The sequence below is a fragment of the Microbulbifer taiwanensis genome, assembly GCF_014904815.1.
Lineage (GTDB): Bacteria > Pseudomonadota > Gammaproteobacteria > Pseudomonadales > Cellvibrionaceae > Microbulbifer > Microbulbifer taiwanensis.
The window spans coordinates 115,344-206,416 of sequence record NZ_JACZFR010000026.1 but is presented as its reverse complement, the minus strand read 5'-3'; the positions used below and the strand labels follow the sequence as shown (position 1 = coordinate 206,416).

General features: G+C 61.5%; 91 protein-coding genes (1 of these 91 only partly in view). 57 read left to right on the top strand and 34 right to left on the bottom strand.

The window, feature by feature from the left end:
• The 12 genes from IG627_RS10450 to lysS form a co-directional block, all read left to right on the top strand.
• Nucleotides 1-460, top strand: a 460-nt coding sequence (locus tag IG627_RS10450; protein WP_193192292.1) for an ACT domain-containing protein, incomplete at its 5' end; no start/stop codon positions are given.
• An 81-nt stretch (nt 461-541) separates the two neighbouring features.
• Nucleotides 542-1,933 carry a threonine synthase gene (thrC, locus tag IG627_RS10445; RefSeq protein WP_193192291.1) on the top strand — a complete coding sequence of 464 codons (1,392 nt, stop codon included), beginning with the start codon at nt 542-544 and terminating at the stop codon, nt 1,931-1,933.
• A 10-nt stretch (nt 1,934-1,943) separates the two neighbouring features.
• Nucleotides 1,944-3,671: a single-stranded-DNA-specific exonuclease RecJ gene (recJ, locus tag IG627_RS10440; protein WP_193192290.1), complete on the top strand. Its 1,728-nt coding sequence runs from the start codon at nt 1,944-1,946 to the stop codon at nt 3,669-3,671.
• 34 nt (nt 3,672-3,705) lie between these two features.
• Nucleotides 3,706-4,614 carry a DMT family transporter gene (locus IG627_RS10435; protein ID WP_193192289.1) on the top strand — a complete coding sequence of 303 codons (909 nt, stop codon included), beginning with the start codon at nt 3,706-3,708 and terminating at the stop codon, nt 4,612-4,614.
• The gene (locus tag IG627_RS10430; protein ID WP_193192288.1) at nt 4,615-5,253 is read left to right on the top strand and encodes a LysE family translocator; all 639 of its coding nucleotides are present in this window, start codon (nt 4,615-4,617) and stop codon (nt 5,251-5,253) included.
• 32 nt (nt 5,254-5,285) lie between these two features.
• A complete protein-coding gene (locus IG627_RS10425) occupies nt 5,286-5,738 on the top strand; it encodes a hypothetical protein (protein ID WP_193192287.1) in 453 nt (150 codons plus the stop codon).
• Between the two features lie 51 nt (nt 5,739-5,789).
• Entirely contained in the window at nt 5,790-7,310 is a 1,521-nt protein-coding gene (locus IG627_RS10420; RefSeq protein WP_404932091.1) for a BCCT family transporter, read from the top strand.
• 121 nt (nt 7,311-7,431) lie between these two features.
• Entirely contained in the window at nt 7,432-7,878 is a 447-nt protein-coding gene (locus tag IG627_RS10415) for a YtoQ family protein (protein WP_193192285.1), read from the top strand.
• Nucleotides 7,879-7,975: 97 nt separating this feature from the next.
• Nucleotides 7,976-8,374, top strand: coding sequence for a Cu(I)-responsive transcriptional regulator (gene cueR, locus IG627_RS10410; protein ID WP_193192284.1), 399 nt, complete (start codon nt 7,976-7,978; stop codon nt 8,372-8,374).
• Nucleotides 8,364-9,464, top strand: a complete 1,101-nt coding sequence (locus IG627_RS10405) for a permease (RefSeq protein WP_226864921.1) — start codon at nt 8,364-8,366, stop codon at nt 9,462-9,464. Before cueR ends, IG627_RS10405 begins: the two co-directional genes overlap by 11 nt.
• 99 nt (nt 9,465-9,563) lie before the next feature.
• Nucleotides 9,564-10,659, top strand: a protein-coding gene (gene prfB / locus IG627_RS10400) for a peptide chain release factor 2 (RefSeq protein ID WP_193192282.1) whose coding sequence is annotated in 2 segments (ribosomal slippage) — nt 9,564-9,635 and nt 9,637-10,659 — 1,095 coding nt in all. Because the reading frame shifts where the segments join, the coding sequence is not laid out codon by codon here.
• A gap of 160 nt (nt 10,660-10,819) precedes the next feature.
• Nucleotides 10,820-12,307, top strand: a complete 1,488-nt coding sequence (gene lysS, locus IG627_RS10395; RefSeq protein WP_193192281.1) for a lysine--tRNA ligase — start codon at nt 10,820-10,822, stop codon at nt 12,305-12,307.
• 51 nt (nt 12,308-12,358) lie between these two features.
• Here the strand turns inward: lysS and IG627_RS10390 are convergent, their stop codons facing one another.
• From IG627_RS10390 to IG627_RS10375, 4 genes are all read right to left on the bottom strand, one after another.
• Nucleotides 12,359-13,237 (bottom strand): PDZ domain-containing protein, encoded by an 879-nt coding sequence (locus tag IG627_RS10390; RefSeq protein WP_193192280.1) that lies wholly within the window; start codon nt 13,235-13,237, stop codon nt 12,359-12,361.
• A gap of 5 nt (nt 13,238-13,242) precedes the next feature.
• Nucleotides 13,243-13,854, bottom strand: coding sequence for a TPM domain-containing protein (locus tag IG627_RS10385; protein ID WP_226864920.1), 612 nt, complete (start codon nt 13,852-13,854; stop codon nt 13,243-13,245).
• A 122-nt stretch (nt 13,855-13,976) separates the two neighbouring features.
• Nucleotides 13,977-14,597: a TPM domain-containing protein gene (locus tag IG627_RS10380; protein ID WP_226864919.1), complete on the bottom strand. Its 621-nt coding sequence runs from the start codon at nt 14,595-14,597 to the stop codon at nt 13,977-13,979.
• Nucleotides 14,598-14,615: 18 nt separating this feature from the next.
• Entirely contained in the window at nt 14,616-15,230 is a 615-nt protein-coding gene (locus IG627_RS10375; protein ID WP_193192278.1) for a LemA family protein, read from the bottom strand.
• 112 nt (nt 15,231-15,342) lie between these two features.
• Here IG627_RS10375 and IG627_RS10370 point away from each other — a divergent pair, with 112 nt between their 5' ends.
• The 5 genes from IG627_RS10370 to ung are packed head-to-tail and all read left to right on the top strand — an operon-like array spanning nt 15,343 to nt 18,710.
• The gene (locus IG627_RS10370; RefSeq protein ID WP_193192277.1) at nt 15,343-15,879 is read left to right on the top strand and encodes a YaeQ family protein; all 537 of its coding nucleotides are present in this window, start codon (nt 15,343-15,345) and stop codon (nt 15,877-15,879) included.
• Between the two features lie 34 nt (nt 15,880-15,913).
• The gene (locus IG627_RS10365) at nt 15,914-16,396 is read left to right on the top strand and encodes a YajQ family cyclic di-GMP-binding protein (RefSeq protein WP_193192276.1); all 483 of its coding nucleotides are present in this window, start codon (nt 15,914-15,916) and stop codon (nt 16,394-16,396) included.
• A 14-nt stretch (nt 16,397-16,410) separates the two neighbouring features.
• Nucleotides 16,411-17,391, top strand: coding sequence for an SdiA-regulated domain-containing protein (locus tag IG627_RS10360; RefSeq protein ID WP_226864918.1), 981 nt, complete (start codon nt 16,411-16,413; stop codon nt 17,389-17,391).
• A 3-nt stretch (nt 17,392-17,394) separates the two neighbouring features.
• A complete protein-coding gene (locus IG627_RS10355) occupies nt 17,395-17,985 on the top strand; it encodes a uracil-DNA glycosylase family protein (protein WP_226864917.1) in 591 nt (196 codons plus the stop codon).
• A gap of 2 nt (nt 17,986-17,987) precedes the next feature.
• Complete coding sequence (gene ung, locus IG627_RS10350) at nt 17,988-18,710, top strand: uracil-DNA glycosylase (protein ID WP_193192275.1); 723 nt, start codon at nt 17,988-17,990, stop codon at nt 18,708-18,710.
• Between the two features lie 108 nt (nt 18,711-18,818).
• On the opposite strand, the gene ygfZ is transcribed toward ung, so the two are convergent.
• Nucleotides 18,819-19,847 (bottom strand): CAF17-like 4Fe-4S cluster assembly/insertion protein YgfZ, encoded by a 1,029-nt coding sequence (gene ygfZ / locus IG627_RS10345; protein ID WP_193192274.1) that lies wholly within the window; start codon nt 19,845-19,847, stop codon nt 18,819-18,821.
• A 149-nt stretch (nt 19,848-19,996) separates the two neighbouring features.
• Here ygfZ and IG627_RS10340 point away from each other — a divergent pair, with 149 nt between their 5' ends.
• Together IG627_RS10340 and IG627_RS10335 are read left to right on the top strand one after the other, a co-directional pair.
• A complete protein-coding gene (locus tag IG627_RS10340) occupies nt 19,997-20,242 on the top strand; it encodes an FAD assembly factor SdhE (protein ID WP_193192273.1) in 246 nt (81 codons plus the stop codon).
• Nucleotides 20,217-20,666, top strand: coding sequence for a protein YgfX (locus tag IG627_RS10335; protein ID WP_193192272.1), 450 nt, complete (start codon nt 20,217-20,219; stop codon nt 20,664-20,666). Before IG627_RS10340 ends, IG627_RS10335 begins: the two co-directional genes overlap by 26 nt.
• 33 nt (nt 20,667-20,699) lie before the next feature.
• Here the strand turns inward: IG627_RS10335 and nadB are convergent, their stop codons facing one another.
• On the bottom strand, nt 20,700-22,331 hold the full coding sequence (gene nadB, locus IG627_RS10330; RefSeq protein WP_193192271.1) for an L-aspartate oxidase: 1,632 nt from the start codon (nt 22,329-22,331) through the stop codon (nt 20,700-20,702).
• A gap of 180 nt (nt 22,332-22,511) precedes the next feature.
• On the opposite strand from nadB, the gene rpoE reads away from it, so the two are divergent.
• The 5 genes from rpoE to ycjG all read left to right on the top strand — a co-directional run bounded on the left by rpoE (nt 22,512) and on the right by ycjG (nt 26,377).
• Entirely contained in the window at nt 22,512-23,126 is a 615-nt protein-coding gene (gene rpoE / locus IG627_RS10325) for an RNA polymerase sigma factor RpoE (protein ID WP_193192270.1), read from the top strand.
• Between the two features lie 120 nt (nt 23,127-23,246).
• On the top strand, nt 23,247-23,948 hold the full coding sequence (locus tag IG627_RS10320; RefSeq protein ID WP_193192269.1) for a sigma-E factor negative regulatory protein: 702 nt from the start codon (nt 23,247-23,249) through the stop codon (nt 23,946-23,948).
• Between the two features lies 1 nt (nt 23,949).
• A complete protein-coding gene (locus IG627_RS10315; protein ID WP_319024545.1) occupies nt 23,950-24,921 on the top strand; it encodes a MucB/RseB C-terminal domain-containing protein in 972 nt (323 codons plus the stop codon).
• A gap of 14 nt (nt 24,922-24,935) precedes the next feature.
• Entirely contained in the window at nt 24,936-25,385 is a 450-nt protein-coding gene (locus IG627_RS10310; RefSeq protein WP_193192267.1) for a SoxR reducing system RseC family protein, read from the top strand.
• 44 nt (nt 25,386-25,429) lie between these two features.
• A complete protein-coding gene (gene ycjG / locus IG627_RS10305; RefSeq protein WP_193192266.1) occupies nt 25,430-26,377 on the top strand; it encodes an L-Ala-D/L-Glu epimerase in 948 nt (315 codons plus the stop codon).
• On the opposite strand, the gene mpaA is transcribed toward ycjG, so the two are convergent.
• Complete coding sequence (mpaA, locus tag IG627_RS10300) at nt 26,365-27,069, bottom strand: murein tripeptide amidase MpaA (protein ID WP_193192265.1); 705 nt, start codon at nt 27,067-27,069, stop codon at nt 26,365-26,367. The genes ycjG and mpaA overlap by 13 nt on opposite strands.
• A gap of 168 nt (nt 27,070-27,237) precedes the next feature.
• On the opposite strand from mpaA, the gene IG627_RS10295 reads away from it, so the two are divergent.
• The 9 genes from IG627_RS10295 to acpS all read left to right on the top strand — a co-directional run bounded on the left by IG627_RS10295 (nt 27,238) and on the right by acpS (nt 35,360).
• A complete protein-coding gene (locus tag IG627_RS10295; RefSeq protein ID WP_193192264.1) occupies nt 27,238-28,638 on the top strand; it encodes a Do family serine endopeptidase in 1,401 nt (466 codons plus the stop codon).
• Nucleotides 28,639-28,876: 238 nt separating this feature from the next.
• Complete coding sequence (gene lepA, locus IG627_RS10290) at nt 28,877-30,682, top strand: translation elongation factor 4 (RefSeq protein WP_193192263.1); 1,806 nt, start codon at nt 28,877-28,879, stop codon at nt 30,680-30,682.
• Nucleotides 30,683-30,763: 81 nt separating this feature from the next.
• The gene (lepB, locus tag IG627_RS10285; RefSeq protein WP_193192262.1) at nt 30,764-31,534 is read left to right on the top strand and encodes a signal peptidase I; all 771 of its coding nucleotides are present in this window, start codon (nt 30,764-30,766) and stop codon (nt 31,532-31,534) included.
• A gap of 30 nt (nt 31,535-31,564) precedes the next feature.
• Nucleotides 31,565-32,005 (top strand): DUF4845 domain-containing protein, encoded by a 441-nt coding sequence (locus IG627_RS10280; protein ID WP_193192261.1) that lies wholly within the window; start codon nt 31,565-31,567, stop codon nt 32,003-32,005.
• Entirely contained in the window at nt 31,998-32,690 is a 693-nt protein-coding gene (rnc, locus tag IG627_RS10275; protein WP_193192260.1) for a ribonuclease III, read from the top strand. Before IG627_RS10280 ends, rnc begins: the two co-directional genes overlap by 8 nt.
• 227 nt (nt 32,691-32,917) lie before the next feature.
• Nucleotides 32,918-33,817, top strand: coding sequence for a GTPase Era (gene era / locus IG627_RS10270; protein WP_193192259.1), 900 nt, complete (start codon nt 32,918-32,920; stop codon nt 33,815-33,817).
• A 13-nt stretch (nt 33,818-33,830) separates the two neighbouring features.
• On the top strand, nt 33,831-34,226 hold the full coding sequence (locus tag IG627_RS10265) for a GFA family protein (protein ID WP_193192258.1): 396 nt from the start codon (nt 33,831-33,833) through the stop codon (nt 34,224-34,226).
• Between the two features lie 2 nt (nt 34,227-34,228).
• Nucleotides 34,229-34,987, top strand: a complete 759-nt coding sequence (recO, locus tag IG627_RS10260) for a DNA repair protein RecO (protein WP_193192257.1) — start codon at nt 34,229-34,231, stop codon at nt 34,985-34,987.
• Nucleotides 34,977-35,360, top strand: a complete 384-nt coding sequence (gene acpS / locus IG627_RS10255; protein ID WP_193192256.1) for a holo-ACP synthase — start codon at nt 34,977-34,979, stop codon at nt 35,358-35,360. The genes recO and acpS overlap by 11 nt, the downstream gene beginning before the upstream one ends.
• 75 nt (nt 35,361-35,435) lie before the next feature.
• On the opposite strand, the gene IG627_RS10250 is transcribed toward acpS, so the two are convergent.
• Nucleotides 35,436-38,330 (bottom strand): response regulator, encoded by a 2,895-nt coding sequence (locus IG627_RS10250; RefSeq protein WP_193192255.1) that lies wholly within the window; start codon nt 38,328-38,330, stop codon nt 35,436-35,438.
• Between the two features lie 203 nt (nt 38,331-38,533).
• Here IG627_RS10250 and cysM point away from each other — a divergent pair, with 203 nt between their 5' ends.
• The 3 genes from cysM (at nt 38,534) to mazG (ending at nt 42,595) form a co-directional block, all read left to right on the top strand.
• The gene (gene cysM / locus IG627_RS10245; protein WP_193192306.1) at nt 38,534-39,430 is read left to right on the top strand and encodes a cysteine synthase CysM; all 897 of its coding nucleotides are present in this window, start codon (nt 38,534-38,536) and stop codon (nt 39,428-39,430) included.
• Nucleotides 39,431-39,437: 7 nt separating this feature from the next.
• Nucleotides 39,438-41,696: a GTP diphosphokinase gene (relA, locus tag IG627_RS10240; RefSeq protein ID WP_193192254.1), complete on the top strand. Its 2,259-nt coding sequence runs from the start codon at nt 39,438-39,440 to the stop codon at nt 41,694-41,696.
• Between the two features lie 68 nt (nt 41,697-41,764).
• Nucleotides 41,765-42,595, top strand: a complete 831-nt coding sequence (gene mazG, locus IG627_RS10235) for a nucleoside triphosphate pyrophosphohydrolase (RefSeq protein WP_319024544.1) — start codon at nt 41,765-41,767, stop codon at nt 42,593-42,595.
• Nucleotides 42,596-42,662: 67 nt separating this feature from the next.
• On the opposite strand, the gene IG627_RS10230 is transcribed toward mazG, so the two are convergent.
• A complete protein-coding gene (locus IG627_RS10230; protein WP_193192252.1) occupies nt 42,663-43,661 on the bottom strand; it encodes a 2-hydroxyacid dehydrogenase in 999 nt (332 codons plus the stop codon).
• 203 nt (nt 43,662-43,864) lie between these two features.
• Between IG627_RS10230 and adk the strand changes: the two genes are divergently transcribed.
• The 13 genes from adk (at nt 43,865) to IG627_RS10165 (ending at nt 58,759) form a co-directional block, all read left to right on the top strand.
• Complete coding sequence (gene adk / locus IG627_RS10225; protein ID WP_193192251.1) at nt 43,865-44,518, top strand: adenylate kinase; 654 nt, start codon at nt 43,865-43,867, stop codon at nt 44,516-44,518.
• 142 nt (nt 44,519-44,660) lie between these two features.
• Nucleotides 44,661-45,665 (top strand): ferrochelatase, encoded by a 1,005-nt coding sequence (gene hemH, locus IG627_RS10220; RefSeq protein ID WP_193192250.1) that lies wholly within the window; start codon nt 44,661-44,663, stop codon nt 45,663-45,665.
• A 213-nt stretch (nt 45,666-45,878) separates the two neighbouring features.
• The gene (locus IG627_RS10215) at nt 45,879-46,709 is read left to right on the top strand and encodes a hypothetical protein (protein WP_226864934.1); all 831 of its coding nucleotides are present in this window, start codon (nt 45,879-45,881) and stop codon (nt 46,707-46,709) included.
• A 635-nt stretch (nt 46,710-47,344) separates the two neighbouring features.
• The gene (tsaB, locus tag IG627_RS10210) at nt 47,345-48,067 is read left to right on the top strand and encodes a tRNA (adenosine(37)-N6)-threonylcarbamoyltransferase complex dimerization subunit type 1 TsaB (RefSeq protein ID WP_193192249.1); all 723 of its coding nucleotides are present in this window, start codon (nt 47,345-47,347) and stop codon (nt 48,065-48,067) included.
• 12 nt (nt 48,068-48,079) lie between these two features.
• Nucleotides 48,080-48,877 carry an undecaprenyl-diphosphate phosphatase gene (locus tag IG627_RS10205; protein ID WP_193192248.1) on the top strand — a complete coding sequence of 266 codons (798 nt, stop codon included), beginning with the start codon at nt 48,080-48,082 and terminating at the stop codon, nt 48,875-48,877.
• Between the two features lie 6 nt (nt 48,878-48,883).
• Entirely contained in the window at nt 48,884-49,765 is an 882-nt protein-coding gene (locus IG627_RS10200; protein ID WP_193192247.1) for an NAD(P)-dependent oxidoreductase, read from the top strand.
• A 46-nt stretch (nt 49,766-49,811) separates the two neighbouring features.
• Nucleotides 49,812-50,924 carry a tRNA-queuosine alpha-mannosyltransferase domain-containing protein gene (locus tag IG627_RS10195; protein WP_193192246.1) on the top strand — a complete coding sequence of 371 codons (1,113 nt, stop codon included), beginning with the start codon at nt 49,812-49,814 and terminating at the stop codon, nt 50,922-50,924.
• 227 nt (nt 50,925-51,151) lie between these two features.
• The gene (locus tag IG627_RS10190; RefSeq protein WP_193192245.1) at nt 51,152-52,159 is read left to right on the top strand and encodes a tryptophan--tRNA ligase; all 1,008 of its coding nucleotides are present in this window, start codon (nt 51,152-51,154) and stop codon (nt 52,157-52,159) included.
• 150 nt (nt 52,160-52,309) lie between these two features.
• Complete coding sequence (locus IG627_RS10185) at nt 52,310-53,878, top strand: AbgT family transporter (protein ID WP_193192244.1); 1,569 nt, start codon at nt 52,310-52,312, stop codon at nt 53,876-53,878.
• 66 nt (nt 53,879-53,944) lie between these two features.
• Nucleotides 53,945-54,280 carry a DMT family transporter gene (locus IG627_RS10180; RefSeq protein WP_193192243.1) on the top strand — a complete coding sequence of 112 codons (336 nt, stop codon included), beginning with the start codon at nt 53,945-53,947 and terminating at the stop codon, nt 54,278-54,280.
• Between the two features lie 339 nt (nt 54,281-54,619).
• Complete coding sequence (locus IG627_RS10175; protein WP_193192242.1) at nt 54,620-56,695, top strand: TonB-dependent siderophore receptor; 2,076 nt, start codon at nt 54,620-54,622, stop codon at nt 56,693-56,695.
• 13 nt (nt 56,696-56,708) lie between these two features.
• Nucleotides 56,709-57,266: a hypothetical protein gene (locus IG627_RS10170; RefSeq protein WP_193192241.1), complete on the top strand. Its 558-nt coding sequence runs from the start codon at nt 56,709-56,711 to the stop codon at nt 57,264-57,266.
• Between the two features lie 20 nt (nt 57,267-57,286).
• A complete protein-coding gene (locus tag IG627_RS10165; protein WP_193192240.1) occupies nt 57,287-58,759 on the top strand; it encodes a PepSY-associated TM helix domain-containing protein in 1,473 nt (490 codons plus the stop codon).
• 4 nt (nt 58,760-58,763) lie between these two features.
• Here IG627_RS10165 and IG627_RS10160 read toward each other — a convergent pair whose 3' ends face one another.
• Together IG627_RS10160 and IG627_RS10155 are read right to left on the bottom strand one after the other, a co-directional pair.
• Nucleotides 58,764-59,213 carry a GNAT family N-acetyltransferase gene (locus tag IG627_RS10160; RefSeq protein WP_193192239.1) on the bottom strand — a complete coding sequence of 150 codons (450 nt, stop codon included), beginning with the start codon at nt 59,211-59,213 and terminating at the stop codon, nt 58,764-58,766.
• A 31-nt stretch (nt 59,214-59,244) separates the two neighbouring features.
• Nucleotides 59,245-59,961 carry an esterase/lipase family protein gene (locus tag IG627_RS10155; RefSeq protein ID WP_193192238.1) on the bottom strand — a complete coding sequence of 239 codons (717 nt, stop codon included), beginning with the start codon at nt 59,959-59,961 and terminating at the stop codon, nt 59,245-59,247.
• A 170-nt stretch (nt 59,962-60,131) separates the two neighbouring features.
• Here IG627_RS10155 and IG627_RS10150 point away from each other — a divergent pair, with 170 nt between their 5' ends.
• Together IG627_RS10150 and IG627_RS10145 are read left to right on the top strand one after the other, a co-directional pair.
• Nucleotides 60,132-60,551, top strand: coding sequence for an archease (locus IG627_RS10150; RefSeq protein WP_319024543.1), 420 nt, complete (start codon nt 60,132-60,134; stop codon nt 60,549-60,551).
• Between the two features lie 10 nt (nt 60,552-60,561).
• The gene (locus IG627_RS10145; protein WP_193192236.1) at nt 60,562-61,995 is read left to right on the top strand and encodes an RtcB family protein; all 1,434 of its coding nucleotides are present in this window, start codon (nt 60,562-60,564) and stop codon (nt 61,993-61,995) included.
• Nucleotides 61,996-62,002: 7 nt separating this feature from the next.
• On the opposite strand, the gene IG627_RS10140 is transcribed toward IG627_RS10145, so the two are convergent.
• The 4 genes from IG627_RS10140 to IG627_RS10125 all read right to left on the bottom strand — a co-directional run bounded on the left by IG627_RS10140 (nt 62,003) and on the right by IG627_RS10125 (nt 65,377).
• Nucleotides 62,003-63,343, bottom strand: a complete 1,341-nt coding sequence (locus IG627_RS10140) for a tetratricopeptide repeat protein (RefSeq protein WP_193192235.1) — start codon at nt 63,341-63,343, stop codon at nt 62,003-62,005.
• A gap of 37 nt (nt 63,344-63,380) precedes the next feature.
• The gene (locus IG627_RS10135) at nt 63,381-63,845 is read right to left on the bottom strand and encodes a DNA breaking-rejoining protein (protein ID WP_193192234.1); all 465 of its coding nucleotides are present in this window, start codon (nt 63,843-63,845) and stop codon (nt 63,381-63,383) included.
• Between the two features lie 210 nt (nt 63,846-64,055).
• Nucleotides 64,056-64,676 (bottom strand): alpha/beta fold hydrolase, encoded by a 621-nt coding sequence (locus tag IG627_RS10130; protein ID WP_377483721.1) that lies wholly within the window; start codon nt 64,674-64,676, stop codon nt 64,056-64,058.
• A 209-nt stretch (nt 64,677-64,885) separates the two neighbouring features.
• Entirely contained in the window at nt 64,886-65,377 is a 492-nt protein-coding gene (locus tag IG627_RS10125; protein ID WP_193192233.1) for a PH domain-containing protein, read from the bottom strand.
• 187 nt (nt 65,378-65,564) lie between these two features.
• Here IG627_RS10125 and IG627_RS10120 point away from each other — a divergent pair, with 187 nt between their 5' ends.
• Nucleotides 65,565-66,443 carry a patatin-like phospholipase family protein gene (locus tag IG627_RS10120; protein ID WP_193192232.1) on the top strand — a complete coding sequence of 293 codons (879 nt, stop codon included), beginning with the start codon at nt 65,565-65,567 and terminating at the stop codon, nt 66,441-66,443.
• Between the two features lie 10 nt (nt 66,444-66,453).
• Here IG627_RS10120 and IG627_RS10115 read toward each other — a convergent pair whose 3' ends face one another.
• From IG627_RS10115 to IG627_RS10090, 6 genes are all read right to left on the bottom strand, one after another.
• Entirely contained in the window at nt 66,454-66,879 is a 426-nt protein-coding gene (locus IG627_RS10115) for an MAPEG family protein (protein ID WP_193192231.1), read from the bottom strand.
• 54 nt (nt 66,880-66,933) lie between these two features.
• Nucleotides 66,934-67,488, bottom strand: coding sequence for a DUF1415 domain-containing protein (locus tag IG627_RS10110; RefSeq protein ID WP_193192230.1), 555 nt, complete (start codon nt 67,486-67,488; stop codon nt 66,934-66,936).
• A gap of 13 nt (nt 67,489-67,501) precedes the next feature.
• Entirely contained in the window at nt 67,502-68,038 is a 537-nt protein-coding gene (locus tag IG627_RS10105) for a DUF2058 domain-containing protein (protein ID WP_193192229.1), read from the bottom strand.
• Nucleotides 68,039-68,189: 151 nt separating this feature from the next.
• Complete coding sequence (locus IG627_RS10100; RefSeq protein WP_193192228.1) at nt 68,190-68,618, bottom strand: hypothetical protein; 429 nt, start codon at nt 68,616-68,618, stop codon at nt 68,190-68,192.
• Between the two features lie 311 nt (nt 68,619-68,929).
• Nucleotides 68,930-69,490, bottom strand: coding sequence for a sugar O-acetyltransferase (locus IG627_RS10095; RefSeq protein ID WP_319024542.1), 561 nt, complete (start codon nt 69,488-69,490; stop codon nt 68,930-68,932).
• Between the two features lie 12 nt (nt 69,491-69,502).
• Entirely contained in the window at nt 69,503-70,111 is a 609-nt protein-coding gene (locus tag IG627_RS10090; protein WP_193192227.1) for an HAD family hydrolase, read from the bottom strand.
• Nucleotides 70,112-70,458: 347 nt separating this feature from the next.
• Here IG627_RS10090 and gndA point away from each other — a divergent pair, with 347 nt between their 5' ends.
• Complete coding sequence (gene gndA, locus IG627_RS10085; RefSeq protein WP_193192226.1) at nt 70,459-71,991, top strand: NADP-dependent phosphogluconate dehydrogenase; 1,533 nt, start codon at nt 70,459-70,461, stop codon at nt 71,989-71,991.
• Between the two features lie 83 nt (nt 71,992-72,074).
• On the opposite strand, the gene IG627_RS10080 is transcribed toward gndA, so the two are convergent.
• The 6 genes from IG627_RS10080 to IG627_RS10055 all read right to left on the bottom strand — a co-directional run bounded on the left by IG627_RS10080 (nt 72,075) and on the right by IG627_RS10055 (nt 78,634).
• Nucleotides 72,075-74,699: a S8 family serine peptidase gene (locus IG627_RS10080; RefSeq protein ID WP_193192225.1), complete on the bottom strand. Its 2,625-nt coding sequence runs from the start codon at nt 74,697-74,699 to the stop codon at nt 72,075-72,077.
• A 90-nt stretch (nt 74,700-74,789) separates the two neighbouring features.
• Complete coding sequence (locus tag IG627_RS10075) at nt 74,790-75,449, bottom strand: DUF899 domain-containing protein (protein WP_193192224.1); 660 nt, start codon at nt 75,447-75,449, stop codon at nt 74,790-74,792.
• Nucleotides 75,450-75,544: 95 nt separating this feature from the next.
• Entirely contained in the window at nt 75,545-76,537 is a 993-nt protein-coding gene (gene rdgC, locus IG627_RS10070) for a recombination-associated protein RdgC (RefSeq protein WP_193192223.1), read from the bottom strand.
• A 42-nt stretch (nt 76,538-76,579) separates the two neighbouring features.
• Nucleotides 76,580-77,080, bottom strand: coding sequence for a Cys-tRNA(Pro) deacylase (gene ybaK / locus IG627_RS10065; protein WP_193192222.1), 501 nt, complete (start codon nt 77,078-77,080; stop codon nt 76,580-76,582).
• A 46-nt stretch (nt 77,081-77,126) separates the two neighbouring features.
• Entirely contained in the window at nt 77,127-77,810 is a 684-nt protein-coding gene (locus IG627_RS10060; protein WP_193192221.1) for an HAD family hydrolase, read from the bottom strand.
• A gap of 32 nt (nt 77,811-77,842) precedes the next feature.
• A complete protein-coding gene (locus IG627_RS10055; RefSeq protein ID WP_193192220.1) occupies nt 77,843-78,634 on the bottom strand; it encodes an isocitrate lyase/PEP mutase family protein in 792 nt (263 codons plus the stop codon).
• 39 nt (nt 78,635-78,673) lie between these two features.
• On the opposite strand from IG627_RS10055, the gene IG627_RS10050 reads away from it, so the two are divergent.
• Nucleotides 78,674-79,345 carry a hypothetical protein gene (locus IG627_RS10050; protein ID WP_193192219.1) on the top strand — a complete coding sequence of 224 codons (672 nt, stop codon included), beginning with the start codon at nt 78,674-78,676 and terminating at the stop codon, nt 79,343-79,345.
• Nucleotides 79,346-79,450: 105 nt separating this feature from the next.
• On the opposite strand, the gene IG627_RS10045 is transcribed toward IG627_RS10050, so the two are convergent.
• Complete coding sequence (locus tag IG627_RS10045) at nt 79,451-81,703, bottom strand: TonB-dependent receptor domain-containing protein (RefSeq protein WP_319024541.1); 2,253 nt, start codon at nt 81,701-81,703, stop codon at nt 79,451-79,453.
• 455 nt (nt 81,704-82,158) lie between these two features.
• Between IG627_RS10045 and IG627_RS10040 the strand changes: the two genes are divergently transcribed.
• Together IG627_RS10040 and IG627_RS10035 are read left to right on the top strand one after the other, a co-directional pair.
• The gene (locus tag IG627_RS10040; protein ID WP_193192218.1) at nt 82,159-83,172 is read left to right on the top strand and encodes a WD40/YVTN/BNR-like repeat-containing protein; all 1,014 of its coding nucleotides are present in this window, start codon (nt 82,159-82,161) and stop codon (nt 83,170-83,172) included.
• 414 nt (nt 83,173-83,586) lie between these two features.
• The gene (locus IG627_RS10035; protein ID WP_193192217.1) at nt 83,587-84,048 is read left to right on the top strand and encodes a YccF domain-containing protein; all 462 of its coding nucleotides are present in this window, start codon (nt 83,587-83,589) and stop codon (nt 84,046-84,048) included.
• A 161-nt stretch (nt 84,049-84,209) separates the two neighbouring features.
• Here the strand turns inward: IG627_RS10035 and IG627_RS10030 are convergent, their stop codons facing one another.
• The 6 genes from IG627_RS10030 to IG627_RS10005 all read right to left on the bottom strand — a co-directional run bounded on the left by IG627_RS10030 (nt 84,210) and on the right by IG627_RS10005 (nt 90,175).
• A complete protein-coding gene (locus tag IG627_RS10030; protein WP_193192216.1) occupies nt 84,210-84,707 on the bottom strand; it encodes an endonuclease V in 498 nt (165 codons plus the stop codon).
• Between the two features lie 134 nt (nt 84,708-84,841).
• Complete coding sequence (locus IG627_RS10025) at nt 84,842-85,243, bottom strand: VOC family protein (protein ID WP_193192215.1); 402 nt, start codon at nt 85,241-85,243, stop codon at nt 84,842-84,844.
• 80 nt (nt 85,244-85,323) lie between these two features.
• Nucleotides 85,324-85,677 carry a YceK/YidQ family lipoprotein gene (locus IG627_RS10020; protein WP_193192214.1) on the bottom strand — a complete coding sequence of 118 codons (354 nt, stop codon included), beginning with the start codon at nt 85,675-85,677 and terminating at the stop codon, nt 85,324-85,326.
• 65 nt (nt 85,678-85,742) lie between these two features.
• Nucleotides 85,743-86,249: a hypothetical protein gene (locus IG627_RS10015; RefSeq protein WP_193192213.1), complete on the bottom strand. Its 507-nt coding sequence runs from the start codon at nt 86,247-86,249 to the stop codon at nt 85,743-85,745.
• Nucleotides 86,250-86,500: 251 nt separating this feature from the next.
• On the bottom strand, nt 86,501-87,973 hold the full coding sequence (locus IG627_RS10010; protein WP_193192212.1) for an aminoacyl-histidine dipeptidase: 1,473 nt from the start codon (nt 87,971-87,973) through the stop codon (nt 86,501-86,503).
• A 192-nt stretch (nt 87,974-88,165) separates the two neighbouring features.
• Nucleotides 88,166-90,175, bottom strand: coding sequence for a VacB/RNase II family 3'-5' exoribonuclease (locus IG627_RS10005; RefSeq protein WP_226864915.1), 2,010 nt, complete (start codon nt 90,173-90,175; stop codon nt 88,166-88,168).
• Between the two features lie 310 nt (nt 90,176-90,485).
• On the opposite strand from IG627_RS10005, the gene IG627_RS10000 reads away from it, so the two are divergent.
• Nucleotides 90,486-91,073: the 5' portion of a Glu/Leu/Phe/Val dehydrogenase gene (locus tag IG627_RS10000; RefSeq protein ID WP_193192211.1), read on the top strand. 501 nt of this gene lie beyond the right edge of the window; 588 of the gene's 1,089 nt are visible here — the first part of the coding sequence; the start codon lies at nt 90,486-90,488; its stop codon lies beyond the right edge, outside the window.

The window sequence follows — 91,073 nt, the reverse complement described above, 5'->3', positions numbered from 1 at the left end:
CGGGGCCAGCGCCGGCGCGGGGGCCCGCCCCCCCTGGGCGGCCCCCGCCCCGGGCCCCGAGGCCACCGCCTCGGCGGTGATTGCCGATATCGTCGATGTGGCGCGCACCCTCGAAGCCAAACCGGATCAGCGCGTGCCCGCAGCCGGTGTGGCCGAGGGCAGCCAGGGCGGCACCCAGGTGCTGCCGATGGATGAGGTGGTAACCAGCTACTACCTGCGCATCTCCGCCCAGGACAAGCCGGGTGTCATGTCCCAGGTGGCGAAAATATGCAGTGACCAGGGCATCAGCATAGAGGCGCTGATCCAGCATGAACCCGCCGAAGGCGAGGCGCTGGTACCGGTGGTCATACTCACCAGCCGCGCCAGGGAGGCCCGCCTGCGCGAGGCGGTGGCGCAGATAGAGGCGCTGGATACCGTCGAGGGCGAGGTGGTGCGGATTCGCGTCGAACCGCTCGGCTAACGCTCTAATCCCTGGAGGAGCGGCTGGCCGCCCCGCCGCTCCTACAAAAGATTTCTCAATTTCAGAAACTGAAAAAACACCGTGAAATTTATCAGCACCCGCGGCCGCGCGCCGTCTCTCTCCTTCGCCGATACCGTTCTCACCGGCCTTGCCAGTGATGGTGGTCTCTATGTGCCGGAATCCCTGCCGAAATTCTCCTGCGAGGAGATCGCCGAAATGGCGGGTCTGGATTACCGCGAGCTGGCTTTCCGTATTATCCAGCCGTTTGTCGGCGATGATCTCTCCGACGATGAGCTGCGCGGTATCATCGAGCGTGCATACAGCAGCTTTCGCCACAGCGCCATAGCGCCGCTGGTGCAGACAGACAGCAACGAGTGGATTCTGGAGCTGTTCCACGGCCCGACCCTGGCATTCAAGGACTTCGCCCTGCAGTTTCTTGGCCAGCTGTTCGACCACCTGCTGAAAAAGCGCGACGAGCGCGTGGTGGTAATGGGGGCTACCTCCGGTGATACCGGCTCTGCCGCCATCGAGGGCTGTCGCCACTGCGACAATATCGATATCTTTATCCTGCACCCGCACAACCGGGTGTCCGAGGTGCAGCGCCGGCAGATGACCACGGTGCTGTCGGACAATGTGTTCAATATCGCCCTTGAGGGTAACTTCGACGACTGCCAGAATATGGTCAAGGCCAGTTTCGCCGACCAGTCCTTCCTGCCCGACGGCCGCCGCCTGGTAGCGGTTAACTCGATCAACTGGGCGCGCATCATGGCGCAGATCGTCTACTACTTTTATGCCGCGCTCAGGCTGGGCGCGCCGCAAAAGACGGTCAACTTTTCCGTGCCTACCGGCAATTTCGGCGATATCTTCGCCGGCTACCTGGCGCGGCAGATGGGCCTGCCCATCGACCAGCTGGTGATCGCCACCAACGCCAACGATATACTGCACCGCTGCATCAGCGACAACGACCACTCGCCCAAACCGCTGGTGCACAGCCTGTCGCCGAGCATGGACATCATGGTGTCCAGCAACTTCGAGCGACTGCTGTTCGATCTCTACGGCCGCGATGGCAACGCGGTGGCGGAACTGCTGGCAGACCGCAGTGCGCCCATGCAGCTGGATGAGGCGATACTCGGCAAGGCGCGGGAGCTTTTCTCCTCGTATCGGGTCGACGATACCCGCACGGTCGAGACGATCCGCGAGCTGCACGAGCAAGCCGAGTACCTGCTGGATCCGCACACCGCCATCGGCGTCGAGGCCGCCCGCAGGGTGCGCAAATCGACCGAGCAACCGATGGTTTGCCTCTCCACCGCCCATCCGGCAAAATTCCCCGAGGCGGTGGCCCGCGCACTGCCCACCCATGAAATTCCCCTGCCGGCGTATATGCAGGACCTGTTCCAGCGCGAGGAGCGCATGAAGGTGCTGCCCAACGACCTCCAACAGGTCCACGACTTTATGGCGACGGCATTAAAATAGCTGAGCGAGAATGACCACAAGAATTCAGCGGCGGCCAGTGGATCTCTCCACTGGCCGTTTTGCTTCTGATACACCGAAAATCCTGCAGCGGGTGTTGCTTGGCCGCGGCGTTACCAGTGAGACCGAACTGGACCACCGGTTGGCGAAACTGCACGCACCGCAGGCCATGCGTGGCCTGGAAAAGGCCGTGGCGCTGCTTGCAGAGGCGATGCGCGCGCAGCAGAAAATCCTGATCGTCGGCGACTTCGACGCCGACGGTGCCACCAGCAGTTCCCTGGCGGTGCTGGCGCTGGGCGCCATGGGCGCACCCGGGGTGGAGTTCCTGGTGCCCAATCGTTTCGATTACGGCTACGGCCTGACGCCGGAAATTGTCGAGGTGGCCAGGGAATACGGGCCCGATGTGCTGATTACCGTCGACAACGGCATCAGTAGCATCGACGGCGTGGCCGCGGCGAAAGCCGCCGGTATGACGGTGATAGTCACCGATCACCATCTGCCCGGGGCCGAACTGCCGGAGGCCGATGCGATCGTCAACCCGAACCAGCCCGGCTGCGATTTCCCCAGCAAGAACCTGGCCGGCGTCGGGGTGATTTTCTACCTGTTGAGCCGCCTGCGCAGCACCCTCGAGGAGAGCGGCTGGTTCAGCGACAGCGGTATCAGTCCGCCCAATATGGCCGAGTACCTGGACCTGGTGGCGCTGGGAACCGTGGCCGACCTGGTGCCCCTGGATCACAACAACCGCATACTGGTGCACCAGGGCATAGCCCGCATTCGCGCCGGCCGCTGCCGCCCGGGTATTGCCGCGCTGCTGGAAGTGGCGGGGCGCGACCAGCGCAAGCTGTCCACCACCGATATCGGTTTTACCCTCGGCCCCCGTATCAACGCCGCCGGGCGCCTGGACGACATAGGCACCGGTATCCGCTGCCTGCTGACCCGCGATCCCGCCGAGGCGCGCGAGCTGGCGGCGGAACTGGACGCGCTGAACCGCGACCGCAAGGCGATAGAGCAGGGTATGCAGCGGGAGGCGATGGCCGCGCTGGAAAAGCTGCAGCTCGACGGCGATATTCCCTGGAGCCTGTGCCTCTACGACGAGCACTGGCACCAGGGCGTGGTCGGCATACTCGCCAGCCGCATCAAGGAGAAATTCCACCGCCCGGTGATCGCCTTTGCCGAGGGCGACAACGGGTTGATCAAGGGTTCGGCCCGCTCGATAGCGGGGCTGCATATCCGCGATGCCCTGAGTGATGTGGCCGCCGCCCAGCCAAACCTGATCAGCAAGTTCGGCGGTCACGCCATGGCTGCCGGCCTCAGCCTGCCGGCAGAAAATTTCCCCGCCTTTGTCGATGCCTTCGAGGAGGCGGTGCGCAGTCGCCTGACCGAGAAACAGTTGCAGGCGGTAATCGATTCCGACGGCGAGCTGGAACCGGCGGAGTTTTCCATGCACACGGCGGCCACCCTGCGCGCCTGCGCCCCCTGGGGGCAGGCGTTTCCGGAACCGCTGTTCGACGGGGCCTTCCTGCTGCTGCAGCAGCGCATCGTCGGTGAGCGTCACCTCAAGATGGTCGTGGCCCCGGAGGGCAATCCGCAACTGGCACTGGATGCCATTGCCTTCAACGTGGATACGGAACAGTGGCCACAGCCGGCGGAAAAAGCCCGCCTGGCGTTTAAGCTCGATATCAACGAGTTCCGCGGCCGTGAGTCACTGCAGCTGCTGGTGAGCCATCTCGAGGCCATCTGATTCTCCGCGACGCAATATTTCTGGAAGAGTTGTAATGAAAGGACCACAGGCGAGAGCCGAACTGTTACTGCTGCTGGCCGCCTTCTTCTGGGGGCTGGCGTTCGTGCCGCAGAAAGTGGCCATGGAGTATATGCCGCCGCTGGCATTCAACGCCTGGCGTTTCCTGCTCGGTGGCCTGATCCTGATTCCGCTGGTCTACTGGTTGTCGTCGCGGCGTGAAGTGGCGACGCCGGAGGCGGGCGCCGCGGTGAAAACCGGCTGGCGCGACTGCGCCGGCGGCGGCGCCATCCTCGGTTTCTGGCTTTTTCTGGGCGCAGCACTACAGCAGTGGGGGCTCGTCTACACCAGCGCCGGGCGCGCCGGATTTATTTCCGGTATGGAAATGCTGCTGGTGCCGATTATCGGCCTCTCGCTCGGCAACGCCACCAATCGCTGGACCTGGGCGGGTATCGGTGTCGCCCTTGTCGGGCTCTATGTGCTGGGGGATTTTTCCCGGGAATCGCAGATGATCGGCGATCTGCTGGTGTTCGCCGGGGCCTTCGCCTTTGCGATACAGGTGCTGACCGCCGACCGGCAGGTGCGGCGCTACCACGCCCTGCGCCTGGCCTGTATCCAGTTTATTACCTGTGGCCTGCTGTCGGCGCTGGCTTCGCTGCTGGTGGAGGAGGCGACACTGCAGTCCGCCATCGACGCCGCTTGGCCCATTGCCTATATGATGGTCTTTTCCACCGCGGTGGCATTCACCTTTCAGCTGCTCGGCCTGCGTCACGCGGCGCCGGCACACGCCACGGTGATCTCCAGTATGGAATCGGTATTCGCGCTACTGGCAGGCTGGCTGATCCTGAGTGAAATCTTTACCGGCCACGAGCTGCTCGGCTGCGGCCTGATGCTGATGGGGATGCTGCTGAGCCGTTACGGCACCCACGCGGGGAGTCACCACTAAATGGGAGCGATAGAGCTGTCGGTACTGGCGCTGTTCGTGCCCACCTTCTTCTTTGTGTCGGTGACGCCGGGAATGTGCATGACGCTGGCGTTGACCATGGGCATGACCCTCGGTGTGCGCCGCACACTGTGGATGATGGCCGGGGAGCTTACAGGCGTCGCACTGGTGGCGGTGTCTGCGGTGCTGGGTATCGCTGCGCTGATGCTGCAGTATCCAGGTGCTTTCCAGGTCTTCAAGTATTGCGGTGGCGTCTACCTGGCCTGGCTCGGAATCCAGATGTGGCGGGCCCGCGGGCGTATGGCGATGGCGGCGCCCGAGGCGCGCGACCCGACCGCACCGCTACCCTCACGGTGGGCGCTGGCGGCCCAGGGCTTTGTCACCGCGGTGGCCAACCCCAAGGGCTGGGCGTTTTTTATCGCGCTGCTGCCGCCCTTTATCAACGACAACCAGCCCCTGGCACCGCAGTTGGCGGTACTGATTGCTATCATTCTGCTGTTGGAGAGCCTGTGCCTGCTGATTTATGCTGGCGGCGGGCGCACCCTCAGTCGTCTACTGGCCCAGGGCGAGAGTGTGCGCCTGGTCAACCGAATTGCCGGTACCCTGATGTTGGGTGTCGGCGCCTGGTTGGCCTTTGGCTGACAAAAATCACGCTTTATGGAGGAAGCCCGAAGATGAAAGATGCATTACTACTGCCGTTGGTCCTGGCCCTGAGCCTGGCTGTCGCGGCCTGCGGCCAGCGGGCTGACGAGAAAGCCGAAGAGAAGAGCGCCGATGCGGTCGAGGAACCGGCGGCGGAAGCGGAGACTCCCGCGGTCCAGGCGGAAGAGCTGATCTGGGTATACCGGGCCCGCGGCAACAAACAGTGCGAGGGCGGCGGCATGTCACTCGAAGAGAGTGGCACCAAACTGACCGGCAACGGTGTGGCGGTGCAGGAGTCCCGCTGCGGTGTGCGCACAGACCGTATGTACCCGGCCGTCTGCGGCGGCCCCACCGGCGATTTACTGCTGCACCTGATCGCCATGGACTCGCTGGATGCGGCGCTGGAGCTGGGGTTTGACCCGGCGGATCAGGTCCAGTACCAGAGTGGCAATTGCCCGACCAACGGGGCTCGATCTTCTTCCTGATCGCCCGTGAGTCGGAAAAGGAAGTCCGACTATAGAATCGGGCGGGATAATGTGCAGCTCTTCGGTATGGATCTGCACAATCCCGTCTTCTTTATCAGTGCGCTGCTGATCCTGGCCTTTGTGGTCGGCACCCTGATTTTCCCCGCCGCGGCAAATCGCGCACTCGCCGGTGCAAAAAACTGGAGCATTCAGCATTTCGAGTGGCTGTTTATGGCCGGCGCGAACCTGTTTGTACTCTTCTGTCTGGTGCTGATCGTGCTGCCCGTCGGCAAGATCCGCCTCGGCGGCCCCGGTGCCCGAACGGAGTTTTCCACCCTGTCCTGGTTCGCGATGCTGTTCGCCGCCGGTATGGGTATCGGCCTGATGTTCTGGAGCGTGGCGGAGCCGGTGGCCCACTTTACCGGCTGGCATGGCACACCTCTGGACATCGAGCCCTATAGCAGTCCGGCCGCGGACCTGGCCATGGGCGCGGTCATGGTGCACTGGGGGCTACACGCCTGGGCGATCTATGCGGTGGTGGCCCTGTCGCTGGCTTTTTTTACTTACAATCGGGGGTTGCCGCTGACGATCCGCTCCGCCTTCTACCCGATATTCGGCGAGCGCTGCTGGGGTTGGGTCGGGCATATCATCGATACCCTGGCGGTGCTGGCTACCATGTTTGGACTGGCCACATCCCTCGGCCTCGGCGCCAGGCAGGCGTCCGCCGGCTTCCACTTCCTCTTCGCCACACCCGATACGCTGGGCATGCAGATCGCCATCATCACCTGTGTAACCTTTGCGGCGGTGATTTCGGTTTTGCGGGGACTGCACCGGGGCGTAAAACTACTGAGCAATTTCAATATGTCGATGGCGCTGCTGCTGTTGCTGTTTGTGATTGCCGTCGGGCCGGGGCTGGGTTTTTTTGCCGGTATGGCGCGAACCGGCGGGAACTACGCGGCGGCAGTTTTGCCGCTGAGCAACTGGGTTGGCCGCGAGGATACGGAGTTCCTGCACAATTGGACAGTATTTTATTGGGCCTGGTGGATTTCCTGGTCCCCCTTTGTGGGAATGTTTATCGCCCGGGTATCCCGGGGCCGGACGGTGCGTGAATTCCTGATTGCGGTGCTGCTGGTGCCGACTGTGATCGCCATTGTGTGGATGACCACATTCGGCGGCACCGGTCTGGAACAGGCGATGCAGGGCAGGGGCGCGCTGGCTGAGGGGATCGGCAATGAGGCCCTGGCCCTGTTCCAGATGCTCGCCGAACTGCCACTCACCACCATCACGTCACTGCTGGGTATTCTGCTGGTACTGGTATTCTTTGTGACCTCGTCGGACTCCGGCTCCCTGGTGATCGATTCCATCACCGCCGGCGGCAAGCTGAATGCGCCGAAACCACAGCGGATATTCTGGGCGGTGATGGAGGGGCTGGTGGCCGCAGCCCTGCTGTACGGTGGTGGCCGGCAGGCACTGGAAGCGCTGCAGGCCGGCGCCATTGCCAGCGGGTTGCCATTTACCCTGGTACTGCTGCTTATGTGCCTGAGCCTCTACCGGGGGCTGGTGGCGGAGGGACGCAGCTCTGGTGCGGTTTGACGACCGGTCGCGCGTCCAGGCCGGGCGCGATAAAGGCAAATCTTCAAAACCTGACCAGGTGTTCCAGTTTCCACGTGGGCTGGTTAGAATGCCAGCCCGATCATTACTGTTGGAGCAAAGCATGGAATACAACGTCTACCTGTCCGGCGAAATTCATACCGACTGGCGCGAGCAGATCAAGCGTGCCGTGGCGGCGAAGCAGCTGCCGGTAAACTTCTTTGCGCCCAACTGCGATCACGAGTCCAGCGATGAGGTGGGCACGGTAATTCTGGGGGAGGAGCCCAGTCCCTTCTGGAAGGACCACAAGGCCAGCAAGATCAACGCTATCCGCACCAACAACATGCTGGCCATATCAGATATCGTCGTAGTGCGCTTCGGCGACAAGTACCGGCAGTGGAACGCGGCTTTCGATGCGGGTATGGCCGTTGCCTCGGGCAAGTCGCTGATCGTGATGCACGCACCGGAATTGACCCATCCCCTGAAGGAAGTTGACGCTCAGGCCCTGGCGGTCACCGAGACCCCGGAACAGGTGGTGGCTATCCTCGAATATATCTGCCAGCCATCCTGATGTTTGCGGCGGGTGCATCTCCCGCCCCTTGACCTTCCCCTTGCGGTAATCCTTAACCTCCTGCATCGTGTTAATTCGCGAGGAAGCGGGAGGTTTTATGAATATTTCCCAGGCGGCGCAAAGATCGGGCCTGACGGCCAAGGCGCTGCGCTATTACGAGTCCATCGACCTGTTGTCACCGGGGCGCTCGGAGAACGGCTACCGCGACTACAACGAGCGGGACCTGGACACGCTACGCTTTATCCAGCGCGCCCGCGCGGTCGGCTTCGCCATCGACGAAGTGCGCGACCTGCTGGAGCTGCACCACAATCCGGCGCGGCGCAGCCACGATGCCAAGCTGCTGGTGCAGGAGAAGCTGGTTCATGTGGAAGACCAGTTGCGCAATCTGCGCGAGATGAGGAGCACCTTGCGCAGTCTGGCAGATAGCTGCGCCGGCGATGAGTCGCCGGAGTGCGCGATTCTGGACAGCCTTTCTGGAGGTGAGCATGACGGATAAATGCTGTGGACCCCAGCCGCCGCGGGACGCGCAGGTGGTCGAGTCGCATACTTCAGCCTGCTGTGCCGACGAGCCCCACGGACGCATCGACTGGTTGCTGTGGATCAGCCTGTCGCTGGTAACAATCCTCTATTTCAGCAACTGGTTGCTCGACTTTTCGGTGCTGCCGCAGTGGCTGCACCATATGTCCACCGGCGTGGTGGAGCTGGTGCACACCATGTGGTGGGGAGTTGCGATAGGGGCGCTGTTTGTCGGCCTGCTGGGGCGTATTCCCCAGGAGCTGGTCATCAAGGTGCTGGGGCGTGGCGGCAGCAAGCGCGGACTGTTTCGCGCCACCCTGGCGGGCCTCTTCTTCGACCTGTGTTCCCACGGCATCCTGATGGTGGGCATGCAGCTGTACAAGCGCGGTGCCAGCCTGGGGCAGGTGATGGCATTCCTGATCGCCAGCCCGTGGAATTCCCTGTCGCTGACGGTAATCCTGATTGCGCTGATCGGCTTCTGGTGGACGCTGCTGTTTATCCTCTGCTCGGCGGTGATAGCGCTGGTTGCCGGTTATCTGGCGGATCGGCTGGTGGATAGAGGCAAGTTGCCGAGCAATCCCAACAAGGTGGAACTGCCGGAGGGCTACGACTGGCGCAGTGAGGTTTCCGAGCTCTGGGAGCGCGCCGAGCTGACGCCCACCAGCATCGGCGGCCTGCTGTGGGAGGGTATCCGCGGCTCGCAGATGGTGGTGCGCTGGCTGCTGGTCGGTATAGTGCTGGCGGTACTGGTGCGGGCTTTCGTGGATCCGGCGGTATTCGAGCAGTGGTTCGGCCCGTCGCTGCTGGGCCTGGGCGCGACCCTGGTGGCGGCCACGATACTGGAGGTTTGCTCCGAGGGCGCCACGCCGCTGGCGGCGGATATCTTCAGCCGCGCCAGCGCGCCCGGCAATGCCTTCTCCTTCCTGATGGCCGGCGTATCCACCGACTATACAGAGCTGATGTCGATCAAGGATACCAGCGGTTCCTGGAAGATTGCCTTTGCGCTGCCGCTGTTGACCCTGCCGCAGATCATCGTAGCGGGGCTGCTGATGAATCACTTCGGCGCGTGACTCAGTCCTCCTTCTCCCCAAGGGGAGGGGTTGGGGGAGGGGCCCCGCCTGCGGTAGAATGCGCGCCGCTTTAGAACACAGTCCGGAATCCGAGAGTCCATGGAAATCAATCCCCTCCTCAACCAATTGAAAGACCTCGAAGAGCGCACCGACGTTCTTAGGGGGTATCTTTGACTACGCCAGCAAGAAGGAGCGCCTGACCGAGGTAGAGCTGGAGCTGGCCGAGCCCAGCGTCTGGGATGATCCCGACCGCGCCCAGGAGCTGGGACGCGAGCGCTCCTCCCTGGAGACAGTGGTAAAAACCATCGAAACCCTGGATGCCGGCATCTCCGACTGCCGAGAGCTGCTGGAAATGGCAGTGGAAGAGGGCGATGAGGACTCGGTCGCTGAGGTTTCCAGTGAAATCGACGGGCTGCAGCAGCAGCTGGGTATTCTCGAATTTCGCCGTATGTTCTCCGGCGAGAACGACCCCAACAACGCTTTCCTGGAAATCCAGGCCGGCTCCGGCGGCACCGAGGCCCAGGACTGGGCCGAGATGCTGTTGCGCATGTACCTGCGCTGGGGCGAGGCCCACGGCTTCAAGACCACCCTGGAGGAGGCCTCCGCCGGCGAAGTGGCCGGTATCAAGAGCGCGACCATCCATTTCCAGGGCGACCACGCCTTCGGCTGGCTGCGCACAGAGACCGGTGTGCACCGCCTGGTGCGCAAGTCGCCTTTTGATTCCGGCAACCGCCGCCACACGTCATTCACCTCCGTCTTCGTATCGCCGGAAATCGACGACAATATCGAGATTGAAGTGGACAAGTCGCAGGTGCGCGAGGACACCTACCGGGCCTCCGGCGCCGGCGGTCAGCACGTGAACAAGACCGACTCGGCGGTGCGCCTGACCCATATCGAGTCCGGTATCGTCGTGGCCTGCCAGAGCGAGCGCTCCCAGCACCAGAACCGCGACAAAGCCTGGAAGATGCTGCGCGCCAAACTGTATGAGCAGGAAATGCTGAAGCGCAATGCCGAGAAGCAGGCGATGGAGGAGAGTAAGGCGGATATCGGCTGGGGCAGCCAGATCCGTTCCTACGTGCTCGACGACCAGCGCATCAAGGACCTGCGCACCGGTGTGCAGACCAGTAACTGCCAGTCGGTACTGGATGGCGACCTGGACCAGTTTATCGAGGCCAGTCTGAAGGCCGGGCTTTGACTCGGGGGCGCAGAGCCGTCTCCCTTACCTTGTAGGAGCGGCGGGGCGGCCATCCGCCCAAGGCCGCGATCGATTTCCGAGATTTGCCTGAAGGTTGATCGCGGCCATGGGCCGCTCCTACAGCGCGCGAAACTTAAATACCTTAACTCGACAAATTGCCATGACCGATATCCAGCAAGACGAAAACAAACTCATCGCCGAGCGCCGTGCCAAGCTTTCCGCGCTGCGCGAGAAAGGCAACGCATTCCCGAATGCATTCCGCCGCGAGAATCTCGCCGCCGACCTGCAGGCGGAGTTTGGTGAAAAATCCAAGGAAGAACTGGAAGGGCTGGGTAAAAGTGCCTGCGTGGCTGGGCGTATCCTCGCCAAGCGCGGTCCCTTCATGGTGATCCAGGATGTGTCCGATCGCATCCAGCTGTATGCGGACAAGGCCGCGCAGAAGGACATCAAGGAACGCTTCGGCGCATGGGATATCGGTGATATCGTCGGTGTGAAAGGCGCGCTGCACAAGTCCGGCAAGGGCGATCTCTATGTCAATTGCGAGGAGTTCACCCTGCTGACCAAGGCCCTGCGCCCTCTGCCGGAAAAATTCCACGGTATCTCCGACCAGGAGTTGCGCTATCGCCAGCGCTACGTCGACCTGATCGCGACACCGGAGTCCCGCGAGGTGTTCCGCACCCGCTCGAAGATCATCGAGTACATCCGCAGTTTCCTGGGCGGTCACCACTTTATGGAAGTGGAGACGCCGATGCTGCAGGTGATTCCCGGCGGCGCCACCGCGCGGCCGTTCGTGACCCACCACAATGCGCTGGATATCGACATGTACCTGCGCGTAGCGCCGGAGCTGTACCTGAAACGCCTGGTGGTGGGCGGATTTGAGCGGGTCTACGAAATCAACCGCAACTTCCGCAATGAGGGCCTGTCCACGCGGCACAATCCCGAATTCACCATGCTCGAGTTCTACCAGGCCTACGCCGATTACAACGACATGATGGACCTGACCGAGGAGATGATTCGCGGTATATGCGAGCATGTGCTGGGCCGTACCACCGTGGAATACCAGGGCAGCAGCTACGATTTCGCCAAGCCCTTCACGCGCCTGTCGGTGTTCGACTCAATCCTGCGCCACAACCCGGGCCTGTCGCATTCCGATATCGACAACTTGGATAGCGCGCGCGCGGTGGCAGAGAAGCTGGAGATCCCGCTGAAGGACAGCTGGGGCCTGGGCAAGGTGCAGATAGAGATTTTCGAGAAAACCGTCGAGCACCGCCTGGACCAGCCGACCTTTATCACCGAGTACCCGACCGAGGTATCACCGCTGGCGCGCCGCAACGACGACAACCCCTTCGTTACCGATCGCTTCGAGTTTTTCGTCGGCGGACGCGAGATAGCCAACGGCTTCTCGGAGCTGAACGATGCCGAGGACCAGGCGGAGCGCTTCAAGGCCCAGGTGGCGGAGAAGGATGCCGGCGACGACGAGGCCATGCACTTCGACGCCGACTATATCCGAGCGCTGGAATACGGTCTGCCCCCAACTGCGGGCGAGGGCATCGGCATCGACCGCCTGGTGATGCTGCTGACTGACTCGCCGTCGATCCGCGACGTGCTGCTGTTCCCGCATATGCGCCCGGAAGCGGCTGCGGAATAAATTTACGGCACATCGATGCGGGGGCGGCCAGCGGCCGCCCCCGCGGATTTGTCAGCCCTGAATCCCCAGCGGCCCGCTGGGTACATAGATCACTTCCCTGCTCGAACTCCCCTCGCGCTGTACCTCTACCCGGACTGTCTGCCCCGGTGCCACCCGGTAGACCTGGGTGCGCAGATCGCCCATATGGAAGACCCGCTCGCCGTTGTAGGAGACGATCCTGTCGCCCGGTTGCAGTCCGGCAGAGGACGCCGGGGTATCCGCGACCACCCTGTCGATGCGCATTTCCTGGCGCCCGCCATTGGCTTCCAGGTAGAGTTCGAACTCCTGCTCGCCCAGTTCGTGCTCGAACATTTTGCGCGGGTGGCTGTAGACATTGAGTTGTTCCCGCAGCGACTTGGCCTCATCGGAGGATTTGTTTTTCAGGTGGCGGTACTCATAGGACAGCTTCATATGCTCGTACTGGAACCGCTCCTGCTTGGCCAGGATATACTCGGCCCTGTCCGGATTGAGTCCGGCGTCGATCATTCTCTGTAGCTGCCTGTCCCTGTGCCTGCGGTAGTGCTCCCGGCGGGAGTGGTGCTGCGGTTGAAGCTCGGCGTGTTGCTCATCGACCATATTGACCGCGGCGGTGCGCCCTTCTTCCGATGTCCGGGGCGCATAGTGATCCAGGCGCTGGTGCAGTTCCTCGACGAGCTCCAACAGCTCGGACTGGATGCGGTTGGCGCTGGTTAGCGATGTCTCGAGATTTTCAATTCGCCGCTCCAGACTGTCGTCCGCGCCGGAAAACAGTCGCGCCAGGCCCGATTTCGTTCCAGGTGCGCTCGTTGTTCCCGCAGACTTGTTCTGCGTCAGGGCGCCGTTGACGGCGTAGGTGACTAGGATCAGCAACAGGGTGACGGCTGAGATCAGTGTCGGTTTTCCAATCTGCATGGTGTTCAATCCAGGATGATCAGGTGATTGGGCAGTTCATTCTTGACCGCCGTTGCCGGGGCGGCTTCCTGCAACAGGTCGCCGCACCTCTCGATACAGTGCACAAAGGCCTCGCCGGTTTTGCCGCGCTTGATTTCGCGAATAAAGTTCTCGACGATTTCCTGCCAGTTCTCGTCGGTGATCTGCTCCGCCAGGCCGCGGTCCGCAAGAATCTCCACATAGTGTTCCGCTTCGGCGACGAAAATCAGCAGGCCCAGGCGCCCCTCGGTGCTGTGGAGCTCCTGCTGCAGGAACTGCCGCCGCGCCAGGTTGGCCGCGCGCCAGTACTTCACTTTCTTCGGCACCAGTCGCATCGTCAGCGGCCGCCAGCGGAACAGCACCGCCAGGGCGATAAACAGTATCCACTGCAGCGTGAAGGCCTGCTCATAGTCCAGCCACCAGGGCAGGAATTGCAGCAGCGGCGCCAGCAGCAGGGCGAGAAAGGCGGCCCAGAGTGTGGAGATATACAGGTAGCTGTCCGCCTCCCGCGCCAGCACCGTGACGACTTCGGCATCGGTGCGGGATTCCACGTCCTTGATCTTGTCGGCGAGCTGGCGCCGGTACTGGCTGTTGAGCATCACCATCCCCCGGAAGCGCCCCCTCCGCCAAAGCCGCCGCCTCCACCCCCACCCCCCCCCCCACAACCCCCCCCCCCGCCGACTCCCCCCCCGCCGTAGTAGCCGCCGTAGCGGCCGCGGCGTTAGCCGCGACTGCCGGCGGGCGCGCCGAGCACCGAGGCGCCGAACAGCTGCAGCATCACCAGCAACAGGAATAGGCCGACCAGCAGGGCCAGGCGGCGATCGCCGCCGGTTTCGGTGGGTTCGGCCACATACTCATCGCCGATGGCGGCGATCATCGACTGGACCCCGGCGGTCACGCCGCCATCGAAATCCCCGGCCTTGAATCTCGGCAGTATCTTGGTGTGGATGATGTTGGCCGACAGGGCATCGGTCAGTACGCCCTCCAGGCCGTAGCCCACCTCGATACGCAGCTTGCGTTCATTCGGCGCCACTATCAGCAGGGCGCCGTTGTCCTTGCCTTTCTGGCCCAGTTTCCATTCGCGCCCCAACTGGTAGCCGTACTCCTCAATGGTCAGTCCCTGCAGGTCGGGCAGGGTGACCACTGCCAGCTGGTTGCTGGTTGTCTTCTCGTGTTGCTGCATCAGCTCGGTGAGCTTGTATTCCGTCTGTGGGCTGAGCAGCCCGGCCCTGTCCACCACGCGGCCGGACAGGGGGGGGAACTGCACATCGGCCAGGGCCCCCAGCGCGCAGAGCAGTGCAGTGAGGGCGAGGGTAAGCGCAACCAGTCGACGGCTATTCATCGTTGCTTGTAGTGAGAATTACTGAAAGTCGACTTCCGGTGCCTTTTCCGCATCTTCGCTGGTGGCCTGGAAGGTCTCCCGCAGCGGCATATCGCTGTACAGGACCATGTGCCAGAGGCGCCCGGGGAAGGTGCGGATCTCCCGGTTGTAGCGCTCCACAGCCTGGATATAATCCCGCCGCGCCACGCCGATGCGATTTTCGGTGCCCTCCAGTTGTGACTGCAGGGCGAGGAAATTCTGGTCCGCCTTCAGGTTCGGATATCTTTCCACTACCACCATCAGGCGGGCCAGGGCGCTGGAGAGCTGGGCCTGGGCGGCCTCGAACTGCTGCAGCTTGGCCGGGTCGTTGAGCAGGTTCTCATCCAGCTGCATCGAGCTTACCTTGGCGCGGGCCTCTGTGACCGCCTGCAGGGTCTCGCGCTCGTGGGCGGCGTAGGCCTTGACGGTTTTCACCAGGTTGGGAATCAGGTCGGCGCGGCGCTGGTACTGGTTCTCCACCTGTGCCCAGGCGGCTTTGACCTGTTCGTCGTAGGTGGGGATATTGTTGATGCCGCAACCGCTGAGCCCGAATACGAGCAGGCAGAGCAGGGCGCCAGTCCAGAGGCGGCGGCCGCCGGCGAATACAGAGTCCATACCGAATACCCCTGTTGTTCAATAAGAGTTTTCCAGGAAACTCACCTAGAATAGCCCGCCGTCCCCCAACTGCCGGGACTGGCGCAACCATTACGCAATTATGGGAGCCGAAATGGCGCTAAAAGCGACTATCTTCAAAGCGAGGGTGCAGATTGCCGATATGGATCGGGATTACTACGGAGAGCACCAGCTGACCCTGGCGCGCCACCCGTCGGAAACCGACGAGCGCATGATGGTGCGCCTGCTGGCCTTTGCCCACAATGCGGCGGAAGGCCTCGAGTTCACCCGCGGTCTCTCCTCGGATGACGAGGCGGATCTGTGGCAGATGAACCTCAGCGGTGAGATAGACCTGTGGATCGAAGTGGGCCTGCCAACCGAGGAGCGGCTGCGCAAGGCCAGCAATCGCGCCTCCAGGGTATTGGTGTACAGTTACGGGCGCCGCACCGCGCCCATCTGGTGGCAGAAGCTGGGGGATGCGCCGGCACGCTTCGGCAACCTGCGCGTGTACCGGATGCCGGCGGATGCGACGGAGCAGCTGGCGGACATGGCGGAGCGCAATATGGATTTGAATGTGACCATCCAGGATGGTCACATCTGGCTCAGTTCCACCGAACAGAGTGTGGAAATTGTGCCCGAGGTACTGAAATAACGAAATATTGAACAATCAAGCACGGAGATAACAGATGCCTTCCTTTGACATAGTGTCCGAAGTGGACAAGCACCAGCTGACCAACGCCGTGGACCAGGTAAACCGCACCCTGACCAACCGCTTCGATTTCAAGGGCGTGGATGCGGAGGTGGAGATGAACGATTTCGCCCTGGTGCTGCGCGCCGAATCGGATATGCAGGTGGACCAGATGGTGGACATGCTGCGCGCGGCGCTGATCAAGTGCGATATCGATCCGCTGGCGATGGATGTGGGCGAGAAGGAACAGTCCGGCAAGCAGGTCAAGGTGACTATCAACCTGAAGAATGGTCTCGACAAGGAACTGTCAAAAAAGATCGTTAAGATCATCAAGGAAGAAAAGCTCAAGGTGCAGGCTGCCATCCAGGGCGACCAGGTGCGGGTTACCGGCAAGAAACGCGACGACCTGCAACAGGTGATGGCGATGCTGCGGGGCAAGGAACTGGAGCAGCCGTTGCAGTTCAACAACTTCCGCGATTGATCCACGGAGCTCGCTTGTTCAGAAACCTGATTCTCTCCACCCTGCTGCTGGTGCCGCCGCTCGCGGCGGCCACTTCCGTAAGCCCGGCGCAACTACTCGCGAGCTACTGGCTCGACGGCAGTGCCGGCCTGGATATTTCCGGGCTGAGCTTCTGTCACGGTGAACTGCTGGCGGTATCCGACAAGAATTCCGCCGAGATCTACTCGGTAGAAACTTCCTCTCGGGGCGCAGTACTGAAATCCCGCAGCCGGATCGCTGGCCTGGGTGTGCCTGAGGGTGATTCCGCGGGGTTGGTGGCCGGACTGCTGAACCTGGCGCGGTCGGATACCGCAATGGATTTCGAAGGAATCAGTTGCGACGGCGACAGTATCTATCTGATCAGCGAGCGACACAGCCGTATTGCGGAAGTGGCCGCCGGGGAAACCACCTGGATGCCCCAGCGCTGGGCCTCGGTGGTGAGGGCCAGTGGCTACCTGAAGAAATTCAATGCCGGCGCCGAGGGCCTGGTCAAGGCGGGTAGAGATTTCTGGATCGCGATGGAGCGCGAGCCCCGCGGGCTGCTGCACCTGAGGTCGAGCGCCGAACCGCGGATTTTCACAATTCCCCCGGTGGCGGGCCTGGATTTTCGCAACCGCGCCGAGGATATCACCGGCCTCGCCTTCTACGATGGGGCTCTCTTTACCCTGGAGCGCAATGCCTTCGCTGTTTGCCGGCGCTCGCTGAATAACCTGCAGGCCCAGTGGTGCATTGACTACCGCAATATCGAGGAGGCTCCGGAATTCGTCTACGAGGAAACCCAGTACGGCAAGGGCGAGGGCCTGGCCGTGGATGCCAGTGGTATCTATGTGGTGCTGGACAATAACAATGTCGGCCGCGCCGCAGTTCCCGCAGACAGGCGCGCACTGCTGTTGCACCTCGAATTCCCCCCGGGAATGCGGAGCTCCAGCTCCGCAAGCGGGCCGAAGGCCCGCTCGATGGAACAACCCCAGAGGTAAACCTTGACCGCCGACCGACTCCCGACCCTGCTCGAAGAAATCCGCTCCTGCCGCCTCTGCGAAGAACTGCTGCCGCTCGGCGCCAACCCGGTAGTGCGCGCTGCCGAGTCCGCCCGCCTGCTGATTGTCGGCCAGGCACCGGGCACCAGGGTGCACGCCACCAGCATCCCCTGGAACGATCCCTCCGGGGACCGCTTGCGCGATTGGCTGCAGATAGACCGGGAAACATTCTACGATGAGTCCAGAATCGCGATTGTGCCCATGGGCTTCTGTTATCCAGGCCGCGGCAAGGGCGGCGACCTGCCACCGCGGCCCGAGTGCGCTCAGACATGGCACGAGCGACTGCTGGCACTGCTGCCGAATTTGCAACTGACACTGCTGGTGGGACAATATGCCCAGCGCCACTATCTGCCGCACTGGCATGGCAGTATTACCGAAAACGTGCGCCACTACCGCGATGCACTGCCCGCGGGCTATTTCCCGCTGCCCCATCCCAGTCCGCGCAACACCCTGTGGCTGCGCCAGCGCCCCTGGTTTGAAGCGGAGGTGGTGCCCGAACTGCGGCTACGGGTTAAGAAAATACTCAAGGTATAAGAATGCAGTCTCCAGACAATATAAAAATTCACCCCTCCTGGCTTCAGGTCCTGGAGGACGAATTCCGCAAGCCCTATATGGCCGAACTGCGTCAATTCCTGAGCACTGAGAAAAAAGCCGGCAAGCGTATATACCCCCCCGGTGGGCAGATATTCAATGCCTTCAACTCTACTCCTTTCGACAGGGTCAAGGTGGTGATCCTCGGCCAGGATCCCTACCACGGTGCCGGTCAGGCACACGGCCTCTGCTTCTCGGTAATGCCCGGTGTGCGCATTCCGCCGTCGCTGCAGAATATCTACAAGGAACTGCAATCCGACCTGGGCATTCCGCCGGCTCACCACGGCTGCCTGCAACCCTGGGCCGAGCAGGGCGTGCTGCTGCTGAACGCGACTCTTACTGTTGAAGACAGTAAAGCCGGCGCGCACCAGGGGCGCGGCTGGGAGAGCTTTACCGATGCGGCGATTCACAGGCTGGCCGAGCAGCGCGAGGGGCTGGTGTTTGTTCTCTGGGGCAGTTATGCACAGAAAAAGGGCGCCTTTATCGATCGCAACAGGCATCTGGTACTGCGCGCGCCGCACCCGTCGCCGCTGTCCGCACACCGCGGCTTTTTTGGCACCAAGCCTTTTTCACAGGCGAATCACTGGTTGCAGAATCACGGGCAGCAGCCGATTGACTGGGTATTGCCGGCGGCTTCGGAATTGCAGCGGGTTGCGGTGGAGGTTTAAGGCTTTTCCGTGTAGGAGCGGCCATCCGCCGTTGGCCGCGATCGAAATTGGGAGCAATCAGATAGCCTGATCGCGGCCATGGGCCGCTCCTACAGGAAGCTTATTTGATTATGCGAGCGGATCCGCATCCGCATCGTACGGCAGTTCCATAATTTCCAGTGCGCGGCCGTCTGCCAGTCGCAGCTGCTCGCCGGCGGCCACCTTGGCAATGGTCAGCACCGCCAACAGCTCTATCCCCTGCTCACTGCGACAGGCTTCCACCAGGTTGCCGATGCTCGACTCGCCCTCGCCGTAGATTTCCAGACTCGGCGCAGGGACTTCCCCGGAGGCGCACCTGGTGCGGTAGAGGCGGCGCTTGGCGGCGCCGCGGAATTGCATGCGCGCGACGACTTCCTGCCCCGTGTAACAGCCTTTCTTGAAGCTGACGCCACCTAGCAGGTGCAGGTTGGTCATCTGCGGGATAAACATTTCGCTGGTGGCGGCGTGCAGCTGGGGAATGCCTGCCTCGATCTGTACCTGCTGCCAGCGATCGTAGCCGGCGGCTTCGGCGGTAGCGCCCAGTTTTTGCCAGAGACTTTTCGACTGTTCGTTTGCAACCAATATCGCCAATTGGCGATCGTTGAGCGCCTGGGCTATGGCGCGCTCGCCGTTGAACTCGAACGGGCGCAGTTCGCCGACGGTCATTTCCTTCAGTTCCAACAGTTGCCCAGCTTGTCCTAGGACACCTTTCCCCTGCAGGCCGAGCCAGCGGAATTCGTCGCTGACGTTCGTCAGCTCGGTTTTGAAAAAGACCGCATACTTGGCCAGCGCTTCGCGCGCGACAGGGGCCAGGTCCCGCGGCAGGCGGAAAACAAATTCCTCGTGGGAAAGCTTGAGCGCGTTGAAAGCGCTGATCATGCGGCCCTTGGGATTGCAGTGGCTGCCCAGGGTGCTGTGGTTGTCCGGCAGGGTGACCAGGTCGCAGGTGAGCTGGCCCTGGAGGAACTTCTGGCTGTCCGGGCCACTGACGGAGACGGCGCCCAGGGGGCTCAGGTCGATCAGGTGCAGATCTGACTCAGTATCCGGAAAGAGTGCTTTGTCCCCCTCCCAGATGGCGCCGACGCCTGCGAGAAATTCCTGCCACTGCTGCTGATCCATATGCCTGCCACCTCTGGGTTGATTGGGTGGATTATTTGGGGTTTTACCCGGTCTTTTCAAGGCGGCCCGTCATATTTGCCGGGCCTTTTCAACTTTGTGGAGCAGGGGGGTATACTGCGCGCACTTTTAGCCGGGTTGGAATTTAACCTATGGATCGCAACCGCCTCTTTTGGGCCAGTCGCCGCGGTATGCTGGAGCTGGACCTGGTACTGCTGCCGTTTCTGGACAATGTCTACGAGACGCTGGAACCGGAGGATCAGCAGCGCTATATCAGGTTGCTGGACGAACAGGACCAGGACCTGTTCGCCTGGTTTCTGCGTCGCGAGGACCCCTCCGATCCCGAGCTGCTGCGCATAGTGCAGATTATCCGTGACAACACAGGCCTCCAGGAGTAGTTACCCGCAGTTCCTCGAGCGCAGCGCCCGGCTCACTTGTGCCGTGGCGCCCTCCCGCCTCCTGTTTATTCTTCTTCTCCTGATCGCGTTGCAGGCGCTGTCGCTACTGTGGTGGTGTCGCCTGCCGCTGTATCTCTTTCTGCCCGCCGTATTGCTGGTGCTGATTTACGCAGCCTTCGAGTGGAGGCGTCTGCATGCGGTGCGGGGATGGCTCGGTACCCGCGAGCGGCGCTGGTTCTGGCAGGCGGCGGACGGCGAGCAGCGGGAATTCGAGTTCCAGGGAGAGCTGGTGTTGTGGCGCTGGCTGCTGGTGATCAACGGGCGGGATCTGCAGGGACGGCGGCTGCGGATGGTGTTGGCGCGGGATTCTGTGGGCAGGGATGACTGGCGCCGCTTGCAGGCGGCGCTGCGCTATTCCAGGTAGGTGCGGGCGAGCCCTGGGTACGCCCGGCGAATGTCAGACAAACTGCCGCTGGTCGGCAAAATTCTCCGGCACCAGAATCGTATCCATCGCCAGCTCGCGCAGATCCGGGTAATCGAGCGAGTAGTGCAGGCCGCGGCTCTCCCGACGATCCAGCGCCGAGCGGATGATCAGTTCGGAGACCAGCGACAGGTTGCGCAGTTCGATCAGGTCGCTGCTGACCTTGTAGTTGGCGTAGAACTCACGGATCTCCCGCTGCAGCAGGCCGATGCGGTGCTGGGCGCGCAACAGGCGCTTGCGTGTGCGCACGATACCCACGTAGTCCCACATAAAACGGCGCAGCTCATCCCAGTTGTGCGAGATCACCACGTCTTCATCGGAATCGGTCACCCGCGAGGCATCCCAGTCCGGCGCCGGCCGCGGTGGCTGCACCGAGTCCAGTGTTTCGTCCAGGTGCAGGGCCGCCGAGCGGGCATAGACCAGGCATTCCAGTAGTGAGTTGCTGGCCAGTCGGTTGGCGCCGTGCAGGCCGGTGAAGGTGGTCTCGCCGATGGCATACAGCTGGTCCAGGTCGGTACGGCCGTAATCGTCCACCATCACACCGCCACAGGTGTAGTGGGCCGCCGGTACCACTGGTATGGGTTCCCTGGTGATATCGATGCCGTACTGCAGGCAGTTCTTGTGGACGGTGGGGAAGTGCTCGCGTACGAAATCGGCGTCCTTGTGCGAGATATCCAGGTAGACGCAGTCGGCGCCCAGGCGCTTCATCTCGTGGTCTATGGCGCGGGCGACTATGTCCCGCGGTGCCAGCTCGCCGCGTTTGTCGAAGCGGTGCATAAAGCGCTGGCCATTGGGTAGCTTCAGCTGCCCGCCCTCACCGCGCAGCGCCTCAGTCACCAGTAGCGCCTTGGCCTTGGGGTGGTAGAGGCAGGTGGGATGGAACTGGTTGAATTCCATATTGGCGACCCGGCAGCCGGCGCGCCAGGCCATGGCGATACCATCGCCGCTGGCGCCATCCGGGTTGCTGGTATAGAGGTAGGCCTTGCTGGCACCGCCGGTGGCCAGCACCACGGCGCGGGCCTGGTACAGCTCGACCTCTTCAGAGTTCTTGTTATAGACGTAGGCGCCGGCGCAGCGGAAGCGGCCCTTGCCCGGATCCGGCTGGCGGATCAGGTCCAGGGCCACATGGTGTTCGAAGCAGTCGATATTCTCCGCCGCGCGCACCTTGTCGATCAGGGTGCTGTGTACGGCGCGGCCGGTGGCATCGGCACTGTGGATAATGCGGCGGTGGCTGTGCCCGCCCTCCTTGGCCAGGTGGTAGTCGCCCCGATCGCGGGTAAAGTCCACACCCTGGTCTATCAGCCACTGGATGGCGGCGGTGCTGTTCTCGACGGTCATGCGCACCGCGTCCGGGTGGCAGAGGCCGGCGCCCGCGTCTAATGTGTCAGCAATGTGCGACTCCACAGAGTCCATCTCGTCGAGTACCGCGGCGATACCGCCCTGGGCGAACCAGGTGGAACCGTCCTGCAGTCGCTGCTTGGACAGCAGGGCCACGCGATAGCGCGCCGCCAGATGCAGGGCCAGGGTCAGGCCAGCGGCGCCGCTGCCGATTACCAGTACGTCATACTGTTTCGAGTTGAAAGTTGCCTTGGCAGTCATACATTTCATTTATGTTTAGGGGCGCGTAGTATAGCGCCTCCTCAAGATTCGTCGATTTGACCCGGAACTTATGTCCTATCTCCAGTGTCATCATCTCAACAGAATAAACGCCTGCGCCGGCAGCCCCGCTTCTGGTGCGGGTGGCGCCTGCGGTGCGATTGCTGGTAATGGGAGTAAGGGGATTAGGGGATGACAGCGCAACAGGCGTCACCGAGTGACCGCGAGCTGGTTGAGCGGGTACAGAAGGGGGACAAGCGCGCCTTCGACCTGCTGGTTCTGAAATACCAGCACAAGATAGTCGCTGTAGTCAGCCGCTTTATCAAGGATCACGCCGAGGTGCAGGACGTGACCCAGGAGGCCTTTATCAAGGCCTACCGCGCCCTGGCCAATTTTCGTGGCGAAAGTGCCTTCTACACCTGGATGTACCGCATCGCCATCAATACCGCCAAGAACCACCTGGTATCCCGCAGCCGCCGCCCGCCGTCTTCGGACGTGGATCTGGAAGACGCCGAATTCTATTCCGGTGCCGACCTGCTGCGGGACAACGAAACCCCGGAGAATCAGCTTTTCCGTGACCAGCTTGAAGCTACTGTTCATGAGGCCATCCGTGCGCTGCCGGAGGATCTGCGCTCGGCGGTGACCCTGCGCGAGTTGGAAGGGCTCAGCTATGAGGAGATCGCCGAGGTGATGAGCTGCCCGGTGGGCACTGTGCGCTCGCGCATCTTCCGTGCCCGCGAGGCCATAGATCGCGCGGTGCAGGCGGCAATGGCGGGAGAGCCGGAGACGCTCGGGGATCGCAACTGAACGCGGGAGAATTTTTTTCCCGGGGGCGAAACAAACCGCCGAATCTCAGGTCATAACTGGTAACCACAAGTGGTGCCCGCGGGCGCCGAAAATATGAATGCACAGAGAGGGTAGACCCGTATGTCCCACGGGAATCATCAGGATCGTCTGAACGAATCGCTGTCGGCACTGATGGACGGCGAGGCCAGCGAGCTGGAGCTGCAGCGTTTGCTGAAGGCCAGTGCTGGCTCCGCGGAAGTCGGCGAGCGCTGGTCGCGCTACCAGCTGGCGGCCAGCGTGCTGCGCCGCGAGCAGGTGGCCCCGGTGGACAGTGGCCTGGCGGCGAGCATTTCCGCGGCGATCGAGCGGGAGGAGCCTCTCTCCCTATCGGGCGGCGGTGGCGCCGAAGCGGCCGACGGCCTGGCGAACAGCCGCTGGTGGCGACCCCTGTCCCGGGGTGCCGTGGCGGCGACCGTCGCCTTCGCCGCGATCCTGGGTGTGCAGCAGTTGCAGGTTGCCGATAGCGGCGTGCAGCCCGGCGGCGAACTGGTCGCCGAGGTGGAGCGACCGGCGCAACCGGTGGTGCAGTCCTCTCCGCAGCCCTCTGGATTCTATGTCCCTGCGCCGACTACGCGCTCGGTGAGCACTGCCTCGCCGCGCCTGGTACCGGACAGCCAGCCGGGAGTCGCCGGACAGGCGGTGATCCAGCAGATGCCCACTCCCGAGCTGATGCGCCACCTCAATCGGGTGATGATCCAACACTCTGAGCAGGCCGCCCACGTCGGCAGCCAGGGCATGGTGCCTTTCGCCCGCGCCACCTACGGCGAACAGGTTGGTATGTAAGGTGCGCGCGCTCGTCGACAAGCCGGCTTCCGCAAGCCGCTGGATTTGCAAAGCCAACAGTGTCCTGTTGGCTTTGTTTCTGTTGGTGCCAGCCGCCCATGCACAAGAGGTCGACGGCGAGAACGGCACCCTCGAAGTGCAACAGTGGCTGGGCAAGCTTGCCCGCGCGGTGACCGAGCTGGAGTACCGCGGGCTGGTGACTTTCGAACACGCCGGCATGCTGGAGACACTGCAGGTGGTGCATGCAGTGCGTGATGGCGAGCAGGTGGAGCGGGTGCGCTACCTGAGCGGAAACCCGCGCGAACTGATCAGTCACGGCAGTGGCAAGAATTGCGCGCGCAGCTCCGGTCCCATGGCGCGTGCGGCCCTGTGGAGCCGGGCGGGGCAGCAGGAAGTCCAGCGCGCCTACCAATTTATACTGCGCGGCCGGGAGCGCATCGCCGACCGCGATACCGTGGTGATAGAGGCGCGTCCGCGGGACCGCCACCGCCTGGGCCTGATAGTGAATCTGGACCAGGAGACGGGGCTGCCACTGAAATCCATGTTGGTGGGCGCCCAGGGGCGCGTGCTGGAGCGCTACCAGTTCGTGCAGCTGGATCTGTCCCCGGTACAGGACAGTGATCTGCAGCCCCAGTCCGCCGATGCGCGTCGCATCGACAACAACAACCCCTGCAGTAATTCCCAGAGCCGCTGGCAGCTGAGCTGGCTGCCGGAGGGCTTCAAGGCGGTATCGATCAAGCCCCTGAACGACGGCGATATGCTGGTGTTCAGCGATGGGCTCAGCGTGTTTACGGTGTTCGTGCAACGCCTGGGGCCGGAACTGGACTTCAAGGGCCGCGCCATTCGCGGCGCCACAGTGGCCTATATGGATCGCATGGAGGTGGACGGCGTCAGCTACACAGTAACGGTAGTGGGCGAGATCCCGGACACCACCGCGCAGCGGGTGGCGGCCTCGGTCGCCGCCCCGGGCTGAACGGAGCTGCCGTCTTGCTGGAAGAACGCGGCCGGGTAGTGGCCATAGAGCCGGGGGCCATCTGGGTCGAGACGGTCCAGCGCAGTGGCTGCCACGGCTGCTCCGCCAAGACCGGCTGCGGTACCGGCCTTCTGGGCGACTACCTGTCCAATGCTGCTCGCATCCGCGTGGCCCTGAACAGCTGGGATTCCGAGAATATTTCCCTTAACGACACAGCAGTCATCGGCATCGGCGAGAAGGCCCTGGCCAGCAGCGCCCTGCTGGTCTACCTGCTGCCGCTGATTTCCCTGCTGCTCACGGCCCTGATCGGCGAGGCCCTGGCCGGCGAGGCGGGTGCCATAGGCGGTGCCCTGGCAGGTCTGATTGGCGGCGCGGCGGTGGTGCGCTGGTACAGCCGTCGCCGCGCCGCCGATCCCGCCTATGCGCCGCTGCTGCTGCGTATCGAAACCTCCCGCTCACTTTGATCCCTACCTAAACTTCTATCTCCGATTGCTGTTGGAGATATCCCATGCAGGCTCGCTGCTATGCGGAAAACTGGCCGCTGCGCACCGCTTTCGTGATTTCCCGCGGCGCCCGCACCGAAGCCCAGGTGGTGGTGGTGGAAATCAGCGGCGATGGCGTGACCGGCGTCGGCGAATGCACTCCCTACCCGCGCTACGGGGAAAGCGTCGATTCGGTGCTGCAGCAGCTGCAGCCGCTGTTGTGTGAAGTGGCACAGGGCCTGACCCGTGAGCAGCTGCAGGGCCGCCTGTTCGCCGGTGCCGCGCGCAATGCACTGGACTGTGCCCTGGCGGATTGGGAGGCCAGACGCAGCGGTGCAAAATTTACCGGACCGGAATCCCTGCCGACGGTGCAGACCCTGGTTATCGATACTCCCGACGCCATGGCCGATGCGGCTCGGGTTGCGGTAGGGCAGGGTGTCACGGTGCTGAAACTGAAACTGGACGACCGCCAGGTGGCGGAGCGGGTCGCCGCCGTGCGCCGCGCGGCCCCGGATGCGCAGCTGGTGATCGATGCCAACGAGGCCTGGCCCGCGGATACCCTGCGGGAGCGCTGCGTTCAGCTCAGCGATCAGGGGGTGGCCATGCTGGAGCAGCCGCTACCGGCAAACGACGACGACTTTCTGGAGACATTTTCCCATCCGCTGCCGATCTGCGCCGATGAGAGCTGCCATACCCGCGAGGATCTGCCGCGGCTCCAGGGCCGCTACGAGATGGTAAACATCAAGCTGGACAAGACTGGCGGCATCACCGAGGCGTTGGCGCTGGCGGAGGCGGCGAAGGCACAGGGCTTCGAGCTGATGCTCGGCTGTATGCTGTGCACTTCCCGCGCCATCCGCGCGGCCTGGCCCCTGGGTAAGGAAGTGCGATTCCTGGACCTGGATGGGCCCACCTGGTTGGCGAGGGATGTGCAGCCACCGCTGCGCTTCGAGGCCGGCCGAGTCTATTGGTCGTAGATCAGCAGATCGATCAGTGCCTGCAGGTAGTCTTCGCTGGCTGCGTCCGCGGACACCGGCGGAAACTCCACGGTGATACAGGGCAGTTTGTGCTCTGCGCACCAGGTGCCGAAGGAGCCGGGTGTCAGGTATCCGACGTCGGTGACCAGTGGCAACTGCAGGCTCCGGCTCAGGCGCTGTCCCAGGGCGCTGTTGTCCGGATCCTCCACGCAGGCCAGGGGTTCGTGGATGGACACCACCCAGGCCGGCTGCAGCCGGTCGATCAGCTGGCAGAGGGCCTGGGTTTCCGCCTCGGAACCGCCGGTGCTGCCGGTGCTCAGGCGCACATCGCGCTCCTCGGCCTCGCTGTTCCAGCGGTAGACGTTGCCGCTCCCGTCCCAGTTGTCAGTGGCGAAATTGCGGTTCAGGTCCACGCCGCGGGCGTTGGAGCGGATGCCCAGCTGGCAGCCGTCGGGGTTGACCGCCAGTATCGTATGGTGTCGCAGCAGCGAAGGTGGCAGTGAGCGCAGTGCGCAGGACAGGGCCACCACCGCGGCCACTTCGTCGCCGTGGGTGCCGGCCAAGAGCATGCCGTGACCGGAGCCTGCCTGGGCCGGAAAGTAAAACAGCGGCGCCCCCAGTTCGGACTGCCCGTACTGCTCGCGGGGGTGGCAGAATTGGCCGCGCTCAGTGCGCGGGCGCAGTGTGGTCATTCTTTACACTGTTTTACAGTTGCAGAAGAACTTTCGTGGCCAATTCGCCACTAAGAACTATCTCGATTGCCCCCTGAAGCGCCCCCAATTGTTGCGTGAGGCCCTGTCGGGGGGATTTAATAAACCTTTGATTGCATAGTAGAAGGGATCATTAGGGGTAACAAACTTATGGTTACACGCTGTACGCAGTATTTGTTAGTTCTCTGCCTTTTGATCGCGGGTCCCGCCTGCGCCCGGGGGCTCCCCGAGCTCACCGACCTGATCGAGCAGAACTCTCCCGCGGTTGTGAAAATCAACACCGTGGAGCGGAACCAGGTCAGCCGCGGAGGTCTGCCGCCGCAGTACCAGCAGGAGATTCCGGATATCTTCCGCCACCTGCTGGAGCCGCGCCGCCGGCAGCAGCGCCCTGTGGCCAGCATGGGTTCCGGATTCATCGTCTCCACAGACGGCTACATAGTCACCAACAACCATGTGGTGGACGGCGCCGACGAGGTGACAGTGACCCTGACCGACCGCCGGGAGTACGAGGCCAGGGTAATTGGCTCCGATGCCCGCTCAGACCTGGCGCTGCTGAAGATCGACGCCGAGGACCTGCCGGCGATCCGCTGGGGGGATTCCGAGGATCTCAAGGTGGGCGAATGGGTGGTGGCGATCGGCTCGCCTTTCGGCCTCGACTACTCCGCCAGCGCCGGAATCGTCAGCGCCATGGGGCGCAGTATTCCCAACGAGAGCCGCGAGAACTATGTGCCCTTTATCCAGACCGACGTGGCCATCAACCCGGGGAACTCCGGTGGCCCGCTGTTCAACCTGAATGGAGAAGTGGTCGGTATCAACTCGCAGATCTACACCCGCAGTGGGGGTTCCATAGGTCTGTCCTTCGCCATTCCGGCCCGCCTGGCTCGCGACGTCGTCGCCCAGTTGAAGGATAAGGGCCGGGTGGACCGCGGCTGGCTCGGCGTCGGTATCCAGGACGTGGACCGCAACCTGGCTGAGGCCATGGGACTCGGCAAGCCCTCCGGTGCCCTGGTGGCGCAGGTGGAAGCCGGTGCACCGGCGGCCGAAGCGGGCATTATGGTCGGCGACATCATCACCCGCTTCGACGGCGAGAAGATTATGGTGTCCGGTGATCTGCCTCATGTGGTCGGCCAGACCCGTCCGGGTAGCAAGGTCCCCGTGGACCTGATGCGCAAGGGTGAGCGCAGGAAAGTCATGGTCGACGTCGGCGCACTGCCGGGCCAGGACGATGGCGAGCAGCAGGCATCGGTGAACCCGTCCACCGACGTGGGCGGACGCCTGGGCCTGGTGGTCAGCGAGATCCCCGATGCACTCAAGCAGCGCTGGAATGTGGACAGCGGCGTGCTGGTCAAGCAGGTGATTCCGGGCAAACCCGGCGCCAAGGCGGGCTTGCGCAGCGGCGATATAGTCGCACAGCTGGGCTTCGATGCCGTCGGGGACATGAAGGACTACGACAAGGTGGTCAAAGACCTGCCCGCCGACGAACTGCTGCCGATCCGCTTCTTCCGCGGCGGCCAGCCCACCTTCCGCACCATACAGATAGACGGGGATTAATGCGGAATTCGGAAAAATCTGCCGGGAGCAGATTTGGACGCCGAGGCGCCCGAAGGGCGAGCGCCATGGATGGCGCGAGTCAATGCGGAATGCGGAATAGGCGCACAGCCGGCGTCAGGTGCCCGAGAGCCATTCCGCATTCCGCATTCATCATTCCGCATTTCCTGATAGACTTGCGCCACACAGCCGGCACTCCCGCCGGCTAACGAATTGATTTTCAAAGGATTTCACCCCGCACGTGGCCACAGATCTCTCCCATATCCGCAATTTCTCCATCATTGCCCATATCGATCACGGCAAATCCACCCTGGCGGACCGCTTTATACAGGTCTGCGGTGGCCTGTCCGATCGCGAGATGGCCGAGCAGGTGCTGGACAGCATGGACCTGGAGCGGGAGCGCGGTATCACCATCAAGGCACAGAGCGTGACCCTGGATTACACCGCGCGCGACGGCAAGACCTACCAGTTGAACTTTATCGACACCCCCGGTCACGTGGACTTCTCCTACGAAGTGTCCCGCTCCCTGGCCGCCTGTGAGGGTGCGCTGCTGGTGGTGGACGCGGCTCAGGGGGTCGAGGCCCAATCGGTAGCCAACTGCTACACGGCGATAGAGCAGGGCCTGGAGGTGATTCCGGTCCTGAACAAGATGGACCTGCCGCAGGCGGATCCGGACAAGGTGGCCGAGGAAGTCGAGGACATTATCGGTATCGACGCCACCGAGGCCACCCGCTGCAGTGCCAAGTCCGGTCTCGGCGTCGAGGATGTGCTCGAGGACCTGGTGCGCCTGGTGCCGCCGCCGGAGGGCGATGTTAACGCGCCGCTGCAGGCGCTGATCATCGACTCCTGGTTCGACAGCTATCTGGGGGTGGTGTCGCTGGTGCGGGTGGTGCAGGGCACCCTGAAAGCCAAGGACAAGATAGTCACCAAATCCATCGGTCGCGCCCATGTGGTCGACAATGTCGGCATCTTCACACCCAAGCGCAAGGAAACCGGCGTACTGCGCGCCGGCGAGGTGGGCTTCGTCGTGGCCGGTATCAAGGATATTCACGGTGCGCCGGTGGGCGATACCCTGACCCACGCCAAGGGCGTCGACCAAGTGGCCATGCTGCCGGGCTTCCAGAAGGTCAAGCCGCAGGTCTACGCCGGACTCTTCCCGGTCAGCTCCGACGACTACGAGGCCTTCCGCGACGCACTGGAGAAGCTGTCTCTGAACGATGCCTCACTTTTCTACGAGCCGGAGACCTCCGACGCCCTCGGTTTCGGCTTCCGCTGCGGCTTCCTCGGCATGCTGCATATGGAGATCATCCAGGAGCGGCTCGAGCGCGAGTACGACCTGGACCTGATCACCACCGCACCCACGGTAGTGTATGAGGTGCTGCAAAACGACGGCACCGTGGTGATGGTGGACAATCCATCGCGGTTGCCGGAAGTCGGCTCCATCGACGAGATGCGCGAACCCATCGCCGAGGTCAACGTACTGGTGCCGCAGGAATACCTGGGTAACGTCATCACCCTGTGTGTCGAGAAACGCGGTATCCAGAAGGATATGCAATATGTCGGCAGCCAGGTGTCGCTGCGCTACGAGCTGCCGATGAACGAAGTGGTGATGGATTTCTTTGACCGGCTCAAGTCCGTCAGCCGCGGCTTCGCCTCACTGGATTACGGTTTTGTGCGCTTCGACCCGGCAAAGCTGGTGCGCCTGGATATCCTGATCAACGGTGATCGGGTAGACGCTTTGGCACTGATCGTGCACCGCGACCACGCCCAGCACAAGGGCCGCGCCATGGCCGAGAAAATGAAAGAACTGATTCCGCGGCAGATGTTCGATGTGGCCATCCAGGCCGCCATCGGCGGCCAGGTGGTGGCGCGCACCACGGTCAAGGCGCTGCGCAAGAACGTCACCGCCAAGTGTTATGGCGGCGATGTGACGCGCAAGAAAAAACTGCTGGAAAAACAGAAGGCGGGCAAGCGCCGCATGAAGCAAATCGGTCGTGTGGAAGTGCCGCAGGAGGCCTTCCTGGCCGTATTGAAAGTGGACCAGTAGGGTGCGCCGCGCGCACCAAGGGCTTGACGGTGCGCACGGTGCACCCTACGACGGAAAAAAGACGGAAGAATATAGAAACCAATGGACATCAATTTCCCCCTGATCCTGCTCTGGCTGGTAATAATCACCGGCGCCATCTGGCTGATCGACAGCCTGTTTTTCGCGTGCCGGCGCCGGGAAAAAAAGGCCGGCCAGCAGGTGGAAGAACCGGTAGTGGTGGAGTACGCCAAGTCCTTCTTCCCGGTACTGGCGATCGTCTTTGTGCTGCGCTCTTTTATTGTCGAGCCCTTCCAGATCCCGTCGGCGTCCATGGTGCCGACGCTGCAGGTGGGGGATTTTATCCTGGTCAACAAATACGCTTACGGCCTGCGCCTGCCGGTGTCGCGCACCAAGGTGGTGGATATCGGCGAGCCGCAGCGCGGCGATGTGATGGTGTTCTTCCCGCCGCATATGAACGACACCTACTTTATCAAGCGGGTTATCGGGCTGCCGGGGGATAAGGTCGAAGTAAAAAACAATGTGCTCTATATCAATGGTGAGCGCGCCTCGCAGGAACTGATCCAGGCGCTGCCGCCCGCCGACCCTCAGGTGGAAGTGCTGTGGGAAGAAATCTACGGCCACCGCCACCTGATGGCCAAGGACCTGGCGCCCAGCCGCTACAGCAACTTCAGCGGCACAGTACCTGAAGGGCACTACTTTATGATGGGCGACAACCGCGACAACAGTCTCGACAGCCGTGCCTGGGGCTTTGTGCCGGAACGTGACGTGGTCGGCAAGGCGTTTGCCATCTGGATGCACTGGGACCAGCTTTTGAGTTTGCCCAGTTTCAAGCGCGTAGGCACAATCGAATAAATTGCAGCAATAAAAATCGAGGGTGAATTCATGGGTGCGACCATCGGTGCATCGCTCTGCCGCCAGCGCGGCATGAGCTACTGGAGCTGGCTGCTGGTAGTGGCCGTGTTTGGATTTATCCTGACCTGCGTGTCCAAAATGGGGCCCGCCTATATCGATGCCCGCTATGTCGATGAGGGGCTCAAGGCATTGGCAGAAAATCCCGGCCTGCGTGACATGAGCCGCGGAGATATCAAGAAAGAGCTGGACCGCTTCTTCCTGATCAACAATGTGCGCGGTGAGCCCACCAAGGCGGTGAAGATCATCCGCGGGGCCGACAGCATGTTGGTGAGCGTCGACTACGAGCTGCGCCAGCCGCTGATCTACAACATCGACGTCATCATGAAATTCGACAAGCAGCTCAACACCGCCAAACCGGAACTCTGCTGCGAGCCACTGGTAGACCTGGAGCAATTCCGCAAACGTGACTGACCTCTCCCACGACCTCCTGCTGGAGCGCCTGTCCCGGCGCCTCGGCTACAGCTTCGAGCGCCGGGACCTGTTGGAACTGGCGCTGACCCACCGCTCCCACGGCAGTCGCAACAACGAGCGGCTGGAATTCCTCGGCGACTCCATTCTCGGCTTTACCATCGGCGCCGCCCTGTTCGAGCAGTTTCCCCAGGGGCGCGAAGGGCAACTCAGCCGCCTGCGCGCACAGCTGGTCAGCGGTGAGACCCTGGCCAAACTGGCCCGAGAGATGGAAATAGGCGACTGCCTGCGCCTGGGTGAGGGCGAAATGAAGAGCGGCGGCTTCCGCCGCGCGTCGATACTCGCCGACGCGGTCGAGGCGCTGATCGGTGCCATCTACCTGGATGCGGGCCTGGAAACCGCCCGCGAGCGGGTCCTGGCCTGGTTTGCGCCGCGCCTGCAGAAGCAGTCCCTGGAAACCGCCAAGGATCCCAAGACCCGCCTGCAGGAGTGGCTGCAGGCGCGCCAGAAGCCCCTGCCGGAATACCAGGTGGTCGACATCGCCGGAGCCGAGCACTCGCAGCAGTTCGTGGTTGAATGCAAGGTCAGTGGCCTGAACGAACCGGTGCGCGGCAAGGCCGGCAATCGCCGCGCGGCGGAGAAGGCGGCGGCTACCGAGGCCTATAATCGGCTTATCGGGCAAAGCTAAGTTTATTATTTTCGCATCTCGACATTCTGGAGTTGGATCGAGCGAGAAGCGAGACGCTAAGGCCCTGATGCCGGGGGTATTTGGCGGGACCTTCTGCGGCCATGGATGGCCGTGGAGAGCGTACAGGGATGTATTCACAGCGTGTCCCGCGAAATACCCCCGGCAGCAGGGCCGCCCCGCAGGTTCTTACACTCAGAGAGCTGGGGACAACCTTTCGGAGAACATTTTTGAACGATCAACCCTCACGCTGCGGCTATGTCGCCATCGTCGGCCGCCCCAATGTGGGCAAGTCCACGCTGCTGAACCACCTGTTGGGCCAGAAGCTGGCGATCACCTCGCGCAAGCCGCAGACCACGCGCCACAATATGCTCGGTATCAAGACCGAGGGGCCCAACCAGATCATATTCGTGGATACTCCCGGTCTGCACGGCGACCAGGACAAGGCCATCAACCGCTATATGAACCGCGCCGCGGCCAGCGCCGCGCGGGATGTGGATGCCGTGGTATTCGTGGTGGAACGGACCCGCTGGACCGAGGGCGACCAGCTGGTGGCCGACAAGCTGCGCGGTATCAAATGCCCGCTGATCATCGCCGTTAACAAGGTTGACCAGCTGGACGACAAGGGCGGCCTGCTGCCGCAGCTGCAGGCCCTGGCCGAGAGCCACCCGAAAGCCGAGATAGTGCCCATCTCGGCCCTGCGCGGAATCAATCTTGACGCCCTTGAGGAAGTCATCCTGAAGCACCTGCCCGAGGGCCAGCACTTCTTTCCCGAAGACCAGATCACCGACCGCAGCTCGCGCTTCCTCGCTGCGGAAATCGTGCGCGAAAAGATCATGCGCCAGCTGGGTGCCGAGGTGCCCTACCAGGTTACGGTGGAAGTGGAAGAGTTCAAGCAGGACGGACCGATACTGCATATCAGCGCCGCGATACTGGTGGAGCGCTCCGGACAGAAGCGCATCATCATCGGCAACAAGGGCGAGCGCATCAAACAGATCGGCAGCCAGGCGCGCGAGGATATGGAGCGCCTGTTCGACAGCAAGGTGATGCTGAACCTCTGGGTCAAGGTGAAGTCCGGCTGGTCCGACGACGAGCGCGCACTGCGCAGCCTTGGCTACCGGGACGAGTAGACGGGCTATCGCCATGAGCACCAGACAGGCCGCCTGCAGCTGTGGACAGCTAGCGTTGGTCGCTGAGGGCGAACCGGTGCGTATCTCCATCTGTCACTGCCTCGCCTGCCAGCGCCGCACCGGCTCCGTATTCGGGGTACAGGCCAGGTTTCCCGTAGCGCGGGTGACGGTTGAAGGTCACAGCCGCGAATATGTGCGAACCGCAGATGGCGGCAACCGTATTCACTCCCACTTCTGCCCCCAGTGTGGGGCCACTGTCTACCTGTTCCTGGACAGTGAACCGGAACTGATCGGCGTACCCGTGGGTGTCTTTGCCGATCCCGAGTTTCCCGCGCCACCGGCGTCCATCTACGAGGTGCACAAGCACCACTGGGTGCCCCTGCCGGAGCAGATAGAGCATCTGCCGTAGCCATGGCGCCTCAGCTACCACCGCAGCCCGCGTATATCCTCCACTCGCGTCCCTACCGGGACTCCAGCCTGATCCTGGAACTGCTGACACCGGAATACGGCCGTGTCGGTTGCGTTGCACGGGGCGCGCGGCGGGACAAACAGCGGCGCGCGCAATCGCTGCAGCCGTTTTCGCCGCTACTGGTCACCCTGCTCGGGCGCGGCGACCTGAAAACCCTGGGCCCGGTTGAGAGTGCCGGCTCTGCGTTGTGGCTAAAGGGCAGGGCCGTGTACGCGGGTCTCTACGCCAACGAACTGCTGGTGCGCCTGCTCGCCGCGGGCGAGGCCCAGTACGAGATATTCGCGGGCTACCAGAGACTGCTGCAGGCCCTGGAACAGCTGGATGGCAGTGACACGCAGCAACTGGAGGGACCGTTGCGGCGTTTTGAGTTGCAGCTGCTATACCAGCTCGGCAACTGCCCCCAGTTGAGTTACTGTGCTCACAGCCAGGGTCCAGTGTCTACCGGCACACAGTACAGGTTGGAGAGTGAGACCGGTTTTATTCCGGTTTACCGCCAGGGCGATGCGCGACAGCCAGGGGGAGAGTTTTCCGGCGCGGAACTGCTGGCACTGGAACAGGCGTTGCAGGGTGGCGAATTCGCACCGGAATTGCTGACCAGCGCCAAGCGTCTCACCCGTCTCCTGCTGGCGCCATTGCTGGGCGAAAGGCCCCTGCAGAGCCGTGAACTTTTCAGACAGGTTTACAACAACAATGATCGTTAGCATCGGCACGGATATCTGCAGCTACACCCGCATCGAAGCCGCCTGGCGCCGTTTCGGCGACCGCTTTGTGGAGCGGGTGCTGTCGCAGAACGAACGTCATGCGCTGAGCCAGTTGGCGGTTCCGAACCGCGCCGCCTACCTGTGCAAGCGCTTCGCCGCCAAGGAGGCGTTGGGGAAAGCACTGGGCACGGGTATCGGAGAGGGGATTTCCTGGCAGCATATTGAAGTGCGCCGCCGCCGGGGTGAGGCGCCGGAAGTGATTCTGTCTGGAGAGGCGAGGGCGCGCGCCGACGCGATGGGAGTGAGCCGGATCCACCTGAGCCTGTCCGACGAGAAAGACTTTGCCCTGGCGTTCGTAATTTTCGAGGGCTGAGTGGAATCTTCAGAGTGCGACCGCCCTGTTGGAGGGCGGCGACGCGAACTGTTACACAGCTTTTCGCATGGCCCACTAGCTTTCCTTTTCCAGGGCCTCCAGTCCAAACAGCACATCCAGGTCCTGCTCCGAGGCCCACTCGCGCAGTGCACGAATCTCCCGCATTACAGCCTCGACACTCTGGCTGTTGATATTCCCCGAATCCCGTTCCTGTAGCGGTCGCAACTCTTCCTGCAGTCGGCAGGTTGCCTCGCGCAGGCGGGGCACCCCGCAATAGCAGCAGCCGCCGTGCATGCGGTGCACCAGCTCGAACATGGCCTTGTGCTCGCCGGTAGTGCTCAAGCGCTTCAATTCCCGTTCATCGGAGGCCAGGTTCTTGATCAGCATCTGCATCATGTCCCGCGCCAGCGCGGCGTCCCCGTTGCTGAGCGTCAGGCTCTCACTGATATCCACCAGGCGCAGGCGCTCCAGGCCGGGATTCTCCCGCATCGCCGGGGCCAGGATTTTCATCCAGCGCTTGATCATATGAGAGAGCTGCGCTTCGCTGACCGGCTTGCTCAGGTAGTCGTCGAGCCCAGCCGACAGCAGCCGCGCCTTCTCTTCGGCACCGGCGTGGGCGGTCAGCGCAATGATCGGAATACGTCGCCCGGATTCCTGTGCACCGGATTCTTTTTCACGGATCAGCCGGGTGGCCTCGATGCCATCCATGCCCGGCATCTGAATGTCCATGAAGATCAGGTCGAAACCGGCTTCCCGCTCCCGGGCCTGCTGCCACAGCTCCAGGGCTTCGGTGCCGCTGGCGGCGATGACGGCCTCTATACCCTGGGCGCGCAGGAGTTCGCTGACCAGGAGACGATTGGCCTCGTGGTCGTCCACCGCCAGTACCCGCGGTACGGCGGGCCAGGGCAGCGCCGGGTGAATACCGCTGGGGCGGCCCTGGCTCAGTTGCGGCGCAGCTCGTTTGAGGGCGCGCAGCAGGTTATCGCGGGAGACAGGTTTGCTGAGGAAGGTGAGCACGCGGGTGCGCAACTGCTCGTAGCAGCGACGCATCTCTACCGGCGAGCCCTGCACTATGATGCGGCACTGGTAGGTATCCACCAGTGACTGCACCGTGCCGATAAAGTCGTCGAAATCCTCCGCGTCGCTGTTGCCGCCGGCGCTGGCAATAGCGGTGTCGATAATGACTGCATCCGGCAGCGCGTCGTGACGCCACATCTGCTCGATGGCCGGTTGCAGCGTGTCGGAATCCGACAGCTCGATGGGTTCCACCTGCCACTGCTTGAGCAGCTGTGCCACCTGGGTGCGTGTCATGCGGTTCGGGTCGGCGATCAACAGGCGGCAGCCGGGGAACTGTTCGCGCACGGGCGTGGAGCGGTTGCGCTCCAGCAGCAGCGGCAACAGCACCCAATAGGTGCTACCGCCACCGGCAGCTTCGTCGATACCGATGTTGCCGCGCATGCGTTCCACCAGGCTGCGGGCTATGGCCAGGCCCAGGCCATTGCTGCTGATCTGCTGGTTCTGTTGCTGGGTTTTGCTGACGAGCAACTGGTGCAGCTCCCGGCGGCTCGGCTCGTCGATGCGATTACCGAGATCAGTAACGCTGATGCGGATCATCAGCTCCGAGTCCTTGCTGCTCTGTACGCTCATGCGCACCGGGATATTGCCGTCCTCGGAGCTGCGCACCGCGTTGCCGACCAGATTGGTCAGTATCTGCTTGATGCGCAGCGGGTCGCCCACCAGGGTGCCCGGCAGCTGGGCATCGATCAGCGGCACCAGTTCCAGTTTCTGCTCATAGGCAAAGGGCGCCAGTATCTGCAGTGTCTCCTCCAGCAGCTGGCCCAGGTTCATCGGGATATGGTCGAGCACCAGGTTGCCGGATTCGATACGGGAGAAATCCAGTATGTCGTTGATGGTGGTCAGCAGGTTTTCCGATGAGCGCAGAATGGTCTGCAGGTAATCCTGTTGCAGCTCGTCGATATCCGTCTTCAGCAACAGGTTGGTGAAACCGATGATACCGTTCAGCGGCGTGCGGATTTCGTGGCTGGTATTGGCGAGGAAGGTGGACTTGATACGGCTCGCCTCCAGCGCCTTCTTGCGCGCCAGATCCAGCTCGATGTTCTGCTCTTCCATACTATCGAGGGACTGGCGCAGGTCCTCCATCGATTGCAGCAGGTTGGCCTTGTACTCCCGCTGGTAGCTGGAGAGGTTGTCCGCCATCTCGTTGACCTGCCCCGCGAGCCGGTTCAGTTCCCGGTTGTCGGTTTCCTCCGCCCGCCTGTCGAACTGACCGCGGCCTATGGCTTCCAGGGCCTGGCCCAGTCGTATAAGACTGTGGGCAAAACGTTCAGACAGGAAAACCGACCAAACCAGCGCCGCCAGAGTACAGATGATCAGCCCCAGCAGCCCGATCAGAACGACCTGGTAAGTGCCGACGAGGAAGTAGGGGCGGTGCAGCTCGATGGCGATCCAGCAGTGCTGGGGGTTCCCCTTGAGAGGTTGGAGTATCTGCAGGCTTTCGTCATTCTCGAAAACAAAGGCTTCGGGGCCCTCGATGTCGCCGGTACTGATCGGAACCCGCGGTCGCGGCCCCACGCCGGCCAGCAGTCGCAGGCCGGTGGCTGGGTCCAGCGGCTTGCCCTGGCCGGCTTCGGTAGAGTAAATCTGCACCGAGCGCACCATGTCTTTTTCCAGCATCAGGGTGAGCAGGCTGCGGTGCAGCCACTCCATGCGCAGCTCAGTGGGCTGGCCGCCGCTCAGTTCGATCAGCTCCGCCAGCTGCTCCGCACTGGCGCGGCCGTGGTTGAGCAGTAGCTGGCGGCGGTCGTGCATCTGCTGCAGCGTGAACACCACGCCGAGGATCAAGGCCAGTACCAGTGCCGGCGCCAGGGTAAAGCGAAAGAGTATCGCGCGCAGGGAGCGCAGGCGGGGCGGCGAATCCTGTGCCGGTTGGGGAAGCTTGGATGCGGCCATGGTCAAGAGAAGCTTATTTGGTCTATTTTTGTCCGATTCTACTCTTACTGTCCAGATTTTGCATCGGGGAGCCACAGCAACGCGGTGAATTATCCGGGCCCGGCAGAATATCGCACTAACGAATAGGTATATGCCCGAGGTTCGCAGGCCCGGGCCTGGCGGGTAGAATGGCGCTCCTCTATGTACCCGATACCGGACCGACTATGGATTACCCCACCATTGCCGACTGCGTAGGCAACACGCCGCTGGTGCGGCTGCAGCGCCTGCAGGGCAGTACCAGCAACACCATCCTGCTCAAGCTGGAGGGGAACAATCCGGCCGGTTCGGTCAAGGATCGCCCGGCGCTGTCGATGATCGGCCGCGCCGAGGCCCGTGGTCAGATAGCGCCCGGCGACACGCTGATCGAGGCCACCAGCGGCAATACCGGCATAGCCCTGGCCATGGCGGCCGCCATCAAGGGTTATCGCATGATTCTGATCATGCCCGAGAGCGCCACTGACGAGCGCAAGGCCGCCATGACTGCCTACGGCGCCGAGTTGATACTGGTCAGCGCGGAAGAGGGCATGGAGGGCGCGCGGGACCTGGCCCTGCAGATGCAGGCCGAAGGTCGCGGCCTGGTGCTGAACCAGTTCGCCAACGGCGACAACCCGCGCGCCCACTTCGAGGGCACTGGCCCGGAGATCTGGCGCCAGACCGACGGTCGCATTACCCATTTCGTGTCCTCCATGGGCACCACCGGCACCATCATGGGCTGCGGCCGCTACCTGAAGCAGCAGAACCCACAGATACAAGTCGTCGGCCTGCAGCCCACCGAGGGCTCCAGTATTCCCGGAATCCGCCGCTGGCCGGAGGCCTACCTGCCGAAGATCTTCGTGCCCGAGGAGGTTGACCGGGTGATGGATATGGACCAGCGCGAGGCGGAGGAAATGACGCGCAGGCTGGCGCGGGAAGAGGGTATCTTCTGTGGTGTCTCCTCCGGCGGCGCCGTGGCCGGTGCCCTGCGATTGTCGGCGGAACTGGAGAACGCGACCATCGTCGCCATCGTCTGCGATCGGGGAGATCGCTACCTGTCCTCCGGCCTGTTCGATCAAAAGACGTAGACAATCAATGGTTCAAGTAAGAAAGCACCACTCTGTCGGCGGTGACGGTGAACTGGATCTGGAGTCCTGGCTGCGCCATGTCCAGACCCTGGCGGGCCTTGACGGTGGCGCCCTGGTAACCCTGCGTCGCGCCGCCGAAATGAGTGCCGAGGCAGAGAAGCAGGCTATCGCCGCCGAAAATATCTGGACCGAAGGTGCCAGCAGTTTCACTACCGGCCTGGAAATGGCGGAAATTCTCGCCGACCTGCAGATAGATGCCGAGGCCCTCACAGCCGCAGTACTCTATCGCGCGGTGCGGGAAAAACGCCTGCCGCTGAAGACCGTCGAAGATGAATTCGGTAAAAGAGTGGCCAAGCTGATTCGCGGCGTATTGCGCATGGCCGCCATCCGCAGCCGCAGTGCTGACACCGGCGATGAGCGCCAGAGTGTTGCAGTGGAGGAGCATTCGGAAAACATCCGCCGTATGCTGGTAGCGCTCGTGGATGATGTGCGCGTGGCGCTGATCAAACTGGCAGAACGCACCTGTGCCATACGCGCGGCGAAGAATGCCGAGCCGGCCAAGCGGAAGAGAGTTGCACGCGAGGTGGCCGACGTCTATGCGCCCCTGGCGCATCGACTCGGTATCGGCCATATCAAGTGGGAGCTGGAAGACCTGTCCTTCCGCTACCTGGAGCCGGGTGATTACAAACAGATAGCCCGGCTGCTGGACGAAAAGCGCCTGGCGCGGCAGAAATATATCGACGAGGTGCTGGAACTGCTGCGCGGCGAACTGTCGCGCGCGGATATTGCCGGCGACATCTTCGGTCGCGCAAAACATATCTACAGTATCTGGCGCAAGATGCGCCGCAAGAATATTGGTTTTTCCCAGGTTTACGATATCCGCGCGGTGCGCATACTGGTGCCCACGGTGCGCGACTGTTATGCGGTGCTCGGCATAGTGCACAACCTGTGGCGCAATATCCCCAACGAATTCGATGATTACATCGCCTCGCCCAAGGAGAACGGCTACCGATCCCTGCACACCGCGGTAATAGGCCCGGAGCGCAAGGTGCTGGAGGTGCAGATCCGCACTTTCGCCATGCACGAGGAGGCCGAATATGGTGTCTGTGCCCACTGGCGTTACAAGGGCACCGACGCAAAATCCGGCGGGCAGGCGGAAGGGGTGGATGGCTACGAGCAGAAGATCTCCTGGCTCCGCCAGGTGCTCGACTGGCACGAGGAGGTGGGTGGCAATCCGCTGCAGGACGACCTGCAGTCCAGCGACGTCGATACGCGCATCTATGTGTTTACGCCGGACGGCCATGTTGTCGACCTGCCCCGCGGCGCCACGCCGCTGGATTTTGCCTACAAAATCCACACCGAAATCGGCCACCGCTGCCGCGGTGCCAAGGTAGACGGTCGCATAGTGCCGCTGAATCACGAACTGCAGACCGCCAATCAGGTGGAAATTCTCACCGGCAAGCGCGAAGCGCCCAGCCGCGACTGGCTGTCCTCCGGCATGGGCTATATCACCAGCTCCCGCGCCCGCGCCAAGGTAATTCACTGGTTCAAGCAGCAGGCCCGCGACCAGAACATCGCCGACGGCCGCAGTATTCTCGATGGCGAGTTCAAGCAGCTGGCGCTGAACGACTTCGATTTTGAAAAGCTGGCAGCGAAACTGAACATGCATTCACTGGACGACCTCTACGCGGCCGTCGGCGCCGGCGACATCGGCGTGGGGCAGGTCCTCAATGCGGCCCAGCGCATGGTCAAGGTGGATCGGGTGGAGCCGGTCCCCTCCCTGACCGCCTCGGTGGCACGGGGCGAGGGCAAGGCGGATGTATACATCGACGGCGTCGGCAACCTGATGACCCATATCGCCCGCTGCTGCAACCCGGTGCCCGGCGACGAGATCATGGGCTATATCACTCTCGGTCGCGGCGTTTCCATTCACCGCAAGGACTGCGCCAATATGCTGCGTATGCAGGCGGAGGAACACGAGCGGGTGCTGCAGGTGGAGTGGGCGGAAAAGCCCAAGGAACTCTACGCAGTTGAAATCATGATAGAGGCCTATGATCGCCACGGCCTGCTGCGTGACATCACCACCATGCTCGACAGCCAGCGCATCAATATCACCGCCATGCAGACCAGTTCCAACAAGCACAAACACACGGTGGATATGGTGCTGACCGCGGAGATCCACAACTTCGAGGAACTCTCCCGCGTGCTGCACCGCATCAACCAGCTGCCAAATGTGGCATCGGCCAAGCGGCGGATACTGCACTAAATGCGGAATGCGGAATGCGGAATGCGGAATGCGGAATGCGGAATGCGGAATGCGGAAAGGGAAATAACGTGCAAGATAGTCAGTACACCGTCGAAGACCTGCTCCAATTGATGGCCCAGCTGCGCAACCCCGATGGTGGCTGCCCCTGGGACCTGAAGCAGAGTTTCGCCACCATAGTGCCGTCCACCATCGAAGAGGCCTACGAGGTGGCCGAGGCGATAGAGGCGGAGGATTTCGAGCACCTGAATGAGGAGCTCGGCGATCTGCTGTTCCAGGTCATCTTCTATGCCCAGCTGGGCAAAGAAGAGGGGCATTTCGATTTTTCCCGAATTGTCGATACCCTGGTGCGCAAACTGCTGCGCCGCCACCCGCATGTGTTTCCCAGCGGCGACCTGCATGGCGCCCTGGATGGTGAGACGTGCACTGACGCAATCGACGAGGCCCAGGTCAAACAGAACTGGGAGGCGATCAAGGCCGCCGAGCGCGGCGCCAAAGGAGAGGCTGGTGCACTGGATGGCGTGGCCCGTGGGCTGCCGGCGCTGACCCGGGCCGCCAAACTGCAAAAGCGCGCCTCCCGCGTGGGCTTCGACTGGCCGAGTATCGGCGGCGTGCTGGACAAGATCGAGGAGGAGATCGCCGAGCTGCGCGAGGCGGTAGAGGCGGGCAGCCTGGAGCAGGCCCGCGAGGAGCTGGGCGACCTGATCTTTTCCTGCGTCAACGCCGCCCGCCACCTGAAAGTGGATCCGGAAAGCGCCCTGCGGGACTGTAACCGCAAGTTCGAGCGCCGCTTCAACGGGGTGGAGGCCGAGTTAATACGACAGGGGCGCCGGCCGGCGGACGCGAGCCTGGAAGAGCTGGATAAGCTCTGGGACAGGGTCAAGAGTGGTGAGGGGGGGTGATCGGTGGCCGGTGGAGGATTGCGCTTGGCTCCACTCCTCTCTCCTTAAGCTCACCACCGACCAATCTTCAGCCCGGCGCAATCAACTGGTTGCCGCAACGCCCCTTCTCCTCGAACTCCGTTACATTCTCCAGCGTCGTCTTGGCAATATTGGTGATCGCCTCGCGGGTAAAGTAGCCCTGGTGGCCTGTGATCAGCACATTGTTGAATGTCAGCAGGCGCGCGAAGATATCGTCATCCAGCACCGTCTCCGAGCGATCCTCGAAGAACAGGTCCTCTTCCTCCTCGTAGACATCGAGCCCCAGGTAGCCGATTTTCCCGGACTTGAGCGCGCGGATAGCGGCTGCCGTATCGATCACCGCGCCGCGCGAGGTATTGATCAGGCAGATGCCGTCGCGCATTTCGGCGATGGCCGCATCGTCGATCAGGTACTGCGTTTCCGGCAGCAGCGGGCAGTGCAGGGAAATGATGTCTGATTGGCGACAAAGGGTCTCCAGCGACACATACAGCAAGCCCAGCTTACTGCAGCGGGGATTTTCCACTGGATCGAGCCCCAGCAGCCGACAGCCGAAGCCCTGCATGATATTTGCGAAGGCCTCTCCTATCTTGCCCGTACCCACAATACCCACGGTTTTGCCGTGCAGATCGAACCCCATCAGCCCGTCCAGGGAGAAGTTGCCCTCCCGTACCCGCGCGTGGGCGCGCAGCAGGCGGCGGATCAGGCACAGAATCATTCCCACCGCGTGCTCGGCCACCGCATAGGGGGAGTAACCGGGTACATTGGCCACCAGTATATCCAGTTCGTTGGCAGCGCGGATGTCCACGTGATTGAATCCGGCAGAGCGCAACGCAATCATTTTTATGCCCTGTGCCCGCATCTGCTTCAGCAGTGGTTTCTGTACCGGATCATTGACAAAGATGCAGATCACCGGGGTCGGATTGCACAGCGGCAGGGTGGTTTCGTCCAGGTGGGTGTCAATATATTGCAGTTCGTGACCGAACTGGCGGTTGAAGCGATCGAAGTACAGTTTGTCATAGGGGTGGGCGTTGTAGATGGTGATTTTCATCGGCAGTCATCCCCTGGTCAGAATTTCGTCAGCTACCCAGGCAAGTTTAGCCCGGTAGTTTTGCTACAGGATTGTGCCCCCAGGCCGCGGCCCCTCTGCCTTGCCCAATAGTGGGCCAGCGTGTAAGGTAGCGCTCTTTTGGCGCCCCGGGCATTGGCCTGGTGGCGTCGATCCGCCGATATCATTGGGGAGGCAAACTGACTATGCGAATCATTCTCTTGGGGGCGCCGGGGGCCGGCAAAGGCACTCAGGCCCAGTTCATTACAGAGAAGTTCGGCATTCCGCAGATCTCCACCGGTGATATGCTGCGCGCCGCCGTGAAGGCGGGTACCCCGCTGGGGCTGCAGGCCAAGGACATCATGGCCGCGGGCAAACTGGTTTCCGACGACCTGATCATCGCCCTGGTAAAAGAGCGCATTGCCGAGTCGGACTGCGCCAATGGATTTCTGTTTGACGGCTTCCCGCGCACCATTCCCCAGGCTCAGGCGCTGCTGGACGCGGATATCGCCATCGATCACGTGCTGGAAATTGCCGTGGATGACGAAGAGATCGTCAAGCGCCTGTCCGGTCGCCGGGTTCACGAGGGATCCGGTCGCGTTTACCACGTCGTTTACAATCCGCCCAGGGAAGAGGGTGTGGATGACGTCACCGGCGAGGCACTGGTGCAGCGCGGCGACGACACCGAGGAGACAGTGCGCAACCGCCTGTCGGTCTACCACGAGCAGACAGAGCCCCTGGTCGGTTTTTACCGCGAACTGGCTGAGCGCTCGCCGGAATCCGCACCGAAATACAGCAAGGTGATGGGTATCGGTTCCATGGATGATATCCGTGAAAAGGTTTTTGCAGCCCTGAGCTGATCCGGCCACTGCCCAATCGCACAATAAGGCTCCCAGACGGGGGCCTTTTTTGTGTCTGCAAGTGCCACCCCAGTCAGCTCCGGTGGGTTTGCAGGGCGGAAGCCGTTAATATCTCCAAGTTCCATTTACTGCAGGTCCAAGTATGTCCACAGCCGTAATCCTGATGAACCTGGGTACGCCGGCGGAGCCTACCGCGTCGGCGGTGAGAAGTTTTCTGCGCGACTTTCTTTCAGATCCGCGCGTGGTGGAGATTCCCCGCCCTCTCTGGCTGGCGATTTTACACGGCCTGGTTTTGCCGCTGCGGCCGCGGCGCATTGCACCGGACTATGCCGCCATATGGAATCGCAGCGCCGACGGCGCTCCGGTTGAAGGTTCGCCACTGCTCTACTACACCCGTCGCCAGGCGGAACTGTTGCAGGAGTACCTGGGGGAGCGGCGGGCGGATGTTACCGTCACCTACGCGGTGACTTACGGCAGGCCGAACCTGGAGACGGTTATCGACGGATTGCGCCGGCAAGGTTTTGAATCCTTTATTGTTTTTCCTCTCTACCCACAATATTCGGCAACCACTTCGGCCGCAATATACGATCAGGTGGCGCAAATCTATCGTCGCAGCCGCGATATACCGGATATCAGTGTGATCCGGGATTATTATCGGCACCCTGCCTATATTCGCGCCCTTGCGAACTCGGTACGGGAGCACTGGCAAAAACGCGGTGCAGCGGAAAAGCTGCTGATGTCATTTCACGGTATCCCCAAAGCCAATGTCACCAAGGGAGATCCCTATTATCGCCAGTGTTGCGAAACAGCGGAGTGCCTGGCAGCGGAACTGGGGCTGGGTGGCGACAGTTGGCAGGCCAGCTTCCAGTCCCGCTTTGGCAAAGCGGAGTGGCTGCAGCCTTATACCGATAAGACACTTGTCGAATGGGGTGAGAGCGGCGTAGCCAGTGTCGATGTAATCTGTCCGGCATTTTCAGCGGATTGTCTGGAGACGCTGGAGGAAATATCGGTAGAGAATCGCGCTAACTTCCTTCAGGCGGGAGGCAAAGAGTATCGATATATTCCCGCGCTTAATCTGCGCCGCGATCATATCGAAGCTCTTGCTTCCATCGTCGCGGAGAAACTTCCCGCGCGATGCCATCATTGACCCAGAAGGTACAGAATTTTTGAAATCAGCCCTGTTCACAATTGAATTCCCAGGTTGAATCGACAAAAAACCAGCTTTTTTAATAAAAAGCTTCTCATTTTTGTCCTTTTTTCTTGCAAAGCGGGTTATTTTTATTAACTTAGATACAGTTGCAGCGATTAAATCGGTGCGGCTCGCTGTGAAATCAGCAAACTCTGCCTGTAAAGCCCGCCTGTGCGGGGGCGGTATTCGGCAGCAAAACGGCAATATTTGCCAGCACACTTTTGGATGTACTTCTTCTTATATAGAGAGAGGAGACAAGGGATGGCACGAGTAGCGAAAAAGAAAGCGCGGGCCAAGCGCGCTGTGCGAGCAAAAGCTCCGGCCGCGGTATCGCCGGTAGTCACCAAGACGCAGAAGGCGGTGGATACGGCGACCAAGTCGCTGGATGCGCAACTGGATCGCGTTGCCAAGGCGCGGGCCCGGGTGCAGAAAAGCAGTACTGCGGCCGCGAAAAAATCACTGACCAGTGCCAACGCCAAGGCGAAGGATTTGCGCGCCAAAGTGGCGGCCGCGAAGGTGGAGCTGGCCAAGGCCAAGGCGATGGATGCTGTGCGCCAGGCCGAAGAGGCGGCCAAGCAAAAAGTCACCGAAATGGCTGACAGCCTTTCCTCCAAGGCGGAGAAAGATCTCGCCGCGGCGCTCAAGGCATTTGAGAGCCGCTGGAAGAAGGTGCGTAGCAAGGCGGATACCAAGAAGATAAAAGCGGCGGAAAAGAAAGCGGAGGCCAAGGTCAAGTCTGCGGCCAAGAAGGCCGCCGCCAAGGCCAAGGTGCTAGAGAAAAAGGCTGCGGCCAAAGCAAAGGCGGAGGCCAAGAAAGCGGCGAAGAAGGCCGCAAAGAAAAAGGTCACCAAGAAAAAAGCGGTGAAGAAGGCGCCTGCGAAGAAAGCCGGTCGCCCGAAAAAGGCGGCCGCGAAGAAGAAGGCAGCCAAGAAGACTACCGCCCGCCGAGGCCGCCCACCGAAGAAGGCTACCCGCCGCGGTCGCCCGCCTAAGAAGTCCTGACGGCCTGCGCCAGGTGCCACCCGGATCGGGTGGCACCTTTTGATATTCCCCGGCTTTGCCGTAATGAAGCTCACTTAACTGCAGTTTCTGTGAAGGTGGCGATGCCGGGTACCGCTTTGTGAGACTTTATGAGCCATGATGGCGATTAAAGGCCCCCAGGGATGGGTTCACGGCGTGTCTCACAAAGCGGTACCCGGTAGCGTCACCGCCACCCAAACCGTTAAGTGAGCAGCGTTACGGCTTTGCCGGAGTATTCATTCGGGCCATCCATGGCCCTCACCCTTCGGGCAGCCTTCGGCTGTGCAAGCGGAAGTCCTAGCCGTTTTGTCATTCGGGCCATCCATGGCCCTCACCCTTCGGGCAGCCTTCGGCTGTGCAAGCGGCAGTCCTAGCCGTTTTGTCATTCGGGCCATCCATGGCCCTCACCCTTCGGGCAGCCTTCGGCTGTGCAAGCGGCAGTCCTAGCCGTTTTGTTATTCGGGCCATCCATGGCCCTCACCCTTCGGGCAGCCTTCGGCTGTGCAAACGGCAGTCACTGCCGTTTTGTCTCGTTTTGGACGGCTGTCGCCGTTGCACATGACTCGCCGAGGCGACCGTGCCACAATTCGCCCCCCAAATTCAGATCTGAGAGTATTGTGAAGATTCTCGCCCTGGACACCACATCCGGAGCCTGTTCCGTGGCCCTCTATTGCGACGGCCAGACCAGTGAGCAGTTCGTGCGGGCGGAGCGGGACCACACCCGCCGCCTGCTGCCCATGGTCGATCGGGTACTGGCGGATGCGGGCCTCAAACTCGCCCAACTGGACGCGCTGGCGGTCAGCCGCGGCCCCGGCTCCTTTACCGGGTTGCGTATCGCCATCAGCTGCACCCAGGGGCTGGCCTTTGCCGCCGACAAGCCGGTAGTGCCGGTATCCAGTCTCGCCGCCATGGCTGCCGGCGCGCGCAAACTGCACCCGTCATGGGAAGGGGCACCCATAGTCGCCATGCTGGACGCGCGTATGCAGCAGGTCTACTGGGGTGTCTATGGGGCGGATACGCCCAGCGACAGCCTGTTGCCTGAGGCGGTGCAGAACCCGGAGCAGGTGGTGGAAAAACTACGGGATTCCGGCCTGCCGCAGTCAATCTACGGAGCCGGTCCCGGCTGGCACTACTTCCAAGAGGGTGAAGCACCCTCGGAAACCGCTGCTGCGGTGGTAAAAGAAAGAGACCTGGAGGTCCCGATCCGCGCGCGGGACATCGCCGAACTGGCCCTACCGCTGTGGCAGAGCGGTGCCACTGTTGCCGCAGAGGCGCTGGAGCCACTGTACCTGCGCAATGAAGTCACCTGGCAAAAACGACAGAAAATCCGCTCGCAGTAATCAGGCAATCCCATGGAAATATTTCAAATTGTCATACTGGCGCTGGTCCAGGGCCTGACCGAATTCCTGCCCATCTCCAGCTCTGCGCACCTGATTTTGCCCAAAGAGGTGCTCGGCTGGCCGGACCAGGGACTGGCGTTCGACGTGGCGGTTCACTTCGGTTCGCTGATCGCGGTGGTGGTCTATTTTCGCCAGGACATCTGGGGCCTGTTGCGCGATGGCCTCGGTGGCCTGGTGAACAGGCAATTCACCGACGAGGGGCGCCTGGCCTGGCTGATAGTGCTGGCGACTATCCCCGCCGGGCTGGTGGGGCTCGCCTTCAAGGGTTTTATCGAAACTCACCTGCGCTCTGCTGCCGTGATTGCCGCCACCACTATCGGATTCGGCATTCTCCTGTGGTGGGCGGATGTGCGCGGCGCGCGCACCCAGACACTGGCACAGCTCAACTGGAAGAAGGCGCTGCTGATCGGCGCCGCCCAGGCCATAGCGCTGATCCCGGGAACTTCCCGCTCCGGTATTACGATGACCGCCGGCCTGATGCTGGGCATGCAGCGGGAGGCGGCCGCGCGCTTTTCTTTCCTGATGTCCATCCCGGTGATTGCGCTCAGTGCCATGCTGTTGACCTTCGACCTGTTGTCGCTGGAGTCGGTGCCCTGGGATGACATACTGCTGGGCACTCTTCTGTCCTGTATCAGTGCCTACCTGTGTATTCACTTTTTCCTGCAATTTATCAGCCGCATCGGCATGGCACCCTTCGCGATCTACCGCCTGCTGCTGGGTGCGGCGCTTATCTGGATGATCTGGGGGTAAACCGCAATGGCAACAGTCGCATTTCTCGGTCTCGGGGTTATGGGTTACCCGATGGCTGGCTACCTGGCGAAAGCCGGCCACTCGGTGCGGGTCTACAACCGCACCGCCAGCCGCGCGCAGCAGTGGCTGGGGGATTATTCCGGTGAGGCCTGTGCGACCCCGGCGGAAGCGGCGCGCGGAGCGGAAATCGTATTCGCCTGCGTGGGCAATGACGACGACCTGCGCCAGGTGGTGACAGGCCCGCAGGGCGCCTTCGCCGGTATGGAAGCCGGAAGCCTGTTCGTCGACCACACCACCGCCTCCGCCGATGTGGCGCGGGAACTGGCCGCACTCGGCCGCGAAAAGGGCATCGGCTTCCTGGATGCGCCGGTATCCGGTGGCCAGGCGGGCGCCGAAAACGGAGCCCTGACAGTGATGGTGGGCGGCGAAGAGGCGGACTATGAGCAGGCCAGGCCCCTGGTCGATTGCTATGCGCGCGCCGTCAACCTGTTGGGTCCTGTGGGCAGCGGCCAGCTGTGCAAGATGGTCAACCAGGTCTGTATTGCCGGCCTGGTACAGGGATTGGCCGAAGGGCTGCATTTCGCGAAAGCCGCCGGCCTGGATGCCGGGCAGGTAGTCGACGTCATCTCCAAGGGGGCGGCGCAGAGCTGGCAGATGGAGAACCGCTACAAGACCATGCTCGCCGGCGAGTATGAACACGGTTTTGCGGTGGACTGGATGCGCAAGGACCTGGCCATAGTGTTGAGCGAAGCCCAGCGCAACGGTGCCCTGTTGCCGGTCACCGCGCTGGTGGACCAGTTCTACAGCGAGGTGCAGGCGTTGGGCGGCGGTCGCTGGGATACCTCCAGCCTGTTTGCGCGACTGACCAATGTGCGCACTTTTGATTGATGGCGATTGATGCCGTAGGGTCCCCATTCTTAGAGATAGTCAGACGTTGAAGGTATTGCTCCTCTCCGCCTACGACGCAGACAGCCACAAACGCTGGCGCCGCGGTCTGGTCGCCGCAATTCCAGAATGGCAGTGGACGCAGCTCACATTGCCGCCGCGCTATTTCAGCTGGCGTATCCGCGGCAACAGCCTGAGCTGGGGCAGGGGGGAGGCGGCGGAAACATTGCGCCAGCCCTGGGACCTGATAGTCGCCACTTCTATGACCGACCTGGCCGCCCTGCGCGGCCTGGTGCCACAGATTGCGTCGGTGCCGACCGCCATTTATTTCCACGAGAACCAGTTCGCCTACCCCGTCAGCGAAGACGCCTTCCAGTCGGTGGAGCCGCAACTGCTGAATATCTACACCGCGCTCGCCGGTGACCTGCTGTTGTTCAATTCCGATTTCAACCGCCGCACACTACTCGAGGGCGCAACGGAGCTGCTGAAGCGCTTCCCGGATTGCGTGCCGCCGGGACTCTGCGACGAGATAGAGCGCAAGTCCTGTATCCTGCCGGTGCCCCTGGAGGAGGAGGCCTTATCCGGGCCGCACGAGCGTCCCTCCAGGCCAACCTTTATCTGGAACCACCGCTGGGAGTACGACAAGGGGCCGGATATCCTGCTGGCCGCGCTGCGTCGCTTCGCTCAGCACAAGCGACCCTTTACCCTGCATCTTGTCGGCCAGCAATTCCGCCGCCGGCCGCCGGAATTCGCCCAGATCCACAAGCTGCTGCAAAAGCACGACGCCCTGGGAGCCTGGGGCTACCAGATTCAGGCGGCGGGCTACCGACAGTTGCTGGCTCGGAGCCATGCCGTGCTGTCCACCGCGCGCCACGACTTCCAGGGCCTGGCGGTGCTGGAAGCGGTGGCCGCCGGCTGCCAGCCGCTGGTACCGGATAATCTCGCCTATCCGGAATGGTTCGGCCGCGTCGGCTACCACTTTCCGGAAGACGTCGAATCCTGTGCAGCCAACTTGAGCCGGGCCATGCTCCAGTGCGCCGACAGAGTCGAGCGCGGTAAGAAGCTCAAGGTGCCGGATGTGTCCCATCTCGGCTGGACCAATCTGGCCGATGACTACCGCCAACTGCTCGGCGAACTGGCCGCGGGCAGGGGATTCTTGTAGGAGCGGCCCGTGGCCGCGATCAATGCCAGGTCCGGGTAACAATGTTTCAGACCCTGCCGCCAGCGGAATAGTCCTGAGGCCTCCGGGAGTGCGATCGCGGCCATGGGCGGATGGCCGCCCCGCCGCTCCTACGGGGCGCTCCATTCCCGCCCATACAACCCCAGCCGCGAAAAGGTTATTATCCGCCCTTCATTTCCCGAGAATGCAGCACGGAATAGTAAGGATTTATGACCAAGCAGCGCGTACTGACCGGCATCACTACCACCGGCACTCCCCACCTGGGCAACTACGTGGGCGCTATCCGCCCCGCCATCGCCGCCAGCCAGGTGGAGGAAAACCAGTCCTTTTACTTCCTGGCCGACTACCACGCGCTGATCAAGTGCCAGGAGCCGGAGAAGGTGCACCAGTCCACCCTGGAGATTGCCGCTACCTGGCTGGCGCTGGGACTGAACACCGACAATGTGGTCTTCTATCGCCAGTCCGATATCCACGAGATTCCCGAGCTGACCTGGCTGCTCACCTGCATGACCGCCAAAGGCCTGATGAACCGCGCCCACGCCTACAAGGCTGCGGTGGACGCCAACCGCGCCGATGGCGAGGACTCGGATTTCGGCATTACCATGGGCCTCTACAGCTACCCGATACTGATGGCCGCGGATATCCTGATGTTCAACGCCAACAAGGTGCCGGTGGGCAGGGACCAGGTGCAGCATATCGAGATGGCCCGCGATATCGCCCAGCGCTTCAACCACCACTACGGCGAGCACTTTGCCCTGCCGGAGGCAGTGGTGGACGACCATGTCGCCGTGCTGCAGGGCCTCGACGGCCGCAAGATGAGCAAGAGCTACGGCAACACCATCCCGCTGTTCCTGCCGGAAAAGCAGCTGAAGAAGCATATCAACAAGATCAAGACCAACCTGCTGGAGCCGGGTGAGCCGAAAGACCCGGATACCTCCACCGTATTCCAGATCTGGCAGGCCTTTGCCACCGAAGAGCAGGCGGCGGAAATGCGCAAAGCCTTCGAGGAGGGCATTGCCTGGGGCGAGGCCAAGAAGCAACTGTTCGAGCTGATCAACGGCCAGATAGGCGAGGCCCGCGAGCGCTACAACGAGCTGCTGGCCAACCCGGCGCAGATAGAAGTGGAACTGGAGAAGGGTGCCGACAAGGCCCGCGCCTATGCGGCGCCCTTTATCGAGCAATTGCGCCACGCGGTGGGTATCCGCAAGATAGGCTGACAGTTGCCGGAGCAACCTCGCTGCAGGAGCGGCGGGGCGGCCATCCGCCACAGCAGCGATCTATCCGTGCCAATAAGCACCACTGATCGCGGCCATGGGCCGCTCCTACAAAAAACACAATCAGAAAATTAATAACTACAGGGATCCAACATGGAAAACATTCAGGCAAATCCCGGCTCGGGTAACGACAGCATCGCCAAAAGCGGCTGGATCGACCGGGCGCTCAACTTTATCGAAGTGGTGGGCAACCGTCTGCCGGACCCGGCGATTCTCTTCCTGATACTAATGCTCGCCATCTGGGTGCTGTCCTGGATGTTGTCCGGTGTCAGCTTCGACACGCTGCACCCGGCCACCGGCGAAGCGATACAGGTGACCAACCTGCTCTCCGGCAGTGAATTTGCCCGCTTCCTTTCCGGCATGGTTACCACCTTTACCGGTTTCGCGCCCCTGGGCGTGGTGCTGGTGGCGATGCTCGGCGTCGGTGTGGCGGAACACAGTGGCTTTATCAATGCGGTGCTGAAGAAGTTGCTGGCGGTAACGCCGCAGCTGCTGCTGACACCCATGCTCATTTTGGTAGCCATCGTCAGCCACACGGCGGTGGATGCCGGTTATGTGCTGGTGATTCCGTTGGGCGGGGTCATCTTCTACGCGGCCGGGCGCCACCCGCTGGCCGGAATCGCCGCCGCCTTTGCCGGAGTTTCCGGCGGTTTCTCGGCCAACTTCGTGCCTTCCGCCATAGATCCGCTGCTGCAGGGCTTTACCCAGACGGCGGCGCAGATCGTCGACACAGACATGCAGTTGAACCCGCTCAACAACTGGTTCTTCACCTCGGCCTCCTGCCTGGTGATCACCCTACTGGGCTGGTGGCTGACCGACAAGGTGATTGAGCCGCGCCTGAAAAATGTCGCCATCGACGGTGACAAGGAAGATATGCCGGCGATTCATGAGCTGGGCGGGCGCGAGAAGAAAGCGCTCTACCTGTCGGTAGCGGTGATGGTGGCCGGCATTGTCGGCCTGGTGGCCTGGATGCTGCCGGAGACCTCTGCACTGCGGGATTCCCAGGGGCAGCTGGCTTCATTTGGCGCGCCGGCGATGAAATCCATTGTGCCGCTGATCTTCCTGCTGTTTATTATTCCCGGCGTGGTGTTCGGCTATGCTGCCGGCACCTTCAAGCAGAGCAAGGACGTGATCGATGCGATGTCCAAGACCATGAGCTCCATGGCCTACTACATCGTGATGGCGTTCTTCTGCGCGCTGTTTATTTCCGAGTTCGCCCGCTCCGGCCTCGGTACGCTGCTGTCGGTGGAGGGGGGCAACCTGCTCGCGGCCATGAACCTGCCGGGCCCGGTCACCCTGATGGGGATTATTCTGTTGGTGGGCTTCGTCAACCTGTTTGTCGGTTCCGCCTCCGCCAAGTGGGCGCTGCTGGCCCCCATCTTCGTACCCATGCTGATGCAGATCGGCTTCTCCCCGGACCTGACCCAGGCCGCCTATCGGGTGGGGGATTCCTCCACCAATATTATCACGCCGCTGATGCCTTACTTCCCGCTGGTGGTGGTCTACTGCCAGCGCTATGTGAAGGGCACCGGTATCGGTACCCTGGTGTCGATGATGTTGCCCTATTCGCTGGTGTTCCTGCTGTGCTGGTCGCTGTTCCTGGTGGCCTACTGGACGCTTGGACTTCCACTGGGGCTGCAGGCGAGCTACACCTACCCCTGATTTACCGGTTAGAGTCTCTGCAACCGGGGGCCGAGTGGCCCCCGACTTTTATGGGCAGCGAGTAAAATGCAAACAGCCTACCTGTATCTGGCAATCGCCATAGTCGCCGAAGTCGCGGCCACCACCGCATTGAAAGCCACCGAGCAATTTACCAGACCCATTCCGACCCTGATCGTTGTCGTCGGTTACGGCATCGCCTTTTACCTGCTGACCCTGGTGCTGCGCACCATACCGGTGGGTGTTACCTACGCCATCTGGTCGGGCCTGGGCATTGTGCTGGTGGCCATCGCCGGAGCGGCGGTCTACAAGCAGGTGCCGGACCTGCCGGCGGTGATCGGCATGGGCCTGATTGTGGCCGGCGTGGTGGTGCTCAATGTTTTCTCCGGTACAGTCAGCCGCTGAGTGCTGATTCTCATCCTGCTCAGCACTTCGGCTGCTCGGCGCCGCTCCCACTCTCTTTTCCCGCTGCGCCTTTTTCGCAATGCGTGCATTTTTCAATCAATTCTCTTGAGGGCTTTGCGCTAGCGCAGGATTTCCGGGGGCAGTGATCCGGTCGTCGACGTTTAATTTGAAATTTAGTTCCAGTAACTTTGCAGATGATAACGATTCCTATTAATATTGGCGCCCTGTAGCGGCCCCGGGTGGCCGCACACTGTTCATTCACTGAGTTACTGAGGGATCGCCATGGGTACCGCTCGCAATCGCCGTCTTCACCAAATCGCTTCGCAGAATGCTTCTACATTGAATCGATCCCTACTGGCCCTGGCCGTAGCGGTCGCCAGCAGCTCTGCAATGGCGCAGACAGGGCAGGGCGAGAATCTGGAAGAGGTCTCTGTCACCGGCGAGCTGAACCTGTCCCGCCAGACTTCCATCGGCAAGCTGGATGTGCCGATTACCGAAACGCCTTTCTCGATTTCCCTGCGCAACAAGGAACTCCTCGACCAGATCGGGGCCAAGTCGGTGCAGGATGCGCTGCAGCATTTCGCCGGTGTTAACGGCGGCACCTACGGAATCGATGCCCGCGGTGACTGGTCCACCATCCGCGGCGTGGACCCGGTACTTTTTATCGATGGCCTTCAGTCCATTTTTGGTAGTTACAGTGGTTCCCGAGCCAACGCCTACGCCTTCGAACGGGTGGAAGTGTTGAAAGGCCCGTCTTCAGTACTCTACGGCCAGGGTTCCACCGGCGGTATCGTCAACCTGGTCTCCAAGCGCCCCAAGAGAGAGTTCGGCGGAGAGGTATTTGTTCAGGCGGGCGATTATGATCGCAAGGTGATTGCCGGGGATATTACCGGGGCACTGGACGGCGAGGGCGAGTGGCTTTACCGCGTGGTCGGATACCAGCGCGACGCCGATGCCCAGGTAGACCACGTGGATGACAACAGTTTGCTGTTGATGCCGTCCATCTCCTGGCGACCCAGTGCGGATACCGAGATCACCTTCCTCACCAGCTACCAGAACGACGAGACCGGCACATCCACCGCGTTTTTACCCTGGGGTGGTACCCGTATCGGGAATGTCAATGGTGAAATACCCACCGACACTTTCCTGAGCGAACCGGGCTGGGACAAGTACGACACAGAGCAGACCGCCTACAGCCTTTGGGCAGACCACCGTTTTAACGACAACTGGGGTATCAACGCCAGTGTTCGCTATTCAGAGGGCGAGGTGGACTACCACTCCATGTGGGCGGCTTTTGACGGTAGCAGACTCAACCCTGACATTCGGCAAGCGCTGCGTACTGCCTATGTGAGCGATGCGACCAGTGATCTGTTTATCTTCGATCTGCGCGCCACAGGCATTTTCAATACCGGCCCTCTCGAGCACCAGGTCTCTTTTGGCGTGGACAGCCAGGATGCCACCATAGATAACGATCGCAGCTATTTTGACGGCGGCATTATCGATATTTTCAACCCTGTTTATGGCAATGTGCCCACTGGCCCCGCGTACTTCCAGTCGTCGGCTTCCACTACAACAGAGCAGCTGGGTTTCTACGTACAGGACCAGGTCAAACTGTACGACTGGGTATTTACCGGTGGCCTGCGCCGCGATAATGTTGAATCCGGTAGCGTCGGTGGTGCCTCGAATGAAGACGATGCGACCACCATGCGATTCGGCGTGATGTATGCCTTTGATAACGGCATTTCGCCCTATGCCAGCTACACGGAATCCTTTGAGCCAGTCGGTGGTGCCGACCGGAATGACCGCTTGTTCAAGCCTGTGGAAGGTGAGCAGGTGGAGGCCGGTGTTAAGTTCCAGCCAGTGGGCACAAACCTCCTGTTCACGGCCGCGACTTATGAAATCAAACAGAAAAACCGCCTGACAACGGACCCGGTAAATCCGACCTTTGATGTGCAAACCGGGGAAGTCACCATAGATGGCGTGGAGCTGGAGGCGAGTGGCAGTTGGGGGAATTTCAACCTGATCGCGAACTTCAGCACCACTAATACTGAAGTCACCGATAGTAACGATCCAGCTGAATTGGGCGACGCCTTGCAGGCTGTACCTGAGCAACAGTTTTCCGTGTGGGGCAACTATGAATTCAGCAGCTGGGTGCCGGGCCTGAACCTGGGATTGGGCTTGCGCCATGTGGGGGAAAGCTACACAGGTATCGACGACAACCCGGTTTTCCCGGACAGCAATCCCGATTACACCCTTTACGATGCCACCATTGGCTATGTCGTGGATAGCTGGAAGTTCCAGTTGAATGCCAAGAACCTTACGGATGAAGTGCATACGACTTCCTGTTTGGCGAGGGGAGACTGTTTCTACGGTGAGCGTCGCTATGTAACGGCGGAGGCCAGGTATACTTTTTAAGGTGAACGACTAAATGGCATCTTCCCTGTGGATGAATGCACTGGCGCCGCTGCTCTGCGGCGCCGGCGTATACTTATTGTGGCGTTCCTGGCGCGGGCGGAAACTGCTCGGCGGCTTTTCCGCAGCCGGCGGCTGGCTGTCAGTGCTCGCCGGTATTTTCATTTGGGCAAGTGCGGCGGGCGGTGAATTCGGCACCAGCTATGCACTGATCGCCGTCAGCCTCGTTGCCTGGATCATCTGTGCCCTGGGTGTCGAGCGGAGGCAGGCCAAGCCGGCGCGCAATGTCGACGTCGCCGTCGCGGATACGCTCGGAGATACCTCCCGTTGGCACAAGTGGGGCACCTTTGTGACGGCGGGCCCCATCGCCTGTGTCGCCACCTGCCTGGTCACTGTCGCCCTCAGCGGTTTGCTGCCTTTCGCCTCCGGCAATCGCATGGCATTCGCCGCCCTCGCGTATCCGCTGGCCTGGGGTGCGGCTTCGGTGTGGATCTGCGCGAGCGCGCATCTCGCCCGCAATGCCCTGATTCTCCTTGCGGTTGCCGCGGTTGCCGCGGTCTTTCTTTTTATGTGACTCCCGGTAAAAAGCGCCCTATGAAGCTCAAACCCTCCCCCGCGCTGGTCAAAAGCTCCCTCTCCGCCCACTCGGTAGTCGGCCTGGTGATCGGTTACCTGATGTACCTGGTCTGCCTGACCGGCGCCCTGGTCGTGTACAAGGATGTCATTCAGCGCTGGGAGCAGCCGGATGTGGCGGAATTCAGCGAGTTCGACAGTACCACCGTCGAAACCGCATTGAATGACTACCTGAGCCGTCAGGAACAGAGCCCGGAATCCCTGTATGTAGTCCTGCCCACCGATCACGAGCGGCGCATGCACCTGTCTGACGGGGAGGCGGAGTGGCTGTTGCGGGAGGACGGAACTCTGGGGGCGGAACCCAGGGAGGGGCTGGCACATCTACTGGTGGAGCTGCACTACTACCTGCACCTGCCGTCGAATATCGGCATACTGCTGGTAAGTGCACTCGGCGCCATGCTGCTGGGACTGATCATTTCCGGTCTACTGGCGCATCCGCGTATTTTCAAGGACGCCTTCCGTTTCCGCCTGGGCGGCTCGCGCCGTCTGGAGCAGGCGGATATCCACAATCGCCTGTCGGTATGGGGCCTGCCGTTTCACCTGATGATTGCGCTGACCGGTGCCTTCTTCGGCCTCGCTGGCCTGCTGGTACTGACCGCCGCACCCGCCTATTACGGCGGCGATCGCGAGGCGCTGATCGCGGATATTTACGGCGGTGATCCGGTAGTGGAGGCGCCAGTGCAGAAAGTTGATGTGGCGGCCGCCCTGGCGGAGCTGCAGCAGCGGGCGCCCGAGGCCGAGCCGATTTACCTGGTGGTGCAGAAGCCCAATACCAGCGGGCAATTCCTGGAGATTGCCGCATCCCTGCCCGGACGGCTGGTCTACTCGGAAATCTACCGCTATGACGCGGATGGAATATATATCAACCACCAGGGATTGTCCGACGGCATCGCCGGGCGCCAGATCCTGTACTCCGTTTACCGTATTCACTTCGGACATTTCGGCGGCGAGGGCACGACTTTCTGGGTGAAGCTGGCCTATCTGCTGCTGGGACTCGCGTTGACGGTGGTCTCGGTCACCGGCGTGAATGTCTGGCTCGCGCGCCGCGGTGGCCGCGACTGGGTCAACGACTTCTGGTGTGCGGGTGTGTGGGGCACCCCGGCCGCCATAGCCATGGCTGCGCTCGGCGCTGTCGTGGGCAATTTTTCTCTGATTGGATTTTTCCTGGCCGGCCTGGTCGCTTGCCTCGGTCTCTCTCTGTGGCTACGGGATGAAACCAGGAGTGCAATGCTGCTCAAGTGGGGCAGCGCTATACTGCTGTTACTGCTGGTGGCGGTACATGGCCTGATCTACCCGGCCCAGGTCGGACAGGGGCCGGTACTGGCAGTGCACACGGTAGCGTTGCTACTCGCGGCCTGGTTTGTGTGGGCGGGTTATCGCCAGGCGGCGGGAATCAAGGCCGCAGAAGCAAGCCGGGGTGGCCTGGCGGTTTAATGGCTCAAGGGCGGCGCAGCATCTCGATATGGGCTATGCCGTCCTCGTCGTAAGGCCCGGAAACCTGCTCAAAGCCAAACTCTCCATAGAATTTCTTCAGGTATTGCTGCGCTGAAATACGGATCGACGCCTGTGGAAATTCCCGTTGCGTGTTTTCAATGGCACGCCGCATCAACTCCCGGCCCAGGCCGGTGCCGCGCGCGGATTCGCTGGTCAGGACCCGGCCGATAGATGGCTCCGTGTATTTTTTGCCGGGAAAGACAACGCGCAGATAGGCGAACAGCGACTCGCCGCTCCAGCCAGACAGGTGCCAGGCGAATTGGTCCCTGCCGTCGGCATCCTGGTAGGGGCATTCCTGCTCCACGGCGAAGACCTCCTGGCGCAGGCGCAGGATTTCATAAAGCTGGTCTCGGGTCAGCTGACCGAATGAAGACCAGTGCCAGTGAATTGCCATGGAATATTGAGTTTCTCGTTAACGGCCGGAATTATTGATCGCGGGCTAATTCATCCCGATTAAAGTGGCCGTTCTGCAAGTAATGAATGACCTGCGCTATCACCTTGTCATTTTTCATCATAAAAACGTGGGTTACCGGCATTGCCAGGTGATCGTTCATCCCCTCCAGCTTGGTGCTCTCCACCGAGACCTTGCCGTCATCCGAGTCGGGAATCATCTGCGACAGTATCAGGTTGATGCTGCGGGTGCCGGCGATAATGCCCACATCGAAATCTGCACTGCCCAGATTGTTCGGCACACTCAATTCGCCGGTGCCCAGCTGCAGGCCGGCGTCGCCGAGCATAAAGCGGAAGCCGGGGAAATCCCCCAATTTGTCCACCACTTCGCTGCCATTGTTTGGCGGCCCCAGCATGACAACGTGGTTGAGATTGTCGATCGGCACCCGGCTCAGGTATTGCCTGACCAGTATGCCGCCCATGGAGTGGGTGACGAAATTGACTTGCTCCTGCCCTGCGCACTTATCCAACGCCGGCGCTATGGCCCTGCCGGCCAGTTCCTCAATGGGAAAGTCTGTCGATGGATAGTCGACATTGACTGCGGTAAAGCCGGCCGCGGCCACGGCCTTTTCCAGTTTGGCCATGGACGAATCGGACTTGCCCAGGCCGTGCAGCAGTATCACGCAGGCGGCGTGACTGCCGGCGGACAAAAACAGCAGCGAAAACGACAGGAATGTGAGAGCCCACTTCATGGTTCTGCCCCAATTGGAATATACGGGCCAGTATGCGCAGTCGGGGCTTTGATGCCAAGTCCGATGAATTCCATGCAATCCGCCGGCGACAGTGCATTGCATGCTTTACATGCGGTGCGGTTCAACTAGATTCCATGGCAGTGTGCGGGCGAATCGGATGGGATCCCGGAGTGAGTATCCGTTGGGAGCACTTCAGTCACGAGGCGGATATGGGGCTGCGTGGCTACGGACAGACAATGGCGCAGGCCTTCGAACAGGTGGCGCTGGCGCTGACTGCGACGGTGACCGAACTGGATAGGGTGGCGCCGCAGCAGCGCGTGGATATCGACTGCGAGTGCGCGGATCCGGAATTGCTGCTGGTGGACTGGCTGAATGCCCTGATCTACGAGATGGCCACGCGCAAACTGCTGTTCTCCCGCTTTGAAATCACCATCGAGGGAGGCAGGCTCGATGCCAGCGCCTGGGGCGAAATGGTGAACCGGAGCAGGCACAGGCCAGCGGTGGAAGTGAAGGGCGCTACCTATACGGCGCTGCAGGTCGCACAGCAGGAGAATGGCGACTGGCTGGCCCAGTGCATTATCGACGTTTAAGGCGATTTCAATGAGTCAGGAATACCCCCTGCAGCGGGAATCCGAATTCAGCTGGCGTATAGATCCCAGCGGCAAGATGCGCGTGCCCGGGATTATCTACGCCGACGAGACGCTGATCCGGGAAATGGATGACAAGGTGTTCGAACAGCTGTGCAATGTGGCCAGCCTGCCGGGCATAGTGCAGGCGGCCTATGCGATGCCGGACGCCCACTGGGGTTACGGTTTTCCCATCGGCGGCGTGGCGGCCTTCGACCCGGATTTGGGCGGCGTTGTCTCCGCCGGTGGTGTGGGTTTCGATATTTCCTGCGGTGTGCGCGCCCTGCGCACCGGCCTCTCCATCGAGGAAATAGAGCCGGTCAAGAAACAGCTGGTGGATGCACTCTTCAGACAGGTGCCTGTCGGTGTCGGCAGCACCGGTCGCATTCACCTGAACGACAAGGGCATGACCGCGATGCTGAAGGGTGGGGCGCGCTGGGCGGTGGAGCAGGGCTTCGGAGAACCGGGGGACCTGGAGCGCATCGAGGAAAAGGGCTGCATGGCCGGGGCGGATCCGGGGGAGGTATCGGCGCGGGCGCGCAAGCGTCAGCAGGACGAGATGGGCACGCTGGGTTCCGGCAACCACTACCTGGAAGTGCAGCGGGTGGCGGAGATCTACGATCCGCGTATCGCCACCGCCTTCGGCCTGAGGGAAAACGACGCGGTGGTATTTATCCACTGCGGCTCCCGCGGCCTGGGCCACCAGATTGGCACCGAGTTTCTGAAATACATGGTACTGGTTGCCAGCAGGCATGGTATCGAGCTGCCGGATCGGGAACTGGCCTGCGCACCGATCAATTCAGAACTGGGCCAAGCCTACCTGGGTGCCATGCGCGCCGGCATCAATTGTGCCCTGGCCAACCGCCAGATCATCACCCACCTGACCCGGCAGGTCTTCGCCGATGTGTTGCCGAAGGCGGACCTGACGCTGATCTTCGACGTGTCCCACAACACCTGCAAGCTGGAAAGCCACCCGGTGGCGGGCCGGCAGCGCAAGCTGTATGTACACCGCAAGGGCGCCACCCGCGCCTTCGGGCCCGGCAATCCGGAAATCCCCGAGACGCTGCGCGCGGTGGGGCAGCCGGTGCTGATCGGCGGTTCCATGGGCACCGAGTCCCATATTCTCGCCGGCTCGGAGCAGGGTGCCGGGCTGTCCTTCAATTCCGCCTGTCACGGCGCCGGCCGCGCCATGAGCCGCCACCGGGCCACCAAGCTGTGGCGGGGCCGCTCCGTCGTGGACGAGCTGGCGGAACGTGGCATCCTTATCCGCAGCCCGTCTATGCGCGGTGTGGCGGAGGAGGCGCCCGGCGCCTACAAGGATGTGCGCGCGGTGGTGGATGCGGCGGAGAAGGCCGGCCTCGCAAAAAAAGTCGCGCGGATGGAGCCGCGCCTTTGCATAAAAGGGTGAATTTTTATCAGGGGCTGGCAGGCTGGTCGCCGCTTCTTGTGGTGGCGCGGTAGAGAAAGCGACGGTTGACTTCGCTGTGGGGTTTCAGTGCCAGGCGTTCATTGGCGAAGGCTTCCGCCAGTTCCCTGCGACCGGCGCGCAGCGCCGCTTCCGTCAGTGTCCAGTCGATAATATCCCGCTGCGCGTGACTGCCGCCGAAACTGTTGGCAATAGCGCGCGCGCCGTACAGCTGTTCTACAGCCTTGTGGTAGTCGCCGCGCCAGAAGGCGGTGAAGCCCTCGATCAGGGGCAGGCCGGTATGCCAGGCCCAGCGGGCCACTTCCGTGTCGTTGCTGCTGGCGGCGCGGATACTGTTGGCGATTCGCTCCACATCGGCATCGCGCCCGGCGCCGAGGAGGGCCATGACGCCGTGCCAGTCATTGAACGGGTAGTGGCGGCCGTCGGCGTGTTTTTCCCATGCTTGCGCCAGTTCTGTCCAGCGCTCACTGAGGTCGCGGCCGGCCAGCGCCAGGCGCCACAGCAGGGCCGAGGCATCCACCAGGTCCAGGGCCATATCGCTCCGCAGGCCGCGTATGGGCCCATCGTAAATGGCGAGTGCCTGATCCACCTGGTCCAGGTCCAGGTGGTATAGGGCCTTGTGCCACCAGTTGTGCACGCGAAAGAAGTTGTCGTCACCGGCCCAGAAGGGCTCGCGTTCCGCCATCCAGTCGATACCTTCCTCCGCGCGGCCCTGCATTTCCAGGACATGGGCGACGGCGTGGTGGGCCCAGCAGTCGAAAGGTTGCAGTTCGATGGCCGAGTGCCCGTATTCCTCTGCGCGCCGGTAGTCGCCGCATTCTTCCAGGCCGAAGGCGTACATCCCGAGCAGAATCGAATAGCCGGGCACCTCCGCAGACCAGTGTGGCAGTATCCGCGCTATGCGGTCGCGCAGGTTGCGGGTGCCGGCGCGGTAGAAATCCATCAGGTGCCCGCACTGGATGCCGAGCAGGTCGCGCGGATAGGTCGCGTTGTGGTAGTCCAGCATCGTCGCGGCCCTGGTCCAGTTGCCGGCCATCAGTTCCGTGAGCACCGAGATGTGGGATTCAGCGCGTTCATCCAATGGCAGTGACCTGGCGTGCACGACGACTCTCTGTGCCTGCAGAGATGCGGCGGGTTCGGTGGCGGTGGCGTAGAGATAGGCCTTGAGGATATGTGCCATGACAAACTGTGGCGCCGCCTGAATCGCTCGCTCCAGCGGCGCAAAGGGATCGCCGCTGTAGAGGTTGAAGGACTCCAGCGCCTGGCCATACAGATCCAGGGCTTGGGCCGAGGCGCCCGACAGCGAATTGCCCTGCTGGTCAGTGAGCACGGTGGCCTCCCGTTTGCCGAGAATATCCGGGGCGCTATCAGGTGGAGTTGCCGTTTTCCAGCGCGGAGGTTTTCGGCCCGGACTTCAACACTGTGTGCAGCTTGTAGTGGGCCGACTCATTGCGCTGCGCGGCATTGCGCATCAGGAAGACCTGAACCGTATAGAGGCCATCTGCGGGCACTATGGCGGAGTAGCTGTTGCCGTCAACGGAGCCGGTAAACAGGGCCTCTTCGCCCGGATCCTTGCCCGGCGCGTAGATATTGAAGTAGTTGCTGGCGTTGTCTGTCTGCAGCAATACGTGCAAATGCTGCCCGGCCGTGGCGCCCAATCGGTATGTCGCCGTGTCGTTGCCGCGGATGGTGCCGTCGGAAGTGGTCTCGGAAGTGGTGCTGAAAGTGGTTTCGCTCTGGGAGCGGAAATTCCCAGCACCTGTGCCCTGTGCCTGGTCTGCAGCGGGCAGGGCCAGCAGCTCCGCCAGCGAGTAGTTCCGGTGCATTTTCATGATCTTACCTCCGCCTGTCTGTTCGGGAAACCCTCCCCAAATTAAAGCACAGGTATTGCGCGTGGAATTTTGCGGCCCGGGATGTGCAGGAGCGCGGCCTTCAATAGATCGGCGGCGAAGGCGCGAGCGGCCCCGTTTATTGTTGCGGAACAGGCAGGTATAGCGAAACAGATGGATGGAGCCGTGTACCGCCTCGGGGCTGCCTTTCTCCTACTTCTTGGGCGGGCGGGTAAATAACCTGTCTGCTGCCAGCACCCGCTGAATCGCATTGGCAATATCCTCCGGTACCTCCTCCTGCAGATAATGTCCGGCACTGGTTTTGGGCACATTGGCGTCGGGGAGCAGATTGCGGTTTACGCGCCATGCTTCGCCCAGTATTGGATCCTTGCATCCCCACAACAGTTCCACAGGTTTGGCGAAAGCCCGTGCCCAGCGATCCACCAGGGCCAGCTCGGCAATGGTGGGATGCTCCAGGGTGGTGGGAACCATACGCGTGAGAGCCAATGGTGCGGTGCGGTCCCGCAGGGCGCGCAGCGGATACCTGTAGGCGCGCTTTTCTCGTCGGCCGATACTCTTCGGGTCCCCCTGGACCCAGGTCAATAGTGGTAGCGGAAGATTGAGCAGGCGGAATGCTACGTCGGCGATCAGCGGCATATTGGCAAAACGGAAGTACGGCGTTACCTTCGGCGGCTTCCTGAGCAGGCGCAGGTAGGTGTTGGAAAACACCGCACCGGTAAATCGCTCGGGATTCATCGCCGCCGCCAGTCCAACCACCGGACCACCCCAGTTCTGTCCTGCCAGGGTGATATCCTGCAGGTCCAGGGCGCGAATCAGGTCGGACAGCTGAGGGCGGGCGCATCGCTGAACAGCTTGCTAGTCATTTTGGAATTTACCGCATGGACCACTAGCCTGCTTACGTTACCGCGCCTTCCTGCTGTGGAGTTTTACAGTGTAGTTGGCGATACCCCCCGCGCAACAAGATGCGAATGGGTCCTTAAATCACCCCGGGTTTGTTGGGGGAGCGGGTTGCGGCGAGGCGATCAGCAATTCTTGAGCGCCTGCACAAACTGCTGTGGCCTGTCGGGTGTCACCACCAGGGTGCGCTCCGGAAAACGCAGGACCACGGCTTTCGACATATCGGTGGCAAAGACGCGGTAGCGCCCCAGCCCGCTGTTGCGATACAGGCCGATATAGCCGAACAGGCCGCCGTTGCCAAACAGGCGAATGGAACCGCGCATCGCCTCCGGGTCGGATTTTACCTCGATCAGCTCGCCCAGTGCGAAGCGGGTTTTCCACCCTGGCCTGAGTATCAGCAGGTTATCGCCCTCAATACGGTAGCCGCGGATGGCAAAGAGGGCGCTCACAATGAGAATGGCCGGGGGCAGCAGTATGGCGGCGGAGTAGAATCCCGAGTGCGCTTGCGGCGCCTTGCCCATCAACAGCAGTGGAATGCCGAGCAGTAACAGTGTGGACAGGGCGGTGATCCATTTCAGCTGGTGGCTCCAGGGCGCGCGGAATTGACGGTGATCCATGTTTTGTTGTGTACCGGGTTGTCAATAGAAGTTCGTCCAATCTTAACCCCGCAGTCGAGCCGGCGGCAAAATGCTGGCCGATGCAGGGTTGGGCGGAAAAGTCAGTCAATCTGGTTGGAAAGTAATCGCGGATCGACTTTACAATTGCCCGCGCAAGGCAATGGAAACGGTAGCTGCGGGTTTGTAGATGGTGAGACGTATTTCCAACGGTAACAATCTATCCGCCCTGGTCGTGGAGGGCGGTGCTATGCGCGGTATCTTTGCGGCGGGGGTGCTGGACGCCTTTATCGAGTCGGGCTATCTGCCATTCGACTTTGCGATTGGTGTCTCTGCCGGCTCCACCAACCTGATCGGATACCTGGCGGGAGATCACGGGCGCAACCGCAGGATACTGCTGGACCACGCGCGCCGGGCAGATTTCATCGACTGGCGGCGCTACCTGAAAGGCGGGCACTTCTGCGATGTCGGCTGGCTCTGGCATGCCTCCTACGACGATGTGCCGCTGAATATCCGCCGCTATCTCGACAATGATGTGCCGCTCTACGCAGTCACCACCAGTATCGATAGCGGGCAGGCCTGTTACCTGCAGGTGACGGCGGAGAATATGCACGAGGTCTTTCCCGCATCCTGCGCCATTCCGCTCTTTTACCGCGACTTCCCCCGGGTCAATGGTGAGCCGATGACCGATGGTGGCCTGGCGGATTCCATTCCGGTGATCAGGGCTTACGAACAGGGCGCGCGCGATATTACCGTGGTGCTGTCGCGGCCCCTGGGCTATCGGAAACGGGTTAGCCCGAAGCCGAAACTGATGCAGCAGTTTTTCCACGACCACGCGCGGCTGTTTGAAGCAGTGCTCGACAGGGCGGAGCGTTACAACCGGGCGCTGGACTTTATCCAGTCGCCGCCGGAGGACTGTCGTGTAACCGTGATAGCGCCGCCTGCGCATTTCCCCGTGGGGCGTTTTACCCGCGAGGCCGCGCTGCTGGAGCAGGGATACCAGTGTGGCAGGGAGTCGGGGCTAGAACATCTTCGCTCGGAGGGCGAGCGAGTCCCAGGTTCAGATTGATGTCGGAGGCCTATGCCAGGCCCCGCAGGGCATTGAAGGTAAGGCCTATCAGCATCAATGTCGACAGCACGAATATCCCGAAACGCACTTCAATCCTGTTGACCAACGCCTGGAACAGGCTGTGAATCACCCGCAGGCCGACATAGGCCCAGGCCAGCAGCAGGTTGGTGCCGCTCCCTTCCCCCATCAGCGCCAGGGACAGCGCGACAGCATAGAAAATGGTGGGCTGTTCCATCAGGTGATTGTAATTGTCCGCCTTCCAGCGCACCGACGCGGGCAGGGTGTTCACCTGCTCGCCGCGCGGGGCCTGGGGATCCAGTTGCAACTGCGCGCGCCTGATGGCCGGCAGGCGGGTGGCGTACATCCAGACCCACATGACCAGTGACCAGGCAACCAGGACGACAACCGGGGCGAGGATGGAGCTTTCGCTCGGCATTGATCTCTCCTTTTTTATTTATTATTGATGCGGAGTCCGCGCGGTGGGTGCGGGTTACTTGTCGCTATCGAACAGGTAGGGAAACAGCCGACGCTTCTGCTCTTCTGTCAGAGCTTCGACCCGGCGGATATTGTTTTCCGGAATGGATTCCGGATCCGGGTAATTCTTCAATACCCGCTCGATACTGGCCTCGCGGAGCAGATGCAGTATCGGGTAGGGCGCTCGGTTGGTCAGGTTCTCCGCATCACCTGGTGCAGTGCCGGCGAACTGGTAGTCGGGGTGGAAGCTGGCCAGCTGGTAGATGCCGGTGTAGTCGCGGCGTTCTATCAGCCACTCGGCCAGCTCGAGGAACTGATTGAAGTCGGCGAAGTCCCGAAGATGGTTCGGCACTATCAGCAGGGTGGTTTCCACTTCTTCAGCGAGGCTGCTGTCCAGGAGCTGCATTTCCTCGAGCAGCTCCGCCATCAGCACCTCGTCGTCCCGTGCCCCGCTGACCCTGTAGCGGATCTGGCCCGCGCGCATGGGCCTGCGCGCGAAGGGGCAGAGATTCAGGCCGACCACCACATCCGCGAGCCACTGCTGTACCGCCGCGACGACCGCCTGCTCCATCAGAGACGCCCGCTTACCACATCAGGTCGTCGGGGATCTGGTAGTCCGCGTAGGGATCGTCTTCATCCGCCGGGGCGCTGTCCGCTGCCGGCTGCACGACTATATCGGCATTGCGCTCGGCGATCTTGTCGGCGATGACCCGGGGCACCAGTTCGAACTGCTCGTCCAGGCCGACGATCACCAGGCGCCCGGCCACCAGGTGGTCGCGTACCGCCTCGGTGACGTAGATGGCCTTGATCTTCTTGTCAAAGGTGAAGTTGTAGGCGATATCGCCGTTGCCCTTCGGCTGTCTGTTGGTCGCCACCAGCTGCTTGATCTGCGCGGCTATGGCCTTCTTCTGGGCAGCGGCGTCGCGCTCGGCGTTCAGGGCGCGGTCCCTGGCCGCCTTTTCGGCGCGCGCCAGTTGTGCGGCGGCCTTGGTCTCATCGACCTGGGGCTGTGCGGATTTCTTGGCGACTTTCTGCTGTTTGCGCTTTTCCTTACTGACCTGTTTGGCCTTCTTGCTATCGACGAGCCCGGCTTTCAGCAGTTGGTCTTGCAGTGAGGACATGGTGTTTTACCTGCGAATTCATTGAGCGGCGGCAATGCCGTGAGGCCCGCAAGCGGCGACTGCCGCGGAGAGGGGCGCATCTGGTTGTGGGATTTTACCCGATGTCTGTACCCGGTTGGTACCGAGGGCATTCGGCAGGGCCAACTCGCGCTCAGGCAACCCGGGCCTTCAACCGCCCCTTGGCCGCGCCCAGCAGCAGGCGCGAATAGATTTTGTGGAAGCCGAGCAGGGCGTTGAAGACCGGGCCTATACCTGGGGCGCCTGTCCCGCTGTCCGCTTTCGGCAGCACCGCCGAGCCGAAGTACAGGCGCGTGCCCGGGGCTCCCTCGGCCCGTCTGGGCATCGACATCAGCCAGGAGCGGGTGCGACCGTAGATGTCGCAAAGCAACAGCTGGTTATCCGCGCGCCCCTCGACGCGCCAGGCAGCGAACTCGTCGATACTGCCTGCGGCCAACCGCTCAGCCTCCTCGTCCGTAGACGGCCTGGACAGAGTCCAGTGCAGGATCAGCCGCTCCAGCTTGAAAATGCCGGTGGTGTAAAAGGCCGCTACATACTGTTCCTGTGAAATCCCGGTAGCCATATCCGTTCTATAGCAGTCGGTGTAGCAGCCAGGCTTCCGGTAGCGGTTTAGGAGGGCATCTTCCGGGATAGGGCAGCGTCGGATCGCATTCAAGGGGTGGCTCCTGCCTGCTCAGATTGTGGCGATAGTTTACCCGGGTGTGGGTCTGCTTGCAGTCGCACTCTTGGGGTCAATGAGTTGCGGCAACGAAATGGGTAGTGATCGGGCTCCCACTACAGCCACCTGCGCACCCGGGAGAGATTGCTACTGATTGCATTCCCCTGGCGCTCGACTGGTCGTTTGTGGAAATGAATTCCGCTTTTTCGGAGGGGTCAGTCGGGGCTGCCAATGGCCCTGGCCGGCACGCCTCCGACAACTTTTCCGCTGGAGACGTCCCTGGTTACCACGGCACCGGAAGCGATAATCACATTGTCGCCGATGGTGACCCCGGGGTTGATGATCGCACCGGCGCCTATCCAGACATTGTCACCCATGGTAACCGGGAGACCGTACTCCAGCCCGCTGCGCCTTTCATCCGGGTCGGTGGGGTGGGTTGCGGTCAGAATACTGACCCGCGGACCGATAAGGCAATTGTCGCCGATACGGACCTCGCAAACATCGAGGACAACCAGATCGAAGTTTGCGAAAAAGTTATTGCCCAGGTGGATGTTGTAGCCATAGTCGCAGCGGAATGTCGGTTCGATCGCACAGTTTTCAGGCTTGGTGCCGAGCAGTCTATGCAGCAGCCTGTCGCGCAGCAAGCGGGTTTCCGGTGCCGAGTTGTTATACTCGTGGCACAGCTGGCGTGCCCGCAGGCGCTCCTCTGCCAGCGCAGTATCCGCTGCGTTGTAGAGATCCCCGCGCAGCATTTTGTCTTTTTCCGATTCGCCCACTGCTTGTCTCCCCTAATCCGCCAGTAAACCAGATTCTTGCAAATGTACCTTTACTTGTTCGACAGAGCAGGCTTGACGGGCGCGGATTCCCAGTCGCCTGGCCGCGATCACGTTGGTCGGATTGTCGTCGAAGAAGAGTACCCGCTCCGGTGCCACATTCAGGGCGTCCATCACATGGCGGAAGGCGCGAAGATCGGGTTTTGCCAGTGCCATCCGGTGCGAGGCGAAGATCTGGCTAAAGTACTGGGGCAAACGGAATTCATTGACCAGTCGCGGCCAGTGAAGTTCGTTGGTATTGGTCAGCGCAGCCAGGTGGTGGGATTTCCGCAGTTGCAACAGAAGGTCCCGGGCGCCCGCGAAAAGGCCGATTGGCCAGCGGGTAAACTGGTCGATTATTTCCGCATTGTCGACCTCGAGCCCCAGATCCCGTTGCAACCTTCGGGCAAATTCATCGGGCGAGAGTTCGCCACATTCGAAGCGCAGTGCCGTTTCTGATTGGAACCAGCCAATGCTGTCGAACGTCTGTCCGCTAGACAGCCATTCCGGTGGCAGGGGGCTGGAGCGCAGCTCGATCAGCACGCCGCCCAGATCAAAAAGAACCACTTCGATATCGATGCTCATGATGCGGATAAATATGACGAGTTAGTAAATCGCGCAGGCCTGTTGCTCGTTGCGGGCATATTGATGCTTCGGTGAATTTGGCCGTGACCGGTCCGTTCTGACCGAGCATAGCGAACTATTCTCGCAATTGGCAGTGGTGGGGCAAAAACTCGGGATGATATCGATTTTCAACACTAAATAGTGCGCGGATCCTCTTTGTCGGGATATTGCTCTGAGCGCAGAGCTTTGCTGCATCCCCCCGTTTCCCCGTCATTCCAGCTGGTCAATATTTGTCCTCCCGCCTCCGGGCCCCTGTTGCTATACTCCGCGCCCCCTGACAGCAGCACCATGTTTTTCCGGAGAGATCCATGTCTGAATTACAGTCCGACGCACTCTGTGATATCGGCTTTATCGGCGCCGGGGTGATGGGCAAGAACCTGATCCTGAACCTGGCCGATAACGGCTACAAAGTCTGCGCCTACGACCTGGATCAGAACCGCCTCAACGCGCTGCTGGAACAGGATGCAAAAGAACGCGGCGATCGGCCGCCGCGGGTGCAGGGCTGCAACTCCTACACCGAGCTGCTGGCCAAGGTGAAGGCGCCGCACCTGATTATTCTCTCCGTACCCGCCGGTGCGCCGGTGGACGATGTGTGCAACAAGTTGCTGGATGCTGGCCTGAAAGCCGACGACATCGTCGTCGATACCGGCAACAGCCTGTGGACCGATTCGGTGGAGCGCTGCAGGCGCTACGAGGGCAAGCTGATTTTCTTTACCACCGCGGTTTCCGGTGGCGAAGTGGGCGCGCGCTTCGGGCCATCGCTGATGCCCAGTGGCGATCCCTACGCCTGGAGTCGTATCGAGCCGGTGTGGCACGCCATCGCCGCCAAGGTGGATCCGGCCAGCGGCCAGCCGATCGAGCGCTTCGAGCCCGGCAACCCGGTGAAAGAGGGCGAGCCCTGCGCGGCCTATATTGGCCCCATAGGTTCCGGCCACTATGTGAAGATGGTGCACAACGGCATCGAGTACGCCGATATGCAGATGATCTGCGAGGCATACCACGTGATGCGCAGCGCGCTGGCAATGTCGCCGGCGGATATCGCCGCGGTCTTCCGCGAGTGGAACCAGGGACCGCTGAACAGCTACCTGATCAGTATCAGCGCCGAGGTGCTGGCCACGGTGGATGCGGATACCGAGCAACCGCTGGTGGACGTGATTCTCGATAGGGCCGGCCAGAAGGGCACCGGTCTCTGGACCGCGGTCAGCAGCCTCGAAGTGGGTTGCCCGGCGCCGAGTATTGCCGAGGCAGTATTCGCCCGCTCGTTGTCCACACGCAAGGTGCTGCGCTCGCGCGCGGCGAAGAAGTTGCAGGGGCCGACTGTGGAAGCCATAGCCCCGGCCAGGCGCGCCGAGGCCATTGCGCAGCTGCACGACGCCCTCTACTGCGCCAAGATCTGCGTCTACGCCCAGGGCTTCGACCTGATGAAACTGGCTGCGCGGGAGCAGGGCTGGCAGCTGAACTTTGCCGAGATAGCGCGTATCTGGCGCGCCGGCTGCATTATCCGCGCCGTATTCCTGCAGTCCATCAGCGACGCCTACGAGCGCGATGTAAAACTCTCCAACCTGCTGCTGGACGATTTCTTTGTACAGCAGATTGCCGAGCACCAGGGCAACTGGCGCCGCGCGGTGGCTGACGCCACCCTGAACGGTATTCCGGTTCCGGCGCTGTCCTCGGCGCTCAGCTACTACGACGCCTTCCGCATGGAATCCCTGCCGGCCAACCTGCTGCAGGGCCAGCGCGACTTCTTCGGTGCCCATACCTTCTCGCGGGTGGACCGCCCGGAGCAGCAGAAGTACCACGTGCAGTGGAGTGAGCCGGGGCGGCCGGTGGTGGAAATCTGATTTCCCGAATGATGTGAATGTAGGTCAGGGGGCACAATACTCTCTCCTACCTACATGCTTGGTTCAGGATCGGGCGTCGCCGCTCAGTCGCGCAGAATCTTGAAACTCCCCGGCCGCGCGCGTTCTGTGCCACTGCTGCTGGCGGATGCCTCTGCACTGCTGAAGTAGCTGGCCACTAGGCTGAGGCCCTGCCGGTCGCCATCCAGTGTGAAGCTGTCGCCGCCACTGGCGGGGTAGAAGGCGCAGGCCTCCCCCGGATCGCAGATGGTGCCATTGGCATTGAGGTCCGAGCCGGCGGCGACGACGTAATCACCGGGTTCTATGCCGGTGAACTCGAACGGATACTCGCCGTTGTCGGTGGACAGGCTCAGCTGCTGCAGGGTTTCGTACTCGCCGTCCCCGACCGGTTTCACCAGCAGGATATACAGGTGCCCCGCGTAGTGGCCGCTGCTGCTGCTGCCCACTTCCATATTGACCGGCAGCCGGTAATCGTCGGTGCCGCTCATGGGGAATACCACTTCGCTGTTGTAGATACCGTCGGACAGGTCGCTGCGGTTTACGCTGACGCGGTAGGTGCCGAAGCCGCTGGCATCCACATCGTCAGTAGTCTGCACGCCGGTGATCCAGTCGGCACCCGGTAGAGGGCTGCCGGATACCGAAGCGCCGTCGGCGCCCAGGTTGCGGATCTCCACCTGCAATTCCGTATGCACTCCGGCGAAATTCAGCACCTCCGGATCGGCGCTGATCACCGGCTCTGTCACTTCCTGGCCGGCCGCCTGTACCGCCTTGTAGGCGTCCAGCAGGCCGTGGCCGTAGACGGGGTCGCGCCCGCTCTCGCCCAGGTCGCGGGTCAGTTGGCCGTCGATCAGCAGTGCGTCCAGGTCATCCGGTGTCAGGTCCGGATTGGCGGCTTTCATCAGTGCAAAGACGCCGGCGGCGTGGGGGCTGGCCATTGAGGTGCCCTGCAGCCTGGCGTAGCCAGCGGTGTTTGCCACGCTCTCTTCGACGTGAGTGCTGAGCACGCCGTCGCTGAAGCCGTCACCGTCCGCGTCGGCGGTCATATCGCCGCCGGGCGCGGCCAGGTCGACCCAGTCGCCGAAGTTGGAGTAGGGCGCCCTGTCGTCGTTGAAATCGGTGGCGCTGACGGCGATGACCCCTTTCATCGCCGCCGGATAGATGGGTGTGTCACCGTTGTCGTTGCCCGCTGCCGCCACCAGTAAAACGCCGGTGGCGCGGGCGTCGCTGATGGCGTCCTGCAGTGTCTGCGACAGGCCGGAGCCGCCGAAGCTCATATTGATCACGTCGGCTCTACGCGCGGGCACAGTACCCGAGTCGTTTTCCAGCCCGGCTGCGTAGCGCACCGCCTGGGCCGTGTCGTAGCTGTTGCCGCCGGAAACCCCCAGCACGCGCAGTGGCATGATGCGGGTCTGCCAGCCGACACCACTGACACCGGCGCCGTTGTCGGTGAGGGCGCCGGCGGTGCCGGCCACATGGGTGCCGTGCCAGGAACTGCGGTTCTGCAGGGCCAGGTCACCCTCGTCCTCCGGGTCGCTGTCTATGCCGTCGCCGTCACGGGCGCTCTCCGCATCACTGATAAAGTCATAGCCATCCACCAGCTTGTTTTCGAAATCCGGGTGGCCGCTGAAGATACCGGTATCCAGCACCGCCACTATGGCGTCGCCGCTGCCGGTGGTGATATCCCAGGCTTCGGGCAGGTGGATATTGCGGTAGTGCCACTGGCGCAGGTAGAGGGGATCGCTGGGGGCGCGCAGTGCCCGGTAACGGTAGTTGGGTTCCGCGTATTCGACCGCTGCATCCGCCTGCAGCGCCTTCAGTTCCATCAGTGTGCGCAGCTTGCGCAGCGCGCGGGGGCCGGCGCGGGGGTGGGTGCGCTGTAGCGGCGGGAGGCGCGGCGGCTCGGCGGAGGCGTCTGCCAGTCGGTAGCGGCGCGGCCTTTCACCTTCGGCCCCGGCCAGGGCACGCACCTGGCCGCCGCCGGTCGAGCGCTTCCATCGGACGATCAGTTCCCCGGGGGCGAAGTCGTTGCCAATGGACGGGGAGGAGAGGAGGCCGCCACGGTCATCGCTACTGTCGATCTGCAGTGTGTAGCCGCTGATCCCGGCCTTGGCGTGCACCCGTAGCAGATAGTCGCCGCTCTCCGGGACCTGGATGGATTCGCCGCTGGTGATGCCGGTGCTGGATGCGACCGGATTGCCGGTATCGGTGGGATCGTAGAGGTAGAGGTCCAGGTCGGTGCTCAGGGCGTCCGCCAACTGGTGCTCGTGGATGGTCAGGCGGATGCTCTGTCCCCCGGATAGCGGCAGGCGGAACCAGTCGTTGTCATCGCCCTGGGACTGGAAGCGGTGGCCGGCCTCGCCGCTGCCTTCGGCGCTGGCGAATCCGCCCAGCACCACCGGGTTACCCAAGGCCTGGGCCTGGTCGGGGCTGTTGTTGGGGGTGCTGGGTGCGCCGGGGTCGTTGCTGTCGGAGTCGGTGTCGCTGAAGCGCTCTGTGTGCACGCTGCCGGCTACTCGGTGGCCGCTGGCTCCGTTGTCACCCGACCCGTCGCCGCCGTTACCAGTATCACCGCCGCCGTTACTGCCACCACTGTCGCTGTTCTGGGCGGAAGAAGAACCGCCGCCACCGCCGCCGCAGGCGCCGAGGGAGATAAGCAGTAGAAGCAGCAGGAATCGGGCGGCGATAGTCATGGGTACGGGGCGGCCTGGCTTGGTGTCATTGACGGTGGCAGCATTGAGACAGCGGCCACGGCCAGATGATCCCAAATGCCAAACGGCGGCTCAACCTGAGCCGCCGTATTCGTCGTGCAGGCGCCACCACTGGTAGGGCGGTTCCTGCGGCCAGCCCTCCGGCGAATTCTCCCACTGTTCCTGTCGGCCCAGCGGGGTAAGATCCAGGAAAGACCAGTTGCTGCCCAGGGCCTCGACGCCGCGACCGCTGGTGTAGTAGCTGTGGAATATCCGCTCGCCGTCGCGCAGGAAGATGTTCAGCCCAAAGCTGCCGTCGACGCCGAAGTCGGGATTGAAGCCGTCGAGTGTGGAATACCAGGGGATCTCCCAGCCCATGCGGCGCCGAAAAGTTTCGATCTCATCGATCGGGGCGCGGGATACCAGTACCAACGAGGTGTCGCGGGCGTGCAGGTGCGCCAGGTGGCCGATATTGTCGACAAACATGCAGCAGCCGGAGCAGGGATTTTTGTCGGCGTGCTTGAGCATATGGTGGTAGACGATCAACTGGCGGCGCCCGTCGAACAGGTCCAAAAGGCCAGCGCGACCGGTGGGGCCTTCGAAGGTGTACGCCCTCTCGACCGCAACCACCGGCAGCCGGCGCCGTTCGGCGGCCAACTGATCCCGCTCTCGGGTGGCCGCCTTTTCCTTTACCAGCAACTGCTCGCGGGCGGCCTCCCACTCGGCTCTGGAAACTATTTTGGGTGGGGACATGGCTATTCTCCTTTCAGGTCACTACCCGATTGGGTCGAACTGAGGCGGCGCATATCGACAATTTTCTTTCCGGAAGGCGGCACTGTCCGGGGGAATCAGAAAACCACTTCCTCCACTTCGGCGGCCACCTGTTCCGCCTCGGCGCGGGAGGCCTTGGCCACGATTTCCTCGACACTGGCGGACTCGGTATTGGCGCCGCCGAAGGCCGCCAGCAGGTCCTTGAGCAGTGCGGAGATCTCCAGGGTCATCACCGCAAAATCCGCATCGAAGCGCTGGGCCGCATTCTCAGCGTCGGCGCTGTCTGCCTTCTCGATCAGCTCGTCGCCGAACTTGACCCGCTTCAGGGACAGCTGGTCGTCGACGAGAAACTCGACACCGCCGCGCCAGGTCAATCCCAGCTTGTGCACCTGCAGGCCGGCTACAAGGTGGTTGTGGATTTCTTCCGCGCACAGGTCCTGGTTCTTGCAGCGAATCACGCTGCCGCTGTCTTTGGGATCGCGCAGCTCGCACTCGTGGCCGAACTCGAATTGGGTCGGCGCTTCGGGGGCGTGCAGCCAGTGGGTCATGGTCTGCTGGGGCAGGTTCTTGGCCGCCAGCGGCACCACCGCCAGGCTGCTGATCGCCTCGCGCAGGTTTTCCAGCAGTTCCTCCGCGGCCGATGCCGAGGAGGCGTCCACCACCACCCAGCCGTCTTTCGGCGCGATATAGGCGTACTGCAGGCGCGAGCGGGCGAAGGCCTTGGGGCGCATTTCCAGCAGCACTTCGTCTTTCAGGTTCTGGCGCTCCTTGCGGCCCACCTGGCGGGCCTCCTTCTCGGAGATGGCCTGGGCCAGTTCCTCCACCTTCTCATTGACCACCGCGGCCGGGATCACCTTTTCCTGCTTCTTGGCGCAGACCATAAAGTAGCCGTTGGCCGCGTGCACCAGCTGGCTGCCGTGGCGCCCCAGCGGCGGCACCCAGCCGTAGCGGGCTGCATCCTGGCTACCGCAGGGCACAAAGGCCTGCGGTTCCAGAAGTTCGTTCAATTTTTCGGCGCTGAGGGCGAATTCCTTGGTGAGGCGGTAGACGCGCAGATTCTTAAACCACATTACATCGGGCCACTTGTTCGTTTGTTCGTGAGCGGCCGGCAATTATGCGGAAACCGGTGGGGCTCGGCCAGGGTCAGCTTGGCAAATTTCGGCAAAGGAGCCGCTTGTGAGTCGCTGCAGGTCTTCCGGGCCGAGTTCGATCTCCAGGCCCCGGCGTCCGGCGCTGACAAAAATGGTTGTATGGTTTTTAGCCGAGGTGTCGATGAAGGTCCTCAGGCGCTTCTTCTGTCCCAGTGGGCTGACCCCGCCCAGCAGGTAACCTGTGGACCTCTCCACATCCGGCTTGTCGGCCATGGTCGCCTTCTTGGCGCCGCCGGCCCTGGCCACCAGCTTCATGCTCAGCATCGAAGATACCGGCACAACGCCGACGGCGAGCTCTTTGCCGTCGAGGCACACCACCAGCGTCTTGAACACCCTGGTTTTCTCAGCGCCCAGCTTTTCCACGGCCTCCAGTCCATAGGATTCACTGGAAGAATCGTGAGAATACTCGTGTATTCTGTGCGCGATTTTGGCTCGCTTGGCGACAGCGATTCCCGGTGTCATTGTCGTCTCCCGGCTGGTGGAGTTGAAGTTCTGCGCAATTCAGGGTTCAGCGTTGGCTGAGATAGTTTATCTCGATCCAGCGCTCGACTTCGGCCAGTCCCTCACAGGTAGCGGTCGCGCGGGAGAAGTCGTGGTGCCTCGACATGGCGTTGGGCACCGCGACGCAGGTGATCCCCGCCGCGGCGGCGGCAGCCAGGCCATGCTCCGTATCCTCTATCGCGATGCACTCCTGCGCAGTGACGCCGAGGCGCCGCATCGCCAGCAGGTAGCCGTCCGGGTGCGGCTTGTTGCGCTCTACCTGGTCGCCGGCCACCAGGGTTGTGAACATCGGCTCGAGGGCATAGGTGCGGGTGGTGGCCTTGGCCACTTCGCTCTCCGAGCCGGTCACTATGGCGAGTCGCAGGCCGAGGGCGTAAAAGCGTCGCACTATCTGCAGCGCGCCGGGCATCGGTGGAAAGGCATTCCTGGCCAGGAATGCGCCCATTGCCTGTGTCTTCTGCCGCATGAGGGCTTCCGCCGTGCCGTCGATGGAAAAGCGCGCAATCATATCCAGCGCATTCGCGCGGGTCGGCACGCCGGCGTAGTGCTCGGCATACTGCCGTTCGCTGAGGTCGACGCCGTAGCCGGAAAGTACCTGTCTCCATAACTGGTAATGCCCTGGCTCGGAATCCACCAGGGTGCCGTCGTGATCGAAGAGTATGGCTTTGATGGACTTGCGTTTACTGGGCATGGGCTCCCCACGGCGTCGCTACAGTGTGCGGCCTATTCTATCGGATCGGTTCCAAATAGCAGCCCGAGCGAGCCGGCATCTCTGAGCTGACCTGCGAGCTGCTCGTGCCGCCTGGCCGCGACATCGTATACGCCGTTGCCCAGACTCAGCCGGCTGACTCCCAGTTCCTGCAGTTTCCTTTTATCTGCCGCCCCCGGCAGTGCCAGTATATTGACGGGCAGGACGCAATTATCGATCAGCTCTCCGATCAGCGTCTCGTCGCTGAGGAAGGGCACAAACAGGCAGTCGGCACCGGCTTCCGCATAGACCTGCGCCCGCTCTATGGTCTCCCGCAGGGCGCGCTCCGGATCCTTGTTGACGATAAATGTGTCGGTTCTCGCATTGATAAAGAGCGGACCTGCCTCCGTTGCAATGGTGTTCTTGATCGAGCAAATGGTACCGGCCTGATGCTCCATGGCGCGGAGCTGGCCGCTCGCATTTTTTACCGAGTCCTCAAAATTGATGCCGACAGCACCGGCATCGACGACCCTGCCGATATTGGCAATTATCGTATTCGTATCCTCCGCGTAACCCGATTCCATATCCACCGTCACCATGGCGCTACAGGATTTCAGTATCCGCTCAACCACGGTGAACATCTGATCGAACGGGATATGCTCCCCATCCCTGTATCCCAGAAGGGCCGCGATGCCCCAGCTGGTAGTGCCGATAAAATCAAAGCCGGCCTTCTCAAAGGCGAGGGCGCTGGGCACATCCCAGGCGTTGGGGAGCAGGAGTAACTCGCCGGAAGTGTGCAGAGACCTGATCTGTTCGTAACTGTTCATAGTAAAAAGTCCATGTTTGGGGGATCGTGTTTCACGCGGTTGACGATACGCCCGCACCCCGTCGCCGACTGGCCATATTCGGACCCGAACAGTAAATCGACCGCCGGTGCGGTATTCTTGACGAAAGAATCCATCCCTTTCGGCAGTGAACAAATGACAGAAAATATTTTGTTAGTGCTTATCCTCGGATGTGAGATCGCCTTCTGGGCTGTTCTCCTGTTGGGATTGATTGCGCGCTATCTGTTCAAATGGCAGAAAGTCGGCCTCTATCTTCTGTTCAGTACGCCGGTGATCGACCTGCTTCTCCTGGTAACCACTGTCGTGGATCTGCGCAACGGCGCCGAGGCGACCTTCTTCCACGGACTGGCGGCGGCCTATATCGGCTTTTCGCTGGCCTTTGGGCGGCGGGCCATCAACTGGGCGGATGCGCGCTTTGCCCACCGGTTTGCCGGCGGACCCGAGCCGCTCAAGACTCCGCCCGACGGCTGGGGTAATCTGGTGTATGAGCTGAAGCTGTGGGCAAGGGCGCTGGCGGCCTGTGGTATCACTTTTATATTGCTGCGCCTGATGGTCCTGCTGGCCAGTTCGCCGGACAATAGCGCCGCACTCCTTGAGTGGAATGGATTTCTGCAGGGGCTGGCCTTTTTGTGGTTTGTATTCGGGCCTGCCTGGAGTGTCGTGTTTGACCGGGGGCTGGCCAGGTCGCCGTAGAATGGTTGAAGGGCGAGAGTTTCGACGATTCTCGTTCGTCAATGCGGAAAAAGGCGGGTGGGGAATATCCCACCCGCCTTTGTTGTATCGATTGCATTGAGTGAATCAGAAATCGACAGTGGCGGAAAGCGAGGTGGTGCGCGGTGCACCTATCCAGGCGCCGCCGGCGACTACGGTGCCCAGGTATTCCTCGTCGAACAGGTTGTTCACCACCAGGTTCAGGTTGACGTTGCTCAGGTAGTCACTGGCACTGGAGAGATTGACTCCCAGGTAGGCATCGGCCACCACGTAGGATTCCGCCGTCCAGGTGTTGGCCAGGTTCACGCTGCGGTCGCCGGTGAACTTGGCGGAGAGGCCGCCGTAGAAGCGTTCCGATGTCCAATCCAGGCCGACGACGGCCAGCTGGTCGGCGATGCCGATCACGTCGTTGCCGGGCACCAGATCCAGGGCCTCGTCCACCGCCGCATCGCCGGTGCCGAGATAGCCGGCGTCGATCATGGTATAAGAGGCGTAAAGGTTGAGCGACTCATTGATGTTGTAATCGAGCAGCAGTTCCAGTCCGTCGGACTCGATACCGCCAGCGTTGAAGTAGGAACCGTTGGTACCGATCAGGTAGCTGGGCCCGGCGACGGTATTATTGTCCAGGAAGATGATGCGGTTTTTGAAATCGTTCTGGAAATAGGTGGCCGTGGCCGACAGCGCATCGCCGGCATAGCGCAGGCCCAGCTCGATGCTCTCGGAGGTTTCCGGTTCTATCGCGTCCAGGTCCGATTGCGGGCGCTCGAGGATATCGTCGCCGATGGCCTTGAAGTTCTCTGCGTAGCCGGCAAACACCTCGGTGCCCGCCATCGGCGTCTCCCACACCAGGCCGGCAGAGAGGAGTATGTCGGAATCGGAGTTGACGTCTGCATCCGGGGTCTCGTGGAACAGGTCATCGCGCTCCACATCCACCAGGAACTGCTTTGCGCCCAGGCTCAGGGTGAGGCTGTCGATGGTGAGCGAGTCCTGCAGGTACCACTTGTTGGTCACCTGCGGGTAGCTGCGGTCGTACTGTACCCAGTAAGGCGTGGAATCGAAACCGTGGCCCCGGGTTGCATCGGTGATCTTGTGCCAGTCGCGGTGCTCGTCGCGGGTGGCATCCTCATACCAGAAGCCGCCGCGCAGTTCATTGTCCAGGCCGGCGATGGTGCTATCGTGGGTAAAGTCGAAGGTGAAACCCGCACGTTCTTTTTCATAGTGAGTGTGGCGGTAGGACATCACCGGAATGGCACCGGCCGCATAACAGCTGGGATCGTATTGGGAATCGGCCGGGCCGTAGATGGTGACTATCTGGGACTCGCAGCCTTTGGCCGGCGTCAGCGCATTGCCGTCCGCGTCCACGAAGTAGATAAGGCCACTGCTGCGGCCGGTCCTGGCGGTGCTGCCGCCGAGGAATTCGGACTGGCCGTTTTCGCCGTCGTCGGTCACGTCCACCAGGTAGGGCGGCACCCAGTCGCCGCGGCCCTCGTTGGTGTGGAAGTAGTAGCCGCCCTGCACGTTCAAGGTGTCGGTGATATCGAAATCGAACTGGGCGTAGGCCAGCAGGTTTTCCCGCAGGGTGGACCAGCCCTGGCGGTAGAGCTGATCGATGTAGGGGATACCGGTCCATTCGCCGGTCAGGAAGTCGGTATCCGGGAACTGCGCGAACTGGGCTTCAGAAAAGATGCGTTGGTAGTTGTCCTCGTGGATATCGTCGTAGGACACATAGCCCTTGATGGTGCCAGCCGGGTAGGTCGCCACCAGTTTTGCGGCGACGTGTTCGCGCTCGTTCTCGGCGGTTTCGGTGATCCAGTCGGTGGCCTGCTGGTTGGAGTAGGAGATCCAGGCCTTGGTGTTTTCGGCAAAGGTGCCAGTGTCATAGCGGAGGTAGAGGCGCTGTGCATCGAACTCACCCAGGGAGACCTCGACGCGGGTGCGGCTGCTGTCCAGCGGGTCGTCGGTCCTGTAGTCGATGGTGCCGCCCAGCGCCTCGTGAGAGCGGGAGGCGATATCCGCAGTGCCCTGGGATACCTCGATACCGCCGATATTGGCCGGATCGACAAAGCGGTTGGCCTTGGAGCCGCCGCCGTAGCCGGAGCCGCCGTTGGGAATGCCGTCGATGGCGGTGCCTATCTGCTGCTCGTCGAGGCTGGTGGTAAAGCCGCGCACAGAAATATTGGTGGACCAGTCGTCGAAGCCGTAGGTATCCCCCTCGTTCACCGAAACGCCCGGCAGGTTGTCGATCAGCGCATTGACACTGGTGATGGTGGACTGCTGCCTGCGCATCGGCTCGGACACGGCATTGCTGTTGAAGGTCTCGCCGCTGCCGAGAACAATCACTTCTTCGAGTTTCCCGTCGTTCTTGTCAATGTTTTCCTGTGCTACCAGGGGGTGGCCGCCATGGCGGTAGCGAGGGAGATGGCCGAAGCCAGGTGTTTTTTTGCAGTTTTCATCGGAGTGTCCCCGGTTGTCTCGTATTGTCAGGTCATTTGGCAGTCTTCGGACTTTGGAAGGGCACAGCGCCCGATCGATGTTGTATGCGACTGCTCTTTGTTCTGGCGCGCGTACAATGACCTGAAATGATGAATGGTTTTTTACAATCCGATGAAATTTACAATTTGTTTTCACTGCGAGGATTGCGTCAATTTTTTCCGTCGAAATGATTCCGGGTTTTGCTTCGTCGCGGGCCGTGAAAATGGTGATCGATGGCCATTGCCGGCGACAGGGTCTGTTTCTGTTATGATGCAGTGCGAAAAAATCAATAAAAATCTATTAAAAGGGGGGAAGACTCAGTGATGCGCATACTCCTTATTCTGGTCTCTATTTCATTTGCCGTCGGCGCTGTGGCAATGCCCGAATGGCAGGTGACACAGTTGGACAAGCCCGACTCCCTGCGCGGCAGTGCGGTGGGCCCAAGCAGTCTCTGGGTCAGCGGTACTGACAACACCGTTTTCAAAAGCACAGACGGGGGTAAGAGCTGGCAGGATGTTTCCGTAAAACAGCAGCCGGCGACAGACTTCCGCGATATCGAACTGTTCGACGACCAGACCGCCATGGTGATGGGCGTCGGCAGCGGCGCCCAGTCGCGTCTCTACCTGACCGAAGACGGCGGCGGGTCATGGCGGCTGCTGTTTGAAAACCCCGACGAGAGCGGCTTCTTCGACTCCATCGCCTTCTGGGACCGGGATCGCGGCCTGCTGCTGGGAGATCCGGTGGATGGCTATTACGTGGTCGTGGTTACGAAAGACGGTGGGCGCAGCTGGAATCGGATCGCCAAAGACAAGCTGCCGCCGCTAGTGCCCAACGAGGCCGCCTTCGCCGCCAGTGGCAATACGCTGATTACCGGCCCCGGCGGCAGTGCATACTTTACCACCGGTGGATTCCAGGCCTCGGTCTACACGAGTGAGGATTACGGCCACAGCTGGCAGCGCAGCCGGGTACCGCTGCACAGTGAAAGCCAGACATCCGGCGGCTATGCACTGGCGCTGAACCGACGTGATCAACTGTTCGCAATGGGCGGGGACTATCGGGACAGGCCCGGTGCATACAACAACCTGGCCATGCTCGGCGCCGACGGCTGGGTGGTGGCCGACAACGGTCGACGCGGCCTGCTCACAGCCATGGCCTGTGTCGAAAACACCTGTATCGCCAGCGGCAAGACCGCCAACGATATCTCCTTTGACGGCGGCGCTGGCTGGCAGCCACTGCCGGGAGAGGGTTTCTACACACTTGCTGCAGGCGCGCAGTTGATACTCGGCGCCGGCGCGGATGGCCGGGTAGGGGTGATTGGGTTGGTGCCGGAAAAATAATGCCCGATCCGAGAGGCGCTATGTTGAGAGTAGCTACCCTGTGGGAGCCAGCCCTGCTGGCGAAACCGCATTGCCAGTGATCCCGTCACAATCGCCTGCAGGGCAGGCTCCAACAGTCTCGCGCAGCGCCCATGCGGGGCCCTAAGTTTGTGCCTTCTGGCCTGCCGCAAACACAAAAGGCCGCTCGGTGAGCGGCGCCGAGTTGCAGAGGCAGGAATTTACTGTGTCTGCACCACACCCAGGGAAGCGAACCGGAAGTCGCCGTCGCGTCGCCGCTAGAAAGGGACGGGCATTGCGAAAATATGCGCTGCCTCTCATTGCCGCAGCGGTCCAATTCTGTGCAAGAATGTCGCCCAGCTTCCGATTGATAGCGACAACTACCCTGACACACAGGGGACACAAGGAGAGAAGAAAATGCGCGCTATTGGCAATTTCCTGTGGTTTATCCTGGGCGGCGTCTTTATGGGTCTGATGTGGTGGCTGGTCGGCCTGGTGGCCGCGATAACCATCGTCGGTCTGCCCTGGGCCAGGGCCTGCTTCGTAATAGGCCAGTTCACCTTCCTGCCCTTCGGCCGCGAGGCGATCAACCGCGAGGAGCTATCGAACCGCGGGGATATAGGCACCAGCCCCTTCGGTATGATCGGCAATATTATCTGGTTTCTCTTCGCCGGCCTGTGGCTGGCACTCGGTCACCTGTGCAGCGCACTCTGCTGTTTTATCACCATTATCGGGATTCCGTTCGGCATTCAGCACCTGAAACTGGCCGGTATTGCCCTGTGGCCGATTGGCAAGACGATTGTGACTATAGAGGTCGCCGATGCAGCGCGCAGGGCGAATGCTGATAGACAGGTGGTGGGGGTTCGCGGTGGGCGCTAGTGGTTCAAGCGGTAAATTCGGTAACTAGAGCTCACAGCCACAGGCCCCAGAGCAAGGCGAAACAGCGCAGGACTAGCAGCGCTAGTTCAAGCTATTTCAACGCCGCGCTGGGGGCTGTGGCGAAGAGATCGGTTACAGAATTTACCGCTTGGGCCACTGGGTTATTTTCTCCTGCACTCGCGGTCTGCCTGCTTTAACAGCGTCGGAATCCTGTGTTTACCGTGTATGGACAGTATGCAAGCCTTTGCAGTCTCAAGCTCCATTCCCGCAGCGGTTATATACAGCGGCCTTGCACTGTCGCCGCGCAGCAGCTTTGTATCCGCTGCGGTTTTCTTGAAGGGACTTTTTGTTACACCTATGACCGGAACTTTTCTGTCCAGCGCATTGTAGAGGTGCATACCCAGCCCCGGCCTGGACTCATCGCCCAGGTGGACGAAACCGTCGATAACGATGATTTCGGGAGATAGGTGGTGTTCCTTTAGTAAGTGAAGGATGCACGGCAGCTCTCTTCGATAGAAGCTGCCGGACTCATAGTCTTCGATTTCAGAAATGACGCCGCGATATATATGGCTGTGTATTTCATCTTGCCAATCATTGAAGGAAATACCGGCAGCTAGGGCATCTGACTCCCGGTAATCTACGTCAATGGCCAGGATCATCTAATAACTCTGTAATGTGATTCTAAGAGACGGAATTTTCTGCGGGGGAGTATGGGGTGAGCTGGCAGCTTGACATCGCGGTTACTTGTTATACCTGCCTGGTCTACCCACGTGAATCCATGCAGTTCGCTCACTTAGAGTAAGTCTCCGCGATAAACAACGTGAATCTTGTTCCCGTCAGGGTCCCTTAGGTATGCGCCATAGTAACCTGCTCCATAATGGGCGCGAGGGCCGGGTGGACCGTCATCGGTGCCGCCGGCAGCAATTCCTGCCGCATAGGCGGCATTAACGGCCTCAATAGACGGTGCAGTAAAAGCAACCATGCTGCCGTTTCCGTTGCTCGCGGGCTTGCCGTCAAACGGGATGTAGACATAGAACCTTGGCAAGGCGCTTCCCGGATAAATCCAGCAAGCCGATGGGGGACCTCCATCGGGTGTAACAATGCGCTGCTTGAGGCCTAGCGGAACTAAAACTGCATCGTAGAAGGCGATGGCCGTGTCGATGTTACTGCACCCAACCGTTGCATGACTAAACAAACAGTCCTCCTATCTTGGTTAATCTACCTGGCGCAGTCACCGTAGCGAGGCGCTGTGGGGCAACAATTATTTCATCCACTTTAATGTTCCGCGACCATTAATTGACCATTCTTGTTCTGGCTATAAACAGTGTAGGGCAGAGCGATAGTATCAGTTGCCGCTGAGGCTACGCTGTCAAACAGATAAAAACCCAGTTGCCAATCGAAATAGATGGAGTTTTTGTTGGAGTTCATCTTGCACACATTGTAGGAAACGCCGCTGTACACTCTGGGGATAGATGCACAGTTCGATTTTTGCCTTTTCAGATTGGCTGCAATTTCGTGATCCGATTTGGTCAGGGTGTTGAAGGTGCCGCAAGCGGTGAGCGAAAGTCCAGCGAGGAGCGTCCAGATCAATCTCATCGTTTTCTTCCCTTTTTCCTTGTCGTATCTCATTCGTTACTGCCCCGCCCGACATGTGAAAGTGGGCCTATATGACAGGCAGGGTCTGTTGTTAGAGTTCAGAACTGATACCCGAAATACAAACCGTATTCCATACCGGACTCAAATTCCTTTTTCACATTCGTATTCATGTATGTCTTGCCCGCGCTGAGGCCTGTCAGAAAGCCTGCTTCATAGGCATTATTGAAGTAGTAGGTGTAGGTGGCTGCGACAAAGCTTTCGTAGCGTTTTTTCGCGTGAATATGAGTTGGAGGTGTTGCATCGGAATCCCAGTAGCTGCGATACCCTCCGCCTTCTCGCTTTTTTGTCCTTACAGCGAGCCCAAGGGCGTGCTTGTCTGTGAGGGCCTTCTCCCAGCCGATTGATATCCCATACGCAATGTTCCTGTCGCTCGATGGGCTCGCGAGGCCAGCGCCAAGATAAATCTTGTCGTTATCCATTGTTGCAGAATATTTTATCCCCGCCAGACCGCCATACTGGGTGCCCAGACCCAGGCCAAATTGGGAATCCACGTCAGCCATACTCATGGGGGGGAACAGTGCACAGAGAGCGAGCAGCTTTTTCATCGAATCTTCCTTGTTCAGATATAGGCACCACTGTGACCAAGGAACGATATTATTGTTCTCTCAGTTTGTAAAAAAATGCAAAAATTTTCCCGCCCTATTCGTATGTAATGGAAAGTCGCGTAAGGCAGGTTGGGGTGTGACCGTATTCGGGGCTGGTCTCGGGGCTTGGAGTTGGCGCTGGAAAATCTTTGCCGGGACTGAGAGCGGAATAGCCCCGGGCTGGTTTGGCTCGGGGCAGCGTAGTCGGGAGATCAGTTGTTGGCTGGAATGGCGGTCACCACTTTCAGGAAGTACTTCCAGAAATTCCCCACACTCTCAATATGCACCCGCTCCTCCGGCGAATGCGCGCGGCGGATAGTCGGGCCGAAGGAGACCATATCCCAGTGGGGGTAGGGCTTGGCCAGCAGGCCGCATTCCAGTCCGGCGTGGATAACCTTTACCTGCGGTTCCTCGCCTTCCATCTCCTTGTACACATCCTTCATCAGTGTCAGCAGCGGTGACTTGGGGTTTGGGGTCCAGCCGGGGTAGGCGTTGTCCAGTGAGGTCTGGGCGCCGGCCAGTTCGAAGGCGGCGGCGACGTTGAGGCCGTGCTGGTCGCGGGCTGAGTCGGACAGGCTGCGCACCAGGCACTGGATACGCACCTGGCTCTTGCCATCCACTTCTTCGCTGACCACGCGGGCCAGGTTGTTGGAGGTGTCGGCGATGCCCTCCAGGGCGGTGCTCATGCGCTCTACGCCGTTGGGGCAGCAGCGGAGGGTGCGGATCAGTTTCTGTTGGGAATCTTTGTCCATCACACTAGCTGGGGTCTCGGTGGCTTCCAGGGTGATATCCAGCTTGGGTTCGTTGTCCAGCTCCGCCTTGATCAGCGCGGTTTCCTGCAGGGCGATTTCCATCAGGCGTGCGGCGTTTTCCGCCGGTGCCGTGACGGTGCTGAAGGATTCCCGCGGTATGGCGTTGCGCAGGCTACCGCCGTCGAGGCTGGCGATGCGCAGTTCGCTGATCTCGCGGCTCGCGGTGTCGATAATGCGGTTGGCGATCTTGTTGGCGTTGCCGCGGCCCTTGTCGATATCCAGGCCGGAGTGGCCGCCTCTTAAGCCGCGCACGCTCAGCTTGAAGGTCTTGTGATTCGCCGGTACGGCCTCGGCGGAGTAGAGTAACTGTATATTCACGTCCACGCCGCCGGCGCAGCCGATATAGAGTTCGCCCTCGTCCTCGGTATCCAGGTTCAGCAGCAGTTCTGCCTCGAAGTAGCCCGGCTGCAGGTTCTTGGCGCCGGTCATGCCGGCTTCCTCGTCGATGGTGAGCAGGGCTTCCAGGGCCGGGTGGGGGATGTCGGTGCTCTCCAGCAGGGCCAGTATCGCGGCCACGCCTATACCGTTGTCGGCGCCGAGAGTGGTGCCGGTGGCGGCGACCCACTCGCCGTCAATCTGCGGGCGTATGGGATCCTTGAGGAAGTCGTGGTCCGAGTCGGCGTTTTTCTGCGGCACCATATCCACGTGGCTCTGCATGGCGAGGGTCTTGCGATTCTCCATTCCTTCAGTCGCCGGTTTCTTGATGATGACATTGCCGATCTTGTCCAGCTTGACGTCGAGGCCGCGCTCATTGCAGAAGTCGACGATGTAGGCCACCACCCTTTCTTCGTGTTTGGACGGGCGGGGGATTTCGCAGAGTCTGGCGAAGTGTTTCCACAGGGGGGCGGGGTTCAGTTCGGCAATATTGCTCATCGGAGGCCTCGAGTTGATTCTTTTTGAGATTGGCTCGTGACTGAAGCGCGGTTTTGCCGCGGCCCCAGTGCCGGCCGGAAGCTGTGGGGTTGTCTGGGTTCCGGCCTGCGCCGGAACGACGAGATTGAGGTTCCGGCGTCGCCCCAGCGAAGGCCGGGGCTCAGGGAGCGGAGTGCTCCCGGTAATTAAAGGTTATTCGGCTTCGGCCGCTTCTACCAGTTCGAGCGCGATGCGGCGCTTGTCCACATCCACTGCAGCGACTTTGACCTTCACCTGCTGTTCCAGCTGGTAAGTCTTCTCGTTGTAGGTCAGCTGCAAGTGCTTGCCATCGAACTCAGGCAACTTTTTCTTGTTGCCGTTCAGGCGCACAAAGCCGTCGATACCGTTTTCATCCAGTCGCACGCCCAGGCCGGCGCCGTTGACCAGGGTGATCCTGCCTTCGAATTCCCGATCCTTCTTGTCCTGCATAAACTGGGCATAGAGCCACTGTTCCAGCGCGCGGTTGGCCTGGCGGCCGCGGATCAGACTGTCCTGCAGGGCCTCAATCTGCTCGTCGTCGAGAACCTTGGGTTGCTGGTTTTCGGCGGCGGCGCGCAGTGCGCGGTGGTTGTGCAGGTCGTTGTATTTGCGGATCGGCGAGGTGACGGTGGCGTAGGCATCGAGGCCCAGGCCCAGGTGGGCGCCGGGTTTGTTGGCCAACTGGCCCGGGCGCAGCATGCGCTTCAGCACTGCGAGCAGGTTCTGCATCTGCGGTTCGTCGTGGGTCTCCAGGTATTTGACCAGCGCCAGGTAGTTTTCCAGCTGGTGCAGGTCCTTTTCGGCGTGCTCTGGCAGTGATTCCTTGAGCAGGCTCCTTACTTCGCCCATGCGCTCGTCGCGGAAGCCCAGGTGTACCGAGAAGCAGCCCTGCTGCGTTTCCGCCAGTTCGCGGCCGATACTGATATTGGCGGCGAGCATGGCTTCCTCCACCATGCGCTGGGCGACGTTGCGTTCCTGCTTTTCGATGCGCTCAATCTTGCGTTTGTCGTCCAGATAGATGGCGTAATCGGGGCGATCCTCCATGATCAGCGAGTGGCCGGCGCGGTATTTTGCCCGGGCTTCGCCGAGGGCAGCCAGGTTGCGCAGGCTTTCCTTTTGCTCTTCCGGCACAGCGGTCTCGTCGCCCTCAATAAACGCTGAGACCTGCTCGTAACTCAGCTTGTGTTGGGAGCGAATGACGGCGAACTCGTAGCGGCTGTCGCCGATACTGCCGTCGCTGTCGATATCGACATGAATTGCCAGCACCGGGCGCAGCTCGCCGGCGACCAGGGAGAAGAGGTTCTCGCACAGGTCGCGGGGCAGCATTGGCAGTGTCTCGCCGGGCAGGTACTGGCTGTGGGCGCGCTTGACGGCCTCTCTGTCCAGCGGGCTGCCCTCCGCTATAAGGCAGGATGGATCGGCGACGGCGATATGCAGGGTCCAGCCGCCGTCGCGCGTGCTGACGGCGAGGGCGTCGTCCATATCCAGGGTGGAGGGGGCGTCGATGGTGGCGAAGCCCAGCTCGGACAGGTCCTTGCGTTCGGCGGTGACCGATTCCAGCTTGCCCTTGATCTCCTCCGCCTGTTTCAGGGCCGCCTGGCTGAACTGCTCCGGCAGCTGGTGCTGGGCGACCACGAAGGCGTGCTCTATGCCGGGCATATCCGGTTTGCCGATCACGGTTTCGACTCTGGCCTGGGCCTTGCCGTCCTTAAACGGGTGGCGATTGATCCTGCAGGCGATGAATTCGCCCGGCTGCGCCTTGCCGCGGGCCTTGGGCGGCAGGAAGATCCAGCGGGTCAGGCCGTTCTGGCTCGGCTGTACAAAGTGGCCCTGGCCGCGCTGCACATACTGGCCCACCAGGAACTTGAGTTCGCTCTCCAGCAGCGCATCCAGCTCCGCGGACAGCTTGCCCTTGTCTTCCTCATTCAGACTGATGCGCACCCGGTCGCCGGGGAAGACGCGCTCCATCTCCGCCGGCGGCAGGAAGGCCTCGCGGCCGTCGTCCAGTACCACAAATCCGAACTTGCCGCTGCTGCCGCGCACCCGGCCCTCGGCAAACTCCTTGCTGGAGCGGATATCGGTTTTCAGTTGTTTGAGTTGATTGAGGGCGTCGGCATTCAGCATCGAGATGTCTCTACGGGTCGTCTGGAGGTCGATAGTGGGCGCGGATTCTACCAGACGCATGTGACCCGGTGTAACGGCACCTGCGCACCCTAGAATGCCTCCCATCCAGACGGCAAAGGGGATCCGGTCTGTGCGGGGAGGAAATTGTCGCGTGCAGAATCGATGACTGTACCTCCACAGACGTTCCTGGGTGACCTGTCATCCTAAATTATTTGAAAATTTGTGATGGTTTGGCTGGCAATGGGTGTGGTTGTGCAAAAATTGCAAACCCTATCTGCCGGAGGTGGATATAATCTTACCTTCCGATAAAACAGATAAGGGCTGTGGTTGTTCCCCAGCTGTAGAACCGGTCTCCGGAGAGGAACAGTAAATGAGTATTTTTTCCCATCCCGCCTACGACAAGCACGAACAGGTGGCTTTCTATCAGGACGCCAAAAGCGGACTGAAGGCGATTATTGCGGTGCACAACACCAATCTGGGACCCTCACTGGGCGGCTGCCGTATGTGGCCCTACGCCGATGACGGCGAGGCGCTGAACGACGTGCTGCGTCTTTCCCGCGGAATGACCTACAAATCTGCCATGGCCGGACTGAAGCTGGGCGGCGGCAAGGCCGTGATCATCGGCGACCCGCGCAAGGACAAGACTCCCGAGTTGCTGCGCGCCATGGGCGACTTTATCAACACCCTGGGCGGCCGCTATATCACCGCTGAGGACTCCGGCACCAGCGTCGAGGATATGCATGTCATCGGCGAGCGCACCAAGTTCGTTTCCGGCCTGATCGAGGAATCCGAGCACGGTGGCGACCCGTCTCCGTCTACTGCCTACGGTGTATTCGTCGGGCTCAAAGCCGCGGTCGAGCACCGCTGGGGCAGGACCGACCTGGCCGGCCTCAAGGTTTCCATTCAGGGCGTGGGCAATGTGGGCTTCCGCCTGGCCAGGCTGCTGAAGGAGGCGGGC

What these genes read in the sequence shown, in the direction of transcription:
- recJ (WP_193192290.1), top strand. Translation starts at nt 1,944, where the DNA reads ATGACCACAAGAATTCAGCGGCGGCCAGTGGATCTCTCCACTGGCCGT.
- IG627_RS10435 (WP_193192289.1), top strand. Translation starts at nt 3,706, where the DNA reads ATGAAAGGACCACAGGCGAGAGCCGAACTGTTACTGCTGCTGGCCGCC.
- IG627_RS10430 (WP_193192288.1), top strand. Translation starts at nt 4,615, where the DNA reads ATGGGAGCGATAGAGCTGTCGGTACTGGCGCTGTTCGTGCCCACCTTC.
- IG627_RS10425 (WP_193192287.1), top strand. Translation starts at nt 5,286, where the DNA reads ATGAAAGATGCATTACTACTGCCGTTGGTCCTGGCCCTGAGCCTGGCT.
- IG627_RS10415 (WP_193192285.1), top strand. Translation starts at nt 7,432, where the DNA reads ATGGAATACAACGTCTACCTGTCCGGCGAAATTCATACCGACTGGCGC.
- cueR (WP_193192284.1), top strand. Translation starts at nt 7,976, where the DNA reads ATGAATATTTCCCAGGCGGCGCAAAGATCGGGCCTGACGGCCAAGGCG.
- IG627_RS10405 (WP_226864921.1), top strand. Translation starts at nt 8,364, where the DNA reads ATGACGGATAAATGCTGTGGACCCCAGCCGCCGCGGGACGCGCAGGTG.
- lysS (WP_193192281.1), top strand. Translation starts at nt 10,820, where the DNA reads ATGACCGATATCCAGCAAGACGAAAACAAACTCATCGCCGAGCGCCGT.
- IG627_RS10390 (WP_193192280.1), bottom strand. Translation starts at nt 13,237, where the DNA reads ATGCAGATTGGAAAACCGACACTGATCTCAGCCGTCACCCTGTTGCTG.
- IG627_RS10385 (WP_226864920.1), bottom strand. Translation starts at nt 13,854, where the DNA reads ATGCTCAACAGCCAGTACCGGCGCCAGCTCGCCGACAAGATCAAGGAC.
- IG627_RS10380 (WP_226864919.1), bottom strand. Translation starts at nt 14,597, where the DNA reads ATGAATAGCCGTCGACTGGTTGCGCTTACCCTCGCCCTCACTGCACTG.
- IG627_RS10375 (WP_193192278.1), bottom strand. Translation starts at nt 15,230, where the DNA reads ATGGACTCTGTATTCGCCGGCGGCCGCCGCCTCTGGACTGGCGCCCTG.
- IG627_RS10370 (WP_193192277.1), top strand. Translation starts at nt 15,343, where the DNA reads ATGGCGCTAAAAGCGACTATCTTCAAAGCGAGGGTGCAGATTGCCGAT.
- IG627_RS10365 (WP_193192276.1), top strand. Translation starts at nt 15,914, where the DNA reads ATGCCTTCCTTTGACATAGTGTCCGAAGTGGACAAGCACCAGCTGACC.
- ung (WP_193192275.1), top strand. Translation starts at nt 17,988, where the DNA reads ATGCAGTCTCCAGACAATATAAAAATTCACCCCTCCTGGCTTCAGGTC.
- ygfZ (WP_193192274.1), bottom strand. Translation starts at nt 19,847, where the DNA reads ATGGATCAGCAGCAGTGGCAGGAATTTCTCGCAGGCGTCGGCGCCATC.
- IG627_RS10340 (WP_193192273.1), top strand. Translation starts at nt 19,997, where the DNA reads ATGGATCGCAACCGCCTCTTTTGGGCCAGTCGCCGCGGTATGCTGGAG.
- nadB (WP_193192271.1), bottom strand. Translation starts at nt 22,331, where the DNA reads ATGAAATGTATGACTGCCAAGGCAACTTTCAACTCGAAACAGTATGAC.
- rpoE (WP_193192270.1), top strand. Translation starts at nt 22,512, where the DNA reads ATGACAGCGCAACAGGCGTCACCGAGTGACCGCGAGCTGGTTGAGCGG.
- IG627_RS10320 (WP_193192269.1), top strand. Translation starts at nt 23,247, where the DNA reads ATGTCCCACGGGAATCATCAGGATCGTCTGAACGAATCGCTGTCGGCA.
- ycjG (WP_193192266.1), top strand. Translation starts at nt 25,430, where the DNA reads ATGCAGGCTCGCTGCTATGCGGAAAACTGGCCGCTGCGCACCGCTTTC.
- mpaA (WP_193192265.1), bottom strand. Translation starts at nt 27,069, where the DNA reads ATGACCACACTGCGCCCGCGCACTGAGCGCGGCCAATTCTGCCACCCC.
- IG627_RS10295 (WP_193192264.1), top strand. Translation starts at nt 27,238, where the DNA reads ATGGTTACACGCTGTACGCAGTATTTGTTAGTTCTCTGCCTTTTGATC.
- lepB (WP_193192262.1), top strand. Translation starts at nt 30,764, where the DNA reads ATGGACATCAATTTCCCCCTGATCCTGCTCTGGCTGGTAATAATCACC.
- IG627_RS10280 (WP_193192261.1), top strand. Translation starts at nt 31,565, where the DNA reads ATGGGTGCGACCATCGGTGCATCGCTCTGCCGCCAGCGCGGCATGAGC.
- IG627_RS10265 (WP_193192258.1), top strand. Translation starts at nt 33,831, where the DNA reads ATGAGCACCAGACAGGCCGCCTGCAGCTGTGGACAGCTAGCGTTGGTC.
- recO (WP_193192257.1), top strand. Translation starts at nt 34,229, where the DNA reads ATGGCGCCTCAGCTACCACCGCAGCCCGCGTATATCCTCCACTCGCGT.
- acpS (WP_193192256.1), top strand. Translation starts at nt 34,977, where the DNA reads ATGATCGTTAGCATCGGCACGGATATCTGCAGCTACACCCGCATCGAA.
- IG627_RS10250 (WP_193192255.1), bottom strand. Translation starts at nt 38,330, where the DNA reads ATGGCCGCATCCAAGCTTCCCCAACCGGCACAGGATTCGCCGCCCCGC.
- cysM (WP_193192306.1), top strand. Translation starts at nt 38,534, where the DNA reads ATGGATTACCCCACCATTGCCGACTGCGTAGGCAACACGCCGCTGGTG.
- relA (WP_193192254.1), top strand. Translation starts at nt 39,438, where the DNA reads ATGGTTCAAGTAAGAAAGCACCACTCTGTCGGCGGTGACGGTGAACTG.
- IG627_RS10230 (WP_193192252.1), bottom strand. Translation starts at nt 43,661, where the DNA reads ATGAAAATCACCATCTACAACGCCCACCCCTATGACAAACTGTACTTC.
- adk (WP_193192251.1), top strand. Translation starts at nt 43,865, where the DNA reads ATGCGAATCATTCTCTTGGGGGCGCCGGGGGCCGGCAAAGGCACTCAG.
- hemH (WP_193192250.1), top strand. Translation starts at nt 44,661, where the DNA reads ATGTCCACAGCCGTAATCCTGATGAACCTGGGTACGCCGGCGGAGCCT.
- IG627_RS10205 (WP_193192248.1), top strand. Translation starts at nt 48,080, where the DNA reads ATGGAAATATTTCAAATTGTCATACTGGCGCTGGTCCAGGGCCTGACC.
- IG627_RS10200 (WP_193192247.1), top strand. Translation starts at nt 48,884, where the DNA reads ATGGCAACAGTCGCATTTCTCGGTCTCGGGGTTATGGGTTACCCGATG.
- IG627_RS10190 (WP_193192245.1), top strand. Translation starts at nt 51,152, where the DNA reads ATGACCAAGCAGCGCGTACTGACCGGCATCACTACCACCGGCACTCCC.
- IG627_RS10185 (WP_193192244.1), top strand. Translation starts at nt 52,310, where the DNA reads ATGGAAAACATTCAGGCAAATCCCGGCTCGGGTAACGACAGCATCGCC.
- IG627_RS10180 (WP_193192243.1), top strand. Translation starts at nt 53,945, where the DNA reads ATGCAAACAGCCTACCTGTATCTGGCAATCGCCATAGTCGCCGAAGTC.
- IG627_RS10170 (WP_193192241.1), top strand. Translation starts at nt 56,709, where the DNA reads ATGGCATCTTCCCTGTGGATGAATGCACTGGCGCCGCTGCTCTGCGGC.
- IG627_RS10165 (WP_193192240.1), top strand. Translation starts at nt 57,287, where the DNA reads ATGAAGCTCAAACCCTCCCCCGCGCTGGTCAAAAGCTCCCTCTCCGCC.
- IG627_RS10160 (WP_193192239.1), bottom strand. Translation starts at nt 59,213, where the DNA reads ATGGCAATTCACTGGCACTGGTCTTCATTCGGTCAGCTGACCCGAGAC.
- IG627_RS10155 (WP_193192238.1), bottom strand. Translation starts at nt 59,961, where the DNA reads ATGAAGTGGGCTCTCACATTCCTGTCGTTTTCGCTGCTGTTTTTGTCC.
- IG627_RS10145 (WP_193192236.1), top strand. Translation starts at nt 60,562, where the DNA reads ATGAGTCAGGAATACCCCCTGCAGCGGGAATCCGAATTCAGCTGGCGT.
- IG627_RS10135 (WP_193192234.1), bottom strand. Translation starts at nt 63,845, where the DNA reads ATGAAAATGCACCGGAACTACTCGCTGGCGGAGCTGCTGGCCCTGCCC.
- IG627_RS10125 (WP_193192233.1), bottom strand. Translation starts at nt 65,377, where the DNA reads ATGGATCACCGTCAATTCCGCGCGCCCTGGAGCCACCAGCTGAAATGG.
- IG627_RS10120 (WP_193192232.1), top strand. Translation starts at nt 65,565, where the DNA reads ATGGTGAGACGTATTTCCAACGGTAACAATCTATCCGCCCTGGTCGTG.
- IG627_RS10115 (WP_193192231.1), bottom strand. Translation starts at nt 66,879, where the DNA reads ATGCCGAGCGAAAGCTCCATCCTCGCCCCGGTTGTCGTCCTGGTTGCC.
- IG627_RS10110 (WP_193192230.1), bottom strand. Translation starts at nt 67,488, where the DNA reads ATGGAGCAGGCGGTCGTCGCGGCGGTACAGCAGTGGCTCGCGGATGTG.
- IG627_RS10105 (WP_193192229.1), bottom strand. Translation starts at nt 68,038, where the DNA reads ATGTCCTCACTGCAAGACCAACTGCTGAAAGCCGGGCTCGTCGATAGC.
- IG627_RS10100 (WP_193192228.1), bottom strand. Translation starts at nt 68,618, where the DNA reads ATGGCTACCGGGATTTCACAGGAACAGTATGTAGCGGCCTTTTACACC.
- IG627_RS10090 (WP_193192227.1), bottom strand. Translation starts at nt 70,111, where the DNA reads ATGAGCATCGATATCGAAGTGGTTCTTTTTGATCTGGGCGGCGTGCTG.
- gndA (WP_193192226.1), top strand. Translation starts at nt 70,459, where the DNA reads ATGTCTGAATTACAGTCCGACGCACTCTGTGATATCGGCTTTATCGGC.
- IG627_RS10080 (WP_193192225.1), bottom strand. Translation starts at nt 74,699, where the DNA reads ATGACTATCGCCGCCCGATTCCTGCTGCTTCTACTGCTTATCTCCCTC.
- IG627_RS10075 (WP_193192224.1), bottom strand. Translation starts at nt 75,449, where the DNA reads ATGTCCCCACCCAAAATAGTTTCCAGAGCCGAGTGGGAGGCCGCCCGC.
- rdgC (WP_193192223.1), bottom strand. Translation starts at nt 76,537, where the DNA reads ATGTGGTTTAAGAATCTGCGCGTCTACCGCCTCACCAAGGAATTCGCC.
- ybaK (WP_193192222.1), bottom strand. Translation starts at nt 77,080, where the DNA reads ATGACACCGGGAATCGCTGTCGCCAAGCGAGCCAAAATCGCGCACAGA.
- IG627_RS10060 (WP_193192221.1), bottom strand. Translation starts at nt 77,810, where the DNA reads ATGCCCAGTAAACGCAAGTCCATCAAAGCCATACTCTTCGATCACGAC.
- IG627_RS10055 (WP_193192220.1), bottom strand. Translation starts at nt 78,634, where the DNA reads ATGAACAGTTACGAACAGATCAGGTCTCTGCACACTTCCGGCGAGTTA.
- IG627_RS10040 (WP_193192218.1), top strand. Translation starts at nt 82,159, where the DNA reads ATGCGCATACTCCTTATTCTGGTCTCTATTTCATTTGCCGTCGGCGCT.
- IG627_RS10035 (WP_193192217.1), top strand. Translation starts at nt 83,587, where the DNA reads ATGCGCGCTATTGGCAATTTCCTGTGGTTTATCCTGGGCGGCGTCTTT.
- IG627_RS10030 (WP_193192216.1), bottom strand. Translation starts at nt 84,707, where the DNA reads ATGATCCTGGCCATTGACGTAGATTACCGGGAGTCAGATGCCCTAGCT.
- IG627_RS10020 (WP_193192214.1), bottom strand. Translation starts at nt 85,677, where the DNA reads ATGAGATACGACAAGGAAAAAGGGAAGAAAACGATGAGATTGATCTGG.
- IG627_RS10015 (WP_193192213.1), bottom strand. Translation starts at nt 86,249, where the DNA reads ATGAAAAAGCTGCTCGCTCTCTGTGCACTGTTCCCCCCCATGAGTATG.
- IG627_RS10010 (WP_193192212.1), bottom strand. Translation starts at nt 87,973, where the DNA reads ATGAGCAATATTGCCGAACTGAACCCCGCCCCCCTGTGGAAACACTTC.
- IG627_RS10005 (WP_226864915.1), bottom strand. Translation starts at nt 90,175, where the DNA reads ATGCGTCTGGTAGAATCCGCGCCCACTATCGACCTCCAGACGACCCGT.